Origin of the sequence: Bartonella sp. P0282, assembly GCF_048452985.1 — a bacterium.
GTDB lineage: Bacteria > Pseudomonadota > Alphaproteobacteria > Rhizobiales > Rhizobiaceae > Bartonella > Bartonella choladocola.
Map to the genome: position 1 here is coordinate 13,536 of NZ_WTFO01000004.1, position 115,343 is coordinate 128,878.

Sequence of the window (115,343 nt, forward strand, 5' to 3'; positions counted from 1 at the left end):
TGAGCCCTTGAGCCCTTGAGCCCTTGAGCCCTTGAGCCCTTGAGCCCTTGAGCCCTTGAGCCCTTGAGCCCTTGAGCCCTTGAGCCCTTGAGCCTGTCCAAAAACAGTTTTACTCTTTTGTCAATCGACAAAAGCGCGTTCAACAACATAAGTAGCGGGGGCGTTATTTGCGCCTTCGACAAGGCCGAAATCACGGCACATGGCAGCGCAATCTTTGAGCATTGCCATGGAACCGCAAATCATCGCGCGATCGGTTTCCGGATCAAGCTTTTTCAAACCGGTACGCTTGAAAAATTCGCCACTGCGCATTGTGTCGGTAATTCGCCCCATATGCCCGGATTGCTCGCGTGTGGTCATCGGATAGAATTTCAACTGATCTGAAAATTCGCCAATGAGAGGATCATTTTTAAGTTCTGCAACAAGTTCGCGCGCATAGTCGAGTTCGGCAACAAGCCGCGTTGTCTGGATCAGAATAACTTCTTCAAATTTTTCATAAGTTTCCGGATCACGAACAAGGCTTGCAAAAGGTGCAACACCTGTTCCAGTCGAAAAGAGATAAAGCCGCTTGCCCGGTAAAAGCGCATCCAGAACGAGGGTTCCGGTGGCTTTTTTGCGCATCAGCACAGTGTCGCCCACTTTGATTTTTTGCAAATGCTCGGTCAAAGGGCCATTCGGAACTTTGATGGAGAAAAACTCCAATTGCTCGCTCCAGAACGGGCTTGCAATGGAATAGGCGCGAAAAACCGGCTTTTCGGCATTGGGGAGGCCGATCATCACAAACTCGCCCGAACGAAAACGGAAACTGTCCGGCCGGTTCAGGCGGAAACGGAAAAGCCTATCAGTATAATGTTTGACATCCTGCACAGTTAAAGCAAAAACATTTGCCGGTATCGGAAATGAAGACGGCGTGGCGGTCGCATTCGGGGCTGCATTGTCGACAGGCGTAGTCATCGAAATTCTTCCTTAATAAACTTTAGCAGATAAACTTGACAAATTCAGGCATGATATAATGCCAAACGGTTGATCTGCCAACATCATAAAGCGAAGTTTCTTTATAATAACAAAATTGTTTTCGTCAAATGACAGTTGTAGATAGTCTGTTGTCTATGCAAAATAATTGCTTCAAAGCCGATAGACAAAACAGCTATTGTGACCACATATAGACAATCGGAAGGCCGTTCGGGAACAAACCACATCATGACAGAACAACTCAAATTCGGAACAAGCGGCTTGCGCGGTCTGGTGAGCGATTTAACCGATGACATTATCATGCGCTACACTTGCGGCTTCTTGCGACATTTGGAAAAAATCGGCAAGATCAACAGAGATACAAGTGTTGTTGTCGGCCATGATCTGCGTTCATCAAGCCCGCATATCAAAAACGTTGTTATAAAAACAATCGAAAATCAGGGTTTTTCTGTTATCAATGCCGGTGAAGTGCCAACCCCTGCCCTCGCGCTTTATTCGCTCAATTCTCGCTCTCCGGCAATTATGGTTACAGGAAGCCACATTCCCGACGACCGCAACGGGCTGAAATTTTACCGCCCCGATGGAGAAATAACCAAGCAGGACGAGCGCGCTATTGTCAGCGAAATTGATAAATCGGCAAAAGATGAAAAAGGCGGACTTTCAGAAAATAATACGCCCTTTCACCTTGCCGAAAACTATCAATCCCCTCCCGTTGTTCCGGATGTTCTTGAACTTTATCGGAAACGCTGTCTTTCCATTTTGCCGAAATCGGCACTTCAGGATATGAAAATCGGTGTCTATCAGCACAGTTCCATTGTGCGCGATTTTCTCGTTGAAGTTTTATCAACTCTCGGCGCCAAGACGGTTGCAATCGGGCGGGCCGACCATTTTGTTCCGGTCGATACCGAAGCATTACGCGATGTCGACCGCAAGCTTGCTCTTGATGCCGTTCGCCAATACGGGCTTGATGCACTGGCGTCGACCGATGGCGACGCAGACCGGCCGTTAATTGCCGGTTCTGACGGAATATTTTTAAAAGGTGATGTGGTCGGAATGCTCACAGCAAAATATCTTTTTGCCGATGCTGTGGTCACCCCTGTCACCTCCACCTCGGCGGTCGAGACAAGCCATTTTTTCGAGCATGTTTACCGCACATCGGTCGGCTCACCCTATGTTATTGCCGGCATGAAACAGGCGTTAAGCGATGGCTATCATACGATTGTCGGTTTTGAAGCCAATGGCGGCGTTCTTCTGGGAAGCGATATTTCGAGTGAGACCTGCGAATTGAAGAAATTGCCAACACGCGATGCAATGCTCCCCATTTTGGCTTTGTTAGGATTTGCGCAATTGCGCGGCTCCTCAGTTCAGGCACTTTCGAGCGGACTTCCCCCGCGTTTTACTGCCAGCAACCGGCTTTCCAACATCAATATGGATAATGCCCGAAAGGCTCTCCATAATCTTGAAGATGCTGCAACACGCGTGCATTTTTTCCATCCACTCGGCAGCATCAAACATTGGGATATGATTGACGGTTTGCGTGTCATCATGGAAAATGGTGATATTGTGCATTTCCGCCTTTCCGGCAATGCGCCGGAATTGCGGTGTTATAGCGAAGCGGCCTCGCAAAAACAGGCCGACAAGCTTCTCGAATGGGGGCTTGAAAATATTGCTCGAACCTTGGAGAAAGCATCATGATAAAGGTTATTGCGCATTTTTATATCAAGCCCGAATTTGTTGAAAAGACTGAAAGTCTCTTCAAAGAACTCGTTGAAAAATCCCGTAAAGAAAAAGGCTGCATTTCCTACGAACTGTTTGAAGTTGAAGGCGATACCGGTCACATGGTTTTCATTGAAACATGGAAAGACAAAAGCGCCCTCGACGCACACAGCAAAACCGAACATTTTGTCCGCATCATCGATGAATTGACAAAGATGAGCTACAAGGATTTTCTCGTTAGTGTCATGACACAGAAGCTTTGACACACAAATTATAGCTTTTTCAAAGACAAAAGCAGCATTTGCAAATCTCATGCTTATGCTGCTTTTCGTTTCTGAGCTTTGATTTATGTTGCTCTTCGACAAGCACAGGGAGTGATTATTTCATGCGTTTGTGCAGGTATTGAGCCAATTCTCGTTAGCCGGATGTGGTCAACCGGCAGTCAATTGAAAATGTTTCAACCTTCCATCTCACGGGCTTTTCTCCACATTCAGGCGGAAATTATTGTCGCTTCAAAACTCTTCCGGCTTCGCACCGGCTTTTCACATGCCGATTTATTGAAAGAAAATTCTATTCGTCGTCGACTTGTTGCTGTTCGGGCAAAAGCAGATTGAGGATGATTGCCGTAATCCCGCCGGCAGCAAGGCCCGATTTCATAATATCGGCGATAAAAGCCGGAAGATGACTTACAAAAGCCGGTACTTGCGGCACGCCGACACCAACACTCAAAGCAATTGCAATGATAAGAAGTGCCCGCCGGTCAAGCTTGATTGAGGAAAGGATATTGATTCCGGAGGCGGCGACCGAGCCGAACATTATCATGGCAGCACCCCCTAGAACAGGTTCCGGCATTGCCTGTATGAGGGCGGCAATTTTCGGAAAAAGACCAAGAACAACGAGAATAGCCGCAATCCACAAGCCGACATAGCGGCTTGCAACGCCGGTCAACTGGATAATGCCGTTATTTTGCGCAAAGACCGAACTTGGAAATGTATTGAAGAAACCGGCAAGAAGAGAATTGGCGCCATTGACAAGCACACCCCCCTTTATTCTCTTCATCCATAATGGGCCCGAAACCGGCTCGCTTGAAATTTTGCTTGTTGCTGTGATGTCGCCAACCGCTTCAAGAGAGGTGACAAGATAGATCATGATGAGCGGAATAAACAGCGACCACGAAAATGATAATCCGAAATGGAGCGGCCTTGGCAAAGCAAAAAGTGCGGAATGTTCAAAACCGGAAAAATCGAGCCTGCCCATAAAACCCGCCATGACATAACCGACAGCAAGGGCGAGAATAATGGCACTGGAGCGCACCCACGTAATCGTCACACGGTTTAAAAGAATGATAAGAGCAAAGACTGTGCATGACAAAGCGAGATTTTGTAAACTGGCAAAACTTCCCCCCTCACCCAATGATGCATAACCGCCGCCCATACTGACAAGCCCCTCTTTAATCAGGGTAAGGCCGATCAATAAAACCACAATACCGGTGACAAGCGGGGTAATCATACGGCTGATAAAGGGAAGAATGCGCGAAACCGACATTTCAATAAATGAACCGGCAATCACCACACCGAAGACGGCCGACATCACCTCGTTTGCCGGAATACCGCTTGCAACCATGGCAGCAGAACCGGCCGAAAGCGGCCCGACAAAATTGAAACTGGTTCCCTGCACAATCAGTAATCCTGCACCGAAGGGGCCGATTTTTTTACATTGTACAAAAGTAGCAATGCCGGAAATGATTAGCGACATGGATAAAACCATGGCTGTATCTTCCGGCGACACACCGGCAGCGCTGCAAATGATAAATCCCGGCGTAATGATCGGCACAATAATTGCCAACAAATGTTGGAGAGCGGCCAAAAACGCGACAGGTGCATGCGGGTGGTCATTGATCTCGAAAACGAGATCACCCGATTTTTTATGCGTTTTATAGTTCTCCATCGGCTTTCTCCATCAGCACAACATGATGCGTGAAAATTGAAGGGAAATTTTCAAGTTAACGTTCTAGTTGAGGATTGATAAAGAAAGGTCAAGTCTATTCGACTGTAAGCTCAATTTATCCACCAGCAAGCAAGGCCATTTCAATATATAAGTCTTATAACAATCCCGCGATGAAACGATTCTATCTCGAGATTTAGCGAAGTGCCGCTTGCAAGAACACATCTTGTTGGCTTTAAAACAACAATTATATGCAATAACGCCATTGAACAAAAAACAGAAAACCGGAATTGCGTTTCTATAAAATCCGGATTGGACGAGAAAAATGAATATTGGTGAAGCAGCAAAACAATCGGGTCTTAGTGCAAAAATGATCCGCCATTATGAGGAAACCGGACTTATTTCACCAGCCCATCGGAGTGAAAACGGCTATCGCGTTTATACTGATGACGATATTCAAACCTTGCGCTTCATCCGCCGCTCAAGACTGCTCGGTTTTTCTTCCGAAGATATTCGCGTTCTCCTCGGATTATGGAAAGATCATAGCCGCGCCTCCAGCGAGGTTAAAAAACTCGCCCTTTCGCATATCAAAACTCTACAGGAAAAAATGGATTCTTTACAGGTGATGATTAACACACTCGACCACCTTGTCCATCATTGCCATGGTGATGACAGGCCGGACTGCCCGATTCTTGAAGATCTTGCAGGGTGCAGTCATTGTCATTAACCAAAATAGTCGTTATATTTTTAAAAAACTCACTTTCGGCAAATCCGATCATGTTATTTTCAACGCGGCAAATCTTGTAAAGCTTAAAAAAATACCATGCTTTTTTGTCACAATTTAGCGATTTGAAAAAAAGCACTTTTTATTGTGCGAGAAGAATACTACACATAAGATAATAAGAATAAACGGGATTTGAAATGCGTAAAATACTTGAGATCAACGATCTTAAAAAACTTGCCAAACGTCGCGTACCCAAGATGTTTTTTGACTATGCCGATTCCGGAGCATGGACAGAAAGCACTTATCGCGCCAATGAAGAAGACTTCAAAAAAATAAAGCTGCGCCAACGTGTTCTGGTCGATATGACCAATCGTTCGCTTGAAAGCGAAATGATCGGCCAGAAAGTTTCTATGCCGGTTGCTTTGTCGCCCACCGGTTTGACAGGAATGCAACATGCCAATGGTGAAATGTTGGCAGCGCAAGCTGCCGAAGAATTCGGTGTACCATTCACATTGTCAACAATGAGCATTTGCTCGATTGAAGATGTTGCATCGGTAACCAAAAAGCCGTTCTGGTTCCAGCTTTATGTGATGAAAGATCGCGACTTTATCGCCGACCTTATCAATCGTGCAAAAGCGGCCAAATGCGGTGCATTGGTTCTGACGCTCGATTTGCAGATTTTAGGACAACGCCATAAAGATTTGCGCAACAACCTGTCTGCCCCGCCGAAATTCACTTTGAAAAATCTCTGGCAAATGATGACATGCCCGAAATGGTGCATGGACATGTTGCAGACCGATAAAAGAACATTCCGCAATATTGCAGGACACGCCAAAAACGTAACGGATTTGTCTTCGTTGAGTTTGTGGACGGCCTCGCAATTCGACCCGAAGCTTAATTGGAACGATGTCGAATGGATCAAGAAAATCTGGGGTGGCAAGCTCATCCTGAAAGGCATTCTTGATGTTGAAGACGCCAAAATGGCTGTCAAAACCGGTGCCGATGCCATTCTGGTTTCAAACCACGGTGGCCGCCAGCTTGACGGTGCTCCTTCAACCATTTCTGTTTTGCCTGAAATTGTTGATGCTGTCGGAGATATGATAGAAATCCATCTCGATGGTGGTATCCGTTCCGGTCAGGATGTGTTGAAGGCCTTGGCACTGGGAGCTAAAGGCACATTTATCGGTCGTCCCTTCCTCTACGGGCTTGGTGCTTTGGGTAAACCCGGCGTCACCAAAGCCTTGGAAATTATCCGTAACGAGCTTGATATTTCAATGGCACTTTGCGGCAAGAAGAAAATTGCCGACCTCACCCATGATGTTCTTTATGATTTCAGGCCTTCAAAACCAAAACTTTAAAAAAAAGCACTATAATGAACTATTGGATAAGCCGGGCAAAATGTCCGGCTTTTTCAATGCTTTTGCTGTTTTAACGGCAATTTTTTAAAACGCGATTTTTCATGGACTTAAAAAAAACGATGAAAAGCAACGATTGAAAAGAATAGAAAATCCGGCACTAAAAACGGGCGGCTTTCAGAGAAACACACATCAAAAACCACCTTTGAACCAATTGATAATCGACTTTGTTTTCGCATTTTTCTAGCTGACGGAACAACGCTTTTTGCCAAGCTGAAGGTTCTATATTAAGCTGAAGGCTCCTTGTCGAGTTTCACCGATTTTATCATTATTTTGCTTTGTCGAAGCCGGATTATCTAGCGGTGTTTGTGGCAAGCGGATTTCAAAAAATATAAAACAACCTGCCCTTTTTATAGAGCATCTTTCATGACCTTTTGTGCCGGATTTTTTGAACAGGATAATAAACAAAAGAATCAATATGAGGCTTTTATGCCCTCATAACCAAACCTTGATGGCCGGATGTTGTGAAGACAAACAAAGTCAATTCGAGAAGAAAAGGCCGGTTTTTGAAAGATTAAAAAAGGGCTGCGGTGACAAATATCGATTGTCATCGAACAAACGCCGGTATTTGTCAAAAGCCGATGGACATAAAAAAATGCACCGAAATTCTCACCGCTGCATCAGAACAGAGCGGATGGAAAAGGCGGAATGGATGCGCGCAACACCGGGAAGACGTGATAATATTTCCTTGTGAATGGTTTCATAAGCGGCAGCATTTTCTGCTTCCGCTCGCAACCAATAATCTGCATCCCCCGTCATCAAATAACATTCCTTGATTTCCGGATGGCGGCGCACAGCCGCCTCGAAACGGTTCAAATATTCTTCCGTCTGTTTTTCAAGTGTAATCTGGATAATGGCAATCAGCCGGTCTTCTCCTTCGACACTTCCTAATATGGCGGTAAACCCGCGAATAACACCGCTTTCTTCCAATAATTTTACACGTCTCAAACATGCCGAGGGGGAAAGCCCCACTTCGGCAGCGAGATTTGCATTGCTCATGCGACCGTCGCGGCGCAACAGGCGGATGATATTACGATCTATTGCATCAAGATTTTGCATAATATTTCAATTTTTCGGATTTACGCTCAATATTCGACGATAAATATCTATAATATTTCAAAAATAGATACAACATTCAAATGCTCTTCACATATGATAGACAACCTGAAATGGCAAAAAGCCACGGGAACAAACTTAAGGGAACCAATGCAGGCATCCGGATTGGCAACCGGATTTATCTGGGAAATAATGAAATGGGTGAAATTCAAAACAACAACAAAATTCCGACATTAGCCTATGGGGCAATTCTCACAATCAATCTTGATGCCATTGTCGAAAATTACAACACGATAAAAAAAATGGTTGCTCCGGCACAAAGTGCTGCTGTTGTCAAAGCCGACGCTTATGGCCTTGGTGCTCAAAAAGTCGCACCCTTACTTTATGAAGCAGGATGCCGGTTTTTCTTTGTAGCAGAACTTGTCGAGGCATTCCGGCTTAAAGATGAGTTGCCGGCAGATGCTTCCATTGCTGTTTTGAATGGTATTTTACCGGGAACGGAAAAAATAACGGCAGAAGCAGGAATCATTCCGGTTCTGAATTCCTGGGAAGCTATTCTTGACTGGCAAAAATTATGCGCGAGCGAAGCAAAGCGTTTACCCGCAATCATCCAGATTGACACCGGCATGTGCCGCCTGGGGCTTGATAATAGCGAGCTTTACCGCCTTGTCGCCGACCCGTCGATTTTTAACGACGCGGATATAAAACTGGTTATCAGCCATTTGGCCAAAAGCGACGAGGAAAATAGCCCTGCCAATCCTGCCCAGCTTGAAGCCATGAAGAAGGCACTTGCCAAACTGCCAACTTCAAAAGTCGCGCTTGCTGCTTCGGGCGGGATTTTCTTGAACACCGGTTATCATTTCAACATGGTGCGCCCCGGAATTGCCCTTTACGGTGTTGACCCGCTCGGCAAAAGCCCGACAGTTATCAAACCGGTTGTCAGCCTTGACGCCCATGTTATCCAGACACGCCATGTTCCCGCTGGTTCGGCAATCGGCTATGGTGGAACATTTATAACCGAACGGCCAAGCACAATCACAACAATATCGGTGGGCTATGCCGATGGTTGGTTAAGGGCACTCGGCAATAAAGGTTCGGTTTATTTCAAAGGGGTGCGCGTGCCGATTGTTGGCCGCGTTTCGATGGATTCCATCACACTTGATACAACGCATCTTGGTGAAAATGCACCAAAAGCCGGTGATCTTGTCGAATTGATCGGCAAGCACCAATCGCTTGACGATGTTGCACGCGATGCCGGCACGATACCTTATGAAATTCTAACGTCGCTCGGTCATCGTTACGAGCGCATCTATGTGAAAAACCGCGAGGGAAACAAAAAATGAAAGTGCTTGTTCTGGGAAGTGGTGTCGTTGGTGTAACTTCAGCTTGGTACCTCAATAAAGCAGGCCATGAAGTCACGGTCATTGATCGTGAAGAAGGGCCTGCATTGGAAACAAGCTATGCCAATGCCGGTCAGGTTTCTTTCGGATATACAACCCCCTGGGCACAGCCGGGGCTGACCCTCAAAGCATTGAAAATGATGCGGCAAGCCAATCCGCCACTTATTATTCATCCCACTTTCAGCCTCGACCAGATGAAGTGGCTCTTTGCAATGTTTATCAATTGCAATGAAAACCGTTACAAGAAAAACAAATCCCTGATGGTGCGCGTCTCCGACTATGCCGCCAAATGCCTTCAGGCCCTGCGCGAAGAAACATCTATCCATTACGACGAACGCATGCAGGGCACAATCCAGCTTTTCCGCGATCCCCACCAGCTTGAAGCGGCCAACAAGGATGTCGAAGTTCTCAAAGCCGATGGCATTGCCTTTAAGATGCTCGATAGTGACGGCTGCGTTGCCGCAGAACCCGGTTTGGCGCCGTTAAAAGATAAAATCGTTGGTGGATTACAAACCCCTGAAGATGAAACCGGCGATTGCCAGATGTTTACAACCAAACTTGCAAAGCTCGCGGCCGATAAAGGGGTTGAATTTTCCTATAATACAATAATCAATAAACTTCTTGTTGAGGGCGGTAAAATTACCGGCGTGGAAACGTCACGCGGCGTGATGCATGCCGATGCCTATCTTGTTGCAATGGGGTCTTTTACGCCGTTTCTTATTCGCGATCTCGGACTTCATGCGCCAATCTATCCGGTAAAAGGCTATTCCATTACAGTACCGATCACCGACGAGGCGAAAGCACCCGTTTCAACCGTTATTGACGATATTTACAAAGTTGCTGTTACAAGACTGGGTAATCGTATCCGCGTCGGCGGCATGGCAGAAGTTTCAGGCTATGAAATCAAGCTCACCGAACCACGCTTGAAAACTTTGCAAGAAGCTTTGGAAATGATGTTTTCCGGCTCCTATGATAAAGACTTCAAGCCGGAACTATGGTCAGGTTTACGGCCGGTAACGCCTGACAGTGTGCCCATTATTGGTAAAACAAAATATGAAAACCTGTTTATCAATTCCGGACATGGTACTTTGGGGTGGACAATGTCGACCGGAAGCGGCCATTTGATTGCCGATATTATCAGCGGCAACAAGCCCGAAATTGACCCGACAGGACTGGACATCAGCCGGTATCAATAATTTTTCGATCAACTAAAAGACAATTGAAAAGCTTATGCGCTGCAACAGCCTTCTTTTAAAACAAGAAACTGTTGCAGCTTTTCATGTGCACTCTATCAGGTTTGCCTTTTCTCGCTCATGAATTGCATTCTGCGGATTATTCGTTTCGTCTTTAGGTGCTTTTTGTTTTTCCGGTTTTCTGTTCCGGCCGGTTGTCCGGTTTTTTAGTTCCTGACCGTCCGTTTGATTTTTGCTCCGCTTGCTTACTCTTTTTTAGTGCTCGACCTGTCCGTTAGTTCAGTGCTCGACCTGCCCGTAATCTTTTCAAAGTTTACTCTTCGTCGCTTCCGGAATGTCCGGAAATTTTATGAAAAATAAACAGACACAGCCAAGGCGAAAAGCTGACCGTCTTCATCTTACCGTTTTGGCCATTTCATCAATAGTTCTACATCATTGCAGCAGCGCCGAAGATGGCGCCCCAAAACCAAAAAGAATAAAAATCCGAATAAAAAACCAAATAAAAAACCGGCCGAAGCCGGTTTTTTTTAACGATAATTGGAAAGCGGTGGACAGGAACAAATAAGATGCCTGTCACCGGCCACATTATCAATGCGTGAAACCGGCGGCCAATATTTATCTGCCGGATCCTGAGCAGGGTCAGGCAGTGCCGCAATTTTGCGCGAATAGGCATGTGACCAATTGTCATCAATGGTATCGGCCAGAACATGCGGGGCATTGACGAGCGGATTATCATCCTTCGGCCAGACACCCTCACCCACCTTTTTGGCTTCTTCGGAAATGGCAAGAAGGGCATTGCACAGCCTGTCAATTTCCGATTTCGGTTCGGATTCTGTGGGTTCGATCATCAATGTTCCGGGAACCGGAAACGACATCGTCGGAGCGTGGAAGCCATAATCGATCAGACGTTTGGCCACATCGTCGACAGTGATGCCGTAATTATCCTTGAGGACACGCGTATCGACAATACATTCATGCGCAACACGCCCTCTTTTTCCTTTGTAAAGAATCGGATAGGCCGCAGAAAGTTGCTCTGCAATGTAGTTTGCATTCAAAATTGCATTTTCGGTGGCAAGTTTCAGCCCTTCGGCGCCCATCATACGGATATACATCCATGTGATTGTGAGAATTGAAGCGCTGCCGAAAGGTGCTGCCGAAACGGCATGGCTTGTCGAAAACAGTGCGTGACCGGGAACGAAAGGCTCAAGATGTTTTGAAACGCCGATCGGCCCGACACCCGGACCACCACCGCCATGAGGAATGGCAAAAGTTTTATGCAAATTCATGTGGCAGACATCCGCGCCGACATCAGCCGGACGGGCGAGAGCAACCAGCGCATTGAGATTTGCACCGTCAAAATAGACTTGCCCGCCATTTTCATGAATAATCTTGCAAATCTCTTTGATACTTTCTTCATAGACCCCGTGGGTTGACGGATAGGTAATCATCAAAGCAGCAAGATTGTCTTTGTGTTCGACTGCTTTTTTGCGCAAGTCTTCGACATCGACATCTCCGTCCCCCAGACAATCGACCACAACCACTTCCATTCCGGCCATATGCGCCGAAGCCGGATTTGTGCCATGGGCAGAAGCCGGAATGAGACAAATATTGCGATTATGTTCGCCATTTTTGTCGTGATAGCGGCGAATAGCAAGAAGACCGGTATATTCACCTTGTGCGCCGGAATTGGGTTGAAATGAAATGGCGCTGAAGCCGGTAATTTCACACAACCATTTTTCAAGTTGGGAAATAAGCTGCTGATAGCCGCGACTATCGGTCTTCGGGGCAAAGGGGTGAAGATTTGCAACCTTCGGCCAGCTTAACGGCATCATCTCGGCAGCAGCATTCAATTTCATGGTGCAGGAACCGAGCGGAATCATGGCGCGGTCAAGTGCCAGATCTTTATCGGCAAGGCGGCGCAAAAAGCGCATCATTTCGGTTTCCGATTGCACAGCATGGAAAAACGGCTGGCTTAAAAAGGAACCATCGCGTTTTTTGCCCAAGAGTTTCGACGGGGCTTTATCACTGAGCGTTGCACCGAAAAGCTTGGCAAGTGCTTTTGCATCTTCTTCATCCGAAAGTTCATCAAAATTGATGGAAACGGTATCCTTGTCGATAACGCGTATGAGGCGGCCATCACTTTCCGCTTTTTGTTGCAGTTCATCTGCTTTACCGGCAACATTGACGGTTACACAATCGAAATAATGGTCGCCGGCAAGTGCAAAGCCCGCATCTTTGACACTGTCGCCGAACCGGCTTGCAAGATCATGAACGCGGTTGGCAATCGCCTGCAAACCTTCCGGACCATGCCAGACAGCAAAAGCTGTTGCCATATTGGCAAGGAGTGCCTGAGCAGTACAAATATTCGACGTTGCTTTGTCGCGGCGGATATGTTGTTCACGTGTCTGCAATGCAAGACGGTAGGCAACCCGCCCTTTGGTATCAATCGACTGCCCGACAATGCGTCCGGGAATCATACGTGTCAGGGCTTCGGATACCGCCAGATAACCGGCATGAGGACCACCAAATCCCATTGGAACACCGAAACGCTGCATCGAGCCGACAACCATATCGGCTCCCCAAAGGGCAGGCGCTTCCATGATTGTCAAAGCCAGAGGATCCGCCACAACAATTACCAATGCACCTTTGGCTTTGGCCTTTTTGATGACATCGCTATGATCGACAAAACGTCCCTTTGTGTCGGGCCATGGCAAAACGATTGCTGCCGTCTTGTCGGTGATCTCGCTCTCTAACCCGATATCGAAGCCTTGCGTTTCTGCCCTTGTTTGAGCCACCGCCAAAGTTTGCGGGTGAAGTTCGCCGAATACAGAAATGGCCGTTTTTTTATTGCGCGAAAAGCGCACCGCAACGGCGTTTGCTTCGGCAAGCGATGTTGCTTCATCAAGAAGCGAGGCCGCCGCAATCGGCAAGCCCGTCAATTCGCAGACAAGAGTCTGGAAATTGAACAACATTTCAAGCCGCCCCTGACTGATTTCTGCCTGATAGGGAGTGTAGGCGGTATACCAGGCCGGATTTTCAAAAAGATTGCGTAAAATGACAGAGGGAACAAAAGTGCCATAATAGCCCTGTCCGATAAAGCTTTTATGGAGGCGGTTCTGTTCCATCATGTTGTGAAGCTCGTGAAGAGCTGCCCCCTCGCTCACCGCTTTCGGCAATTGAAGCGGGCGATGAAGACGGATTGCGTTCGGCACTGCCTGCTCGACCAATTCCTCAAGAGAACCAAGCCCCAATTTATGCAGCATTGCCTTTGCCTCTTCGGGCCGCGGCCCGATATGGCGTGATGAAAATGGAAGTTCCTGCATTTTATTATCCAATCATTGCGATATAACCGGCTTCATCCATCAGGCTGTCAAGCTGGCTTGCGTCGGAAATTTTCATCTTCCACAACCAGCCCTCTTTTTCCGCCTTCTGGTTAACGAGTGCCGGATCATCGCTCAAAGCGTCATTGACTTCACTAATTGTGCCATCAACCGGTGAAAAAACATCGGAAGCAGCCTTGACCGATTCGACAACGGCAACAGAATCGCCCTTCTTGACAGTGCTGCCGACTTCCGGCAATTCAACAAAAACAAGGTCGCCAAGCTGCTCCTGGGCATGGTTTGTGATGCCGACCGTTGCAAGATCACCATCAAGACTGATCCATTCATGATCTTCGGTGAAATACAGTTTAACCATGTGTTTTATCCTTTAAAATAACGATGTTCGACAAAGGGAAGTGTGTGGACAACAAGCGGTATTTTCTTACCGCGAACTTCTGTCTCAAGCTTGGTTCCGGCTTTTGCAAGGTCGATTGCAACATAACCCATTGCAACCGGACCATTGAATGATGGACCAAAACCACCTGATGTAACGTGACCGACAAGCTTGCCTGTCTCGTCAAAAATTTCTGCACCGGCGCGCACCGGCTGGCGTGTTTCCGGCATCAAGCCGACGCGGCGGCGTGTTGCGCCATTTTTCAATGCTTCAAGAAAAGCCTTGGCACCGAAAAACTCGCCCTTCTCACGCACCGGTTTGGTGACAGCCCAGGTAATTGCCGCTTCAACCGGATTGGTTTTTGCAGTGATGTCGTTGCCGTGGAGGCACAAACCCGCTTCCAGTCGCAAACTGTCGCGTGCGGCAAGGCCTATCCATGTCACGCGCGGGTCGCTCAACAGTTTTTCGGCAAGTGCTTGAGCTTCATCAACCGGCAGGCCGATTTCAAATCCATCTTCACCGGTATAGCCCGAACGTGTCATAAACCAGTTTTTCTTCGGTTCAAAACCATGCATGAACTGAAGTTCGTTACCGGGTAAGCCTGCTTTTTTAATGACATCGGCAGCCTCCGGCCCCTGTAACGCCAGAAACACGCGTTCAAGCGGTTCGATTGTGCAGTCAAACCCAAGCGAACGTTTTTGAAGTTCGGCAATATCGGCTTTGGCGTTACCGGCATTGGCAACAACCATAAAACGTTTCTCGCCAAGGCGGGTGACAATGAGATCGTCAAGGATGCCCGCCTCTTCATTCAAAAGATAGTTATAACGTGACTGGCCGATTTGCAGTGCTTCAGCGTCAAGCGGCAGGGCTTTTGACAAAAAGTCGGCTGCACCACTGCCTTCAACCAGTATCAGTTTCATATGAGAAATATCGAACAGACCCGCATGGGCACGCGTATGCAAATGCTCTTTCATAACACCGAGCGGGTAAGTGAGCGGCATGTTCCATCCGGCAAAATTACCGAATTTGGCTCCGGCTTTTTCATGCATATGAAAAAGCGGTAAAGTTTTCAGGTCTTCTTGAGAATTGCCCATAAATTGCTCCGAGGTTGCGCCAATAGACACACAATGTATCTATTTCACACCCCTCTGTCTTGAGCCTGAGAGACTTGTGGAAAGCTCTCCCCCTCCACTTACACCTTCGGCGCGGGACAAACCCGACTTTCCAGAGCTGTCTTGATCTTTTTACGGTTCCTTGTGCCTGAGAGATTACGGGCTGTTTTCCCCTTCGGCGGTCAAAACACGGTTGACTGTATTTTCACACTCTCCCGCAAAAAGATGGGAAAGGTCAAATTTACCCCTCCCTGACATAAGACCGGTTCTAGCCGATCTTCAAAGTGAAGTCATCCTCAAAAAATCATTTCCCCCGACTATGTCGGGATATTGAGCCCATATGTTCCTGACAATTCCCCATATGTTCATGACAATTAATTGTGATAATCACGATGAAGCCGTTTTGTTTTTTGAAATTTTCTAATGGTTGATCTTGCTGCCGAGATAAAATCCCATAGCTGTCGCGAAAAGACAAAAGGCGACAGAAACAATAATATTGAGAAAGGCCTCAGCAACTGCACCTTTTTTCAAAAGCTCGAAGCTTTGCAAGCTGAAGGAAGAAAAGGTCGTAAAGCCGCCGCAAATCCCCACCATGACAAAAAGCCGGATGGTCTCGCCCATCGGCCATTTTGCCTGAGACATTGTGATAACGCCAAAAAAAGCGATCACAAAAGAACCGACAATATTGATAAGAATTGTTCCCCATGGCAGATTTTTACTGACCGGAACCATGAGGAGCGATAACCAGTAACGTAAAACCGTGCCCAGTGCGCCGCCAAAAGCCACCCATAATGTTGCACTCATCAGACAATCTCCTTAAAGGAAGGAAAACTATTTCAACCCGGGCATCAAATAAAACGCCGACATAAAAATTAAATGCCATAAGATAATATGACGACATAAAACAGAATGCCGCCATAAAGCAAAGTGCCGAAAAGAACAAAGTACCGAAAGAAACAACGTAAGGACTAAAAATGCCAGCAGGAAAACAGGAATTATTGGATTTTCTAGAAACACTTGGCATTCATGTCAAAACAACAACCCATCCGGCGATCTTTACGGTCAAAGAGGGGGAAGACATTAAAAAAACTATCGCCGGCGCCCATACCAAGAATCTGTTTCTGAAAGACAAGAAGGGGCATTATTTTCTGGTGACACTCGGTGCCCATTCGGTTGTCGACCTTAAACATCTTCATGATAAAATCGGTGCATCGGGGCGCCTTTCCTTTGGCAGCCCTGAAAAACTTTCCGAATATCTCGGCCTTTATCCGGGTGCTGTCAGCGTTTTCGGTCTGATAAATGACAAGGAAAATCATGTAACATTCATTCTTGATAAGGCGCTTTACAATCACCCTATTATCAATTGCCACCCGATGACCAACGAGGCTACAACCTCTATTGCGCGAGAAGATCTTGTAAAATTTGTTCGAGCTACAAATCATGAACCGCTTATTATTCAGGTTTCAGAGGAAGAGGGTTGAAATTAACAAGCAAAGGCACGATTTTGAGAATAGAAACGAATAGATATTTCGTAAGAAGCAGGACTTGATAATGAGTGACAATCCTTTTGCGCCACAAGGCGGGCAAATGAATGCAAATGTAAATCTGGCCAATCAAACAGGCGCGGCAGATAATTCTGTCATCAAGGATACAACAACGGCCGATTTTTCAAAGGATGTCCTTGTCGAATCAAAAAAACAACCTGTTATCGTCGATTTTTGGGCAACATGGTGCAACCCGTGCAAGCAATTGGGGCCTGTTCTCGAAAAAGTTGTCAGGGAAGCAAAAGGCGCTGTCAAACTCGTCAAACTCGACATTGATAAACATCCTGCCATTCCCGGACAGATGGGAATCCGTTCCGTACCTGCCGTCATTGCGTTTGTTGATGGCCACCCTGTTGACGGTTTTATGGGGGCGGTACCGGAAAGCGAAGTCAAGAAATTTGTTGCAAAACTCACCGGCAACGAAAAAGAAGCAGCAATTGACGAGGCTTTGGAGACAGCCAATGAATTGCGCAAAAGCGGCGATGTGACAGGCGCTGCCACTTTTTATGCGCAAATTCTGAAACAGGCACCTGATAATATCACCGTTATTGCCGCTTTTGCCGATATGCTTGTCGAACATGGTGAACTCGATCAGGCAAAAGGCATTCTCAAAGCAGTGCCGGATGCCAAAAAGTCAGACCCTGCCATTCGTGCTGTCGAAGCGAAAATTGCCCTTAAAGAAGAAACCGCCAAATTGGGCGACCCGACAGCATTGAAAAAACGCATTGCCGAAAATCCGAAAGATTATCAGGCGGCCTATGATCTTGCTCTTGTTTATAATGCTGAAAACAAGCGGGATGAAGCGGCCGATTTGCTGCTCGGCATCATGAAAGCGGACAGGACGTGGAATGATGACGGCGCAAGAAAGCAATTATTGCAGTTTTTTGAAGCCTGGGGTGCGATGGATCCGTCAACATTGACCGCGCGTAGAAAACTGTCATCATTATTGTTTTCTTGATGATGTGCTTTTATGCTCCCCTCAAGATTGCACCATCATCGGGACGATAGAAATACGTCTCCTCAAGATTTTGTAACCTGTTATGGCTCTGGACGATAAAAAACAATGAAAGCTGGAAATGCCCACTATATTCAGGTGAAAGACCTGCCCGACGAAATCGGCCTGTTTCCGCTCGAAGGGGTTCTGCTTTTACCGAACGGTTATTTGCCGCTTAATGTTTTCGAGCCGCGTTATCTTGAACTTGTTGAAGACGCGATGAAAGGAAACCGGTTGATCGGCATTATCCAGCCGGAGCCGGAATCAAATAATACCGAAAAGCCGGAGCTTTATAAAACCGGCTGCATCGGGCGCATCACAAGTTTTGCCGAGACGGGAGATGGCCGGTTGATGATCGGCTTGCAGGGGGTATGTCGTTTCAAACTCGAAAAAGAAATTGCAAGTGACAAACCTTACCGGATTGCAAAAATTACGATTGATGAAAGTGACCTTGTCGAACAACCGGATGCAGGCGATAAAATCAATCGCGAAGAGCTTCTTGATACTTTTGAAAAATTTCTCGACGCTCATGAAATGGAAGCCGATTGGGATTCGATCATGCAGGCACCGACAGAATCACTCGTCAATGCGCTTTCTATCATGGCGCCTTTCGGTGCTGCCGAAAAGCAGGCACTTCTTGAAGCACCCGATATTGTTGCCCGTGCTGCAACCCTCGTTGCTTTGACAGAACGCTCGCTAATGGAACATAGTGGTGATGATAAACCGCTCAATTGAACGCTGTCTGCGGTTCAAACGCTTGGATATGATCTGATGGTCAAATATGCGACCGACCCGAAAATGCTTGAACTCCTCATATGCCCTGTAACAGGGGGTGAGCTTCACTATGACAAAGAACGGCAGGAACTCGTTTCCAAAAAAGCACGACTGGCTTTTCCCATTCGTGACGGTATACCGATTATGCTCGCCTCCGAAGCGCGCCCATTGGAAGAAAACGAAATATAATTTTTCCAAAACCTTGTTCCGCTTTCAAAAGAGCATGCTATAACATCAATTGCGATCACATTATTCCAATCAGGGCGGGTGATCCTTTATATTATTATGTGCAAAGGTTTGGATCTTTCGTGTCCAACCGTTTCGACTATTTGAGAGGGCGCAATCGTTATGGCTTCCAGAAAACTATTTCTTCTTCCCGGCGACGGAATCGGCGTTGAGTCGATGGCCGAAGTGAAAAAAATTATTGCTTATATGGATAAAGAACTCGGACTTGATTTCGAGTGCGAGGAAGGGCTTGTCGGGGGTGCCGCCTATGATGCTCATGGTACGGCAATTTCTGAAGAAGATATGAAACGGGCTTTGGCGGCCGATGCGGTGCTTTTTGGTGCTGTTGGCGGCCCGAAATGGGCAAAAGTCCCTTATGAGGTGAGACCTGAAGCGGGGTTGTTGCGGCTTCGTAAGGATCTCGGTCTGTTTGCCAATTTGCGACCAGCCATTTGCTACCCTTCGCTCGCTTCGGCTTCATCGCTTAAACGCGAGCTTGTAGACGGGCTTGATATATTGATTGTACGCGAATTGACAGGCGGCGTCTATTTTGGCGAACCGAAAGAAATCATCGACCTCGGCCATGGGCAAAAACGCGCAATTGATACCCAGATTTACGACACTTACGAGATCGACCGCATTGCAAGAGTTGCTTTCGACCTTGCACGCACCCGCAAAAACAAAGTGACTTCTCTTGAAAAACACAATGTCATGAAAACCGGCATTCTCTGGAACGAAGTCGTTACCGAGGTTCACGACAAGGACTATAAGGATGTAACGCTTGAACATATGCTGGCTGATTCCGGTGGCATGCAATTGGTGCGTGCGCCCAAACAGTTCGATGTTATTGTAACCGACAATCTTTTCGGTGATATTTTCTCCGATATTGCGGCCATGCTTACGGGCTCGCTTGGCATGTTGCCTTCTGCTTCTCTTGGCGAAGAAGACAAGAAAACCGGCAAACGTCATGCGCTTTACGAACCGGTTCATGGTTCCGCTCCCGACATTGCCGGAAAAGGCATTGCCAACCCTATCGCAATGATAGCGTCACTTGCTATGTGCCTGCGCTATTCTTTCCTCATGGGGGCTGAAGCCGACCGGCTGGAAAAAGCGATCTCTGCCGTTCTTGATGATGGTGTGCGTACAGCCGACATTTATTCGGAAGGCATGAAAAAAGTTTCAACCAGTGAGATGGGTGACGCCATTTTGCAAAAATTCAAAACTATGGTTGCTTGAAAACCGCTTTCAATCGGGTTTATTGAAGGCGATCTTGCGGGAGAGACCGAACTGTCTTCCCTGCCGGTCAAATTCAAATAATGCCGCTGAATATCGGTTAAATGAGCTCATTTTATTCGGCCAAAGCAGGCGGCTACAGAATGTAAAAGCAATAAGGCGGTGGAAAAACACCGCCTTTTTTTGAATTTTGCACCCGTTTTCTTGTGCTTAAAAAATGGCAAACTGACACAATCCGTTTTCTAAAATTTCATTCGGCAATCATTCGGTTAAAATGCTCCCGTTTTTCAAAATATCTTTTATTTTTTCTTTATAAGTTGAATTTTCATAAAACCTCCATAAGTTCCAAGAAATTCAACATGAAAAACAGCCGATTGTTGTTGTGTTTCTTGACAGAAGTGCAAAATAAGTTAAAAGCGATGTGGTCAAGGAGTTTTTAAATGGACTTTACTCGCTTCCGTAGCTATCGGTTTCCAAGCTGCAATCGCGGCTTCGATAACTGCTGCGCAGCCTTGACAATTATTGGCCACAAAAAAACGACAAAGAAAATTATCTGACGTCCCTTGGCCAACCTGCTCTCTCCCGGGTCCGGCCCGGGGGGTAAGCCTGACGGCCGCCGGGCTTCTTCACAAAACACGGAGAGAGACAGGAGTTCTGATTAAATGGGTTTTAAGGTTGCTGTTGTTGGTGCCACGGGAAATGTTGGACGGGAAATGCTCAACATTCTTGAAGAGCGCGGTTTTCCGGCTGATGAAGTTGTACCGCTTGCCTCGCATCGGTCATTGGGAACAGAAGTTTCCTTCGGTGACAAAACACTGAAGGTAAAAGTTCTCGATAATTACGATTTTTCCGACACCGATATTTGCCTGATGTCTGCCGGTGGCAATGTTTCCAAAGAATGGGCACCGAAAATCGGCGCGGCCGGTGCTGTCGTTATCGATAATTCTTCGGCCTGGCGTTATGATATTGATGTTCCGCTCATTGTTCCGGAAGTCAATCCGGATGCTATTGACGGCTTCAAAACACACAATATCATTGCCAATCCGAACTGTTCGACAGCCCAGCTTCTGGTTGCCCTAAAACCGTTGCACGATGCCGCAACCATCAAGCGCGTTGTGGTTTCAACCTATCAATCGGTTTCGGGTGCAGGCAAGGCCGGAATGGACGAGCTTTTCGAGCAATCCCGCGCGGTTTTTGTGGCTGATCCTATTACAGTGCGCAAATTCACGAAACGTATTGCTTTCAACGTTATTCCCCATATCGACGTATTCATGGAAGACGGCTACACCAAAGAAGAATGGAAAATGGTTGCCGAAACCAAAAAGATGCTCGACCCGAAAATCAAACTTACGGCTACTGCCGTTCGTGTTCCGGTTTTCATCGGCCATGGCGAGGCAGTCAATGTCGAGTTTGAAAAGCCCATCAGTGCTGATGAAGCACGTGAAATCCTGCGCAACGCCCCCGGCTGTCAGGTTGTCGACAAGCATGAGGATGGCGGCTATATGACACCTTATGAATCAGCCGGAGAAGACGACACATTTGTTAGCCGTATCCGCGAAGATATTACCGTTGAAAACGGCCTGTCTTTCTGGGTTGTTGCCGATAATTTGCGCAAAGGTGCTGCTCTTAATGCGGTGCAGATTGCCGAACTTCTGATTGCGCGCAATCTGATTACACCCAAGAAAGCCCAAGCATAAAAGCTTGTCGTCATAAAATATTCCGGCTTTGCGCTTCAAAGCCGTTTTAAAAAACCATCCCCTGTAGAGAACTTTTACAGGGGATATTTTTTGAATTGAAAGCGTGGCGAGGGCTTTGTAATTTTCGCCCAAAGCTTGTTGACTTTCTCGTGCAGATTGTCACCGGTCACCTTTCATTGTCACCGGTTACCTTTCATTGTCACCGGTCATCTTTCAAAGGCGGGATTTCTTTTAATTATAAAGTATAAAGCCCTGCTTTTACCGGCCTGACCTTTCAAAAAAGATTTTTTAAAATAACGGTCACACTGTTATTGACGAGAAATGCCGGTCGGAAAAATGCGAGAAAAATTTTATAAAAGATTTTTTAAAAAAGCTGAGTTCCAGATCAATCTGTCGGGCAATAGAGAACAAAAACATAAAATATCCGATTTCAAATGAAGTGCACAACAGCTTGCAAGCTCGAATGGTCGGCTTTACCCGCTAACGCCCGAATTGGAATTGCCGACTCATAAGAAATGTCGCCGCTTTGAAGGAATTTGAAGTCAATCCACGTTTTCATGAGCAAATGTCACCGGTAACAAACAATTTAAAACCATTTTAAAAAGCAAAACTGCGGCTAATTGGCATTTTTTGCCAAAAGATATTTTTTTTACCTTTGCAACAATCACGATTGTATATAAAACAAAATAAAGAAAACCATGCAGAAATACCGGTCAATCAACCGGTAATATGTGGAGGCAAAAAATGTTACGTGCTGTTGCACAGGCGATATTAGATTGTGCCGGTTATATCACCGCACTTTTTATTCCTGAAGATGCAACGAATTTTGACTTCATCCGTATGGGCGTAGCACTTGTCATGTTGATTTTATTCTCGATTCTTTGCTGGCTACTTCCCCAGCTTTTTCATAATGGCAAGCGGCCTAATTAATTTGCGAAAAATATTTTCATCAATTTGATTGTTTATAAAAAAATCATCCTGCAACTGAACTGATAGCTATTGAAAATGTTGCTTGGTTTTTATACCACTTCCGTTAAAACAGAATGGCATACTGGTCATGAGCTCCCGGTTCTTTTTAAATCCGGATTGGGACTTTATCAGGCCGATCAACAAACCGGAATTTTTCAGCCTATGTTTTGAGATGAAACATTCTGAAAATTAACACGAAGGGTTTCAACAATGTTTCTCGATAAGATCAACAGACGTACAGTTCTAGGACTTGCTTTTTCTTTTGCCACTTTTGCAAGTGTTTCAACTTTAGCGCCGGTTCTGGCTCATGCCGAAGATAAAACCAGTATCAAGCTTGGAACAATGGAAGGCGAAGAATCGGAAGTCTGGAAGGTTGCAGCTCAGGAAGCCAAAAAACAGGGCCTCAACATTGATCTTGTTTTTTTCTCCGATTACGCCTTACCGAATGAAGCCGTCAATTCCGGTGATATTGACGCAAATTCATTCCAGCATAAACCCTATCTCGACGCACAAATCGAACAGCGTGGCTACAAGCTTTCGGTCGTAGGCTATACGGTGCTTTTCCCGATGGGTGTCTACTCCCACAAAATCAAAGACTTGAAAGAGCTTCGTGATGGCGCTGTCGTCGGCGTTCCCAACGACCCGTCAAATGGCGGCCGCGCCTTGCGGCTTTTGAACGATATGGGGCTTATCAAGCTCAAAGACCCGAACAATGTTCTTGCCACCAAACTCGATATTGTCGAAAACCCGAAAAAACTCGAAATTCGCGAGCTTGATGCCGGTATGCTCGGTCGCGCCATCGATGATTTCGATATTGCCATTGTCAATACCAACTGGGCTTTGACCACTGGCCTCAAACCTGAAAAAGATGCGATTGCATGGGAAAAGTCCGAAAACAATCCCTATAACAATATTATTGTCGTACGCACCGCCGATAAAGACGAGCCATGGGTGAAAAAACTCGTTGCTGCCTATAATTCGGAACCGGTTCGCGCAAAAATCAAGGAAGTGTTTGGCGTAACTGCCCAGCCATTATGGTAAATTTAAAAATGGGTTCAACATCCGAACCAATCATATCACTTAAAAATATCAGCCGCCGTTTTTCCCGAACGGCGGCCGTTGACCATTTGTCACTCGATATTGAAAAAGGCGAAATTCTCGGAATTATCGGGCGCAGCGGCGCCGGTAAATCGACGCTTATTCGCTGTCTCAATGGTCTTGAACGTATTGATGAAGGACAAATCTTCTTTGAAGGCCATGACGTTTCGCATTTGAGTGAAAGCGAATGGGCGCCCTATCGTCAACGCATCAGCATGATTTTCCAGCATTTCAACCTGTTGTCATCGAAACGTGTGATCGACAATATTGCATTGCCGCTAAAGCTTGCCGGTGTGCCGAAAGAAAAGCGCCGCGAACGGGCTATGGAACTTATCGAACTTGTGAGCCTCAAAGGCAAAGAGCTGCATTTTCCGGCCGAGCTTTCCGGCGGGCAAAAACAGCGCGTCGGCATTGCCAGAGCATTGGCGGCAAATCCGAAAGTGCTCCTATCCGATGAGGCAACGTCTGCACTCGATCCGGAAACAACCCAATCCATCCTTGAATTGATTGCCGATATTAATAAAAGGCTCAACCTCACCGTTGTTCTGATTACCCACGAGATGGAAGTCGTAAGCTCCATTGCCAACAGGGTTGTTGTGCTTAACAAGGGAAAAATTGTCGAAGAAGGTCGGGTAAGAGATATTTTCGCCTCTCCGCAAGATGATACTACCATTGCGATGCTGCGCATTGTGACACCGCAATTACCGGCCGAATTTGCCAAAAGGTTGAAGCCCGAAGGAGATGAAGCCGTTATCGAGCTCAATATTGCCGGTGACGTGGCAAGAGAGCCATTCCTGCACCTCATCGAATATGAAAGCGGACTGATTCCGCGCATTCTTCACGGCGGCATTGATACGATTCAGGGTGAACCGGTTGGCCGTTTCTTTTTAGGCCTTCCGGCAAAAGACAAAGACAAACTTGACAAGGCGGTTTCCTGGCTTATCAAGCATGGTCGCTATTGCGAGGTTCTCGGTTATGTATGATGTCCTTTCAAAAGAATTGCCGAAAGCAATTATAGACACCATCATCATGACGGTGAGTTCTTCTCTTATGGCGCTCATTCTGGGGCTGCCGATCGGCCTTATCCTTTATATGACCGCAAAGGGAAGCCTGTTTCCCAAAGAAAATCTCAACAGGTTACTGAGCTTCCTCGTCAATTGTGTGCGCGCCATTCCGTTTATCATTTTCGCTTTCTATCTTCTTCCCGTGACGCGCATTGTTGTTGGAACCGGTGTTGGCATCAGATCTGTTATTTTTGTGCTGATATTATCGGCGACACCACTTTATGCACGTTTGGCAGAACTGTCATTTCGTGGAGTTGACAAGGGACTTGTCGAAGCTATCCGCTCGATGGGCGCTTCACGGATGCAAATTGTTACCAATGTCATTGTGCCGGAATCATTTTCAAGTCTGGTGACCGGCTTTACTGTGATGGTTATTTCAATTATCAGTGCAACGTCGCTTGCCGGTTTTCTGGGGGGTGGCGGTCTTGGTGACATGGCTATCCGCTATGGCTACCAGCGCTATAATCCGGAGATTATGAACATCGTTATCGGTGTTCTGATTATCATGAATCTGGTTGTGCAATCCTTTGGCGACCGGTTGGCGCGCAAGCTTGACCGCTCGAAACGTTAGCTATTTCACTTGGAAAACGGGAGGAAGAATGATGAAAGATAATAATAGACCGAAGACAAATTTTGTGTCCATCGCGCCGATTGCTAGTCTCATTGCCGCTTCCATGCTGCTTTCCGGCTGTGGCGGACGCGACGCCCATCCGGTCGCTTTGACCAATCCGAACGACAGTGTCATGGATTGTGCAGGTATTTCACGAGAATTCCACGCCAATGAACGCCAGATTCAGGCAGTCATCCATGAGCGCACAAATGCACAAGGAAAGAATGTCGCATTGGGGGCAGCCGGTATTTTCTTCTTTCCTGCGTGGTTTTTTATGGATCCGAAATCGCCGGAAAGAGTGGAAATTGATGCCTTGCGCAATCGTAACGGCGTTTTACAGGAAATCGCACGCACCAAAAACTGTGCTCCTATGCAATCGCAATTGACGGAAGCCTATAAACAGCTAGACAGCCAAAAAGCGGCTAAGCCCCAAAAGAAATAAACAGAAAAAAATTGATTAAAATAAAAGGCCGGTTAAACCGGCTTTTTGTTTTTATTGCGTTCTTGTTTATTCATGATTGCCCATAATAGCTTGATATTGGAATGCAACAAAACGGGCAAAAGAACAAAACGCCGGCTTTATAAATAGAAATTCGGTTTTCCTGAAACGATGTCCGTTTTCATTATGATCTGGAAAGTTTCGGGTGTGCGTATAAGCGCCGAAGGCACGCTTAAGCGTTTGCCTATCAGCCTTTACGGTTTCTTTTGCGTTTATCCCGATTGTCGCCTGCAAATCTTTAACAGAAAAGGTTTTGATTAATGGAGACCTTCACAAGCTCTGATAAACAAGACAAATGCCTTTCGGCACAAAGCCGGAAGGCACAGCCCTTTCCGATGATGATTCAGGCCTTGTCCGATCATAAAAAGCCTTGCCCGATCATAAAAAGTCTTGTCCGATAAATCTTTTTGCCTTTTTCAAAACAGGCAAATTTCTTCTTTTAAAACACAATCATTCTTCGTTCAGCCAATAAGACACAGTTATTTTCTCATCGGCAAAGCGCGCATGTTAAAAAATTCCGGTTTGCCCCTCGAAATTTAATAGTCGTAGCGGCGTTTTTCAATGGCGTTTGCGCAATGCTTCTGCAAGAGCCGAACCGAAACTGCCCTCTTGAGAAACCGGCTTTTTATTTTTCATATTATGCAAGTGATTACGTAACGAATTTTCCGGTGAAGCGGCTTTTGCGCGACTATCCGGATTATCGGGATGTTTTTTCATGCTTAGCGAGATGCGTTTGCGTGCTGGATCAACATCAAGCACTGTCACAGAAACAATATCTCCGGCTTTTACCACTTTATGCGGATCACTCACATAAGTGTCGGCAAGTTGCGAAATATGGACAAGTCCATCCTGATGCACGCCTATATCGACAAATGCCCCAAAATTGGCGACATTGGTCACAGTTCCTTCAAGCTTCATCCCCGTTTTGAGGTCCGAAATCTCGTCGACACCTTCGGCAAATGTTGCTGTTTTGAATTCCGGCCGCGGGTCACGTCCGGGTTTTTCCAATTCGCTCAAAATATCTTTAACAGTCGGCAGGCCGAACCGCTCGTCAATAAATGTTTTCGGGTCGAGCTTTTTCAAAGTTGCACTATCGCCCATCAAGGAACGCAAGTCACGTCCACATGCGGCGACAATTTTACGTGCAACACTATAGGCTTCCGGATGCACTGCCGAAGCATCAAGCGGCTCGTCGCCATTCTGGATACGCAAAAAGCCTGCGCATTGCTCGAATGTTTTTGCACCGAGCCGTGGTACCGACTTCAACCCGTTACGATTTTTAAACGGGCCATTTTCATCACGATAAGCAACAATTGCATCGGCCAATGATGCCCCCACCCCCGAAACACGGGCAAGCAGAGATGGCGAAGCGGTGTTAAGGTCAACGCCAACGGCATTCACCGCATCTTCGACAACACCGTCTAAAGCCCTCATCAGCTCGAACTGGTCGACATCATGCTGATATTGTCCGACACCGATAGATTTCGGTTCGATTTTAACCAATTCGGCAAGCGGATCCTGCAAACGCCGTGCGATCGACACGGCCCCGCGCAATGACACATCAAGATCGGGAAATTCGTTAGCTGCGAGTTCGGATGCCGAATAGACAGAAGCACCGGCTTCCGAAACAATGACTTTTGTCGGCCGCGGCGCTGGTATATGTTTCAACAAATCGCCAACAAGCTTTTCTGTCTCTCGGCTTGCTGTGCCGTTGCCGATGGCGATGAGATCAACCTGATGTTTTTTAATGAGAGCGGCAAGTACTGCCTCTGCACCACGAACATCATTTTTGGGCGGGAATGGATAGATGGTTGCGGTTTCCTTGAGTTTTCCGGTTTTATCGACCACTGCAACCTTGACACCGGTGCGGATACCCGGATCAAGCCCCATTGTTGCCCTTTCACCCGCCGGTGCAGCCAATAAAAGTGCTTTGAGATTACGGGCAAAAACAGCAATTGCTTCTTCATCGGCTCGTTCATGCAAATCGCGCATGAGATCAAGCGAAAGATGTAAAGATAGCTTTACCCGCCATGCCCATAAGGCGACACTCACAAGAAAAATATCTCCGGGAAGCTGATTGCCGATTTGATAGGCCTGTTTGATAAGCTTTATGACCGGTTTTTCGCCATTTGGAATATCTTCGTCGACTTCAATGTCAACATTCAGGATTTCTTCGTTACGCCCGCGAAACATTGCCAATGCGCGATGGCTCGGCACAGTCGACCATTTTTCTCTATGGTCAAAATAATCGGAAAATTTCGCACCTTCCTGCTCTTTACCGGCAACAACCTTGGCATGGATAAAGGCATGTGATTGCATATAGTGACGTAAATTTCCGACCAGTTCGGCGTTTTCCGCCATAGTTTCCGAAATAATATCGCGGGCACCGTCAAGAGCAGCTTTGACATCGGCAATTTTGTCATTGATATAATCTTTGGCAAGAAGCTCCGGCTCTTCCTTGCGGTTTTTCAGAATTTCTTCGGCAAGCGGCAATAAGCCATTTTCTTTGGCAATTTCGGCACGGGTGCGCCGCTTCGGCTTGAACGGGAGATAAAGGTCTTCCAATTCGGCCTTCGAGCTTGCTTTTCTTAAAGATTCTTCCAGTTCCGGACTAAGCTTGTTCTGTTCGCGAATTGCTTGAATAATCGCTTCACGGCGTGCTTCCATTTCACGAAGATAAATGAGCCGTTCCGACAACAGGCGCAATTGTCCGTCATCAAGGCCGCCGGTTACTTCCTTGCGATAGCGGGCAATGAAGGGAATGGTTGCCCCCTCGTCAATGAGGCCGATAGCGGCAGCAACCTGTGATTGACTTGCCTTGATGTCGCCAGCAATTGTTTGGCAGATTGATTGCGCAATTGTCGTCATTCTCTTTACCAGATTCGTTCAATTTTAAGGAGAGATTACGGATAGCAACCAAGAACGCAACCGTAATTCTTCCTCTCATAAAAATTAATCAAGCCCTTTTTAATCTGGCTCATTCACCTTATGTTTAAATTTGCAGCCAATATGAAAGGGGCTTTTCATGACAACACTTTTTGACCCGATCAAGGCAGGAGACCTTGTTCTAAAAAACCGCATTGCCATGGCGCCGTTGACTCGCGCTCGTTCGCCCAATGCAACACCCAATGATTTGAACGTTGTCTATTATCGCCAACGTTCGACCGCCGGTCTTATTGTCTCTGAAGGTACGGCCATTTCACAACAGGGACAAGGCAATATCGACGTTCCGGGACTTTACGAAAAAGCCCAGCTTGCCGGCTGGAAAAAAGTAACCGATGCCGTTCATGAAGCGGGTGGCAAAATTGTTGCCCAGCTTTGGCATACGGGACGTATTTCCCATAGTTCACTACAACCTGGAGGCAAACCGCCTGTTGCCCCCTCCGCCCTTCAGGCAAAAGCCCGAACCTATATCAAAGACAAGGATGGTCAGGGCGAATTTGTACCGACATCGACACCACGTGCATTGGACGCATCCGAAATCCCCGGCATTATCGACGATTATCGCAAAGCTGCACGCAATGCTGTAGACATTGCCGGTTTCGACGGCGTGGAAATTCACTCGGCCAATGGCTATTTACTCGACCAGTTCCTGCGTTCCGGCTCCAATCACCGTACCGATGAATTTGGCGGTTCGATTGAGAATCGTTGCCGTTTTCCGCTGCTTGTTGCCGAAGCCGTTGCAAAAGAAATCGGCGGTGGCAGAACCGGTATCCGCATTTCTCCGGTAACCCCTGCCAATGATGCCCATGATCCGGATCCGCAGCCGCTTTTCGATTTTTATGTCGATGCTTTGGCAGCCTATGAGCTTGCTTTCATCCACCTCATTGAAGGTGCAACGGGAGGCGACCGCAATTATACCGAAGCCGATTATGCATTCGACTATAAGCGTTTGAAACACGTCTATCGCGATGCCGGTGGCAATGGTGCGTGGATGGTCAATAATGGCTATACCGCCGAAATGGCTGAAAAAGCTGTCGGGTCCGGCTATGCCGATATTGTATCTTTCGGCCGTCCGTTTATTGCCAATCCCGATCTTGTCCGGCGTATCAAAGAGCATGCTCCATGGAACGAGGTTGACCAGACAACACTCTATGGCGGCAATGAAAAAGGCTATACCGATTACCCGACTTTGGGATAACCGGTTCGAGCGTTTAAATAAAAACCACCTGCAAAAGGCAGGTGGTTTTTTTATTCACAAAAATTCCGTTTCGGCTTTCAGGCAGAAATATCGATAATGCCTGCTTCACCGCTTTCGGAGCCGAATGCCAGCCGATAGCCTTTATCATCCCAGGTCATGGTTGAAATGGCGCCTTTTCCGGGACGGCGCAAAAGCACTTCCTTTGCATCGGCAAAGCGGATGAACAAAATCATACCGTCATTAAAACCGGCAGCAACAATGTCTTCTTCCGGATGGCAGCACACACATGTGACCATGGCATCGGCACGGGTACCGAGTTCAAGGGGTGCTTTTCCCATCGGTCCGTCTTTCGCCTGAAACGGCCAGACAATGGCAGCCGGAGCGCCGGAAGTGGCAAGCCACTTACCTTTTGCACTCCATGACCAGCTCTTGACCTTTGCCGGATAGCCGCTCATGCGCAAATGCTGTTCGTCACTCAACCGCCAGCCATGCAACGCATTTTCTTGCATCGACGAAATGACATAACGTCCATCGGGCGAAAATGTAACGGCAAAATGTGCGCCTTTCCATGTAAGGTCGGTAGGCTTTGTGTCGGCACCAAGCCAATGCAATGTCACACCATTATATCGTGCCACCGCAAATCTTAGACCTTTTGGTGCAAAAGCAAGATCTTCCACACTGCGTTCGTGATCGAACTCCTGAAGCCCTTTGCCGCCATCAGCCCATGCCGTGCGTGAAAAAGCAAAGGCGTAAGAATTGTCAGGACCGGCTGCAACCGATGTGATCCACTTTTTTTCATGGCGGGCAAGTTCTCGACATTGAAGAGCACTTGACGTGCGGCAAATCCGGCCATCTTCACCGCCAGTAATCACCGATTTCTTGTCCCGGCTTAACGCAACAGAGGCAATCCCTTGATGTGCCTCGACCACTTTTTGTTTTTCGCCAAGCAGGGTGATTTCACCATTTGCTGTCACAAAGACCGGCTGGTCATCTAAAAATCCCGCAAACAGGCAATAGCTGTCGAGGTCACAATGTGCAATTGTCGGCATAGATTCCTCTCAAAAATCAGGCACAATTCTCGAAACCGGCTTTGAGCTTTTCGGCATCAAGTTTGCGGCCGATAAAGACCAGACGGCTTTCATGCTTTTCGCCTTCTTTCCAGGGTCTCTGGCTGTCGCCTTCCAAAATCATATGGACACCTTGCACAACATAACGGTCTTTATCGCCTTTGAAAGCGATAATGCCTTTAAGTCTTAAAATATCCGGCCCCTGTGTCTGGGTAATCTGCTGGATCCACGGGAAAAACTTGCCCGGATCAAGCTCGCCCGCCCGTAACGAAACCGATTTCACCGTTACATCATGAAGGGCTGCCCCATGGACATGCTCATCCCCGTCATGGTGGTGATGTTCGTGGTCGTGGTCATGATGATGGTGGTGGTGGTCATGATCGTGGTCGCATTCCGGCCCGCAAACATGCTCTTCTTCCTCGTCATGATCGAGAAAATGCGGGTCATTTTCAAGGGCACGGCTCAAATCGAACGCACCGCGATCAAGCACTTCGTTCAAATCGACATTGGAGCGTTGGGTGCGAAAGATAACAGCAGCAGGATTGATTGCGCGTATTGTTGCTTCAACATCGGCAAGTTCCTGCGGGGTGACGAGATCGGTTTTGTTCAAAAGAACCACATCGGCAAAAGCAATCTGGTCTTCTGCTTCGCGGCTGTCTCTCAATTCCAACGGCAAATGTTTGGCGTCGACGAGTGCCACAACAGCATCAAGCTGCGATTTTGCCCTCACATCATCATCCATGAAAAATGTCTGTGCAACCGGAACCGGATCGGCAAGACCGGTTGTTTCGATAATGATACCGTCAAACCGGCCGGGACGGCGCATCAAACCGTCGACAACACGGACAAGGTCGCCGCGCACTGTGCAGCAGATACAACCATTATTCATCTCGTAAATTTCTTCGTCGGATTCGACAATCAGATCATTATCAATGCCGATCTCGCCGAATTCATTGACAATAACAGCGTAATGCTTGCCATGATTTTCTGTCAAAATCCGGTTGAGAAGGGTGGTTTTTCCAGCTCCCAGATAGCCGGTCAATACAGTTACCGGAATTTTGCGGGGTGTGTTTTCAGTCTCGCTCATAGCATGACCTTTCAAATGACGGGAATTTTTACTGTTGTCGATATAGGCAATGTCGCTAACAATTTCTAGCTTTGGGAAAAAGGCTTTCTAGGAAAGTTCGTCAATATCAAAAGCAAACATATCTTCAACAAGGCCGCGAAAACCTTCCATCGCGTGATCGAATATCGCTTTCCCTGCCTCTCTATTTGCGGCAAGTGCGTTTCCTGCAGCACCCGATCTATTAATATCCGCCATTTTCCAACCGAATGGAAATGGCCCGTAAGCCCGCAGATATTTGAATTTTTCTTGAAGCTCTTTTTGCCAATTGGAAAAATTTTGCGCTTTTTCCATATTGACCGTTTCGGGTGCAAGATAAAGCATAAGCGAGGTTTCGATAAAGCCTGCATGAATATCAAGGGCTTTTTCCTCGACCGTCATCAAACCTTCAGGAAGACCGAAGCGTCCCCAACTGGTGGCGACAGCGAGCATTTTGAAACGACAGCGCAATTCGGTTATGACAATATTCATCAATGGCGAATTGCCGCCATGGGCATTGAGAATAAGAAACCTGTCTATTCCGTTTTTGTAGCAATCGGCGCCAATTGCAACCCACCGGTCTATTGCTTGAGAATATTCAAGTGTTTGCGTACCTTCACGACCACCATGTTCAACCGAATAACCAATATTCTCACCCTCTAGTATAATAATTTTTTGTCTATCACAAGATAGTTTTTCAATATTTTTGGCAAATGCTTGTGCGATTACAGCATCTGTTGTGAGCGGCAAATGCTCGCCATGATATTCGTGAGCACCGAGTGGTAAAATGGCAATTGTTTTATCTTTTTTTCCCACTGTCTCAAATCCTGATAAAATTCTTTCTTCTTTTTTATATACAGTTTTGTTATCTTTTTAAAACTATAGAATAAAATGCACCTCAACGCGCAGAAACGAATCAGACTGGAATACTATACGCAATCAGATAATTCTTTAGAAACGTCTTCGGGGAGACATAACCTAAATGATCGAGAAAAACCAGATACCGGCACTGGACATCGTTCAATCCACTGCCAGAATGATGAAAACGTTGTTAGCACGTCGGCTTTATGAATTCGGCTTATATGCGGGGCAAGACCGGATAATTCTTTCACTGGCTTTGAATGATGGCCAGTCTCCCGGCAGTCTGGCAAAACAACTCGGCGTAAAACCGCCTACAGTGACAAAGACAATTGCACGTTTGCAAGAACAGGGTTTTGTTACCAAACGCGGTTCGCACAAGGACCAGCGCCAGCTCCATGTGTTTCTGACGAAAGACGGCCACAAGGTTGTAAAGCTTATCGAGGCGGCTATTGCTGCAACCGAACGCGATATTACCCATGGTCTTAACGAAAATGAACATGTCACCCTTCTTAAATTATTGGGACGTATTCAAAAAAATGTGGAAGAACAACAATTGGAATTATCCAATATCTATGCCGAAAATGAAAACGGCATATTCTAGCCTGATGAATAAATGAACGGGTGATTGACGGATGATAAGGAGTGGTCAATTTTTTTAATTCTCTCCTTATCTTTTCATATCTCCTCTCTTTATTTTTTCAATATATCGTCTGTTTCGTTTTGCTTTGGTTGCAATTAAAATACCGGTTGTTTGGAAATAAGCTTTCATCTTCCCCGAATATAACGCAGTTTTGTTTTGAAAACCTTGTTTAAAACGCCGTTTCCTATGTGCTGTATCCGGTTTTAGGCTTTTCTCGAACCGGACAAGGGGCTATCTATTCCATTGGCATGAGGTTGGGGGAACCTCGATCAATTCTATCTCAAGAGGATGAGAAGCGTTGGCGCAAAAAATCAAACTTTCCACAATTGCCGATGCATTGAATGTATCGACTGCTACGGTTTCGCTCGCACTTCGTGACAGTCCGCTCGTTGCCGACGATACGCGTGAGAAAATCAAGAATTATGCACGTAATATCGGCTATATTTATAACAGACGCGCAGCAAGTTTGCGGACATCGCGATCAGGCATTGTCGGTGTCGTCGTCCATGACATTATGAATCCGTTTTTTGCCGAAATCTTGCGCTCCATCGAAACAGAGCTTGACCGTTCGCGCCAGACATTCATCCTTTCCAACCATTACGACCAGTTGGATAAGCAACGCAATTTTCTGGAAACGCTTCTCCAGCTTGGTGCAGATGGTGTCATTATGTCACCGGCAATCGGCACACCCGCAAAAGACATTGAAATGGCACAAAATAACGGTTTGCCTGTTGTCTTTGTCGCCCGCCATGTCGAAGGGGTCGACGTACCGGTTTTCCGTGGCGACGATACTTACGGCATTTCGCTTGCCACCAACCATCTTATCTCGCTCGGGCATAAATGCATCGCCATGGTTGGCGGTACAGATTATACCTCGACAGGCCGTGACCGTTATGAAGGCTATCGCCATGCCATGCAACTTGCCGGACTTGAGGTCAAACCGGAATGGCGTCTTGAAGGACCGCGAACCAAACAGGCAGGCTTCGAGATTGCTCCGCAATTTCTGGCACTCAAAGATAAACCCACTGCCGCTGTCTGCTTCAATGATCTTGCCGCAATCGGCTTGATGAACGGAATTGCCCGTGCGGGCCTTGTTGCAGGACGGGATATTTCTGTGACCGGCTATGATGATCTTGAGGAAGCGGAAATTGCCACTCCTGCACTCACGACAGTCTGGAATGGTCAGCGGGAAGTCGGAAGACGTGCAGCGCGTGCTCTCCTTGACCTTTTAAACGGTATCGAAGTCAAAAACGGTCATGACCTCATTAAACCGGAACTGCGCATTCGCCAGTCAACCGGCCGCATGGTGCCGCGAAAAGACTGAAAAAACCGAAATCTCCGATATTTTAGAATGACTTTCGCTCAACGTCAGGCAGCGATCTTTTTTGCCCGCTTCCGTTCCTTTCACAGTAGAATTGGAGTGCATCGTGAAAAAAGAGGTGCAAGATTAAAAATCGAACCTTAAGAATGGCGAAATTTTTGTTGGCAGGCCGCTAACCAATTGCGGAAATACAATCAAATTCCTTTTAAAAACATATAGCGGGAAAGCGATCGAATTTCTCTTAAATATATATAATTGATTGCTTTTACATGGCCGCAAAGTTCTTTAAACAATGCTATAACGGCTTTGGAAATCAAGAGTTATCCATTCCGGAACAGAAATAAAAAGTGGCCGCAATCTTGAACGGATTTTTACTTTCCCGATGTTGCCCTGATTGCACAAGGGGTTTTTACATTTCTTAAGTGCTTGTTATTTTTCAAGACGTTTATCTTTATGATGATGCACTGCCGCACCGAATGCCTTGAATATTTTATTGGATGGCTCGTCGCTTGTTGCCCAATATTCAGGGTGCCATTGGACACCAAGCGCAAAATCTTTTGCGTCCTTCACACTGACAGCTTCAATTGTGCCGTCGGGGGCTGTCGCTTCGGCAACAAGACGCGGCGCCAACTTATTGATTCCCTGTTGGTGAACAGAATTCACCATGATTTCACCAGTTCCTACTATTTTTGAAAGCGATGTATTACCGCTCACGTGAACCGGTTGCCTGATGGCGAATTTTTTGTCACTGTCATTTTTATCATTCGCTCTATGGTCGAGCTTCCCCGGTATTTTTTGCAGCGCCGGTGAAAGCGTTCCGCCGAGAGCGACATTGAGTTCCTGTATACCGCGGCAGATTGCAAGAAGCGGCAAACCTTGCCTGATTGCAGCGTCAATGAGAAAAAAAGATGTCTCGTCGCGGGAAAAATCGAACGGTTCGTGGTCAGCCGTTGCTTTTTCACCATAACGCGCCGGATTTACATTGGATTTTGCGCCGGTGATAAGAACACCGTCAACCACCGCAAGTATGGATTGAATATCGGCATCCCGCCCAAGTGACGGCACAATAAGAGGGGCAACATCGGCTACCTTTGAAGCCGCTTCAAGATATTGTTGAGGCGCACCATGCCAGACATAACCGTCAAAACAAGGGCAATCTGCCGGTACAGCTACAAGCGGTTTTAAACAGTCAGTCATTGGTTTTGCCCTCAAGCTCTTTGACCAGCCATTCGACCAATATTTTTGAAAAACGGACTTTTGTCAAATGTTCGATTTTTTAAATTCAATCATTTTGATGAAGACTTTTTGTGGACTTTTCAAAAGCCATAGCGCGAAATGCGAAATTTTATCAAAAGCACTGGAAATGATATGGTTTTACCGTTAAAACTAAACCGTTTCAATTTTTTCGTGAAATAATCCGGCATTGTGAATAGGTGGGGAGAAAAGACTGTCAAAAGCAGCTTCTCTTTCCGAAAACTCAAGGAGATAACATTTGGGTCAAACAATTTTTGTTGCCAAAGAAACAGCCGAAGGGGAAACGCGCGTTGCCGCGTCTCCGGAAACTGTCAAAAAGCTTATCAATCTCGGCTATGATGTGTCGGTCGAGAAAGGTGCCGGTCTCCAGTCCTTGATAAGTGACGAGGACTACAAGGAAGCCGGTGCAAAAATCGTTGGTGCAAACGAGGCAAATAAAGCCGACATCATTTTGAAATTGCGCCGTCCGGATGCCAAGGAAATATCCCTCTATAAAAAGGGTGCCAACCTCATCGGCATTCTTGATCCATTCGGTCACGAGGATGATGTCAAGGCCATGGCCAAAGCCGGATTGAATGCCTTTTCGATGGAATTCATGCCGCGCATTACGCGTGCACAAGTCATGGATGTTTTGTCATCACAGGCAAACCTTGCCGGTTATCAGGCGGTGATTGATGCCGCCGAATATTATGACCGCGCCCTTCCCATGATGATGACAGCCGCAGGAACCGTTCCGGCTGCCAAGGTTTTTGTTATGGGCGCCGGTGTTGCCGGTCTTCAGGCCATTGCCACCGCGCGGCGTCTTGGTGCATCTGTTACGGCAAATGACGTGCGCCCTGCGGCAAAAGAGCAGGTCGCTTCACTCGGTGCAAAATTCATCGCCGTCGAGGATGATGAATTCAAAGCTGCCGAAACGGCTGGCGGCTATGCCAAGGAAATGTCGAAAGAATATCAGCAAAAGCAAGCGGCTTTGACTGCCGAGCATATTGCCAAACAGGATATTGTTATTACAACCGCGTTGATTCCCGGTCGTCCGGCACCGCGCCTGATTACCAAGGATATGCTTAAAACCATGCGTCAGGGTTCGGTCGTGGTTGATCTTGCCGTTGAAAGAGGTGGCAATGTCGAAGGCGCTGTCGCTGACAAGGTTGTTGAAGTGGAAGGCGTTAAAATTATCGGCTTTACCAATGTTCCGGGTCGCATTGCCGCCACCGCTTCCCAGCTTTATGCGCGCAATCTTTATGCCTTTGTCGATATTATGACAAACAAGGAAACGAAGGCGTTTACTATCGACCGGAATGACGAGCTTGTTAAAGCCACATTGCTTACTTTTGACGGTCATGTTGTTCATCCCCGTTTTGTAGAAGAATCGGGTGAAAAAGACGCCGATAAGAAACCGGCTTCGTCAAAAACAACCGCGGCAAAAAAAGCCGATGAAAAGGTTGAAAAACCGGCAAAGCATACATCGTCAAAATCTAAAGAACCGGCCGCCAAAGCCGATAAAAAACCAAATGAAAAAGGAGCCAAATAATGTCTAACGAGGCTCTCGACAAAGCCCTTCAAGGTCTCGATCAGGCCATTGCTGCTGTGCGTGAAGCAGGCGGCCAAATTTCCAATAATGCGGCTGAAGCCGTTCACAATGCGACAGGCGGTGTTATTGACCCGTTCATTTTCCAGTTTGCGATCTTCGTACTGGCGATTTTTGTCGGCTATTATGTTGTCTGGGCCGTCACTCCGGCTCTCCACACACCGCTCATGGCTGTTACCAACGCAATTTCTTCGGTTATCGTCGTTGGTGCGCTGCTTGCTGTCGGCCTTTCGGCTTCAGGTCTGGCAAGCACTTTCGGTTTCATCGCTTTGGTACTTGCAAGCGTCAATATTTTCGGCGGCTTCCTCGTTACCCAGCGCATGCTTGCCATGTACAAGAAAAAAGATAAGTGAGGCTTGAACCTATGAGTGTTAATTTTGCAGCCTTTCTTTATCTCGTCTCCGGTGTCCTGTTCATCATGGCACTGCGCGGACTTTCCCATCCGACAACCAGCCGCAAGGGCAATGCCTATGGCATGGTCGGCATGGCGGTTGCCATCATCACAACATTATTGCTTGCCCGTCCGAGCTTTGGCGGTCTTGTCCTTATTATTATAGGTCTTGCCATTGGTGGTGCTATCGGTGCAGTCATTGCCCGCCGCATCGCCATGACTGCAATGCCGCAACTTGTTGCCTTTTTCCATTCGCTTGTCGGCCTTGCTGCCGTTATGGTGGCTGCCGGTGCGCTTTATTCGCCGCATTCCTTCGGCATTGGCGAAATCGGCTCTATCCACGGGCGGGCACTTGTTGAAATGGCAATCGGTGTTGCAATCGGTGCAATCACTTTTACCGGTTCCATTATCGCGTTCCTGAAACTTGATGGGCGCATGTCCGGTAAACCGATTATTTTGCCGAACCGTCACCTCATCAATATTGTCCTTACAGTGGCAATTGTTCTCCTCATCGCAACGCTTGTCGGAACCGAAAGTCATCTGGTTTTCTGGCTCATTGTGCTTTTGTCGCTTGTTATCGGTGTCACATTGATTGTGCCGATCGGTGGCGCGGATATGCCGGTTGTTGTTTCCATGCTCAATTCCTATTCGGGATGGGCTGCCGCAGGTATCGGCTTTACGCTCGGAAATATGGCTCTTATCATCACCGGTGCGCTGGTTGGTTCATCGGGAGCTATTCTTTCCTACATTATGTGTAAGGGCATGAACCGCTCGTTCATTTCCGTGATCCTCGGCGGTTTCGGTGGCGAAAGCGCCGGCCCTGCCGGAAATAATGAAGTGGAACGCCGTCCTGTCAAACAGGGTTCGGCCGACGACGCCGCATTCATTATGAAAAACGCCAATAAGGTCATTATTGTACCGGGATATGGCATGGCCGTTGCACAGGCTCAGCATGCATTGCGTGAAATGGCCGACAAGCTCAAGGAAAACGGTGTCGAAGTCAAATATGCCATTCATCCGGTTGCCGGTCGTATGCCCGGTCACATGAATGTGCTGCTTGCCGAAGCCAATGTGCCCTATGACGAAGTCTTCGAGCTTGACGATATCAATTCCGAATTTGCCGAAGCAGATGTTGCTTTTGTCATTGGCGCCAATGACGTGACCAACCCTGCCGCCAAATCGGATCCATCTTCGCCGATTTATGGTATGCCGATTCTCGACGTGTCGAAAGCGGGAACAGTTCTGTTCCTGAAACGCGGTATGGGAACCGGCTATGCGGGCGTTGAAAACGAACTGTTTTTCCGTGACAACACCATGATGCTTTTTGGCGATGCCAAAAAAATGGTCGAAAGCATTGTCAAAGCCATGGAATAAACCTTAAAATGCCGCCATCAAGGCGGCATTTTTTTTGAGGAACGATCATGGCAAGTTCAGCCGAACAGATGAGAGCGTGGCAAGGCCCGGCACTTTTGAGTTACGGTTATCGTCCGTTTTTTCTGTTTGCTAGTATCTGGGCTGTATTCAGCCTGTTTATCTGGATTTTCCTTTTTTCCGGCAAAGATGTGCTGGCAATCGGGATTGATCCGTTTTCCTGGCACGCCCACAGCTTTCTTTTCGGTTATTTATGGGCCGTCATTGCCGGTTTTTTGATGACTGCCGTTCCCAATTGGACCGGTCGTTTGCCCATTGTCGGCTGGCCGCTTTTGGGTCTCGTATCCTTGTGGCTTATCGGGCGCATTGCCATGGTGCTTTCATCCGATCTGCCTGCGACAGTAACAGTCGGGCTTGATTTGCTGTTCCCGTTTCTTTTTACCATCGCAATCGGCCGCGAAATTATTTATGGAAAAAATTGGCGCAATCTCAAAGTGCTTATTTTGCTTGTTCTGCTTTTCTGCGCCAATCTGATTTTCGACTGTGAAGCTTTCAATGGTGTCTATGCTGCCGATGGTTATGGTGCACGTCTTGCCCTTGCCATTGCGGTTTTCCTCATTGCCATTATTGGCGGCCGGATTGTGCCAAGCTTTACGCGTAATTGGCTTGCCAAACGCGGGAACACAAAACTGCCGGCTCCCCACGGGCGCGTCGACCAAACCATTATGATCTTTACGGCTATTTGCCTCGTTTTGTGGATTCTTTTTCCCGATACGAAATTGACTGCCCTATTATGCGGCCTTTGTGGCATTGCCAATCTTTACCGTCTTCAAAGGTGGCGGGGTTTGGCAACTTTGAAAGAACCGCTGGTTTTTGTGCTTCATGTCGGCTTTCTGTTTATTCCGCTAGGGTTTATCGCTTTGGCGCTTGGCACATTCGGAATTATTCCGGGGGGGCGCGCACCTGTACAACATTTATGGATGGCCGGTGGCATCGGTATGATGACAATGGCCGTTATGACGCGTGCAAGCCTTGGCCACGCAGGCCGCCCGCTTACGGTTTCCTGGCCGGTTGTGCTGGTTTACCTTGCACTTTTCCTATCGGTCTGGCTGCGGCTTTTTGCCGGCATTGCCGATAACAATCTGCCAACACTTCACCTTGCCGGAACTTTATGGATTCTGGCTTTTTCAGGTTTCGTCGTTCTCTACTGGAATGTCCTCACCAAACCGCGCAAACCCCGCGTTCCGAATTGACATGGATGATCGGAAATACCCGTCGCTATCATCTTTTTTACGGCGACATTATAGGCTTCCGCCTTTCACCCTTTCTCGGAAGATAATTTAGCGCATTTGCACCTATACATTTGCGCTTATAAATCGCGCTTATAAAATTGCGCTTAACTGTTTGTCTTGTTGTGTTTTTCTTGAAGTTTCCGCTCCAGCTTTTGACAGTAAAATCAATTGAACTGCGGGCGCGCGGCTTTCAACGATCACTCATTCTCTAGCCGGAACCACCGCTAATAGATGCGGGCGCTTCCAAAGAGGTAAAAGCTTGTTCTGCCATATCAGTTGAACCAGACTTTAGATAGTATTGATGCGCATTTTTCTGCGCGTTTCACCGCACGTTTCACTGCATATTTTGCTTCACGTTTTGCAGATCTGTTTTTGAAATTCGTCTGCCCTTATCCGGACGACATCCATAAAACATGTGACGTACCGGACTATGCAAAAGCCCCTCGCTACTGTGTCGAAGAATAAAAAATTCAACGAACGGGGGCTACCTTCTTTGCAAAACCGGCAATTTCAAAACTTTCCCGATCAATAAAGATTGCCATTGGAACGATGATGAGTAACTCATTCCCGATCAATAAAGATTGCAATAGGAACGATTATGAATGACCGGTTTCTAAAAATCCCGATCAGCCGTAAATGAGCTTATCCTGTTTTTTGCGTAGGCGTGCAATCCACTGGTTTTCATTGATCGACACATTTTTTGCAGTAATCAGCCCGTTTTTCTTGATCGGTGCGGTGACTGTTGCCCCTTCAAGCAAACCACAGGGAATTGCCTCGTTTTTCCTTGCATCTTCGACTGTCATATTCCATGCGCGATAGGTATAAAGTCCGATAAAATCGAGCTTGTCACCGGGTTTCAAATCTTTCTTGGCAACGGCGCATACTTCTGCAACAGGCCGATCGAGCGGGACCATATCGGCCTTTCTGTAGAGCATGACGCGTGCGCAGGTGAGCGGCACTTCCATAGCTGTAAGATGATAAGGGCGATGGAATGTAAAATAAGGCCCTTCACCGATTTTCAGGTCTTCCATACGTTCCCAAACACGCGGGTGGCGCATTTCTGCAACCACAAAAACCCCCGGTGAAACGCCCCGCCCGATCGAATAGTCGACAACGCCGGATTTTGACAAAACGCCACCATCTTTTTCAGGAACGAGCACCTTGTTCAGGCGGTCTATGTCGGCTTTCGGGCCATGCATTCCGGGACAATCGGGAACAAGGCCGGTTGCATTGGCAATCGCCGTCATTTCGACCATGGTTTTTGAACCATCAATGAATTCGACAAGCATACGCACATTCATATTGCGCCTTTTTGCTTCTTCTTCATAATGATCGGGGACTGCATCAAAATCGAGCGGGTTGTTTTTGCCTTTTCCGGCAGCAACAACATTGTGTCCGAGTGCTGAAACAAATTCGATCAGTTCCATGCAGGAAGATGGCTCGTCACCCGCACCGAGCGTGTAGATAAGGCCGCGTTTTTCGGCTTCATGTTTGAGATAGGGGCCAATCGTGACATCGGCTTCAACATTCATCATAACGAGGTGTTTGTTGTTTTGCAGCGTTTTATAGCCGATTTCGGCTCCCGCTTCAGGATAGCCTGTCGCATCGACAATAACATCGACAAGCTCGTTTTTCAGCAACATATCAAGATCGTCGGTGGCGGCGATTTTCCCTTGTTCGATTGCTGCTGTCATTTCCGACGCATTGGAAACTTCCTTTGCATGTCCTTGCTCGTCATAGGCAATTTTTGCCGCATCCATCACCCGTTCAGGTGTTCGTGTCGAAACGGCTGCAACCTCGATGCCATCCATATGGGCAACGCCTGTCAAAAGGTCGGTTCCCATTTCCCCGCAACCTACCAGCCCTATGCGGATAGGCTTGCCGCTTTCCTCACGTTTTTTAAGGTCGCGGGCCAAACCGATAAGAGCTACATTGCTTGTCATTTCAAAAAATTCTCCCGTAAAAAACGAACCATCACACCCCGATATAACTATTTCCGATATAGGGCTTTATCAGTCGTTCAACGCATAATCTTTTCTTCAAAGGTCTAATAACAACGATAGAGAATTGCAAGGCTCGTCATTGATCGCAAGCAAATAGAGGGATGACAAAACCGCCCGTTTTGAAAACAAAAATTTGCGCGAAATATATTTGACATATATAAGCACCGTGAGAACTTGAAAAAGAATGCGTCCATAACAATTCGGGCGCATAGCTGACGGAAGATATTGAACAAGGAAGAAGCTCATGCCCGGCAAAGTGACTGTTGATGATATTCCCGCTTCAATCGGCAAAGAGGTGGGCGTTTCGGATTGGCGTACTGTCACACAGGAAATGATTAACCAGTTTGCCGATGCGACCGACGACCATCAATGGATCCATGTTGACGAAAAACGCGCCAGCGAAACGCCTTTTGGCGGTACAATTGCCCATGGCTTTCTAACCCTTTCGCTTCTATCGACATTGGCCTATGAAGCCCTTCCGGAGCTTGAAGGCACAACAATGGGAATCAATTACGGTTTTGACAAAGTGCGCTTGATGAGCCCTGTCAAAACCGGTGCAAAGGTGCGTGCCCATTTTGTTTTGAGCGATGCGGAAATTCGCCCATCGGGAAGAATTGTTTTCCATTATGCTGTAACCCTTGAAATCGAAAATGTGAAAAAACCGGCTTTGACAGCCGACTGGATAACAATAGCCATGGTGCCGCCAAAGGCTTCATAAGCTTTATTGAAAAGGTTTCAGCTCTGAAATCCCGTGCGGCTGTTCTGCCAACTTTATTTCGGCATTTTTAAAAAAACCGGTTAAAAGACACCGGCCGTTTCCTTTTCATTTTGCCAAAATCGGTAGTTAACGGGGTCAAGTATCCGGACTTTGAAACAATAAAGGCCAAGCCCGCGCAAGCAAATGCCAAGTAACAAGGGGCAACCAGGAGAACAAGCCTTCGTCGGAAAGACTGGCAAAATAAAAGCCGTTTTGTGTACGGTTATTTTTTCCGATCAATAGACAGTATCTTTGACGATCAAAAGCAAATTTTGTGCAATATGCGTTTTATCGCTCTATTTCTTCGCTCTTGAAATAGGGGGCTTCACACTTGAAATACGGGGCTTCACACTTGAATTAAGGGGTTTCATACTTGAAACAGAGGGCACACCTTAAAAAAGATGAACTTAAAAAAACTGAACTCCCCCTATCTTCAATCTCCCCCTATCTTCAATAATGATGGAAATTCCAAAAATATCGAACAGGTGAGTCGGTTCTTGTTCTTTTACTTTTCCCGTTTGGTTTGAATTGCCGATATTTTATTAAAAAGAACCTTTGGAATTTCGATAACGATCTAAAAATTGTGGTTGTTTCGGCCTATTTTTGCCTTTTCTCTTCTTTACAGGCCGATAAAGGCCAAGCATTTTTTAAAAAACACAGCTTTTATAAAAGCAATATAGACAAGCACGCCTTTTATGTGGTATTGGCAGCCCAATCATTTGAAACCTTGGCCTTTATAGGTTAGGGATGTTTGGGATGTACCCATTTAACCGAGATAGTAAAACAAAGCAGGATTAAACGTGCAAGTACTCGTTCGCGATAACAATGTTGACCAGGCGCTCCGTGCGCTCAAAAAGAAAATGCAACGTGAAGGCATCTTCCGTGAAATGAAGATGCGCGGTCATTATGAAAAGCCATCGGAAAAGCGCGCCCGTGAAAAGGCCGAGGCTGTCCGTCGTGCCCGTAAGTTGGCACGCAAGCGCGCACAGCGTGAAGGCTTGGTGAGCGGCCGCGGTTCTGCCCACTAATATTCGGAATTTTGCCGGAATTCGGTTAGACTTGTAGGGTTTGCGCTCGCAAGGTTTAATATATTCAGGCAGAAGCCGGATTCTGCGAAGTCTAATTTCGCCTCATTCGAGTGGAGATGCAGAGCGCATTTCCACTTTTTTGTTATATAGTCTTGAAATATGTTGACGTGAAAATCGTAGAATCGTCTGTAACAGGATCGTGCCCGATGAAAAAATTGAAACTGTCCGCTTTCTTTCTTTTAGGTGCTGTTGTTTTGGCGGGGTGCAGCACGACCAATAGTGTGCTTGATCCTGAAGACGTTGCTCAAGGTTCGCACGAGAATATCTCCTCGCTTACAGCCGTTATTAAAGCCAATCCCCGTGACCCTGAAGGCTACAATGTACGCGGCTCGGCTTATGGACGTGCCGGACGCAGCAAGGAAGCGATTGCCGATTTTACGTCCGCTATAGCACTCGACCCCAATTTCTATAAAGCCTATGCCAATCGGGCTTTGATTTATCGTAATACAGGAAATATGTCGGCAGCTATTGCCGATTACAATCGCGCTTTGGCGATCAACCCGAATTATGATGTTGCATTGATCGGACGCGGCAATGTTTATCGTTTAAGTGGCAAGCTTGATCTTGCCTATAACGATTTCAATAGTGCTATTCAGGCTGGTACAACCGACGGGCGTGCGTGGCACAACCGTGCACTTATCGAACAGGCACGTGGTGACCAACAACAGGCTATCGCCGATTTCGGTGCAGCCATGTCGCGCCAACCCAATGCGCCTGCCCCTTATAATGGCCGCGGTCTTTCTTATGCTGCACTTGGCGATTGGGACAATGCGTTCGACGACTTTAATGCGGCTATTCGTCTTGACAGCAACATTGCCGAAAGCTGGTCAAATCAGGCAATGGTTTATGAACACCGTGGTGACAAGAAGAAAGCTTATGCTTCCTATACAAAGGCTGTCAGTATTGATCCGGGTTTCAAACCGGCAAAAGAAGGCCAAAGCCGTACCCGCGGCTAATCACCGCCCGCTTACCATATCAAACAGGTCTGTGGTTACATAAAATCGCAGGTGTTAAAAATCCAAAAGCCCGAACAGGATTTGTTGCGGGCTTTTGTTTATATTTGTAACCAAAATCTTCGCTTTTTGAACGATGCCGACCGTTTTACAAGCGGCATCAACAAAACGGAGTTTTCCTACATTCTGAACCGGAAAATCGCTGCAAGCGATTGGTGATTGGGAATATCGCTCTTGCGAACGGCAAGCACATGGCCGCCATTGGCAAGAACACGGCTTGCAATCTCGTCGACCACATTATAGGTATCCGGCCCCTCTTTACCGAAACTGACGGCTCCTGTTGTTTCATCAACAGTCCCGTGAACCATTTCGTCCATATCGGCAAGCAATGTATCAATCTGGCCGATGGTAGCCGCACGCGCTGCAAGCGCAATATCTGTTGTGGTACGCCCTTCGGCTGTCAGATGCTCGAACCGCGACCGGATATCGGCAACCTGGCGCTCGTAAAAACGGTCAAGAACGGGGCGCGCAAGATCGCCGATTTCTGTCGGGTTTGCCCGATCAAGTCCTGCATTGACAATTTCGCCGATAAGGTTGTTGCCACTATAAACCGAACGGAACGCATTAATCATTGCTTCATTTCCGCCAATAATCAAAGGAACATCCGGCCTCGTCAGATAACGACGCAAAGCTGAATCAATCAGACGGCAATATTGTGTCAACCGCACCGAACTATTGGAACTGATTCTCTCGTTACTGGTGCCAACAGCACTGTTGATGTCCTTGGGCATATCCGGCACTTTGACTTCAAATGGCTCGATATCACTTGCAATTTCGATAAGTCGGACTTTTGATTCTGCAATAACCACCACGTGAGCCGTATGGGCAAATGTAATCGAACGCAGAAGCGGACTAAGCATAAACCGGTCTGCAACTTCAACAAACGATTTCAAACGGTTTGCAAGACGAAATGTCCAGATACGATCAGGGGTGGCAAGAACCGCGAGACTGCGTGCCTGTTTCAGCCAGAAATCTTCATAATCGGAAAGGCCGGTCAACAGTGATTCCAAACTTGCCAAACGTCGCTTGTCTGTCAAGGATTGGGATTGTGCCAATGCTTCCTTTACCTGATTGGCATACTCAATTTTACTGGCACCAATTTCGGATGTAATAGGTGTTGTCGGCAAGTATATTGATACACATGCATCCGCCCTTACCGCTCGTAATTTGTTAAAATCCGTCATTGATGGAATATCGACATGCTGCATTGAGAAATCCCTTTCCTCTCTTGTTTATTCAATATTGATATGGGCATTCAATATGTCCAAAAACAAGACAAATCGGATTTAATTTTTCTATCATGCAAAAATATAGTTAAAAAGCCGCACCAATAACGCTTATTTCAAAAATGATAATGATTGAAAAAATAACGCTTCTATTTTTTACGATATTGTCGTGGCTGTCCAATCTGCCCGATAGCCTCTCTTCAGGTTGCCCTGTGCATGAAGAAGCGCTCTCTACCGTTAAATAACCGGTGAGGCACAGTTCCAATCAACCTTTTTGTTCTTGGTAGAAGCCCTATTCTTGGTGCACGCCTTTCAGCTTTATTCCTCAACCAAGCCTTAAACACAGGCTGCAAAGCCTAATAGGCATATTCCAGAAACACCGGATCGACAGAACCACCCCATACCGAATGGAATTTTGACAACAGACGTTCCGAATCACATTTTCCTGACAGCACAACCTCGAAAAGCGGATCAAGAAAACGCGTTTCATCATCGCCTTCGGCATTCAGCTTCTTCCGGTTGGCAAGGCCTTTGCGGGAAATATCCAGAGCCTGACGGGCAAGTTCGAGAATGGTGGTATTGCGGAATGGTGTTTTCAAACCTTTGACCGGTACATGGTTACGCATATCGAGAACTTCTTCAAAGCCCCAGTCTTTTGTCATTGCAAAAGCGTCTTCAAGTGCTTCCTCATCATAGAGCAAACCGACCCAGAAAGCTGGCAATGCGCAAATACGCCGCCACGGGCCGCCATCGGCACCGCGCATTTCCAGAAAACGTTTGAGTCTTACTTCCGGAAATAATGTTGAAAGGTGATTGACCCAATCACCCATATTCGCACGATAATCGTCGATTTTGCCTTTCAAAGCACCATCCATAAATTGGCGGAATGTTATATTGGTGCAATCATGGTAATGCCCGTCGCGGACAATAAAATACATCGGCACATCCAATGCCCATGCGGTATAATCGGCAAAACCGAAATTTTCATTGAATACAAAGGGCAGAACACCTGAACGCCGGTTATCGGTGTCGCGCCATATTTCCGAACGCCATGACATAAAACCGTTGGGTTTTTCTTCAGTGAAAGGTGATGTTGCAAAAAGCGCGGTGGCAATTGATTGCAATTTCATCGAAACCTGCATTTTCCGGCGCATATCGGTTTCCGATGAAAAATCGAGATTAACCTGAATTGTGCAGGTCCGATACATCATATCAAGACCATGCCGCCCGACTTTTGGCATATATTCTGTCATGATGTGGTAGCGGGATTTCGGCATTTGCGGTGTTTCATCAAGCTTCCATTTAGGGCTACCGCCAAGGCCTAAAAAACCGATGCCGAGAGGTGCGGCAATTTCCTTGACCTGTGCAAGATGGGCATTCACTTCGCGGCAAGTCTGATGAATTGTTTTAAGTGGAGCGCCCGAAAGTTCAAATTGTCCACCCGGTTCGAGTGAAATTGCGCCCGCTCCTGTCGGCTCAAGCAAACCGATAATTTTTCCTTCATCCAGTATCGGCTCCCAGCCAAGCATGGCTTGCATACCTTCAAGCAATGCGCGGATACTTTTTTTCCCTTCATAAGGGACAGGGCGGTTACCTTCGACAAAAAACGGAAATTTTTCATGTTCTGTACCGATACGCCATTTATCGGGAGTTTTCGAGCCGCCAGCGAGATAGTTTACCAAATCGTCAAAACCGTTGATTGTTGTTTCATCTTCAATATCGCGCGCCATAACTCACAATTTCCAATTTGTCTTGATTTGTTTCATCATTGAACTGTTTTCATTGCTCTTTCAAGTACCGCCGGCCTCACATTCTGCTTTACCCGTCATCTCGCCAATCCCCCAAAGTCGCTTCAATAACGGCAAGCGCGGCGACAGCCGCAGTATCTGCCCGCAAAATTCTGGGGCCTAGAGGAATTGGATGAACAAACGGAAATTGCCTGAGTTCGGAACGCTCCTTGTCGCTGAAGCCACCTTCGGGACCGATAAGAACTCCAAGTGGAGCCGGTGTCATTTTTTTCAAGATTTCCAATGGATTTTGCGTATCAGCGGCTTCATCACAAAAGATCAGATGACGTTCCGGCTGCCAGTTTGCCAAAAGTTCTGCAAGCGAAACCGGAGATCGGCAGGAACTGATTGATAAAACCCCGCATTGCTCCGAGGCCTCGATAATATTGGCGCGCATACGCTCTTCATTCAACCTCGTTGCTTGAGTAAAATGTGTGATAACCGGTTGCAAAACCGATGCCCCCATTTCAACCGCTTTTTGCACCATATAATCCAGTCGGGCGTGTTTGAGCGGGGCGAAACAATAAACAAGATCGGAAGCGGGGGGTTGCTCTCTTTCTTTGGCGACAAGTTCCACAACAACAGATTTTTTCTTCACTTCGGCAATTTTTGCACGCCATTCGCCATCTTTGCCATTAAAAAGCAGAAGTTCATTGCCCTCCCTCATCCGCAAGACATTTTTAAGATAATGTGATTGATTTTCGTCAAGATCGAATTTTTCGTGAAATGACAAAGGTTCATGAACGAAAAGTCGTTGCAATTTATAATTGGCGCGCATTGCTTGAATCTTTCTCAAAAATGCTTTCGTGTTTTTTAAATTCGGAACGACAATATCCGAATTGGCAAAGGTTTTGAACTTATTTGATTCTGCGCAAGATTCGGATATTTTCATGCGTCTTGAAAGTTGTTTTCCAAAATTCAAGGCCAAGAATACCGTGTGCCTATCAACATTCGTAGTCACTTTTTACAGAAAGGTGACAAGTTTTACATAAAGGTGACTAGAAACTTTCTAAAAATAAAACTAAATATGAGAAGAAACTACCTTCTCTCAACGCTGTCAAATTGGTGATCTCGTAGGAAAGCAGCTTTATAGTGTTATTCCGGACAAAGGAGAACTCTCTTTTTGCCCGCTTATTGTGCTTATTTGAAAATATATGACTGTTAGCGTAAAACAACCGACTGTATGGGATGTCGTATTCTCGTTAAAAACTATCGCAGCCGCGGCTTTGGCTCTCTATATCGCCTTTTTGTGTGATCTTCCCAACCCCTATTGGACAATTACAGCCGTATATATTGTTGCCCACCCGCTATCGGGTGCTTTGACATCAAAAGCGTTCTACCGGCTTCTCGGCACTGCAATCGGCGGTATGGCAACAGTCATTATGTTACCGCAGCTTATTCCTTCGCCGGAACTCACAACTTTGGGGCTTGCCCTCTGGCTTGGCGGTTGTTTGTTTATCAGCGTATTGGATCGCAGCCCGCGCGCTTATGTTTCCATGCTTGCCGGCTATAGTGTCTGCATTATCGGTTTTATGATTGTTGACACACCGGAAACTGTTTTTGATTATTCGGCAAGTCGTGTTGAAGAAATCAGTGTCGGCATTATTTCTGCCGCACTTGTCGGCCGCCTTGTTTTTCCCCGCCATGCCGGACCGGTTCTTGCCGATCGTATTGATAAATGGCTGAAAAACAGCGCCGACCTTGCAATTATGTATATTAAAGGGCAAGGCAAAAGCGAAGACGCATTGCAAAAGCGCCAACATCTGGCGATTGATGCTGTCGATTTGCGCGCTTTTACCACCCATGTCACTTACGACTCGTCGACATTGCCATCGACAGTGAATGCAATGCGTGTGTTACAAAGCCGCATGGTCTCGTTGCTGCCAATGGTGGCAAGCTGTAACGATCTCATCAACCAGCGCAACAAAATGCTCGACGAGCAATGTGGTGGCAAGAGCAACAACACCAAACTTGACGAACTTATCGCGGAAACATCCGCATGGTTACAAACCCATGAACCGATGAAGCCGGAAGGCATTGCCCGTATCAAAGCTTTGAAGCAATCCGTATTGGATGATATTGGCCGCTCGAAAGTGTGGCTTGATCTCGTTTCACGCAATCTGACATTGCGCCTTGTCGATATTATGGAAATCTATTCCGACTGTCTGCATTTGCGCAACGACATCGTCAACGGCACCCAACATAAATTGCGTTGGCACCGTTTCGATTTTTTAGGCGAAGTAAGGTCGATTCACTACGATTTCGGCATTGCGTTTCTTTCAGCTTTTTCTGCAATCCTTGCCATTTTTATTACTGTTACTTTGTGGCGTATGACAGAATGGACGCAAGGCGCAACCGCTGCCATGATGACCGGTATTTTCAGCAGCCTTTTTGCAACGAAAGATGATCCTGTTCCTGCAATTCGCGGAATGCTCAAGCAAATTCTCATTGTTCTTGTTATCGCCTTTGTTCTTCAATTCGGTCTTTTACCGCTCGTTGACGGCTTTTTGCCACTCATGCTCTGTTTGGCACTTGTGCTGATACCTGCCGGAATTATGATGGCCATCCCTTCAAAATTTGCCATGGGCATGACAATGGCAGTCAACCTGCCCAATCTGTTATTGCTGCAATCCCGCTTGAGTGGCGATTTTTATAATTTCATCAATATCAACACGGCAATGATTCTGGGAATTATTGTCGCTGCCGCAACAGCTTCCATTGTCCGTTCTGTCGGAGCCGAATGGAGTGCTTTTCGTCTCATTCGTGCAAGCTGGAACGACATTATCGAAGTTGCGGAAAGGCCTACCGACACCAAAGCCTATAACGAACTTTTGCACCGTATGCTTTACCGCTATGGATTGATTGCTCCCCGTTATGCCCTGATACCGATTCATTCACCCGTTCGCCAGACCGACATTCTCAAAGATGTGCGTGTCGGGCTTGATACGATTGAATTGCAACATCTCAAAGAATCACAAGGGCCGACCAATCGCCAAAATCTTGCCAATGTTCTGGAGGAACTGGCATTTTATTACCGTGTAAAAATCAACAGTACCGATGTGCCGGATGGCAAAGAATTGCTGGAAGCAATAGATACAACACTTGATTGGACGCTTGCTCTGCCTGATTCTGAAGATCACCAGAAAATCTCGTTTGCATTAACCGGTTTGCGGCAAAACCTCTTCAGTGATGCCGAACCTTACGAAGCAGTCTTGCCTCCAATTTTCAAAGGACATGACTCATGAACCCAGAGGTCGATATTTATGGTGTCTATATTCCGACAATCGGAATTCTGGCACTGGTCAGCTATTTTTTGAATGTTGGTCTCCAACGGTTCATCTTGCGTAAAGGGCTGGAGCGGTTCATCTGGCACCATGCGCTGTTTGCCGCAGCAACCTATTTCATCATTTTGAGTATTCTTTCTTTCATTGTAACTCGGATTTAACGGATATGAACAAGCTTATAGCCAATTCCGGTCGTATATTCTTCACCCTTGTCATGGCTCTGGTAGCCGGACTTCTTCTGTGGCAGCTATGGAACTACTACATGAATGACCCGTGGACGAGAGATGGCAAAATCAGTGCCGATGTTGTTCGTGTCGCACCTGATGTTTCCGGTTTTGTCACCGAAGTCCATGTGGTTGATAACCAACAAGTCAAACAGGGCGATGTTCTTTTCAAGATAGATCAGGCGCGTTTTACTCTGGCTCTGGAAGATGCTCAGGCTATGGTTGATAATGCCAAAGCCGCCCACGATCAGGCAAAACGCGATCTTGAACGCGACCAGAAACTTGATGACAAAACCATTACCCGCCAACAATTGGAAACGGCCGCTATGCAGGAATTGCAAACTGCCGCCACCTTGCGTAAGGCGATCGTCCAGCTCGATACAGCAAAGCTCGATCTTGAACGTTCGACCGTTCGTGCTGCTGTGAATGGCAAACTGACCAATTTTTCGCTTCAACCGGGAGAATATGTCACGCAAGGTAAGCCGGTTACGGCACTTGTTGACACCGATTCGTTTTATGCTTCCGGTTATTTTGAAGAAAATAAACTCGACCGTATTCACATCGGTAGCCGGGCAACAATCCACATTATGGGTTCAAGTGCTGTGTTGACCGGTGTTGTTGAAGGGTTTGCTGCCGGTATCGAAGATCGTGAACGCACACAGACAACAAGCCTTCTTGCCAATGTTGCGCCAACATTCAACTGGGTGCGCCTTGCCCAGCGTATACCGGTTCGTATCAAGCTTGATCCGGTGCCTGATAATGTCCATCTGGTTTCCGGACGGACAGTCAGTGTAGCAATCGAAGAAAAGCAGCAATAACCGACTGATTTTGTCAGGTTTTTTTTCGTCACCAAACTGCAACAGATTTAACTTTTTTTTACTTTAATGCAGAAAAAGGGATCACAAAAAAGGGTTCGTTCATTGTCGAAAAATAAACTTCGCTATATGACAACACACAATTTGAGATTCAATAATAGCATTTGATCGGAGAGATAGAATGTCTGCCAAGAGAGCCACTCTGGTGACCGTCGCTGCTCTATTCACATTTATTCTTGTAGCTGCCGGAATCGGTTCGGTGGGTGCGGGAAATAACGAATTCATGAGTAAAGACGGTTATGGTGTCCATAGCTCGATGCACTAAATTTGGCCGGATTTCCTCGTCAGGAAAAAGCCGGTAACCGGAAACTTGAAAAAGGGGCCTTTTGGCCCCTTCTTTTTCATATACATCAGGCTTTATCTCCGCATTTGTCTTTTCGTTTTGAAAAAATGCCGATGAGGGCTGTCTTCAATCCCTATCCGGAATAATAAATCCCCCTTGATAGACAGACCTTGAGGCAGCGCCGCTCAAGCTTGAACCTGCTGGCAGGCAAACTTGAATGAACAGGAAAAATGATTCCGGATTGTGTGGCTGAACGTTCAGATAGCGCACTTTATATTTATTTGACGGGTTTTTCAAAACCTCAAATAGAAGGCTCCCGCTTCTCCTCTTTCCGGTTACAGTTTTTCATCACAACGTTCTTCTGTCTCGTTACAAACCTATCACGCTTTTGAAATAGCATTTTGAATGCTGTGCTACTTTTCCAAAATCGTTTCAGGCTCGTCCGCGGCTGCTTCAAGTTTATTTCCGCGTCACCGGAGCCAACCGGCAAAAGCGAGGAAAAGCCCCCCACAAAAGAAAAAACTTCATGGATATTCAGCCGGAATAGTAATGTGTGGCTTAAGGTTTCCGGCTTTTGTGTTCGTTACTTTCCCTAACCGGTAAAAGCGAATGACGAACGCGCATTCATAAACAGGAAGCCCTATTCAATTAAACTTTATGGTAAAAAACACTACGGATAAGGGAAAAACAATAGAAACAACGATGTTTAAGCCCGTTAAACCCCGATAATAAAAGCGGCGCTGCAAAAAAAGCGGCGCCACAATGAAGGCGCCACTTCGATAATATCAATACAGTGGAAATTTCAACCTTGAAATTCGGCCGGATTTGGTCCCAATCGGCCATCGACTTTGTCGAGAGCTGCAATTGCATCATGATTGGCAGCGGTAAGCGCAAAATCGAATATATTGAAATTCTCGGCCATACGTTCTTTAGAACGGGATTTCGGAATAGCGATTGTGCCCATTTCCATATGCCAGCGCAAAATGATTTGTGCGACTGTTTTATGATGTTCTGCCGCAATCTTTTTCAACACCGGATCATCAAGAAATTGCCCGCGACCAAGAGGAGCCCATGCCTCTGTCAATATGTTATTCTTGTCGTGGAATATGCGTAATTGCTTTTGTTGAAAATGCGGGTGCAGTTCCACCTGATTGACAGCCGGAGCAACGCCGGTTTCCTTGATAAGCCGCTCAAGATCGACAATGCGGAAATTGCAAACACCGATTGAACGAACGCGGTTTTCCTGCTTGAGCCTGATGAGAGCTTTCCACGTTTCCACAAAAAGATCGCGTGCCGGAACCGGCCAATGAATAAGATAAAGGTCAATAGCGCTTACACGCAAGCGCTTTGCGCTTTCCTCAAAAGCCTGCATCGTCTTGTCATAACCCTGATCGGTATTCCAGACTTTGGTGGCAAGAAAAATGTTCTTCCGCTCGATACCCGACGCGGCAACGCCAAGGCCGACACCTTCTTCATTGTCATAAGCTTTGGCTGTGTCAATGTGTCGATAGCCGGTTGAAATCGCTTGTTTGACAGCGTTTTCGGTCTCATCTTCCGCTATTTTCCAAACACCGAAGCCCAATTGCGGAATGAACAAGCCGTCATTCATCTTAAGCAAGGGAACCGATTTTTTTTGTGAAAGTTCTGGCATCTATTCTCCTTGATAATCCATTAAAAAATAAATTGTTTCTTCTCCGGCTTTAACGGACAAGCTTATAACCCGACATGTTATCAAAATATCATGTATAAAGATGATATTCCAAATCAAGTTCAACTTTTTCCATGATGCGCTTCAACAGGATTGAATGTCAATCAACTACATGGTTTCCGGTGTGTCAAAAAAAGTTTAAACCGGATTTTTTCAAGTAATATATTCGATTTCAATCGTTTATTTTTACGCATAACAAGTGTTTTTCGGTTTTAAATTATTTTTTAAATAAAAACCGGAGAGATTGATAAATTCAAGTCTATCCGGTTTTGGAGAGTTATTTTTCAAGGTGTGGCTGTAAAATGTTGTTCAATCGCGAAATAACCAGACATCTTCCGGTTTGATAATAATATAAACTTCACCTGTTTCAAGTTTTTCCGGACCACTCGCCTTCAATTCCAACGCCCCGTAATGAAGACGGTATTCCCAACGGTCGCCAAGATAAAGGCTGGCATCAAGATGCATCGGCATTGCTTCCGGAACCGGTTGTTGGCTGACCTTGATATGTTCAAGGCGAATAACAGCTTTGACAGCCTCTCCTAGCCTCGTATCCTCGCCTTCCCGCAACATTCCGGTCAAAGACCAGTTTTCAGCGCCGAAAGTGATGAACGCACCGTCTTTTTGCAATATTTGTCCATGAGCGATGTTGTTGGCGCCAAGAAATTCTGCAGCATAAAAGCAATCCGGATTGGAATAAATTTCAATCGGGCTACCATGTTGGACAATCCGACCATTTTGTAACAAAAGAATACGGTCAGCCGCCGCAAGAGCTTCTGTCTGGTCATGGGTCACCAGAATTGCACATATATCAAGTTCAAGAATGAGCTTTCTTATCCAATAGCGCGCTTCTTCACGCAATTTCGCGTCAAGATTGGACAATGGTTCATCAAGCAACAAGACACGCGGTTCATAAACAACTGCCCTGCAAATTGAAACACGTTGTTGTTGGCCTCCGGAAAGCTCGCTTGGATAACGGTCGGCGAGATGGGAAAGCCCCTTTGTTTCAAGGATCCGGTTAACGCGGTTTTTTATCTCCGCGGCTCCGACATGACGTAATTTCAAACCATAGGCGACATTTTCACGCACTGTGCGATGCGGCCATAAAGCGTAGGACTGGAAAACAAGCCCGATGTCGCGTTGTTCGGGAGGAAGCTGGATATTGGCTTCACTGTCACGGGCAATTTTATCGCCGATTGTGATGCGCCCGACTTCCGGATTTTCCAGTCCGGCTATCGAGCGCAGAAGCGTTGTTTTTCCGGAGCCGGAACCGCCGAGCAGAGCGACGATCGAGCCACGTTCGGCAGTAAAATTGACCCCTTTCAATATTTGCAAACCACCAAGCTACTTTTCAGGCAAAATCATTGATCCGGTTGCGACCGGGAGCCGTTAACAAGGTTGATATAAAAACCCGCAAAAATGACATGCGCCAATGTTTCGGGAAAGATCTTTATAGGTTTCAGGAAGTATCTTAATAGGTTTCTTGAAGGCTCTTTATGGCAATTATCAAATTTCCCTTAGTGCCGGTGATTCCCCACAGTGCGGTGACAACAACTTTTATGCACACCGGATTTCTTAAAACCGGTTTGCCGTGACAAAGCGTTAAAGCCTGCCCCAAACAACAATTTATTTAAGAATTTTTGGAAACCTGCCGCCCAAGACTTAACCGAGCTTTGTCAAAAGCCCGAATGAGCGTCTCATGCCACACCGTTCAATCTTTTCGTCCAATCTTCTATCTCGTGGCTATCCAACCGCTTTTGTGCAAGCAAACGCCAGCTCGGAGATAATTCGTTCAGTGAAGCAATATGCGACAATTCTTCATAGTCATTTTTTGTCACATAAAAAGCCTTCCATATGCGATGGATCGTCCACATTTCGTGGCATCTCTCGATCAATTCGAGTTCGTCACTTGCAGAAACTTCTCCCTCCTGCAAAACGCGGTAATACCACCCTGTTCGCCCGCTATTTTGCGTCCTTAACGCCATATCCGGAACACCGAATCTGACATTGAGCCGGAAACAGGGTTGTCTGCCTTGCGAAACTTCGATAATTGCCTTGCCTAACCGGAATATATCCCCGACAGCGATATTTTTTTCACTCAAGCTTGAGGTTGAAAGATTTTCTCCAAAGGCAGTCGGCGTGTCAAACACCTCTTTATGCCCCAGCTCTTTTTTCCAGAAAGCATAATGGTCAAAATCATAATGGTGGACCGCCTTTTCCGGTCCGCCATGATGTTTCTTGTCTGCCTGCTCGTCACCGATAAAACCGGTTTTGGTGAGCAAAAGCGGCCGATCGACCGGTTTTTTATCAATTCCGCTTTTCAAGTTTGCAGACCCGATCGTTTTTATCGGTCCAATCGACAGTGCCAGGAGTTTTACCATTTGTTTTAAAACCGGTCATAACAAACAAACCGGCTTATTCCGTCTCTATTGCCTTTAATCCTGTTTTTCTTCTTTCATATTATTGCGTTCAAGGTCAATGGCACCATAGGGAAATTGACTGGCTGACAATGAAAACATCAATGGTTTGACAAGACTGTTGGAAACACATTCGACATCGGGGCAGATTTTATCCGACCGCGGAACTTTTTTAAGCACTGAATCAAGCTTGACTTCGTAGCCATGGTTCTTACCGTCTTTTATTTGAAGATCGGCAGTGCCTTTCATAAGAAGTCGCCAATTTCCCATGTAGATGGTTGATTTATCAATCACAAGATTTTCGTCGGTGATGGTTGTTTCAATATCCCATTTATCAAAATCGGTTGACGCATGATCGCTTTTTTCTGCCCATGCTTTTTCACCGCTACTCAAGGCAAAACGCAATTTGTCAATGTCATAGCCTTTGAAACTGCCCGACGACATATTCAATGTCAAATGCCCCTGCATTCCGGATATAACTTCCGACCACCGGCTGAAAGGCGCATGCATGGTCAAAATAAGACCGGCCTTTGCATGAACAAAATCGGGATAGTGGAAAGCCCGCGCGATTGATGGCAAATCGACAGAACTTGCAGAAATGCGGCCTTCTATATTGGCTTTATCATTGTCGCGGGCAATCTGTATATTGGATTGAATAGCACCACCAAAAGCATTGGCATTGCCAAGATCGAAAATGCCTCTTCCATTTCTGATCTGGACGGCAGCAGCAAGATTATTGAGGGTGACATTTTGAAGCTTGGCTTCCGGTGCCGACATGCGGATGTCAAGCCCGATCATGTCGAAAACCGAAAGATCAAGAAACTGATTTTTTTCCTCGTCCGGAAAAAATGTAGCAACCAATGTATCAAGATCGAGCCTGTCAAAAGCAAGCGACCCGCTGATGACCGGCAAATCATCCTGATAGCCGGTCGCAAGTGCACCGCGTGCATTATCATTTCCAAGTTTGAAATTGATATTGTTAAACTGCATATGACCGGGTTGGGCGGAAAAATCCGACTCCCAGACAACCGGCGCTTTCAATCCTTGTCCGGGTAGATCGTGATAACCAAGCCACTCCATCGTCCTGTTCCAACCCGGTGAACGGGCCGAGAGCCGCCCGTCAAAAATATAGCTGTCGGAAAGTCGCCCCTTTCCTTCAAAAGTAATACCGCCGCTCAAAGAATTGAGACTGGCTCTTACGTCACTCGTTCCACCTGAAAACAGGATCAGCGCTTGCATTGCATCAATACGCAAATCGGTTGCTTTGCCATGCCACGTTGCATTGGCACGAAAACTTGCCGCCCTTGTCGATTCCGGCCATTCGAGAACCGCATTCAGTGCCGTAATTTTTTCCGCCATCCCTCCCATATTCTTGCGATAGAGAAGCTCGCCATTGTCAATCACAATACGCCCGAAAGGCTGGTTGAGAAGGCGTGTTGTATCCGGATGGTCGGGGTTCTTTTTAACAATGTCACGAGCCTCACGAACAGCCGAACCGAAACTGCCTTGCGAACGGGAAAGAGTGTCAAAAAAATCCGCAACCGTTTTGACCGGTTCTTCCATAACAAAATGCGGGTTGATAATGCGTGTTTGCGAAAATGTAATATGTCCTAACAGCGCATCGATCAGTGACAAGTCGACTTCAATGCGTTCGGCTTCCATCAGCGGAGCGGCCTCATCATTCATCGGAGTGAGTGTTACGCCCGACAATGAAGCCTTCGGATAAGGGAAAAGGTCAAGATGGGGAGCTTCCCGCAATTGCACGTTGTAGCCCGTCCATGCGCTCAAATCCTGCGCAAGGCGGATGCGGATCGCATCTGTCGAAACAAGAACCGGCAATAGCAGGAAAATCGCCGCAACGATCAATCCCGACACCAACACCAGCACCCCGACATATTTTAAAATTTTCTTGTGCACCTCGTTCCTTTACTTTTTATTAACCATAAATGATTAAAACCGAATTACATTTCGGCTTCCAGTGAAAAGCTTGTTTCTGAAATGCCCTTGTTTAAATTTTTGCCGGGTCCATTCGCCCGGCATTTTTTTAAATGAATTTTAATCGCACGACAATGCAATTGGTAAAAAAACGTGATTTATGCCCCGTTTAGCGCAATAAACATTTGGTTAGCGCAATAGACATTTGGCCAAAAAATGCAAAATTGTGTCATTGCGGCGAATACTGTGTCTGGGCAATTCAAAGTCCCCCTCTTTCCCATGCGCACGTGATTTGACAGTTGTAACAGCAAAACTGTAGCCGGCATTTTTTACAATTGACTGAATTGCTTCATTTTCGTCGCCGAACGGATAGGCAAAAGATATGATTGACGTGCCAAGTTCTTTTTCGAGTTGGCGTTTGTTTTCAGTTATCTGGTGTTTTGCCTCTTCAAGCGGAATATCTTTCAAATGCAAATGGTCGAGCGTGTGGCCACCGACTTCGTGCCCGTGAGCTGCCCAATCTCTCATTTCGTCGAATGTCATTATTTTGTCGCGCTGTGAACGTTCATTGTCCCAAGAATTGTCTAGCCCCATACGCGAAGAGACAAAAAAATTGGTTGCACTGAACCCCAATTCATCAAGAACCGGCATAGCATCCTGATAAACAGATAGAAAACCGTCGTCGAAAGTTATCGCTGCCACTTTTCCCTTTTTCTGGCCCCGAATATAAGGCATTGCCTCTTTGAGTGACAATCCTTGAAAACCGATACGTTTCAGAACATGCATCTGTCTGGTGAATTTTTCGACCGTAACATAATTGGAGCGACCGGGGATCCCTGCCTTGGGGGGCGTGCCTATATGATGATAAAGAAGTATGGGAACAGCCATATCAACCTTCCTGACGTTTCGATAGAACCTTTATGCGATGCCTATAGAGCGGACGGGCCAGTTCCCGATAAAGGCGCGCGAAAAAGGAATGTTTACTTTTGATCGTCGAGCCGCCGAGTTCGGCAGAAATCTCGCGAACCACCGGAGGTAGAACAACCTCCGGATGGACGCCGGTTTTCCAGTATAATTGTTCGGTCGTATCGACCGGACGATCGAATGTGGCTGTCGCATCAAGTAGTTTTCGGGCAGCGTTCCGGCCTACCAGTTGGGCAACCTGCCCCAAACCGATTTCTGTTGGCCTGATAAGTTTAATATCGCCTTTTTCGGCAATTATTTTGCCTGTTTCACGCACGCGAAAGGGAAAACGGATGAAACTTTCTTCGTTGGCTTCCTGAACAGCAAAACGGAAAACTTCCTCAAATCGCTCCTCCAGTGCAACATCGTCTTCAATGATAAATCCTGCGTCCATGCCATCGTCGACAATTTTTTGCCAGGCACGCCGGTGGGATAAAAAACATGCAATTTCGTTTTTTGACAATGTGAAAGGATAAAAAGGGCGATAGAGTTTTTTTCTAAAAAAATGAAAAATTGTCTTGTCATCAAGGTCAAGACTATCAACCGCCTTCAAAACTATAGCAGGACATGGCAGAAGTCTTTCCAGCAATTCGACTTGTATTTGCCTCTCATCCGCCCGATCGAGATGGATAATCAGTGCTTTAATGGTTTTTAATGAACCGCTCATATTCGACCCGGAGTTTGAAAACAGGCTTTTTCAAAAGCCTGTCATGCATAATAAGGGCGAACAGAAAAGTAAACAATGACGAAAATGTTGCCATTATTGAAGGAAATGGCATGTTCCCTCATCTATGCGCTCACGCACCCATTTTTCTTCTGTTGACCAGTCATGGTGCTTCCACCCCTGCCAGGTAAAACCGCAAATGTAAATTTCCCATTCCGCCAAATCGAACTGTTTCAAACAATCCCAAATGCCGAGATAGCCGGTCGACGGGAACCATTCCTTGAGTTTATTACCTTCAATGCCGATTTCAGCACAAGCTTCAAGATAAAACTGCGCGGATTTTATAACCACATCCTTGTTCGCCCCGCCAAAAACTCTAATAGCCTTATCGGTCCAGTCGCGCCTTCGGTGCTTTAACAATCGCGAGCTCAGGCGGGGAAGTGCAAAATAAGCCTTCAAAATATAGGGATGATAGACCAGTGTAATGAACTCTGCCTGTTTAAAAAATTTGTATTCCAGAAACGAATGATCTTCAAGTTTCCGCTGCATTGGCTTACCGGAGTTGCACATCATCAGACAACTGGTTTTAGTACCACTCCAGCCGTCAAGCAATCTGGGACGATTGAAGCGTAAAACATAGTCTGCACTATCTATCTCTTCAGAAAAATCCCTTGGTAAATCGGCATTTCCAACAACGATGAGTCGTCTTTTTTGAGTTCCCATAAAACCACTCCCAAGTTTGACGCTTCACGCCCCCGCGCTTTTAAATGACCGCACACAAGCGGTAATTTACTGTGTTAAATGGCAGAATAATAGAAATTTAATTGTCGGACGCAAGAACTATTCGCCAATATTTTAAGAGAATTTTACACTATGTTGCTTCTGCACCTTTTTTTTTGGGTACAGGAAAAAACGGCTCATGATTTTATGCCATTATTTACCTTTAATGTTCCGTCATGGTATTCACCTGATAGCCGCAACCATTCGCGTGCTGCATAGGAAAGATGGCTTTGACTGCGCCAGATTAAAGCCATATGCCATTCAATGACTATATCGGTCATCTCTACCATTTTTACATTTTTGACATTGCGCTTTTCGGCAATCATGCGGGGTAAAAATCCTACACCCATACCGGCTGCAACGAGGCCAAACAGAAAGTCGATCTGGCTTGAACGTGCCGAAACCACCGGCTCCAGCCCCTTTTTACGGAAGGTTTCAATGACAAGTGGTGTCAAAGCAAACTGGCTTGCAAAAAGAACAAACGGATATTCTGCAAGCTCTTTGGCGGTAATCTTTGTTCGCTTGCCTGCAAGGCTTGCCGGCATGAGCGCGACAACCGGATCGTTGCGGACATCCTGATAATCAAAACCGCTTGCAATCGGCACAAGCGAACCGGCAAGCTCGATTTCGCCCGACCGCACCAGCTCTTCCAATTTTTTACTTCCGTGTTCGACAATATTGATGTCGATATGAGGATGCGATGAAGTGTAACGCGCAAGAACCGGTGCAAAAAGTTCGGAACTGCCAATAGGCGGAAGCCCGATTTTCAAAACACCACGTTTAAGCCCCTTCAATTCGGCAATCTCGCGTTCCATTTGGGTTTCTTCCGCAAGAATACGTTGTGCGTGACGAAAGACATATTCGCCTGCTGCTGTAAGCTGCATTTTACCTTTGTTGCGATTGATTAATTTGGTTCCATACTGGCCTTCAAGCTGGGCCAGAGACTTACTGATCGTCGATTGCGTCGAGTTCAGAACTTTCGCGGCTGAGGAAAAGCCGTTCTGGCGTATAATTTCTACAAAGGCTTCAAGTGTTCTTATTTGCATAACTATTCTATATAGGAATAGTCTACATGAATTCAATTCATTTTACGAATGACACAGCATCACTTATCTAACGTTTTGTCAGGAGTAAATTAAATGATACATCGTCTTAGAGTTCAAACACGTCATCTCTTCCATCACAATATATTTGCGCAGATGGGACTTTTGTGCGCTTTCTGGATTATTGGCGAGATCATTACATGGGCTTTGAGCCTACCCATTCCGGGTGCAATTATCGGCATGGTGCTTGCTCTTCTTGCGCTCGCTAGTCGTAAACTCAGTATATTGAGCATGAAACGCGGTGCCGACTGGCTCATTGCCGAAATGCTTCTGTTCTTTGTTCCAGCAGTTCTTGCCCTTCTCAACCATAAAGAATTTATCGGCTTGTTGGGCATAAAAATTCTGGTCGTTATTCTGGGTGGCACATTCGTTGTTATGAGTATTACCGCTTTGACAATAGACCTTTGTTATCGCTGGATGTTGATGCGTCATGTTAAACATTGAATCAAATCTCGAACAATATATGGCTGATATAGAGCTTTATACCAGTCCGGTTTTCAAAACGGTTTTCTGGTCGCTCGTTACCATCCTTCTCTATATGGCGGCAAAAGCATTTTACCGCCGTTTTTCCTATTGGTGGCTGACACCATTGGCAGTAACACCACTTTTGCTGATGATCGTGGTGGTGCTGCTCAAGGGTGACTATGCCCATTATATCAAAGCGACCCATTGGCTTGTTGCCATTCTGGGGCCGGTCACCGTTGCTTTTGCTGTTCCGATCTGGCAACAACGCAGAATCATTGCCAAAAACTGGTTTATTCTGACGGTCGGTATTATCGTCGGTTCATTTGCTTCGATGTTGTCGGCATGGGGGCTTGCAACCCTTATGCAACTTGATCCGACTTTGCGGCTAAGTCTTATGCCGCGTTCGATCAGCACACCTTTTGCCATGGAAGTTTCCGGTGACATTGGCGGCATACCCGATCTGACGGCTGTTTTCGTTGTCCTTACCGGCGTTCTGGGGGCTGCACTGGGCGAAGTTATTGTCAAATATCTGCCGTTACGCTCTTCCCTTGCACGTGGTGCCCTTTTCGGCATGGGAGCACATGGCGCAGGCGTTGCCCGCGCTCACCAGATGGGGCGTCAGGAAGGCTCGATTGCAGGCCTTGTTATGGTCATGGTTGGCATTGTCAATGTTCTTCTGGCGCCGGTTCTGGCTTGGCTGCTGAAATAGGTGAGAAATTCTTGAAAGAAGCCGTGTGCAGTTTTGCACCTGCACATGAGGGAGATTGTTGAAACGCCGTAATGTTTCTTAAATCAAAATTTAAAAAAGTTTGAGATGCAAGATAAGATCCGCAATTGTGATAGATCGGTTGATTGAATCTGTTTCAGCTTTGGCAACATATCCATTCAAACAAAGAGTTGGCAGCATATTCATTCAACAAATAACATGACCGGGTCGGAATAGCGTTTTTCCTTGTAATCCCGTTTTTTCCACCCCGTTACCGGCAGAATCCGCTCTATCCGGTGTTTGAACGGGCTTTAACCATTTTTGGTCTTTCTCTTCTCAAAACGGATGACTTTTTGCTTGTCATCCATACCAAAGTGGCTATTTTGCACATCCTTTGTGCCAAACATGTACAATCTTGACACAATGATCTGTTTTATTTCAGGAATATGCTTTAAAGCAGAACAAAAAGCCTAGTGAAAGGAATCCTCTATGGCCAATGTGATTGACGGGAAAAAACTTTCTGAAGACATCCTTGCCAAAGTAAAACAAGAAACCGCGATTTTACGTGAACAACACAATATCCAGCCGGGAATAGCGGTCATCATTGTGGGGGAGGATTCTGCCAGCAAAGTTTATGTTGCTTCCAAGGAAAAACGCGCTGAAGAGTGTGGTTTTCTATCGAACAAATATGAACTGGACGAGAAGACCAGCGAGGCGGATTTGCTCGCCCTTGTCAAAGAATTGAACGAGGACAAAAATATTCACGGCATTCTGGTACAATTACCATTACCGGCACATATCAATGCCGATCATGTCATTCAGACAATCTCGCCTGACAAGGATGTTGACGGTTTCCATTATATCAATGCCGGTAAAGTCATGACCGGTGCAATTGGAGACGCATTCGTTCCCTGCACACCTGCCGGTATTATGGTGATGGTGGAACATGGACTGGGTAAGGATTTATCCGGCCTTGATGCCGTGGTTGTCGGTCGTTCAAACATAGTCGGCAAACCGGTTGCAGCGCTGCTTCTTGCGGCGAATGCGACAGTCACGATTGCCCATAGCCGTACCCGCGAAATTGATGATGTCTGCCGCAGTGCCGATATTCTTGTAGCAGCGGTCGGAAAACCCGAAATGATTAAGGGCGACTGGATAAAACCCGGTGCAACGGTCATTGATGTTGGCATTAACCGTGTTCCGGCACCTGAAAAAGGTCAGGGTAAAACCCGCCTCGTTGGCGATGTCGACTATAAAGCCGCAGAAAAAGTGGCAGGCTTCATCACCCCCGTTCCCGGCGGTGTCGGGCCGATGACAATTGCGATGTTAATGGCAAACACACTGAAAGCTGCCTGCAAAGCAAATAATTTGCCATTGCCAAAATTCTGATGGGGTTGCGACATTTCCTTCAAAACATTTGTTGGATGTCATTTCAGGAAATCAATAAAAAACGCTCCGGAACAATTAAATCCGGAGCGTTTTTTTGAATATAAAACTCTGAACCAGCTATTTGCGCAGAGGACCAACGACAACGCTTGCCCCTTGATCTGCCCGTCCGACAAATTCGCGGAAAACGCGGAAAAGCTCGCGTCCTGTGCCGAATTCATGTGCAGAAAGATCAGGATGTTCGATCTGTCTGTTGTTGAACTCCTGTTCATCGACGAGAATCGTCAAAGTTCCGTCATTGGCATCAAGCCGGATCATATCGCCGTCTTTCAATCGTGCAATCGGCCCGTTATCAAGCGCCTCCGGTGTAACATGGATGGCTGCCGGAATTTTGCCGGATGCGCCGGACATGCGACCATCGGTGACGAGAGCAATTTTTTGCCCGCGATCCTGCAACACGCCGAGAACTGTCGTCAGTTTATGCAATTCCGGCATACCATTGGCTTTCGGCCCCTGATAGCGCACAACGGCAACAAAATCCTTGCCGTCAAGTTTACCGGCTTTGAAAGCGTCTTGAAGTTCCAGTTGGTCATTGAAAACAAGAGCCGGTGCTTCAATCAACCAGCGTTCGGGTTTGACTGCCGATACCTTGATAATAGCAGCGCCCATATTGCCGGAAAGCACCCGAATGCCGCCATCCTCTTGAAAAGGTTTGCGCCATCCGGTGAGCACTTTTTCATCGCCACTTTTTTCCGGTGCCGGTTCACGCACAACTTGCCCGTCACTTCCCAGTTTCGGTTCGGTTGCATAAGCATCCAAGCCCTCGCCGACAACTGTGCGGACATCTTCATGAACAAGTCCCGCTTCAATCAGTTGCTTGATAACAAATCCCATGCCGCCAGCGGCGTGAAAATAGTTCACATCGGCAAGACCGTTTGGATAAACCCTCGCGATAAGCGGAACGACCGATGAAATTTCGGCAATATCGCCCCAGGTAAGATCAATACCTGCTGCATGAGCCATAGCGATCAGATGAATTGTGTGGTTGGTCGAACCACCTGTAGCATTCAACCCGACAATCGCATTGACAAAAGACTTCTCGTCAATCATCGCACCCACCGGCGTATATTCATTACCAAGGGCGGTAATTTCGAGAGCACGCTTTGTTGCTTCGCGCGTTAATGCATCGCGCAAGGGTGTATTGGGGTTGATGAATGCGGCCCCCGGCATATGAAGCCCCATCATTTCAATCATCATCTGGTTGGAATTGGCCGTTCCATAAAAAGTACAAGTTCCCGGACCATGATAGGAAGTCGCTTCCGACTGGAGTAACGTTTTACGATCAACTTTACCTTCGGCATATAGTTGGCGGATTTCGGCTTTTTTGTCGTTACCCTGACCGGTTGTCATAGGGCCAGAGGGCACAAAAATTGCCGGAATATGCCCGAATGTCAAAGCGGCAATGACAAGACCCGGCACAATTTTATCGCAAATACCGAGATAAAGCGCTGCATCGAACACGTCATGCGACAAGCCGACGGCAGCAGCCATAGCTATCACATCGCGTGAAAAAAGCGAAAGCTCCATGCCGGTATAACCTTGGGTAATGCCATCACACATTGCCGGCACACCACTGGCAACTTCGGCTACACCGCCGGCTTCACGCGCCGCAGCCCTGATAATTTCCGGAAAAGCTTCAAAAGGCTGGTGCGCAGACAACATATCATTATAGGCTGTGATGATACCGATATTGCCAACGACATCTTCCTCCAACCGTTCTTTATCTAGTGGCGCACAGGCTGCAAAACTATGAGCCTGATTGGCACAGGCAAAAAAACTGCGACGCGGGCGATTACGTGCTGCACGGGTTATCCGGTCAAGATAGATTTCGCGACTTTTCTTTGACCGCTCACGAATCCGGTCTGTCACGGCAGCGATTGTGCCCGAAAGAGACATTTGTTTTCTTTCTCCTAAACTGAAACTGTGTCAAACAACGAATGGGTTCCATCCGTAATCTGTTTTTCTTCTTCATTGGGCGACCAGTAGACCTGAACAGGATGGCGCGTATTTTTCAACACTGCGCGAATTGGCAATTCTTCAACCGGTCCGTCCTGCAAAGCACGCTCGAAAACATCCAGTTTTGTCTGACCTTCAATATGAAGAGCGATGAAACGTGCTTCGGCAATCACCGGCAATGTAAGTGTCAGGCGGGCTTCCTTCAAGCCGCGTGCATGAATTGGTAAAACCAGCGCACGCGATTCCGGATCAATGGCCTGTTTCAAACGGTCACCGCCAGGGAAAAACGAAGCTGTATGCCCGTCGGTTCCCATGCCGAGAACAATGACATCAAAAGGCCGTGGAAGGCCGTTAATGCGGCTTGCTGCAGAAAAGGCCGCAAGCTCTGCAGTAATCGACGGGTTATAAAGGCCGTAAAAGCGGGCTTTTGAAGCAAAATTCTGTAACAGGCTTGAACGCACCAGACGTTCGTTGGAACGATCATCTGTCACGGGGACAAATCGTTCGTCTACCAAAGTGACAAGAATGTTTTTCCAATCAATATCTGCCTTGGCGAGATAATGGAAAAAAAGTTCGGGCGTTTTACCACCTGACACTGCCAGCACTGCCTGTTTGCGTTCAACAATGGCAACACTCAATTCGGCCGCCACCCGATCGGCCAAAGCCGAAGCCAATGCAGAAGGCGTATCAAAATTCAACCGGTTTGTATCCATCAAGCTCATAGCAATACCCTAAACTGTATCGTTCCATGTCCGACCGTCCCGCTCGATCAGGGCAATCGACTTTGATGGCCCCCATGTTCCCGCGGTATATCCCTGAACAGGCATGTTTGTTGCTTCCCAACCTTCTTCAATCGGGTCGACAAAGCTCCACGCTGCTTCAACTTCATCACGCCGCATGAACAATGTCTGGTTGCCACGGACAGCATCCATCAACAAACGTTCATATGCATCGGGATTGCGAACCGGAAATGAATCGGCAAATGTCATATCAAGCGGTACATGGTGAAGGCGCATTCCGCCAGGCCCCGGATCCTTTATCATCAGCCATTGTTTGACACCCTCATCCGGTTGCAAACGGATAACCAGCCGGTTCGGTACAACTTCGCCAGCTTCGCTGCCAAAAATATTGTAAGGAATGGGTTTGAACGTCACCACTATTTCCGACATGCGGGTTGCAAGACGTTTGCCGGTGCGCAAATAAAAGGGTGCACCTGCCCAACGCCAATTGTTAATATCAACTTTCAGCGCAACAAATGTTTCGGTATTGCTTTTATCTTTTTTGAGATCATCAAGATAGGAACCGACAGGCCCGCTTGTCGAAGCACCGGCCTTATATTGCCCGCGTACCGTGTGGGTTGTCACATTATGGCTATCAATACGGGAAAGTGAATGCAGAACTTTAAGCTTCTCGTCACGAACCACATCGGCCGTATTGGCTGAAGGTGGTTCCATCGCGACGAGGCATAAAAGCTGCAACATATGGTTTTGCACCATGTCGCGAAGCGCACCCGCATTATCATAATAACCGGCTCTTCCCTCAAGCCCGACCGATTCGGCTACTGTTATCTGGACATGGTCGATATGAGCCGAGTTCCACAATGGTTCATAAAGCGCATTGGCAAAGCGCAACGCCATCAGATTCTGGACAGTCTCTTTTCCCAGATAATGGTCGATACGGAAAATCTGGTTCTCGTGAAAAACACTTGCCAATATATCATTCAGTTTTGTTGCCGTTTCGCGATCACGGCCGATCGGTTTTTCAACAATAATGCGGCTATCATCGGTGACCAGACCATTTTTTCCCAAGCGTTCGGCAATGCTGCCGAAAAGAGCCGGACTGACCGCCAGATAAAAAGCCCTGATAGCTTTGACAGAGGGAATCTCGATGGCTTTTTTCAATTGATCCCAACCCGCGTCGGTCGTGGCATCAACCGGAACATAACTCAATCGCTTCAAAAACCTGTCAACTTCACTTTTATCAATATCGTCAGCAGAAACATGTTTCTCGATCGCCGCGCGCGCAAAATTACGGTATTCTTCATCGGTCAATTTCGAGCGGGATGTACCGATAATACGTGTCGGCTCACTGAACTGCCCCGTGCATTGGCGGTGATAAAGTGCAGGCAATAGCTTTCTTTCGGCAAGGTCGCCCGCACCGCCAAAAACAATACAATCAAACGGGGGAATAGGAATTATTTTACTTACCATGGAAATATCAAAGTCCTCGGACGCTTCACCTTAAGTGATCAATCTTGTTCATATCACAATATATATGCCTTGAGGTGCTGAATAAGCTGTTAATTTGGCGTTCACTTCACCGTTAATTTTATCTTTCAAGTCATTAAAATTTGTCAGAAACGCTTTTTTTAAAGGTGCTGCGCAAACAATCGGCTTCTTTTCTTGCCGCTTCTGGTGGCTCAACATTTTTTTGCGGCTCGTTCCGCCACTTTCCGCGCCCCGTATTGGTCGGCAATGTAATAAGATTGAAGCCGAGAAAACTTTTAAAAACTTCAAAATCTATCCATCAAGGCAAAAAACCGCATTGCCAACCAAAGAAGCGGCCTCCTTAACGTTTTTCCACCCGGAAAAGGCGAAATTTTCAGCTCTTTGAAAGAGTGGATACGATCGCCTTTGCCGGTTATGCTTTCTGCGTAAAGCTTTCCCATAAACGGAGCAAGCATAACCCCATGACCGGAATAACCGCCGCAATAAGTAACATTTTGCATAATGTCACGGATATAAGGCATCCGCTCGACCGTTATGGCAACAGTGCCACCCCAACAATGCGTCAGTTCGATTTCACTTAATTTTGGAAAAATTTCTACCATTTGCGCACGAATACGATCGGCGAGATGGTCGGCTACAGCTTTATCGTAACTTTCAACACCACCAAAAAGCAGACGGTTATCAACGCTTTTTCTGAAATAGCGCACGACAAAACGCGAATCGTCCACCGCTTCTCCACCACGCAAAATCTCGCTATCAATCGGCAATGGAGCAGTCGCACCGATATAGGAACGAATCGGAATGATTGTGCGGTCTACAAAACCGCGTAAAGTTTGATTGTAGCCATTGGTGGCGAGTAACACATGCGCGGATTTGATATAACCGTCGGGGGTGGTTACAATGCACTTGTCATTCTTGACTTCAAGCGACGTTGCAGGCGTTTTTTCATAAAGTTCCGCTCCCGCTTTTGAAGCGAGAGAAGCAAGTCCGACAACCAGTTTTAACGGATTGATGTGACCGGTACCGGTATCGCGAATACCACCATAATAGAAATCCGACCCCAAACGGTCTTGCGTTTCCTTGCGGTCCATGAATGACAATTGGTCATAACCATAGCGCAGCATGTTTTCGACATGCGCCTGATAAGCTGCAATCTCGCGTTTTTTATGAATAAGCGACAATTGTCCGGGAAAATAGTCGAGATCTATTTTGTTACCAAGTTCCAATATATCTTTTTTGGCTTCTTCCGCCAGATCGAACAAAGCTTTGGCTCTTTCGTGCCCAAGTGCTTTTTCAAGCTTTTCCACCCACTGACGCTGCCCCGTTCCAAGTTGTCCGCCATTGCGGCCGGATGCGCCGTCGCCAAAACGCGCCCCGTCGACAAGCACAACGCGAAGCCCTGCTTTTGCCAGATGATAGCTTGCGGAAAGTCCGGTGAAGCCACCGCCTATAATAGCAACATCACATTCTTTTGTTTCATGAAGAACGGGGTATGTCGGACGTTCGGCTACGCTGAATTCATACCATGATATACCCGGCGAAATGGTATTGTCGTGAAACATCATCCAATATCCTAAACATTGAGCAGCAAATATTCCCGCTCCCAAGGACTGATAACTTCCATGAAGGTTTCAAATTCTTGCCTTTTGATTGCCGAATAAGTGTTTACAAATGCATCCCCCAACACTGAACGCAACCGTTTATTTTCATCAAATAGCGCTACAGCTTCGACAAGTCCCCTTGGCAAATCCACATGATCGGCATTAACAGTTTGCGAGGACGGTTCATCAGGCTTGAGTTTATCGACAAGCCCTATGAGGCCGCAGGCAAGAGATGCCGCAAGTGCGAGATAAGGATTGGCATCGGACGACGGAAGGCGGTTTTCAACCCGTCGTGCCTGAGGTGCCGAACGGGGAACACGGAAAGCGGTTGTGCGATTGTCATATCCCCAATGGAGATTGACCGGTGCCGAAAGATCGGGAACCAAACGGCGATAGGAATTGACATATGGTGCAAGCATGACCATTGCACTTGCCATATGTTTTTGTAAACCGCCCAGAAAATACCGGAAAGCCTCGCTTTCACTGCCATCCGCGCGGGTAAAAATATTGTTGCCGGTCTTCATGTCGACAATAGATTGATGAATATGCATGGCCGACCCCGGTTGGCCCTCTATGGGTTTCGCCATAAAGGTTGCATACATATCATGTTTGAAAGCCGCTTCACGTATCGTGCGCTTGAACAGAAAAACCTGATCGGCAAGTTCGATCGGGTCGCCGTGACGCAAATTGATTTCGAGCTGGCCTGCCCCTTCTTCGTGAATCAATGTGTCGATTTCCAAGCCTTGCGCCTCGGAAAAATGGTACATATCGTCAATCAGTTCGTCGAATTCGTTAACACCGGCAATAGAATAGCCCTGCCCGCCGCCGATTGCGCGACCGGAGCGGCCAACGGGAGGTGTCAACGGATAATCGGGATCAGGATTTTTCTGGACAAGATAAAACTCTATTTCCGGTGCAACGACCGGCTTCAATCCCAATTTTGTGTAGGATTCAACGACATTGCGCAAAACATTGCGCGGCGTAAATTCAACTCTTTTGCCTGTCTGGTAAACAATATCGCAAATAACCTGTGCGGTCGGATCATCTTCCCACGGGACAACGCTTAAAGTCGCAAGATCGGGTTCCAATCGCAAATCACCATCATCGGCGGGATAATGGAAACCGTTGCCATCTTCGGGATAATCGCCGGAAATTGTTGCCATAAACACAGCAGATGGCAGCGCAAGTGACGTATCGGAGGTAAACTTGTTTGACGGCATCATCTTGCCGCGAGCGACACCGGCCTGATCGGGTGTAATACATTCAATGTCTTCAATACCGCGAAAAGCCAGCCACTCCGACGCTTCGTTCCAATTTTTCACGCCATAAATATTCTTGAGATAAGCGTGCTGTATTTTTGTATTTTTGTCTTTTGCCTTTTTTGTTTTTTTTACCGTCATAAAACACCAAATCGAAATTTATATCGTCAACAGAGAATGATTATCTAGTTTCAAAAAATGTGACAGGCAAAAATTGTGACGGGCTTGGCCTTTTGTCAACCGGTTGATCGTTTTTCACGTGCTTTTTGCCAAATCATGAAAACCGTTTTGAATTCATTTTCCGGTTTTGCCTTAAATTTATCGCACCGGTTGAGTTTTTCCCTCCGACAACAGTGTCGCGCATTTTCATTATATAGATTATACGAGTTCCTGCCTTATAAAGGTTAGTCAAAACGAAGCGATCTTCTAAAAATATTTCTTTTTTCAATGTCCATCATTTGAAAGCAGGCTTTCCATTTCCGCAATGACGAACGCCCCTCTAATTTCTTGTCTTAGCAAAAAAGGCAGCCATTTTTCTTTCACTGACGCGCAAAAGTCCCACAAAACAGGCTTATGCGATGAAATGCCTATCCGTTGATATGATTTATCTTTAGCCGGATATAGCTTCAAAAGAATTTAACGTCGCCTGTTCTGCTTGCTATTTTTTACGTCCTTCCATCCATCCGCCGTGATAGGGAGTCTTGAAAAACAACAGCCTAATCATTCATTTTTTTAAATTGAATGCTCTGGCTTTTGACCATCTTCAACAGGGATAAAACGCTAATTCCGGAACCACAAAAGGCCGGACTAAAATAAAAGAAATGAAGCTTGAAAAAAAATGGTACGGTTGGTGGGAGTTGAACCTACGACCTCTGGTGCCACAAACCAGCGCTCTAACCAACTGAGCTACAACCGCATCGGCGGAATTAAACATTCCGACCGGTGACATACGGAAGATCGAACAATTTTGCAAGTGCCTTAACGCATTTTAACCCTATTTATTGGTATTTTCGTCGGGTTTTTGTTTTTTATAAAACGCAAAAATAGCGAAGATTGCCGTTTTTTTCAAATAGCCGAGCCAAAGAAATCCGCCGATAGCGATGAAGTTAAAAACTGGCCAAGAGGGTTATTGCCGCTTTGCCATACGGAACATTGATAGAATCATGGCTAAAAAATCGGCTTTCAACTTTATTGAATGTTCAAGCCCCAAATAGCGATTATCTTCGAGTTATATTTTTCTAAAAAACGCTTCGCACTTTTCAGGCACTGCTTGGGCACTTTTGGGAAACCAAGTCTTTAGTACACTTGGGTTTATCCCAAAACCGTACTTTTTACTTGTCGCAGTGCTTTCTCTGAAAACCGCTTCGCACTTTTCAGGCACTGCTTGGGCACTTTCGGGGAACCAAGTCTTTAATGCACTTGGGTTTATCCCAAAACCGTACTTTTTACTTGTCGCAGTGCTTTCTCTGAAAACCGCTTCGCACTTTTCAGGCACTGCTTGAGCACTTTCGGGGAACCAGGTTTTTAGTACACTTGCCCCTATTCAGGGATTTTGCGGTTTGCCCATTCATCGAGAGACAGGTCGCGATATTCCCCTATCTTCCCCACTCCATCTTTTTCCATGGTTACAAGCACATCTTCCAGAATGTGTCGCGCAAGCCCTGCCCCCTCATAAACCATCGCACTATAAAGTTCGACAAGATCGGCTCCGGCTTTGATTTTTTCCAGTGCCGTTTTCGCATCATAAACGCCGCCCACCCCGATGATCGGTTTTTGCTGCTGCAATCTCTTGCGCATTTTTGCAAGAATAATCGTCGAGCGTTCAAATAACGGCTTGCCGGAAAGCCCGCCCGATTCGCCGCTGAAGCTTTTATTTTCAAGACCGGTTCTGGAAAGTGTCGTATTGGAAACAATAAGCCCGTCAACATCCGAGGCGAGAAGTTCGGCGGCTACATCATCAAGCCCTTCTTCAGTCAAATCAGGAGCTATCTTTAAAAAGACCGGAACATGAACGCCCGTCTTTTGCTTTTCTTCCGCTCTTGCCCCGCTCACCGACAGGAGCAATTCCTTCAAGCTGTCACGGGCTTGCAAATTCCGTAAGCCCGGTGTGTTCGGTGATGAAATATTGATGGTGAAAAAGCTTGCAACATCATAAAAGCAATGAATGCCGCGCGAATAGTCGAGAATACGATCGTCCGAATCCTTGTTCGCGCCGATATTGACCCCGACAATGCCTTGCTTTTTACGCTTGGCGAGGCGTTTATGGGCAGCTTCATGCCCCTCATTGTTAAACCCCATGCGATTGATAACAGCCTCGTCTTCACGAAGACGAAAAAGACGGGGTTGAGGGTTGCCCGCTTGCGGACGCGGCGTGATTGTGCCAACTTCGCTAAAGCCGAACCCCAAACGCAATATTTGATCGGGGACTTCGGCATTTTTATCATATCCGGCAGCCAAACCTAAAAAGTTCGGAAATTCCAGTCCGGCTATGTTCACACTCAAACGTTGGTCATGGATTGCCGGCCCCGAACCGAAGCCTGCTTTCAATGCAAGGATGGAAAGCTTGTGGGCCTTTTCGGGTGAAAGACAAAAAATCAACGGGCGCAAATAAGAACGATAAAGGTTCATGGCAATACCTCGCTGAACTCGAATAGGCCGTTTTCGTCAGCCTCGAAAGGACTGACACCGACAACAGCTTCAAGCGACAAGTTGCCATAAAGATGAGGAAAAAACGCCCCGCCACGAGACACTTCATAACGCAGTGCCTCTTCATCAAGTTCATCTTCGTCAACGGCGATAAGCAAAAGACCGGTTTGACCTTTAAAATGTTTATTTGCCGTTTCTGCCACCTGTTCGGCGCTTGAAAAATGGATAAAACCATCGGTAATATCGACCGCAGCACCAGAAAAAACACCGGAATCTTCGGCTTTTTTCCATTCGTCTTTCGACACAATCTTATAAATCAAGGCCATAGCTTTCGAGCCAATATGCTATTTCGTTGAAAATCAAAGTCCATTGAACGGGAAATATTTTCATTCATCCCTATATAACGAATAGGAGAGTTTCAACCAAGGAATAAAAATGTCGACTTTTCTTAAAACACTTATTCTTGCATCCTGCTGTGCCATCGGTTTGACAACAATCGGTTCTGCAGCCGATCATCGTTTTGAATTTCAAAAAGTCGATGACGGTTATTTGCGCCTTGATACGGATACCGGCAGCATCGACAAATGTCTTGATAAAGACGGGAAAATAACCTGCGCTATTTCCGGTGACGAACGCGCACGCTATGAACAGGAAATCAAGACGTTGAAAGATAAAATAGCCGAGCTTCAACAAAATAAAGCCACAACGGGTCTGCCTAGCAAACAGGATATGGATCAGGCTTATGACACAATGAAATATTTCTTCGACAAGTTTAAAAACGACTTTAAAAATAACGATAATCCACCCGAAAACGGTGGCAATAAACTATAATTTTCCAAACTATACGCGATATTTTCGTGGTAATCTGGAGGAAATAATAACAAAAGCCTTTTCTTACTGTTGTTGTGCCATATTTTAGTATCGTAGCATAATCAGCGTTGATTATTGTGAGAATTGAAAACGACCATGAATAGGCGAGGAAAAGGCTAATGCTGAAAGAATTTCGGGAATTTGCACTAAAAGGCAATATGATTGATCTGGCCATCGGTGTTATTATCGGCGGTGCTTTTGGCGGCCTTGTCAATTCTATTGTCAACGATTTGCTAATGCCGGTCATCGGGCTTATTACCGGTGGCATAGACTTTTCCAACATGTTCATCCAGCTTGCCGGTCAAAAACAAACAACTCTTGCAGCAGCACGCGAAGCCGGTGCTACAATTGCCTATGGCCATTTCATTACATTGCTCATCAATTTTCTTATTATTGCATGGGTGCTGTTCATTGTCGTTAAGGCAATCAATGCAATGCACCGTAAAGAGCAGCAGGCCCCTGCACCAAAGCCGGTTCCCCGTGACGAGGTATTGCTGACCGAAATACGCGATCTGCTGGCTGCCAAAAAATAATACCGAAAAATAATATTTGTGAATAAGCGTTTTGATAAAGCGCAATTTACAATAAAATTAAAAAGCTCATGAGTGGATCGTTCAGGCATTGGAATTGCCCTGAAAAATCATGCAAAGTGCTGGCCATTCGAGAAACCGGAGTGTGCCAGCCCGCTTAAAAACACTTAAAATTCCGGCTTGATTTAAAGTGATGCAGTTCCGCCTTATCAAATAACGCAAGCATTGAAGATCTTATTTGCGCATATGCTGAGTCAAAAAATGCGGTTTTGAATGCGCTGTTTTAAGACCGGTTATATTTTTATAAGGCTTTTCCGGACGAGCACTTAAAATTCCGGCTTTATTTCACAAACGGTGAACGGGGAAAAACACTTCTACTGTTGTTCCCTGTCCCGGTCTTGATAGCAGGATAAGCCTTCCGCCAATTTTTTCGACAAGCCCTTTGGTTGTCGGAAGGCCAAGACCGGTACCGGTAAAGACTGCATCTCCCGCACGTCCGTCTTTTCTTGCAACCTGTCCATAAGGTTGAAGGGCGCGTGCCATTTCTTCCTCGTTCATACCGATACCATTATCGCTCACCGATAATTTTACATAATTTTTGTCTGTCGTTGAAAGATGCACCACAATTTGCCCGCCACGTTGGGTGAAACGGATAGCATTTGACAGAAGATTGAAAATAATTTGCCTGAATTCCTGCGCCTCAATTCCGATTGCCGGTATTTTGGGCGGCATGGTAATGCGAATGATAATGCCGTTTTCGTTGGCCTGATTTTCAAACAATGCAACCGATTTTCTCAATTGCTGGATAACGTCAAAACTTGGCACTGAAGATTGGCGGTTGTCTATTGCCGTTTCGCTATTCGTTTCTCCGGAGCGCGTTTTTTCTTCGTAACGCGATTTTGCCTTTTCAAGAAAGGAGTTGACGAGTGACAAGATATGTTTGCCTGAAGAAACAATATCGCGCAAATAGCCACGATAACGTTCGTTTTCTATGCGGCCGAACCGTTCTTCCCGCATAATATCGGCAAAACCGATCATGGCATTAAGCGGCGTTCTGATCTCGTGGATGGTTTGTGCAAAAACCTCGTTATCATAAATTGGCTGGCTTGGAACTGATACATTCGTCATATCGCGCAAAAGACCCGCATATCCTTTTTGATTGGTCAGCGGTACAAGAGTGACAAAAACACGAATATCATCGCCAGACTTTGTTTGAATATCTGCCGATTGACCGCGATTGAACAACCGTTTTGCGCCACCGCTTTCAAGTGCTGCAAGATAGTCGTTTATTGCTTCTTCGGAAGTCGTCCGGAACAAGCTTTTAAACGGTCGACCGGCCACATCCTCTTTATCATAGCCGGTAAGTGCCGAAGCGGCTGCGCTAAAACCTTCTATTGAGCCGTCATTATTGAGAAAAACAAAGCCGTCTGTTGCTGTATCCAGCAAATTGAGAAGCGAAGACCGTTCGGGGATAAACTTGTTTTCTCCGGATAATTGTTCGTCATGAGCTGTTTTATCGGTTTTTAGAGCTTTTGAAAGCGGCCGCGCCACGGCGGGCAATTGTAATTCGCTGCGCAAACGTTCTGCAATCTCGCGAAAAGCCGAGCGTTCCGAACTGTTCAAAGCCGAACCGGTATCTTGCTCTTGCAATGTTTGATTAGATTGTTTTTCTTGGCCCCCAAGAGCCGTTTTGTCTGCGTCCTCCGGCGCGCTTCCCGTCGATAATTGTGATTGGATTGTTTCGTTTTCAACCGGCTTTTCCGGTTGTGGTGCAAACTTATTTTCGACGGTTGCAACAGAATCGACATCCCGATTTCCATTCTGTGGATTTAGCTGCCCGTCGACCGGAGCCTTCACCGTGCCAAAGCCCCGAAACCCGTCCAATTTTCCATCAAGCGACAAAACAGGAAGGCCTGACAAAGAGACTTCCAAATTCGCCTGTTCCCTTTTAGTTGGAAAACGAACAACTTCGTCTTGAAAGGCGATGCATTGCGAAATTTTTTCTTCAAGACTTAAAAAACCGGCATTCTTATATTCATTATCAAGATCGGCAAGCGAACGGCCAAGCAATTTTTCAGCGTCACCGCCACAATCATAAAACGCGTCGGAAAAATTGCTGAACGCACCGTTTTTGTCCATTTGCCATGTAAAACGGGCCGGCTTTTCATTTCTCTTCTGATTGTTTTGACCGGCTGCGTTTTCATCTATAGTCGCTATATTGAAGCACAGAATGAGAAAACGTTGCGGTGTTTCACAAAGGCGAATAGCATTGACCTGCACTTTTCCTCCGCCATTTTTCATCAAGGTTTTAACAGGTGAAAAACCGTCAATAGAGGAAAGAAAAATTTGCAATGTATCGCCAAGCGGCTGAAAATTTTCCGTTTTCGCAAGAATTTCGTTTCCGTCACCAAAAATAGCAGCCGAAATATGATTGTCTTCCAGTCCTTCAAGAAGTGCTTCCGGTTGAGTGATTAAAAGATTCCGATTTATTTCATTTGCCGCTTCGCTTGACCCGTTTGCTGCTCCGGTTGAACGAACTTCCGAGACAAAGATAAACTGTTTCTGTTTGTCCGGCGCATTTTTCCCATGCATTTCATTTAATGAATGAGTCTCGCCGGATATGAGTGACAGATTGAAAGAGCGTGCCGCTCCGCTTTTCCCGCGCAAATGAACCGGACGACCGCTTTTGATGCCATTTTCGATCTGGCGCTTGACTGCACTATCGAAAATCTCTTCCCGATCAAGTGCATCGGTGAGTGATGAAAAGCCGAAAAACGAAAGAGCAGCACCGTCAAGCCACAATAAAACCGATGCATTGCGGTCAAGCACGAAAGAACACTTGCCGCTCAAAAAAGCGTTTCTGATTGTACTTTCAGATAGAAAATCCAGAAATGCCAAGAATTGCTCCACCGGTTAAAGAAATGTTAATTTGTTCTTTTACAGGAAAGAGCCGAGAGTTTCAAAAGGAATCAGGAAATATCGTTATCAGCGTTTATAAATTTTTGCCTCGCTCTTCGGCTATCGTTCAAACATATGCCGAATTTCGTCGTTTTTTTTGGGAGATTATCAATCACCCCTAATATCTAAAACGGTGCTGTCCATTTTTTAAAAATAACGGGATTTGATCTCTAAAAAGCAAAAAGGTGCAGACATCACTGTCTACACCTTCTCGCGAATTATTCCGGCCACTGAATTATCAAAATTCATGACCATGGTTTAGAAGAATTTCACGTTTTCCCACATGGTTGGCGGGACCGACAATGCCTTCAGCCTCCATGCGTTCAACCAATGTCGCGGCCTTGTTGTAACCGATACCCAAACGGCGCTGGATGTAGGATGTTGAACATTTTTTGTCGCGCATGACAACTTTGACCGCTTGCAAATAGAGTTCTTCGACATTTTCTCCCGCACTGCCTGCGGCCACAATATCGGCAATGGAATCAGCGTCCTCGATAGATTCTTCTTCGTCTTCGCCATCCGTCACCGTTGCAAGATAATCGGGTGTGCCTTGTGTCTTTAAATGTGCCACAACATGTTCGACTTCTTCATCCGAAACAAAGGGACCGTGAACACGAACAATCCGGCCACCGCCTACCATGTGGAGCATATCACCCTGCCCCAGCAATGTTTCTGCACCTTGTTCGCCGAGAATCGTTCGGCTATCGATCTTGGAGGTAACCTGAAATGAAATGCGGGTCGGGAAATTCGCCTTGATTGTGCCGGTAATAACATCAACCGAGGGGCGTTGCGTTGCCATGATAAGGTGAATTCCCGCAGCACGCGCCATTTGTGCCAAGCGCTGGATTGCACTTTCGATTTCTTTACCGGCAACCATCATCAGGTCGGCCATTTCATCAACAATAATGACGATATAGGGAAGGCGCGAAAGATCCATTGCCTCTTCATGATAAAGCATTTCGCCGGTTTCCTTGTCGAAGCCGGACTGGACACGACAGGTAATGGTTTCGCCTTTTTCGGCAGCCGCACTGACTCGCTGGTTGAAGCCGTCAATATTGCGCACGCCGAGTTTTGCCATTTTGCGATAGCGGTCTTCCATTTCGCGCACCGCCCATTTCAACGCCGTTACAGCCTTTTTCGGGTCGGTCACTACCGGAGTGAGAAGATGCGGTATGCCGTCATAGATAGACAGTTCAAGCATTTTCGGATCAACCATGATGAGACGGCATTGCTCCGGTTTCAAACGATAAAGCAGAGACAAAATCATGGCGTTGATTGCCACCGATTTACCCGAACCCGTGGTACCGGCAACAAGCAGATGCGGCATTTTTGCAAGTTCTGCAATGACCGGTTCACCGCCGATATTTTTACCCAGTGCAAGCGGAAGCTTGTAATTGCTATCCTGAAATGTCTTGGACTGGATAATCTCGCGTAGATAAACGGTCTCGCGCACTTTATTCGGCAATTCTATGCCGATAACATTGCGCCCCGGAATAACCGCAACACGTGCAGAAATGGCCGACATTGAACGGGCAATATCATCAGAAAGACTGATAACGCGCGATGATTTGACACCGGCTGCCGGCTCGAATTCATACATGGTAACAACCGGCCCCGGACGGACATGGATGATTTCGCCTTTTATACCGAAATCTTCCAGCACGCTTTCAAGGAGTCCTGCGCTGCGTTCGAGTGTTTCCTGAGAAATCACCGCACCATCTTTATGTTCCGGCTCCTGCAAAAGGTCGATTGAAGGGAAAATATAGGAATCGTCGCTTTGGGATTTCGGGCTTGGAATAAAAGCCGGATTGAGCGTGCGGAATGGCGCAGAAATCGTCGCTTTTGTTGCCATTGGCGCAGTTGTTGCATCTTGCGCGGTTGTTGCATTTTGCGCGGTCGTTGCGACTGGAGCTGTTGTTGCCATTGGCGCAACAGCTTGCGATTTTTCCTTTTGTTCGGGAGCCTTTTCTTCTCCGCTCTGCTGGGGCGTTACAGCCTGTGAAAGCGATTGACCGGAGGGAGCATTATCGGTTTTTACCGGTTCAATGTCTTCAATAATTCCGGCAGATGGAGCAACCGGCTTTTGCTGCCCTGAAGAGGAAACAGAAACCGGATTTTGCGGTGCTGCTTGGGATATAGTGACGCTAACAGGTTCACTCGTTTGCGCGTCACCGGCCGTATTTTGCAGATTCTTCTCGACACCTGCATTTTCAATAACCACTTGCCCCTGATTATTGAAGCTGGTGACAACAGAATTGTCAGGCAATGGTGTTACGACTTGTAGAACAGGCGTTTCAGTCAATCGGGGAGTGATTGCCGGACCGACACTTGATAAGGATACATTTTCCGTTGCCGCTGTTTGATTGATGATTGATTGCGGTGCGGCATCAAAGATAACTGTATTTGTATTTTCTACACCGGCTCTCGCCGATGTTTCAGGCGCTTGAACTGCCGCATCATGTGCAACCGGCGTTGCAGCCTCTGATTCAGTACTTGTCGGCTGAGTGACATCGGGCGTTGCCACCTGTTGTTCGATTTTTTCTTCCGCTTTTTCTGTTGGTTTTTCAGAAACACTTCCATGCTTTTTCGGGAAACGGCATTCCAGCACCCGATAAAGGTCGGCAATAGATTTTTCCTCAACTTTCAAGCCGCTTTTTTCTTCGCTTGCATTGCCCGTCATTAAAGTGGAAGCCACTGGCGGTAATTGGGAAGCAGACGACGTGAGCGCCCCGTCAAGTGACATTTTTTGTACAGTCACAACGGGCTTCTTTTCAACCGCAACAGGCGTTGTATCCATTATCGGCGTATTTACGTTCGTGCTTGTTTCCGGAGCGATGGTGTTTTCACTTGCAAACGGCGTTTCAACTGCTCGAGGCTCGCTTTCATTTTGCGGCATGAACGTTGCCAGTTTTTCCAGAATATCCGGCCCGCATTCAAAAAATGCCGAATCGGAAAGATAAAACGGTTTTATATCGGCAGGCGTATTGATTTCGGATGCCTGTTTTTCTACTCCGACCACCTTTTCTACTCCGACCACCGCTTCTTGCATAGAAGTTTCATTCCGGATTTGAGCAGAACCACTATTTTGAGGGCGGGTGTAAACAGATTTGACGCTATAATTCTGTTCGATATTTTTGCGTTGGACAGAAGCAATTACTTCGTCTTGCAAGGAGCGAACTTGAGTCTTTCCCTGCTCCAAGGGCGTGGTTCCGGCAAGTGTAACCGGTTCTTTATTTTCTGAAGAATCCTCTTTCAAGGCCACGTTTTCACGCTTTTGCCTTTGTTCAAGCTCGAAAGCCTTCAATTTTTCCGCAAAATCGGGATCATTTTCAACCCGTTTGCGCACAAGCTCGACTTCCGGTGTGCGTGTAAAACGTACATTCTGGCCGAGGGCAAAAGCCTTTTTCCATATGGTGGGATATTGCGTTTGTGATGGCGCGCCAGAAACCGCTTCATCTGGCTTTGCAGTGGCGCCAGAAACGGGTTTGGCAACAGGATTTAAAGAGACCGGATTTGTTTTCAGATTACGCATGGCACTCAAACTGGATTGCGGCAATTTTTAAAGATTGCCTTTTAACGAAACTCATTTTTTCAACGTTAAAGTGCGAAAGTTAATAACCTTTTTCCAAAGTCGCTTTATCAACAAAAAAACCACCGGAACGGATATTCCGGTGGTGATGACTATATCTGCAATCAGCAATAATCATTGCCGGTCTTCAGCCGATTGTCATCAGGCTTGCATTGCCCCCTGCTGCGGCTGTGTTCACCGAAGTCGAAACTTCTTCAACGAGATAACCGTGGTTATAGGGCACTTCACCTGATGCAAGCTCCTCGCTTGTTGCTGCTTGTGTCAGAATTATCGGGCCTGAAAGGGCTGCTATAATTTTCTGTTTCTCGATAATGCTATTTTCATCGCCTTCAATGAGCGCACCCGCATAAGGCCCGTCGGCATTCAAATTTTCTGTCCATTTGACATTCGGTAAAAGCTGCTTTGGCAAATCCGAAAGCGATTGTTGCAATTTGCAAGCCGCGTCAATCACGGCAATATTGCCGGTTGCAAATGTCGCTGCAAGCTGCCGGTAAAGCCCGCTTTTTGTTTGCGGAAACAAGAGAATTTTTCCGCGGCTATGAAGGGAATAGACATTGCTTTCCCCCACCGGCCCCGGCAAATTGACGGAGACGCCAAGCGGTGATTTGCCGCTTAATGATTTTGCAAAAGCTGCATCGGATGATTCTCCGTTTTTTTGAAGCCAATCGGCAAAACTGTCGATGAGTTCATTTTTGCTTTGCCCAACAGAAAATTGCGGGTCGGGAGCCTGTTTGACGAGGCGGCCGATATATAAAGGCCCACCGGCTTTGGGGCCGGTTCCGGATAATCCCCTTCCGCCGAATGGTTGCGAGCCGACCACCGCGCCGATGATATTGCGGTTGATATAAATATTGCCCACTTGAATATGACTTGAAACATAATCGACAAAATCATCCAGTCTCGTATGAAGCCCGAATGTCAGACCATATCCGGTTGCATTGATTTCGTTGATGAGCTTTTCAATATCTTTGCGTTTATAACGCACAACATGCAAGACCGGCCCGAAAACTTCACGCTTCAATTCGCCAATCGAATCGATCTCGATAAGAGTGGGGCTTACATATGTTCCCTCTTTTGCAATATCGGGAAGGGGAACTTGGGTCACTTTATGGCCCATAGCGCGCATTGTTTCGATATGCGTTTCGATATTATCCCTGGCTTCTGCGGTAATCACCGCGCCAATATCGGTACCGATAAAATCGGTGCGTCCGATACGCAATTCCTGCATTGCGCCTTTGAGCATGTCCAGAATGCGGTCGGCCACATCTTCCTGTAAACACAAAACCCGCAAAGCCGAACAACGTTGGCCTGCACTGTCAAAAGCCGAGGCGATAACATCTCCCACAACCTGTTCGGCAAGTGCTGACGAATCGACAATCATGGCATTCTGCCCGCCGGTTTCGGCAATAAACGGAATGGGTTTTTTATCCTTATTAAGGCGGGTTGAAAGCTCTTTCTGGATGAGACGTGCAACTTCGGTCGAGCCGGTAAACATAACACCTGAAGTCGCTTTCTCGCCAATCAGTGCCGCACCGATTTTTCCATCTCCCGGACAAAATTGTAAAACGTCCTTCGGGATTCCCGCTTCATGCAATATGCGCACACCTTCAGCAGCAATAAGCGGTGTTTCTTCGGCAGGCTTTGCCAGAACGGTATTGCCCGCCGCCAATGCAGCCGATAATTGACCGATAAATATCGACAACGGGAAATTCCACGGGCTGATACAAACTATCGGCCCTAAAGGTTGTTCATTGCCTTTAAAAGTTGCGCGCAACTGTCCGGCATAAAAGCGCAAGAAATCTATTGCTTCTCTCACTTCGGCAATAGAATTCGGAATAGATTTTCCGGCTTCTCTTGCCGCAAGCGCCAGAAGTGAAGGCATACGTGCCTGCATAAGATCGGCTGCTTTTTCAAGAATTTCGGCGCGCGATTGATGGGAAGTCTTTGCCCATGATGAAAACGCTTTTTCAGCATGAGAAACCATCTTTCTGGCTTCACTTTCATCAATCTCGATAACCTCGCCCACTTTGTCGCGATGGTCTCCGGGATTAACGATTGGGCGTGATTTTGCGCCCTTTTCGACATTCGCCGGTGCTGCTTGCCAGCTTAATGAAGAACTTTTCTCAAATTCTTTCGAGAGTTCTGCAAGCACTGTTTCGTTCGATAAATCATAGCCGTCGGAATTGCGGCGGTCTTTGCCGAAAAGATCGGCAGGTGAAGCAATCTTGTCATGCTGGGCACCGGGAACAGGCATATTACGCACCACATCCACCGGATCCACAACAAGTTCATCAACCGAGATAGACTTGTCGGTAATGCGATTGACAAAAGAAGAATTGGCACCATTTTCCAACAAACGCCGCACCAGATAAGCAAGCAAAGTTTCATGTGTTCCGACCGGTGCATAAAGGCGCGCGGGACGCTGCATTTTATCTTTGCCTACGACCTCGTCATAAAGCGGTTCCCCCATGCCGTGGAGACACTGGAACTCGAATTGTTCGATAGTATATTTATCAGGCCCCGCCAGATGATAGATCGTTGCCATGGTTTGCGCATTATGCGTTGCAAATTGCGGGAAAACAGCATCGGGAGCGGAAAGAAGTTTTCGGGCATTGGCAACATAGGAAACATCTGTATAGACTTTACGGGTATAAACGGGAAAACTTTCAAGCCCGTCAACCTGCGCGCGTTTGATTTCAGCATCCCAATAGGCACCTTTGACAAGGCGCACCATCAACCGATGATGACTGCGGCGGGCAAGATCAATGAGATAATCGAGTACAAACGGGCAGCGACGGCCGTAAGCTTGCACAACAAAGCCGATACCGTTCCACCCGTCAAGATCAGGATCGAAACAAAGGCTATCCATAATATCGAGTGAAAGTTCGAGCCGGTCGGCTTCCTCGGCATCTATATTGAGGCCGATATTGTAATTTTTACACAGCAAAGCCAATTGTTTGACGCGCGGCATGAGTTCGCCCATGACTCGGTCGGCTTGCGAGCGGAAATAACGGGGATGAAGTGCCGACAATTTAATGGAAATACCCGGCCCCTCATAGACGCCGCGTCCGTTCGAGGCTTTGCCGATAGCGTGGATAGCCGTTTCATAATCGCGATAATAGCGATCGGCATCGTCAGCCGTTGTGGCGGCCTCTCCCAACATATCATAAGAATAACGAAACCCGCGTGCTTCCAGCGGTTTCGAGCGCTCAAGCGCTTCGCCAATGGTTTCGCCGCGCACAAATTGCTCGCCCATCATGCGCATCGCCATATCCATTCCTTTGCGGATAACCGGCTCGCCGCAACGCGCGATAAGACCTGTCAAAGAGGAAGACAGTTCCCCTTCCCTGACACTCGATGATAATTTGCCGGTAACCACAAGTCCCCAGGTTGCAGCATTGACAAAAAGCGATTTTCCACCACCCAAATGCGCTTTCCAGTCACCGCCTGCCACCTTGTCGCGAATGAGAGCATCACGGGTTGCTTTGTCGGGAATGCGCAATAGCGCTTCTGCCAGACACATAAGCGCCACACCTTCCTGCGACGACAAGGAATATTCATGAACCAGACCTTCGACGCCATTGCCCTTATATTTTGCCCGCATTGTTTCGATAAGGTGACGGGCTGTAGCAGCAATGTCTTTTTTGGTTTTCTCGTCAATTGTTGCTGCCTCGAGAAGCGGCTTCAGACATTCGGTTTCCGGACGGCGATAGGCTGCGGTGATTTTTTTGCGAAGTTCGCTCTGCTTGGAGATCGGAGGCGCAAATTCGGCAAAAGGTTTTTGTGTTCTGGTCATTATTTCATTCCACTCTGGATAAGATTTCTAGAACTTGAAAAAGATTGGGGGATATGCATTTAAAGCTTGTTATGCCGCGATCATAGCACCGCCTATAGTTTACTTCTTGCATAAAAAACGGTATTTTTTAGCGTTTTTTCTTATTTTATAGCTATCTATTGGGGTTTTTTACATTAATGGAAGAAAAAAATAGTGAAATTGACCGCATTGATAATCGTATTATTGATGCGCTTGTTGAAAACGGCCGTATATCTATTACCGAACTTTCCGAGAAAGTCGGCCTATCCAAAACGCCTTGCCAATTGCGTTTGAAAAGGCTTGTCAATGAAGGCTATATCACCGGCTTTCGTGCCGTTCTTAACCCTGCAAAAATGGGACTTGAACATATTGCTTTTGCGGAAGTGAAACTTTCCGACACAAGAGAAGAAGCTTTGCGGGCTTTCAACGCCGCCGTTAAAAAAATACGGGAAGTGGAAGAATGTCACATGATTGCAAGCTCGTTCGACTATCTTTTGAAAGTGCGAACCAGCGACATCAAGCGTTACCGTATTGTTCTTGGCGAAAAAATTTCGACCTTGCCCTATGTGGCAAGTACATCCACCTTCGTCGTTATGGAAAATGTGGTTGATGCCGGTTTCAGACGCTAAACGATATGCCGGAAACCTCCGGCAAATCCCCTGCATCTGTCAGGTCGGCCAACGGGCTTTGAGGGCAAAAAGCCGGTTGGTCGTCAACAAAATGCAACAAACACATTTTTCAATCACAACAAACACATTTTTCAATCAATTGAGTTTCGGGTGTTGATCGACAAGATTTTGCCGTTGTTCCTCAAGGTCGGAGATTTTGTTTTCAATCTCGTTGACCTGATCTTCGATATAATCGAAATGTTCCTGCAAAACTTCTTTTGCTTCGGTTTTGGATGAAGCAACCGGCGTTGCGTCTTTTAACGGGCGATTAGCCGTTTCCGGCATTTTGACGGCTGCAATAAAGCCGAAAACCGCAACCACCATAAGATAATAGGCCGGCATATAAAGAGATTGCAAGGTTTCAACAAGCCAGGCTGCAATAGGTGGCGTAAGACCGGCAATCAACACCGCAATATTGAAACAGATTGCAAGCGTTCTGAAGCGTACGTCTGTCGGGAAAAGTGCCGGAAGGATAGAGGCCATAACACCGATGAAACAGCAAAGAAGAACCGCAAGAACGGCAATTCCCCCTGCAATCATAAACACATTGTGATGCATAACCATATAAAAAGCGGGAATTGCAAGAAAGAATTGACCGACAGAACCTATAAACAGAAACGGTTTGCGACCGATTTTATCGCTTAAAAAACCGACAAGCGGTTGCACCAGAAGCATGAACGCCATGACAACAATGATAATAAGAACACCATGGTCATAACTATAGCCGAGATTGACGGATAAAAAGTTCGGCATATAGGTGAGCAACATATAATAGGTCGAATTCACCGCAACAACCAAAAGACAACTGATAACAATGCCGTTGAGGTTTTCCTTGATGATCGTACCGACAGATGTTGTCTCGACTTTTTCCTGTTCTTCCATCTCGGCCGAATTGTTATTTTGGGCTTCATAAGTGGGCGATTCATCCAGTGATTTTCTCAAAAAAAGGCCGATCAATCCCAGCGGCAGTGAAATGAAGAAGGGGATACGCCAGCCCCAATCGCCCATTGCATCCTGCCCGATCACAAGAGAAATCGTCGACACCACCAGAGCACCGACGAGAAAACCGGCAATGGAACCGAAATCGAGCCAGCTTGCCATAAAACCACGTTTTCTATCCGGTGAATATTCGCTGACAAAAACCACCGCACCGGCATATTCGCCACCAACGGAAAGCCCCTGTATGATTTTAGCGAGAAGTAATAAAAGGGGCGCAAATACCCCGATTGTCGCATAAGAGGGAATGAGGCCGATGGCAAATGTGCTTGCCGACATCAAAATGATTGTAAAAGAGAGAATGTTTTTGCGACCGTATTTATCGCCAAGATAACCGAAAATGGCGCCGCCCATCGGCCGGAACAGAAAAGGAATGGAAAAGGTTGCAAGCGAGGCGATCAATTGAACCGATTGGGGAGCGGAAGCAAAAAACGTGTGTCCGATAATGACTGCCAGAAAACCGTAGACACTAAAATCGAACCATTCAATGGCATTTCCGAGACCTGCTGCACAGATAACTTTTCGCAGTTCCTTGTTTCCGACAATGGGAATATCTTTGACAGTGAGTGGTTGTAGTGTCGTTTCTGACATATGTTCTTCCTTCTTCCTGATATGTCTTTTTTAAAGCCCGCATTTTTTCTGCGCGCAAAACATATCTCTTCATCAATAAGCGTGCGAATGACGCGCAAATGAAGACCGTTGCATTACCAAATCTCACGATGTTGAGGTTTGCCCTTTTCCCGAATAAAAACAAACGGATTCGCTTCAATCAAATCTTCCGTCAAACAAAACCGAAAATTTGATAAAGGGCTAAAGACGATTGGATAATTGCCCACAACAACGATAAAGTTTATCGTAAAAATTAGGGTCGGATCAATAACCGTCAACCAAAATCACATATATGAGGGGTATAGTATAATAACATAAATTAAAAATAACAACCCGACCGCTTAAGAAGGAACTTTTGATGTGGATATATCCTTTCAACTGTGAGGTGTGGAAAAGCATATTCCGTCTGCTATCATCTTATAATTAAGAATTCTGCTTTATAATTCGGCCCGAATGAAATTGACGATGACCAAGCCATGGAAGAACTGATCTATATATTGCCATTTGACCTGCACGGTATCGAGATCGTCGTTACGATACTCATAATCGCGTTGGTATTGTTCTCTATCGTCATGAGGCTCCTGAAAGTACCACAGAAACTCATGGTGATTGCCACCGGTGCTCTTGCAATGAGTGCCTATATGGCTTTCCAGACCGAAGGGCCAAGCCCGATCCAGCCATTAATCAACCTTGCCCAACGCCAAAAACAGCTTGATCGGCAATTCAAACACAGCGTGCTGAAGTTCGACGTTGTAACCTTGACCCATGTTAAAGTGCGCGCGCATTCGCTTACGCTGACTTTGAAAACGAACGAGCCTCTTGCCGAAGGTTCCACAAAAGACGATCTTGAGGCCTATGCCAACAGTTATCTCAATAAAAATCTCGGCCAATATTGCCGAATTCTCAAGGCCGAACAGGCGCTTCCCTACCGTAAAACCAATCAACGATATTTTGATTTGACGATCAATTCCTATTACGTCAAATTTATCGACGCAAACCGAACTGCAAATATGGAAATTCCCGTATCAAGTTGTGAGAACAGGATAATAACAAGCCCGACAACCGGAACAGGCTCGACAACCGGAACAAGCCCGACAACCGGAAAATAGATCTTGCCAAAAACCGGAAATTGAAAATCCGGAAATTGCAGGCATGGATTTTATGAAACCGGATTTCAGGACGTTAAGGTTTAAACAAGCGCATTTTTTGGACTTGTCCGGTTTTGTGCTTGTCTGACACCGATAATTCTGAAAAATTGGGTTTCCTACAAACCGGCTTGATTTTTCAAAAACCGGAATTTTCAAAAAACCGGTTTGTTCGCACATACCGGAATGGCATATTTTTAACATAAAAGTTTTGCCGACATCAGCGTCTTATCGCTTTGGATAGAGGTGAAACGGATATAAACGAGTTGGCGAGGACTTGAAGGGATAAACTATGTTGGATAAACGCAAATTCTATATAAATGGTGCATGGGTGGAACCGGTTGAAGCACGCGATTTGGAGGTCATTGATCCTTCAACCGAAGAAGTTTGTGCTGTCATCAGCAATGGCACCGAAAAGGATGCCGATCGGGCCGTCGAAGCAGCAAAAGCAGCCTTTGAAGGGTGGAAACACACCGACCCGCAAAAACGTCTGACTTTTGTTGAAAAGATATTGGCCATCTATAATCAGCGCAAAGGCGAGATGGCAAAGGCAATTTCGACCGAAATGGGTGCGCCTATCGATATGGCTATTGAACAGCAGGTCGGTGCAGGCGGTCGCCATATTGAAACATTTATCGACAGTTTTTTACATTTTTCATTCCAGTCCGAACTTGTCAAAGGTCATAAGGATAGTGCTTTACAATATGAGCCTATCGGCGTCGTCGGTCTCATTACGCCATGGAACTGGCCAATGAACCAGATTACTTTGAAGGTCATTCCGGCATTGCTTGCCGGTTGTACCATGGTTTTGAAACCGTCGGAAATTGCACCTCTTTCCGCTTTGCTTTTTGCCGACATCATCGATCAGGCAGGGGTTCCGAAGGGTGTGTTCAATCTTGTCAACGGCGATGGTGCGGGTGTCGGTACACGTCTTTCCGGCCATCCTGACATTGCAATGATAAGCTTTACCGGCTCTACCCGCGCAGGCAAAGCAATTTCCAAAAATGCAGCCGACACATTGAAACGTGTGGGGCTGGAGCTTGGAGGCAAAGGCGCCAATCTGGTTTTTGCCGATGCCCGTGAAAATGCTGTCAAATGGAGTGTTTTAAGGTGTTTCAATAATAGCGGCCAGAGCTGCAATGCACCGACCCGTATGTTTGTCGAGTGTTCGATTTATGAAAAAGCCAAAAAAACGGCGAAAGAAGTAGCAAATAATGTCAAACTTGCTGTGGCAAGCGAACACGGTAACCATCTCGGACCGGTTGTATCCAAAGCCCAGTTTGAAAAAATCCAGGGCCTTATCCAGTCGGGTATCGACGAAGGTGCAACACTTCTTGCTGGCGGAACGGGTTTGCCCGAAGGCATCAATCACGGCTATTTTGTTCGCCCGACTGTTTTTGCCGATGTCACACCGAATATGAGAATTTTCCGCGAGGAAATTTTCGGGCCGGTTCTGTCGATGATTCCTTTTGACAGCGAAGAAGAAGCTTTGGCGATGGCCAATGATACAGATTATGGCCTGACCAACTATGTCCAATCCGAAGACAAGGAAAGATGCCACCGCGTTGCCACAGCATTGCGTTCCGGCATGGTTGAAGTCAACGGTTTGACCTTGCCGAAGGGAAGCTATTTCGGTGGTGTCAAATATTCCGGCCATGCCCGCGAAGGCGGCATTTGGGGAATTACAGAATTTCTTGATACCAAAGCCATCTCGGAATGGTAAAATAAAATGATTGTTTCCGGCAAGAAGGAGATGACTTTTTGCCGGAAATGCAAATTTACGACTTTCGCATATGAGCAGGATAAAATTTGATCAGACTGGTAAGTGATGACTCGGCCGAAGGCCAACGTGTCGACCAATGGCTGGCAAAAAAATGTCAGGAAATGTCGCGTTCGCGCCTTCAGGCACTCATTCGCGAAAGGCAGTTGAAGATCAATCAAAATCTGGTTTTAGGGACAAAAACCCGATTGAAAACCAAAACCGGAAACCATATTGAAAAATGGTAATATCATCGAAGTTAGGCTTACCGAAGCTAATTACCGCACGCTTGCAAGGCGAAGCAACAGACTTTGATATGTTCGATGAAACTGATGATTTTATAGTTATCAACAGAAAGGCCTTGTTATCCATTCCGGCAAGAGCAACGAGACAGAAACAATCGCCAATGCGGTGGTTCCCCCCTCTGGTTTTTCGCTTTCCGATATAGCCCCTCTTTAAAAGGTCGTTCGGCTTATAAGGCCGTTAAAAATTTACCGTATTTATAGTGTTTTAACGGGACTTTCTTGTATCTTGTCTTCTCGCGGCTTTTTTAAAAAACAAACGACAACACTTTAATAGCTATGATCGCAGTCTAAATAATAAGAGCAATCGTATTTTTTAAAAAGCCGTTTGCACGGAAATACCGGCTCTTCTATTTTTTTGAACGACAGACGTTTTTCCAATGTGGATGTCTTGGGGCTTCGGGAAAAGGAAAGCCGATAAGATATTGCCCTGAGTGGGCCTTAAAAGGATAAATATGTTAGATAAACGCAAATTTTATATAAATGGCGCCTGGGTTGAAGCAGCCGAGGCCCATGACCTCAAAGTAATTGACCCGTCCACGGAAGAAGCTTGTGCTGTCATCAGCAATGGCACGTCAAAGGATGTCGATCGTGCAGTTGCAGCTGCAAAAGCAGCCTTTGAGGGATGGAAGCACACCGACCCGCAAAAACGTTTGACTTTTGTTGAAAAAATATTGGCCATCTATAACCGGCGCAGAGGTGAAATGGCAAAAGCCATTTCAACCGAAATGGGTGCCCCCATTGATATGGCCTTGGAACAACAAGTCGGAGGCGGCGCTTACTTTATCGAAGGCTTTATTGATAGCTTTAAGCATTTTTCGTTTGAGACAGAACTTGTCAAAGGTCACAAGGATAGTGCGCTTCAATATGAACCAGTCGGGGTCGTCGGTCTCATTACACCATGGAATTGGCCAATGAACCTGATCAACCTGAAGGTTATTCCGGCATTGCTTGCCGGTTGTACGATGGTTTTGAAGCCGTCTGAAATTGCTCCGCTTTCCGGCCTATTATATGCCGATATTATTGATGAGGCGGGTCTTCCCAAGGGCGTGTTCAATCTCGTCAATGGTGATGGTGCCGGTGTTGGAACATGTCTTTCCGGACATCCTGACATTGCAATGATAAGCTTTACCGGTTCGACCCGCGTTGGCAAAGCAATTTCCAAAAATGCAGCCGACACATTAAAACATGTTGATCTGGAGCTTGGTGGTAAAGGTGCCAATCTGGTTTTTGCTGATGCCCGTGAAGATGCTGTCAAATGGAGCGTTCTAGCGTGCTTCAACAATAGCGGACAAAGTTGCAATGCACCAACACGTATGTTTGTCGAGCGTTCCATTTATGAAAAAGCCAAAAAAACGGCGAAAGAAGTAGCGAATAACGTCAAACTTGCTGTGGCAAGCGAACACGGGAACCATCTCGGACCGGTTGTATCCAAAGCCCAGTTTGAAAAAATCCAGGGCCTTATCCAATCGGGTATCGACGAAGGTGCAACGCTTCTTGCCGGTGGAACGGGCTTGGCTGACGGTTTCAAGCACGGCTATTTTGTCCGCCCGACCGTTTTTGCCGATGTCAAACCGGATATGAGAATTTTCCGTGAGGAAATTTTTGGGCCGGTTCTGTCGATGATTCCTTTTGACAGTGAAGAAGAAGCCATAGCGATGGCCAATGACACGGATTATGGGCTGACCAACTATGTCCAATCCGAAGACAAGGAAAGATGCCACCGCGTTGCCACAGCATTGCGTTCCGGCATGGTTGAAGTCAACGGTTTGAGCTTGCCGAAGGAAAGCTTCTTCGGTGGTGTCAAATATTCCGGCCATGCCCGTGAAGGTGGTATCTGGGGAATCAAGCAATTTCTTGATACCAAAGCCATCTCGGAATGGTAAAATAAAGTGACTGTTTCCGGCAAGAAGGCGATGACTTTTTGCCGGAAATGCAAATTTACGACTTTCGCATATGAGCAGGATAAAATTTGATCAGACTGGTAAGTGACGATACAGCCGAAGGCCAACGTGTCGACCAATGGCTGGCAAAAAAATGTCAGGAAATGTCGCGTTCGCGCCTTCAGGCACTCATTCGCGAAGGACAATTGAAAATTAATCGGATTCCGGTTCTGGAGCCGAAAACCAGATTGAAAAGTGGCGATTCAATCGAGTTTTCTTTGCCGGAACCGGTTGCTGCGCGCCCACAAGGTGAAGCAATAGATCTTGATATTCTCTATGAGGATGACGATCTTATAGTTATCGACAAGCCTGTAGGCCTTGTTGTCCATCCCGGCAATGGTAACGAGACGGGAACAATGGTCAATGCTCTCATTCACCATTGCGGCTCTTCGCTTTCGGGTATTGGTGGCGTAAAACGCCCCGGAATTGTTCACCGGCTGGACAAGGATACGAGCGGGGTCATGGTGGTCGCCAAAAATGACCATGCCCATAATATGCTGAGCCGTCAATTTGCCGACCATGGCCGACAGGGTGCGCTTGAGCGGAGCTATCAGGCTGTCGTTTGGGGTGCTTTCGAGCGACAAACCGGCGTGGTTGACACCTATCTTGGACGTTCATCGCGCGATCGCACGAAAAGAGCTGTTGTCTCGCCAACACAGATGGATGCCCGCCATGCGATTACGCATTATCGGGTCATAGAAACATTCGGGGGCAACAATGAAAAAGAAGCGATTGCAAGTCTGATCGAATGCCGTTTGGAAACAGGCCGCACACACCAGATCCGTGTGCATATGGCTCACATCGGCCACCCTTTGGTCGGCGATCAGGTTTATGGTGGTGCTTTCAAAACCAAAGCCAACATATTACCCGAAGAATTGAAAGCAATTGTCGGCACTTTCCCGCGACAGGCTCTTCATGCCGCGACACTTGCCTTTGAACATCCATCCAGCGGGAAAATCATGCGCTTTACGAGTGGCCTGCCAACTGATATGCTCGACCTTATCGGGGCATTTCGGAAATTTAGGTGAAACTATTCTGGCTTTGGCGGGTTTGTTTGATGGAACGTCAACCTGACATCTGCTTGTTTCTTAAAAAGGCCATATAGAAGGTGTAATATGCTTGTTACATCCTATTCTAAAAGGATATTTTTCGTTTTCGCCTATGACGGGAGAACGCGCTAAAGGAGGGTGCTTTATGGCCCAGACAAATTTACCATCAGTTGCCAACGGTGATGGGGGACTTGCCCGGTATCTGGAAGAGATACGCCGGTTTCCTATGCTGGAGCCGCAGGAAGAATATATGCTTGCAAAGCGCTATCGCGAGCATAACGACCCGAAGGCAGCACATAAACTTGTTACCAGTCATTTAAGACTCGTTGCGAAAATTGCAATGGGTTATCGTGGTTACGGGTTACCGATCGGCGAGGTTATTTCCGAGGGGAATGTCGGCCTGATGCAGGCTGTCAAACGTTTCGAGCCGGAACGCGGTTTCAGACTTGCCACTTATGCTATGTGGTGGATCAAGGCTTCCATTCAGGAATATGTTTTACGCTCGTGGAGCCTTGTTAAAATGGGCACCACCGCCAATCAGAAGCGGCTGTTTTTCAATTTAAGAAAAGTCAAAAGCAAAATTCAGGCTCTGGACGATGGAGACCTCAATCCTGAACAAGTGAAAGAAATTGCAACCCGCCTCAATGTCAGCGAGGATGATGTCATCTCGATGAACCGTCGTCTGTCAGGCGACACATCGTTGAATGCACCGATCCGTGCCAGCGAAGGTGAAAGTGGAGAATGGCAGGATTGGCTGGTTGATGATTCAAGAAGCCAGGAACAGCTATTGATCGAAGAGGACGAGCTTGAAAATCGCCGTGCCATGTTGGAAAAGGCTATGGATAGTCTGAACGATCGTGAAAAAAAGATTTTTAAAGCCCGCCGTCTGTCCGATGATCCTGTCACTCTGGAAGAGCTTTCGACCGAGTTCGGAATTAGCCGTGAGCGTGTTCGTCAAATTGAAGTGCGTGCTTTTGAAAAAGTGCAAAACGCAGTCAAAGCAGAAGCTATTGCCCAAAAACATGCGCTTTTACCGACCACACAAAAGAAAATTGCATCGGCAACCGCGAAGTAAAATGGCTTGAACAGCGTTTCAAGTTTTTTGATTTCACTTTGAAAGCAATAAGAATAAAAACGGTAGAATTTCCTCTCGATCCGGCAAATCAAAAAGGCTCGCAAGAGCCTTTCTGTTTTTAATGTTCAGCCGTGACGGGAGTGAACCAATCATCGTGAAAGCAACAGCAACAGCAACAGCAACAGCAACAGAGACTATCGTCATTCTTAAAGCTGTAACCGGAATTTTGTCGCCCGCATCCGGTTATTGTTTTTTCTTTGCTCTCTACCAATTGCCGGAAGAGTGAACTGTAAGGTCAATTGTTTGCCGACAGGCCATGAAGAATTGAGCTGGATGTCGGGATTAAGAGGAAACTGAATAGAAGATATTATTCGGTATCCTCTTCCCCTCCATCGGTTGCCTCACCGTTATCCGGTGTCTTACCGCTATTTGTTCCTTCAACATTCAAATTCGATTGATTATTCTAAGACCGACTATCGGGATTACCTTCCCCATTATGACCGGTTTCGCTGTTTTCACCGGAGTTTACCTGTGGCGCAACTCCACCATTTCCGCCTTCTTCACCTCCCTGATTATCGGTATTTTTAGTGGTAGAATTCTGCTTCTGATCGTAGAGGGTAGGCTTGTTGTTCTGGTTCAACCAGCTATCGATAACCTGATTGAAAATAGTTTCACCATTTGGTCCTTTGGAAAAAGTCAATTCCGAAATACGGCTGTTTTTGTCGGTAACAACCAGCCTGATCCACCCCAATTGCTTCATAAGTTGCAAGTTGCGATCCCTGAACGGATTGGCACCACTTAATGCAAAGAGGAAGAAATCATCGTCGATCTTCGCCTCGACTGTTCCGGTCAACTGTTGTCCGGGAGCCTGTTCGCTATCCTTGAATGTCAATTCATGAACATTGTCGATTGCCTTGCCTTCAAAATCATCGGGGACAATAAAAATAGCTTCAATAAGATAGGCAGCAGGTAATGACGGATCCGTATTGCGCCGGATCGTCAACCTTAAAGATAATTTCTCGTCGGGAATTGTAACATTGCCGCGCACCGCAAGTTCTTCCGGATTTTGCGCATTGGCTTTGTCCTTGACCAAAGACCATTGAACTGTACCTGTTTCGACTTTTTCGTCCTTCTGATAGGTGCGCGCCTGATAGAATGTTGCCTCTCCGGCTTGTTCCTGCTGGTTTGCAGTTCCGGTTGTGCCAGCCGATGTTGACGTGCCTTCACCCGGTTTGGCTGCCGCTTTCGCAGGGCCTTCATCAACTTCGCTGCCATCCTCCAGCAATCGCTGTGTGAATTTTTCTTTGGGTTGTTCGCTCACACTGTTTCCGGCAACATGTTTTTCCGCTTCATGTGATTTGTCTTTGCCTGAAAGGAAACTCCAGGCTGTCAAAAGAACACCGGCCACCACAATAATGACTGCTGCACTTGACAGACCGATCACAATCGCCCGCTTTCGCGCAGCACGACGTTCCGTACGGCGGGCAGCTTGCACAAAAATATCCGAAACAATATCATAATCGCCATTTTGTTGATTATTGCCCAAGGCTTTCGCCGATTGTTGTTCTTTTTCGGCTTGTTCTTCCAAAGCCTCTTTTTCAGCCGCAATAATGGCTTCCATGTTGACCGGTTCGGCATCCGGCACTGTTTTATAGGCGCGATAATTGTCGGGTTGTTGTGCTGCCACAGTGGAAGCGTCTTCCGACCTGCTGTACGCTTCTTCCTGTTTACCCGACCCTGACGACGGGATTTCACTATTTCGGGAAACGGCTTCGCCGGAAGCAACGGGTGTTTCCCTATGGCTCACATGTTCTTTATTTTCATTTCTGCTTCCATGATGGACTTCTCCTCGTGAAGCATAAAACCGGTTATCAGCCCCCCCGACCGGAATTTCTCTTTCATGATTTGTTAGAGAAGCGGCAGACTGTTCTTCCCGTTCCGAACGTTCAGGAACCTGCCCATGGACATCATTGCCCGCATTTTCATGCGAAAACGGAAACGGGTGTGCTGACGTTATATTTTTTTCGATTTCCGGATTGTTTATTGCCGATTTTGCAAAATCGGTATCAGGTGCCGGCGAATGTTCATCCGGTTTCCTTACCATGATGGTAGAAAGCAATTCCTGTTCAACCGCGACATAGTCGGCTTCAACACTTTTGATAGCATAATCAAGTGCTTTCATTTGTGCTTCAGCAACGTTTTGAGGAACATTGGTCTCGGCAAGTTTCCGCTCGACCGTTTCACGTGCGCGGGCATAAACCCGCGCCCGCAACTGTGGTGTGGGATTTTCCTGAGCGTCGATCGTCTTTTTCAATAAACCTGCGAAATTCGCCATCGGTTTTTTGCTTTCTCATATTTACAACAACCGGCAACCGATTAATCGGTCGGTTGCTACCGATTGTTGACCAATATTGTTCTTAAACAACTCTATCCGGTAAGCTTATATTTTGAGACTAAATAAATATAGCCTTATAAAACAATCGTCAATTTCTGACATCTTCGCATAATGTCAAGAAAAATAACGTCATTTTACCTGTCTTCAAACGGATCCGTCACAAGAATTGTATCCAGACGTTCCGGACTCGTTGACAAAAGTGCTACCGGAGCACCGATCAATTCTTCAATATGACGAACATATTTTACGGCTTTTGCAGGCAATTCTGCCCAGCTTCTTGCGCCGGCAGTGGTTTCTTTCCAGCCTTCCATTGTCTCGTAAATAGGTTTCAGGCGGGTCTGTGCGCCCATGGAGGAAGGCATATAGTCGATTTTTTTGCCATCAAGCTCATAGCCGACGCACAATTTGATCTCGTCAAGCCCGTCAAGAACATCAAGCTTTGTCAAAGCAATGCCGTTAATGCCGCAAACAGCAATCATCTGGCGCAACAATACCGCATCAAACCATCCACAACGACGCTTGCGTCCGGTTACAACGCCATATTCATGTCCGTGTGTTCCGAGATATTCGCCTGCTTCATTTTTCTGTTCGGTCGGAAACGGGCCTTCACCAACGCGCGTGGTATAGGCCTTGGCAATTCCCAGAACATAGTTGATTGCCCCCGGCCCCATGCCCGATCCTGTCGCAGCCTGACCGGCAATCGTATTGGATGAAGTCACATATGGATATGTGCCGAAATCATTATCAAGAAGCGCGCCCTGGGCGCCTTCAAAAAGAATGCGCGAACCGGCGCGACGCTGTTCATCAAGCAACTTCCATGTGCGATCCATAAAGGGAAGAATGTCGGCGGCGACTTCCATCAGTTCGTCATAAAGTGTTTTCGGGTCGATTTCAGGTTTTCCCATGCCGCGGCGAAGCGGATTGTGGTGGGCAAGCAGACGTTCGATTTTTGCCATCAAAGTATCAGGTTCTGCAAGATCCATCACGCGAATGGACCGACGGCCGACCTTATCTTCATAAGCCGGACCGATGCCGCGTTTTGTCGTACCGATTTTGAGACTCGATGTGGCATCCTCACGCGCTGCATCAAGATCGCGATGAAGCGAAAGAATGAGCGGTGCATTTTCAGCAATACGCAAATTGTCAGGTGTAATTTTAATTCCCTGATCTCTGAGTTTTTTCAGCTCTTCAACAAAATGGTGCGGATCAACAACAACGCCATTGCCGATAATTGACAGTTTTCCACGAACAACGCCCGACGGGAAAAGTGACAACTTGTAACTTGTTCCATCTATAACCAATGTATGTCCGGCGTTGTGTCCGCCTTGATAGCGTACAACAACATCTGCACGCTCGGATAACCAGTCAACAATCTTGCCTTTTCCTTCGTCGCCCCATTGTGCGCCGACAACCACTACATTGGCCATAATTTTCTCCGTCCTATGTGAAGGTTCTTTTACCTTCCTTCAGAAATAAACGGTTTTCTTATACCGAACTCTATTGGCGAGTGCGACTCCTCTTTTGTGCTTTTACGCCAAAAAATTTTGTACTTTTATGCCGGAAAATTATGTCGGAGAATGAATTATTCCGGATAATCGCCCCATATTGATTTCACGTAAAAATCGGGTTTGCTAGAACCGCTTTTTAAGCCCATGATTTTTTATCAGAGAGAAAAACCGGAAACGCCGAAAAGATAACCCGATATCGTCCTCCTTATTTCCTCGATTTTCTCCCTCTATCCCCTCTTTTGTCCCTCTATCCGCGCCTTCGTCTCTCTATCTGCTTCCTCCTTTCTGCGTCTTTGTTCCTCTATCCGTGCCGTTATCTATCGCCATTATCTATCCGCGGCTGCTGTCTTGTCTCCGCCTCTCTGTCCCTCTTTCCGCCTCCTTGTCTATCTATCGCAGCCTAAATCCAGCTATCCGCGTCGGCATCTATCTGACGGCGACGGCTTTTCCTCCATCCACGCTTTTTGTCTATATATCCGGATAACCGCGTCTTTGTTCTTCTATCCGCGCTGTTATCAATCTATGTCTTTCTATCCTTGGCTGCTGTCTTGTCTCCGCTTCTTTGTCCCTCTTTCCGCCTCCTTGTCCATCTATCGCGGTCTAAATCCATCTATCCGCGTCGGCATCTATCTGACGGCGACGGCTTCTCCTCCATCTACGCTTTTTGTCTATATATCCGGATAACCGCGTCTTTGTTCTTCTAACCGCGCTGTTATCAATCTATATCTTTCTATCCCTGGCTGCATCCCTCCTTGTTCCACTATCCGCGCCGTTGTTTATCTATGTCTATCTATCGCAGTCTAACTCAAGCTATTTGCGTCTGCGTCTAACTGTTGACGCCCAACTCCATCCACCCACGGTTTCGTTTTTCCCTCTCCTTAACCTATCCTCACATTTTCATTCGGTCCGTTTTTCCGTTCCCGTTTCTGCTTTTCTTTTAAACCTCGCCGCTTCAACACCCGTAAACGCCCATCACGGAATTCCATTCGATTTTTTAAGAGCAAAAAACCGTCCATTCTTTCTTGCTTTATAACGTTGCATCTTCTGTTTCACCCGTAACACCACTTGTTCTGTATCGCCCTTTAACACCGCTCCTTCTGCATTACCCGATGATACCCGCCTCTTCGCGCCTGCTGGTAATAGTGGCCTTTTTAACCGTGGTGATATGAAACTTTCCATCTGATAAAGAAGACCGGCTATGAAGACCGCTTTATTCTTTCAATCTTTTTAAATCGATTTAAATTATAAATGACGTAACTTTAGTGATTCCCTGTACAATTGTTCCCTATTGGGACAATATTTTTCAAAACTGCGGTTTCACTGTTAAAAAATTTTTGAAAAGGGTATTTTTGCGCGCTTGCACAGGCTAAAAAACTGAACATTGTTCAACAATCGGTGATAATTGTAGGGCGACACAAAAACGTTTTATTATCCTATTGTTTTTAATGATTTTTTTGATTTATAAATTATTTAATCGGCAAAATACGAGGTCAAAAATAGTGCAGTCAAAAGCCAAAAAAGATGACAAAAACATTTGTTTATTTAATTTGTTTATTTAAAAAGAAATGAAAAAATTTAAATTATTTAAAAAAATTATTTTTTAAAAACAATTGGTTAGTCATCTATTGCCTTGGCATTCAATGTTGTTTGGTGTTTCTTTTTAAAAACGAATGCCGCCGGTTAACATTGTCTTTTTCGTCTTAACCATTTATTCGTATTTAATTGTGGATTGTTCAATATTGAAATTAATTGAACTCACAACGAAAACATAACGTGTTACTGTGCACAAATTGGATCATATTATCATTGGAATGTAACAGCTATGCGACGTTTTCTTGTCCTTGCGGTGGAAATTTCACCGATTTGCGCATGAAACGCCAAATTTTTTCAGGTTGCGTTCTGTCGATATCTATGGGAGGCAGTTCATGCTAAACATTTTTCAACACGCGCCTAACAAGCCGCGTGTACCCGAAGCGGAAATCGACCCGCTTTATCGTCGTCTGCGTTGGCAGATTTTCCTTGGGATATTCTTCGGTTACGCCGCCTATTATCTCGTACGTAAAAACTTTGCTCTGGCAATGCCTTCGCTGGTCGAGCAAGGCTTTACCCGTGGTGATTTGGGTTTTGCGCTATCGGCTGTTTCTATAGCTTACGGCATTTCAAAATTTATTATGGGGGCGGTATCCGACCGTTCCAACCCGCGTGTTTTTCTCCCTGTCGGTTTGATTCTCGCGTCTGTTGTCATGCTGATTATGGGCTTTGTCCCTTGGGCTACATCCAGCATTGCCGTCATGTTCGTGCTGTTGTTTATTTGCGGCTGGTTTCAGGGAATGGGTTGGCCTCCCTGCGGGCGCACAATGGTGCACTGGTGGTCACAAAAGGAACGCGGGAGCATCGTTTCCTTATGGAACTGTGCGCATAATGTCGGCGGTGGTCTTCCGCCAATTCTGTTCATGCTTGGTATGGCCTGGTTCAATGACTGGCACGCAGCCTTTTATATGCCGGCTTTTGCGGCCATTCTGGTGGCAATTTTCGCCTTTGCAATGATGCGCGATACACCGCAATCATGTGGTTTACCGCCAATTGAAGAATATAAAAACGACTATCCGGAAAACTATTCGGAAAAAAACGAAGTCGAGCTCACCACAAAGCAGATCTTCACCCAATATGTTTTGCCCAACAAGCTCCTCTGGTATATCGCTTTTGCAAATGTCTTTGTTTACCTCTTGCGTTATGGCGTTCTTGACTGGTCACCGACTTACCTGAAGGAAGTCAAGCATTTTGCCGTTGACCAGTCTTCCTGGGCGTATTTCTTCTATGAATATGCAGGTATTCCCGGCACACTTCTGTGCGGCTGGATGTCTGATAAGGTATTCAAGGGCAATCGTGGTGCAACCGGTGTTTTCTTCATGACATTGGTGACCATTGCCACTGTTATTTACTGGCTCAACCCCGAAGGACATCCCAATGTCGACATGATCTGCATGATCGTTATCGGCTTCCTGATTTACGGGCCGGTTATGCTGATCGGTCTTCACGCTCTCGAATTGGCGCCGAAGAAAGCTGCCGGTACGGCTGCCGGTTTCACCGGTCTTTTCGGTTATCTTGGCGGTTCGGTTGCTGCTAGCGCGATCGTCGGTTACACTGTCGATTATTTCGGCTGGAACGGTGGTTTCCTCCTCATGATCGGTGGTGGCGTTATCTCTGTATTGCTTCTTGCCATCGAAATGGTGGGAGAACGCAAACAACATGCCCATGCCGAAAAATAAGTCGTTATAGACTTTAAAAAATATACGCGCTGGATTTATTTTGATTCAGCGCGTTTTTTGTACCCTATCCTTATTTAGCGCGTTTTTTTACTCCATGAACGCTTCTTGATAGGAGCGTTTTATATGACCGTTTTCTGCACACCGTTGCTGCTTTTCATTTGTCTTCTGTGATATGTACAGAACATATCTATGTTGTGTGCAAAACCTGATTGTCATCAAGGCCTATTTATATTCTTGATTGATATGAATAACCGGACACACCGGCCTATAGCAGAGAGAATTAATCACCCCTTCAAACAATCAGGATGGCCGCCTTCTTCGTGTTATTTCAAGTTGCCAAATGGCGCGGGATTTCAACCGGTTATCAATTTACCAAACTGTCTCTAACGGCTTCGGGTCATTGGTTTTCTTACATGCGAAGTTCGGCGCATCGCATTATCGTTTTTAATGCAAATCTTGCGCCTTCAATATGTCGGCTTTTTGGGCGGTTCTCCCCGTCGTTCCACTTCGTCCTTCCCGACAATTTTTCTAAAGCACCGCGTTCATCAAGCGCACAAAAAGACCTGCGTGCTCTTTTGATAAAATAACCCGATTTCCCAACGAAGCTGATAATGGCGGGAGAAATGCAATTCATTGCAAAAATTCGTTGCATCAAAAGAATAACCATCCGGCATTTGGAATAGCAATACACAATAATGATGAAAGCCTTAACACTCTGAAGAGTGAATCGAGATTATCATCCCGAATATCGCAAAGCCGACGATTATACGGTTTCACAACGTTTGCATTTTGTTGAACAATCGCCGGAGTTTTCGTTTTGGCAAATTCCGTTTCATAGAAATAAGAGAGCGTAATTGTTAGATAGGTTGATTGCGCAAAGCCGATAGCCGCTCCTCAACATCGCCTGTCTTCCGGAAAGGAAATGCAAATTCAGAGATTACGTGTCATATAACTGGCGTCTTCGCTATAAGTCAGCAATTTTTGCTTCATTTCCTTTGACACATCAACCGTTTTAAACCCGTTCTTTTGCCAAAAGACTTGTGACCCATGAACAGCAACAAGGGAAAGTGTTTCGAGTTTTTCCCGCTCAGCGACAGCGACCAGAAGTTCAACCGCTTTTTTGCCATTTCCGCCGCCTTGCGCTTCGGGCAATAAAGCAAGATCGTGAATATAGAGCGTATCGCATTTTTCCGGAAGTTTATGAAGCAGACAATCAAGAGCAGGAATGGAATTGGTTTTAAAAGGATGGGCAAGGCAATAACCATAGATTGCACTTGTTCGGGAGACCGGACTCAAGTCTGAAATGTTTCCGGAGGCAGGATTTTCGTCAGAAAATACAAAGCAGGACAAAGGAGAAAGATTGAACTTTTCTTCAAGCACCGCATCCTCTTCCGGAAAATCCGGATGACAAATTAAAGCGATCCGGCAGACATCTGCCAGATCGCTTTCTTTCATTGGACGCCAATATTTCACGGTTCAATCAACCGTTTGCGACATCGAATTCCAGAGGTTGAGTGTGTTTGATACCCTTTATCTTGCGCAATTCATCAAGCACTTGATCGGGAATACGAGCATCAAGATAAAGAAGCGCAATCGCGTCACCACCCGGTTCATTACGTCCCAGAGCGAAGTTTGCGATATTCACGCCGGATTTCCCGCAAATTGTACCGATTGTACCGATAATTCCCGGCGTGTCGGTGTTGGTGATATAGAGCATATGCGGGCCGACCTCGGCATCAAGATTGATACCCTTGATCTGGATAAAGCGCGGCTTGCCGTCAACAAAGCAGGTTCCGGCAATGGAGCGTGTGCGCTTCGATGTTTTGACAGTCAGTTTGATATAGCCGTCGAAAATACCGGATTTATCGCGCTTGACCTCGGAAAGAATAATACCGCGTTCTTTAACGAGAACCGGTGCCGATACCATGTTGACATCGGCAAGTTGCGGGCGGATGAGACCGGCCAATGCGGCACTGATGAGCGCACGCGTATTCATGGTAGCGGTTGAACCGTCAAACAGAATCTCGACTTCCTTGATGTCTTCCTCGGTTGATTGGCCAACAAAAGCACCAAGAACTTCGGCAAGTTTGACAAACGGCTTCAAGCGCGGTGCTTCTTCTGCCGTAATTGAAGGCATATTGATTGCATTGCTGACAGCACCATTGATAAGATAATCCGACATTTGTTCGGCAACCTGAATAGCAACGTTTTCCTGTGCCTCGGTTGTCGACGCACCGAGGTGCGGCGTGCAAACGACATTATCAAGGCTGAAGAGAGGATCATCGGCTGCCGGTGGCTCGACTTCATAAACGTCAACCGCAGCACCTGCAATTTTGCCTGACTTCAAAGCGTCAACAAGGTCTTTTTCGACAACCAGCGCACCGCGTGCACAATTGATAAGTCTTACGCCTTTCTTCATCTTGGCGATCGTTTCGGCATTGATGATATGGCGTGTCTTATCGGTGAGCGGTGTGTGTAATGTGATAAAATCGGCGCGCTTCAAAAGATCATCCAGTTCGACCTTTTCGACTCCGAGTTCTTTGGCACGGGCATCCGAAAGGAACGGGTCATAGGCAATCACTTTCATCTTCAAGCCGACACCGCGGGTTGCAACAATCGAACCGATATTGCCACAGCCGATAATACCGAGAGTTTTGCCAGTGATTTCAACACCCATAAAGCGGCTTTTTTCCCATTTACCAGCCTTGGTCGATTTATCGGCGGCGGGCAATTCACGGGCAACAGCAAACATCAATGCAATGGCATGTTCTGCGGTTGTGATCGAATTGCCGAATGGCGTATTCATAACGATAATACCGCGCCGTGAAGCGGCCGGAATATCAACATTGTCAACGCCGATACCGGCACGACCGACAACTTTCAGATTTTTTGCAGCGGCAATAAGTTTTTCCGTTACTTTGGTTGCCGAACGGATAGCCAAACCATCATATTGGCCAATAACTTCGAGAAGCTTTTCTTTGTCTTTACCGAGTTCCGGTTTGTAATCGACCTCAACGCCGCGATCTTTGAAAATCTGGACAGCGGTCGGGGATAATTTATCAGATACGAGTACACGAGGTGCCATTATGGCCTCCAAAAATTTTGTAAAATGGGGGAATGAGCGGCCTTGAAACAAGCCGCTACAAGGGAAACTTAATTTTTAAAGAGCTGCTTGTTCAGCCTTGAAAGCCCAGTCGAGCCATTCCGTCAATGCCTGAAGATCGGCGGCCTCGATCGTGGCACCGGCCCAGATGCGTAAACCTGACGGTGCATCGCGATAGGCGCCTATGTCATGGGCAACACCGGCTTTTTCCAGACGGTTGACAATAGCCTTGGCAAATGCTGCCTGCTTGTCTGCATCAAGTTTAGCCACAGCCGGATCGACAATTTTGAAGCATACGGAAGTGTTCGAGCGGGTCGCCGGTTCTTTCGCCAGAAATTCGATCCACGGCGTTTTGGTAACGAACTTGTCAAGAACAGCAAAATTCTCGTCAGCCCGTTTCATCAAAGTTTTCAGACCGCCAATCGACTTTGCCCATTTCAATGCATCAAGGTAATCCTCGACACAAAGCATAGACGGCGTATTGATTGTTGCGCCCTCGAAAATACCTTCAATGAGTTTTCCACCTTTTGTCATGCGGAAAATTTTTGGCAACGGCCATGCGGGCGTATAGGTTTCAAGACGCTCTACCGCGCGTGGCCCAAGAATAAGCACACCGTGTGCACCCTCGCCACCCAGCACTTTTTGCCAGGAGAATGTTACAACATCAAGTTTCGAGAAATCGAGATTTTGTGCAAATGCAGCGGATGTTGCGTCGCAAATCGTAAGCCCTTTACGATCAGCCGGAATAAAATCGGCATTAGGAACGCGCACACCCGATGTTGTTCCATTCCATGTGAAAACAACATCACGATCAAAATCGACTTTGGTCAAATCCGGTAATTCACCGTAAGGCGCTTCCAACTTGCGCACATCGGTCAATTTCAATTGTTTGACAACATCTGTTACCCAGCCCGAACCGAAGCTTTCCCATGCCAGCATGTCAACGCCACGTGCACCAAGGAGTGACCACAGTGCCATTTCAACAGCACCGGTATCGGATGCGGGAACAATGCCGATACGATAATTTGCAGGAACTTCCAGCACTTCGCGGGTGAGGTTGATTGCCTCTGCCAGCTTGGCTTTACCAATTTTTGCACGATGTGAACGGCCAACCGGCGCATCAGCAAGCGCTTCAACCGTCCAACCGGGACGCTTTGCACAGGGACCAGAAGAGAAATTGGGATTGTTCGGGCGCACGCCCGGCTCGTTTAGATTTGTCATAATATTCTACCCTTTCAGATAGCTCGCCTCTCGTTGGGAAGAGGTGGCCCGCTGACGTGATTATCCGAAAGGCACTTTCAACACAAGTAAAAAAATAGATTATCACAAATTATTTAATCTGAGCCGCTTTTAGACAGAGTTTTTCAATGTATTGTTGAAGTGTTATTTTTCCTCTCTCTATTTTATTCAATGGCGGCCAATCACCACTTATTGTCTTTAACGCCATCGCAGTAAATGACATTGCACTTGATTTCGAGAAAGAAAGGGAAAGATAATAATTTTCAATATCTTCCCTCTTCACTCCTCTAAGTTTTACCGGTTTTCCGAGTGCCGTTTCAAAAGCGGATGCGACATCTTGAACCGTGTAACGTTCCGGCCCTTCAACATAATGAATGCCAGCCTTTCCACATTCGACAAGCATTGTCAGATAATCGGCAATATCGCGGGGAGCGACCATCGGAATGATAGAATGGGAGGGATAAATGGTGGTCAAACATCCTTTTTCGATAATTTCGTTGAGAGCAAAATCCCAATTGGACATATAAAAGCCTGCGCGAACAATCAGCGCTTCCGGATAAATCTCTTTAACTTTTTCTTCCAATAAATAAAGGCTGCCTAAATCTCCGATATGGTCACCTCTCTGAGCTCCATAAGTCGACTGCACAATGACTTTTTCAAGATTGGTGTTTTCGAGTGCGCGCGTCATCGCAGCAATTGTTCCACGCTCTTCAAGATCAACATCATAAACAGGATTGGCTGGGGGATTAAGGATATAAACGCCGCTCGCCTGCTTCAAAACCTGATGGAACAAACGATAGTCGGAAATATCAATTTCCGCTAATTGCGCACCAAGTTTGACAAGGTTTTCAGCGCGTTTTCCGGAACGGGTTACCACTGTCACATCCCTCCCCGAACGAAGCAGATTCTTAGCGAGCTCCGAACCGATATGGCCGGTTGCCCCCATCACGACAAACATGATTCACCTCTCTTTCAAAAAACGTTAGCCAATCACATAACGATAATCATTCTTGTCGGAAAGGACTAATAAAACTATGATGGGCTTTCAAACGGGAAGGGCACAGAATGAAACAATTGCATTGGAAAAAAAGCTTAAGCCTTATAATCATTCCGCTGTTGTTTTTAAGCGGTTGCCAATCGGTTCCCAAGCTCAAATCACCCGATAATATTTACGAATTCAACACCCGCCCGACAAATGAAGTTGGCATTCCCGCCGATGTCCTGAGGCGTGCCGCTTTTACGGCAGAACGTCGCGGCTATCGTTATTTTACAATCAATGACACGTCCGAAGGTGCACAAACTTCAAAAATGCCGACTTTCGGCATTAATTACGGACGTGATCCTTATGGCTTTTCTGACCCCGGCGCCGACAGTACGGGGGGTGGAATTTCAATGGATTTACCATTAAATACTCGTCGCATCCATTGGGTTGTCACCATGATGCATACGCCCGAAGCACAATCGACCAAAGTTTATGATGTAACCGAGGTTATTTCCAAATAACTGTTTTCAACAAGTTGGTCACTTCACGTTCAAGATAAAAATTGCGTTTTATAGAAAAATTGCTGTCATATAGCGGTTAGAGAAACCATTAGTTTTTTTTAAAACTAGGGGGCGGAAATAATTTGCAAAATTCGTCTTTAAAAAAAGCCGTAATGCAGCGCATGGAAGGCAGCGCTTCCTTCAGCACGGTTTATAAAGATCAACGGTCATCTTTGGAAAAACTTTATCAATCCGGCTCGTTGAAATTACGTTTTCCGCTTTATTCCGACAACCATTTCGAGGCTGTGCAAATCAATACGGCAGGCGGTGTGACCGGTGGCGACAAACTTTTCTGGAAATGCGAACTCGGTGAAAAAACAAAAGCAACCATTACCACACAAGCCGCCGAAAAAATATATCGCTCGCTTGATGGTATGCCCGCCGGGATCGATATTTCGCTAAATTTAAGAAAAAACTCGACATTGTTCTGGCTCCCGCAGGAAACAATTTTTTTCAATCGTGGCGCATTAAAACGCAAAATCACCGTCGAGATGGAAGAAGGTGCGGCTCTTCTTCTGGTAGAAGCTTTTGTTTTCGGCCGGAAATTAATGGGAGAGAAAGTTGTCAACGGCTTTATTGATGACGAGTGGCAGGTGCGTTTTTGCGATGAGCTTGTCCATTTTGAAGCCTTTAAAATCAATGGCAATATTTTACAGCAATCAACCCGCCCTGCAATTTTCAACGCCAATCAGGCCATTGCCACAATTCTCTACATTGCCGATGATTATCAGAGGCACGAAGCGGCTGCGAGAGAGATTATCGGACAATCCGGAGGGGTCTCTGCGTGGAATGGCAAGTTTCTTGCAAGGATGATTGAAAAGGACTCCTATTCTTTGAGGGAAAAACTTGCTCCTTTGGTAAAACTGCTAACAAAAGGTGCAGATGTGCCGAAATTTTGGTCAATTTAACTATGGGTGAATAATGATACTTACCGAAAGAGAAAAGGACAAATTGTTGATCTCGATGGCAGCAATGGTTGCTCGCAAACGACTTGAACGGGGAGTGAAGCTCAATCATCCGGAAGCTGTTGCACTGATTAGCGATTTTGTCGTGGAAGGTGCGCGCGATGGCCGCACCGTTGCCGATCTCATGGAACAGGGCGCTTATGTATTGCGCCGCGATCAGGTCATGGAAGGCATTCCTGAAATGATTGAAGACATTCAGGTTGAAGCAACATTTCCCGACGGGACAAAACTTGTCACTGTCCACCATCCGATCCGTTAAGCCTGACAATTGAAAAATATAAAACTTAGGGGAACTCTCATGAAACTCTTGTCAAAATCGACAATCATAACAGCTTTGATGATTTTAACATCGACACCGGCTTTTGCCCACCTTACCGGTGTTCCACATGACCATAGCTCTTTTACAAGCGGCTTTTTACACCCGTTAACCGGATTCGATCATATTCTTGTTATGGTTGCAGTCGGCCTATGGGCAGCTCAACTCGGTGGAAAATCGATCCTCGCAGTTCCGGCAAGTTTTGTTGTGTGTATGGCAATCGGTTTTTGGCTTGCCACAAAGGGCATTGCCCTACCTTATGTCGAACCGGTCATTCTTGCTTCCGTTATTGCAATGGGGCTCTTTGCGGCAATGGCCGTTCATCTTCCCATTATGCCCGCCATGCTCGTCGTCGGTGCTTTTGCTGTTTTTCATGGTTATGCGCATGGTCTCGAACTCGAAAATTCGGAAGCCTATGCTTACGGAACCGGTTTTTCTATTGCCACAGCATTGCTTCACGGCGTCGGTATTACAATCGGCTTGGGAGCAGGCAAAATTTTTGGCCAGTCAAATGGCGCAACCGCAATCAGAATCGGCGGCGTTGCGACCACTCTTGCAGGGCTTTATCTGGCATTTGCTGCCGCATGACGTCGAATTCCCGCCACCCGTTCTAACAATCGGAAAGAAATATGATGGTTCCCGGAGAAATGATTACAGAGGCAGGCGATATTGAAATGAATGCCGGCCGTAGCGCGATAAAACTCAAAGTCGGCAATAGCGGCGACCGCCCTATTCAAGTGGGATCACATTATCATTTTTATGAAGCCAATCCTGCCCTTCAATTCGACCGCGAAAAAGCCCGTGGAATGCGCCTTGATATTCCGGCCGGTACAGCAGTCCGGTTTGAACCCGGACAGGAAAAAGATGTTTTCCTCATACCATTAGCGGGAAAACGTCGCATTTTCGGTTTTCGTGCAAAAATTCAGGGGGATCTTTAATGAGCCACAAAATCTCGCGTGCTGCTTATGCGCAAATGTTCGGGCCTACAAAAGGTGACCATATCCGCCTTGCCGATACAGACCTTTTTGTAACTGTCGAAGATGACAAGACAACTTATGGCGAGGAAGTCAAATTCGGTGGCGGTAAAGTTATCCGCGACGGGATGGGACAAAGCCAGTATTCACGTGAACAAGGGGCTATGGATACAGTTATCACCAATGCCCTTATTGTCGATTATACCGGCATCTACAAAGCCGATATCGGTTTGAAAGACGGTCTTATCGAAAAAATCGGTAAAGCAGGCAATCCCGATATTCAACCAAATGTCGATATTATCATTGGTCCTGCAACCGAAATTATTGCGGCGGAGGGAAAAATTGTAACCGCTGGCGGAATTGATTCACACATTCATTTTATTTGCCCCCAGCAGGTCAACGAAGCACTTTATTCCGGCGTTACAACCATGTTTGGCGGTGGCACGGGGCCCGCGCACGGAACGCTTGCGACCACCTGCACACCGGGCCCTTGGCACTTGGCGCGCATGATACAAGCGGTAGACAGCTTGCCAATGAATATCGGCCTTGCCGGTAAAGGCAATTCGTCTTCCCCTGCTGCTTTGATCGAAATGGTCAATGCCGGTGCTTCTTCGCTCAAACTTCATGAAGATTGGGGGTCGACTCCGGCGGCAATCGACAATTGTTTGAGCGTTGCCGATGATTATGACGTGCAGGTTATGATCCACACCGATACATTGAATGAAGCGGGTTTTGTCGAAGATACAATCGCGGCATTCAAAGGCCGGACAATCCACGCCTTCCATACAGAAGGTGCCGGCGGGGGGCATGCTCCCGATATTATCCGTGTTTGCGGGTTTGAAAATGTATTGCCTGCCTCCACCAACCCGACACGCCCCTATACGGAAAACACCATTGCCGAACATCTCGATATGCTCATGGTCTGTCACCACTTGTCGGCAAAAATACCCGAAGATGTCGCCTTTGCCGAAAGTCGCATACGCAAGGAAACAATCGCGGCCGAAGATATTCTGCATGATCTCGGTGCTTTTTCTATTATCTCGTCGGATAGTCAGGCGATGGGACGTGTCGGAGAAGTCATTATCCGCACCTGGCAGACTGCCGATAAAATGAAAAAACAACGTGGTTATTTGGGAAAAGATAGCGGGTTCAACGATAATGAGCGCGTGAAACGCTACATTGCAAAATACACAATCAATCCGGCCATTGCACAAGGAATCGGTCATGTCACCGGTTCGATAGAAACCGGTAAACGTGCCGATATTGTCATCTGGTCGCCCGCCTTTTTCGGTGTAAAACCGGATATGGTTTTGCTTGGCGGAATGATCGTGGCGGCACCCATGGGTGACCCCAATGCATCTATTGCAACACCGCAACCGGTTCACTTCCGGCCAATGTTCGGCGCTCTCGGAAAGGCTGTCAAACACACATCTCTCACCTTTACGAGCAAAGCCGCCATTGATAATGGGCTAGCCGAAAAGCTAGGGCTTGAAAAGGAACTCGTTGCCGTCAAAAACACCCGCACAATTTCCAAAAAATCCATGAAACTCAATTCTGCAACGCCGCATATCGACGTTGACCCTGAAACTTATGAAGTGCGCGCAGATGGTGAATTATTAACCTGCGAACCGGCAAAGATACTTCCGATGGCACAGCGCTATTTCCTTTATTGAGGTTTAAATGTCCTATAAAACTTTTCGAGCAACAAAATATATACCGGTGTCCGATGCCAAAGGGGGTGAAACTTCAGGTGCGCTTTCACTTTCCCATGACGAGCGCCATATCCGCCGGAAATTGCTTCATTTTGCCAATGGCGATATGATTATGGTGGATTTGAAAGAACCCGTCCATCTTTCTGAAGGCGATGTTCTTGAAGCTGAAAACGGTGAGTATTTTCTCATCCACGCAGCCGATGAACCACTTTATTCTGTCAAAGCGGCAACTCCACTCGAACTTACCCGACTTGCCTGGCATTTGGGCAACCGTCATCAAACTGTCGAAATTAAAGAAAACACGATTTTCGTGTCTCGCGATCCGGTTATTCGCGCTATGCTTGAAGGTTTAGGCGCAACCATTGAGGAGATCGAGGCTCCTTTTCAACCTCTCCACGGAGCTTATCACGACCATGCGGGGCACCATCATTAATGTTGCAGGGTGACGCCTCTTTACTGCGTTTGATGACGCTTTTTTCGCCGGTCTTTCCGGTCGGAGGCTTTGCCTATAGCCATGGCCTCGAACAAGCAATCCATGAAAATTTTATCACAAATGCCGAAGATTCGTTTGATTGGCTTGATGCTCTTGCCAATTACGGATCTCTCCATAATGATGTGGTTTTCATTGCCGAAGCGTGGAGATCAACCGATCAAGGAAAATCCATTATTGCGCTTATAGAAATAGCCAATGCGAATGCTGCCTCGAAAGAACGCTTTCTGGAAATCGATTTACAAGGCCGTGCTTTTTGTACCTCAGTTGCCCAAACCGGTTTTTCAAAAGAAATCTATAAAACTCTTCCCTATCCGGTTGCTGTGGGCGTTCTCGGACATCAAATGGAAATTTCATTGCCATCTGTCCTGACAGCCTATCTCCACACATTTCTGTCAAATCTGGTGCAGGCAGCTATAAGACTTGTTCCGCTTGGCCAAAGCGACGGAGTCAAAATAATGGCAAAGCTCGAAAAGACAATTCTTGCTATCACCGATAACAGCGATAAGCTTACACTTGATAATCTCGGTTCATGTTGTTTTCTATCCGACATCATGGCAATGCGCCACGAAACACTTTATTCAAGGATTTTCCGTTCATGACATCTTCTTATTCACCAAACGGTCCGTTACGTATCGGCATAGGTGGCCCTGTCGGGTCGGGAAAAACAACCTTGACGGAAATGCTTTGCAAAGCGTTGCGCGATCATTACTCGGTCGCCGTTGTTACCAACGATATTTATACAAAAGAAGATGCGCTGATCCTCAATCGCGTTCAGGCACTGCCAGAAGATCGCATCATCGGCGTGGAAACAGGCGGTTGCCCGCACACAGCTATTCGCGAGGATGCAACTGTCAATTTGCAAGCTATTGACGAGCTTTTAAACCGGCATCCCGACCTTGATATGATATTTATCGAATCAGGCGGAGATAATCTCGCGGCAACATTTTCCCCTGATCTCGCCGATTTGACGCTTTACGTAATTTCGGTGGCAGAAGGTGAAAAAATACCGCGCAAAGGTGGTCCCGCCATTACACGCTCTGATTTGCTCATCATCAACAAGAAAGATCTTGCCCCATATGTTCACGCCGATCTTGATGTCATGAAACATGATGCCAAAATCCAGCGCGG

Annotated in this window: 97 protein-coding genes, 1 tRNA gene and 1 riboswitch (1 of these 99 only partly in view); of the genes, 55 read left to right on the forward strand and 43 right to left on the reverse strand. The window is 46.6% G+C overall.

Features of this window, described 5'->3' with window-relative positions; translation table 11 throughout:
* Positions 1-120: 120 nt before the first annotated feature.
* Entirely contained in the window at positions 121-951 is an 831-nt protein-coding gene (locus GQS64_RS11360; RefSeq protein WP_198231683.1) for a ferredoxin--NADP reductase, read from the reverse strand.
* A 246-nt stretch (positions 952-1,197) separates the two neighbouring features.
* On the opposite strand from GQS64_RS11360, the gene GQS64_RS11365 reads away from it, so the two are divergent.
* Together GQS64_RS11365 and GQS64_RS11370 are read left to right on the forward strand one after the other, a co-directional pair.
* Positions 1,198-2,664, forward strand: a complete 1,467-nt coding sequence (locus tag GQS64_RS11365; protein ID WP_198231684.1) for a phosphomannomutase — start codon at positions 1,198-1,200, stop codon at positions 2,662-2,664.
* Positions 2,661-2,948: a putative quinol monooxygenase gene (locus tag GQS64_RS11370; protein ID WP_077993735.1), complete on the forward strand. Its 288-nt coding sequence runs from the start codon at positions 2,661-2,663 to the stop codon at positions 2,946-2,948. Before GQS64_RS11365 ends, GQS64_RS11370 begins: the two co-directional genes overlap by 4 nt.
* Positions 2,949-3,255: 307 nt before the next feature.
* On the opposite strand, the gene GQS64_RS11375 is transcribed toward GQS64_RS11370, so the two are convergent.
* On the reverse strand, positions 3,256-4,632 hold the full coding sequence (locus GQS64_RS11375; RefSeq protein ID WP_198231685.1) for a nucleobase:cation symporter-2 family protein: 1,377 nt from the start codon (positions 4,630-4,632) through the stop codon (positions 3,256-3,258).
* 322 nt (positions 4,633-4,954) lie between these two features.
* On the opposite strand from GQS64_RS11375, the gene cueR reads away from it, so the two are divergent.
* Complete coding sequence (gene cueR / locus GQS64_RS11380; RefSeq protein WP_198231686.1) at positions 4,955-5,356, forward strand: Cu(I)-responsive transcriptional regulator; 402 nt, start codon at positions 4,955-4,957, stop codon at positions 5,354-5,356.
* Between the two features lie 194 nt (positions 5,357-5,550).
* Entirely contained in the window at positions 5,551-6,711 is a 1,161-nt protein-coding gene (locus GQS64_RS11385; protein ID WP_198231687.1) for an alpha-hydroxy acid oxidase, read from the forward strand.
* 666 nt (positions 6,712-7,377) lie between these two features.
* Here GQS64_RS11385 and GQS64_RS11390 read toward each other — a convergent pair.
* On the reverse strand, positions 7,378-7,827 hold the full coding sequence (locus GQS64_RS11390; protein WP_198225900.1) for an Lrp/AsnC family transcriptional regulator: 450 nt from the start codon (positions 7,825-7,827) through the stop codon (positions 7,378-7,380).
* Between the two features lie 194 nt (positions 7,828-8,021).
* Between GQS64_RS11390 and alr the strand changes: the two genes are divergently transcribed.
* Positions 8,022-9,167, forward strand: a complete 1,146-nt coding sequence (alr, locus tag GQS64_RS11395; protein WP_198231743.1) for an alanine racemase — start codon at positions 8,022-8,024, stop codon at positions 9,165-9,167.
* On the forward strand, positions 9,164-10,420 hold the full coding sequence (locus GQS64_RS11400) for a D-amino acid dehydrogenase (protein ID WP_198231688.1): 1,257 nt from the start codon (positions 9,164-9,166) through the stop codon (positions 10,418-10,420). Before alr ends, GQS64_RS11400 begins: the two co-directional genes overlap by 4 nt.
* 524 nt (positions 10,421-10,944) lie before the next feature.
* Here GQS64_RS11400 and gcvP read toward each other — a convergent pair.
* From gcvP to crcB, 4 genes are all read right to left on the reverse strand, one after another.
* The gene (gene gcvP, locus GQS64_RS11405; RefSeq protein ID WP_198231689.1) at positions 10,945-13,740 is read right to left on the reverse strand and encodes an aminomethyl-transferring glycine dehydrogenase; all 2,796 of its coding nucleotides are present in this window, start codon (positions 13,738-13,740) and stop codon (positions 10,945-10,947) included.
* Between the two features lie 4 nt (positions 13,741-13,744).
* Complete coding sequence (gene gcvH, locus GQS64_RS11410) at positions 13,745-14,113, reverse strand: glycine cleavage system protein GcvH (protein WP_077993745.1); 369 nt, start codon at positions 14,111-14,113, stop codon at positions 13,745-13,747.
* 5 nt (positions 14,114-14,118) lie between these two features.
* Positions 14,119-15,225, reverse strand: a complete 1,107-nt coding sequence (gcvT, locus tag GQS64_RS11415; RefSeq protein WP_198231690.1) for a glycine cleavage system aminomethyltransferase GcvT — start codon at positions 15,223-15,225, stop codon at positions 14,119-14,121.
* A 143-nt stretch (positions 15,226-15,368) separates the two neighbouring features.
* Positions 15,369-15,471, reverse strand: a riboswitch (glycine riboswitch).
* A gap of 192 nt (positions 15,472-15,663) precedes the next feature.
* A complete protein-coding gene (gene crcB / locus GQS64_RS11420; protein ID WP_198231691.1) occupies positions 15,664-16,047 on the reverse strand; it encodes a fluoride efflux transporter CrcB in 384 nt (127 codons plus the stop codon).
* 170 nt (positions 16,048-16,217) lie between these two features.
* Between crcB and GQS64_RS11425 the strand changes: the two genes are divergently transcribed.
* The 11 genes from GQS64_RS11425 (at position 16,218) to GQS64_RS11475 (ending at position 25,893) form a co-directional block, all read left to right on the forward strand.
* A complete protein-coding gene (locus GQS64_RS11425) occupies positions 16,218-16,724 on the forward strand; it encodes a prolyl-tRNA synthetase associated domain-containing protein (protein WP_198231692.1) in 507 nt (168 codons plus the stop codon).
* A 70-nt stretch (positions 16,725-16,794) separates the two neighbouring features.
* Positions 16,795-17,745 (forward strand): thioredoxin, encoded by a 951-nt coding sequence (trxA, locus tag GQS64_RS11430; RefSeq protein WP_198231693.1) that lies wholly within the window; start codon positions 16,795-16,797, stop codon positions 17,743-17,745.
* 105 nt (positions 17,746-17,850) lie between these two features.
* Positions 17,851-18,516 (forward strand): LON peptidase substrate-binding domain-containing protein, encoded by a 666-nt coding sequence (locus GQS64_RS11435; RefSeq protein ID WP_198231694.1) that lies wholly within the window; start codon positions 17,851-17,853, stop codon positions 18,514-18,516.
* 36 nt (positions 18,517-18,552) lie between these two features.
* Positions 18,553-18,744, forward strand: coding sequence for a Trm112 family protein (locus GQS64_RS11440; protein ID WP_198231695.1), 192 nt, complete (start codon positions 18,553-18,555; stop codon positions 18,742-18,744).
* 159 nt (positions 18,745-18,903) lie between these two features.
* Complete coding sequence (gene leuB, locus GQS64_RS11445) at positions 18,904-20,016, forward strand: 3-isopropylmalate dehydrogenase (RefSeq protein WP_198231696.1); 1,113 nt, start codon at positions 18,904-18,906, stop codon at positions 20,014-20,016.
* 659 nt (positions 20,017-20,675) lie between these two features.
* Complete coding sequence (locus GQS64_RS11450) at positions 20,676-21,710, forward strand: aspartate-semialdehyde dehydrogenase (RefSeq protein ID WP_077972742.1); 1,035 nt, start codon at positions 20,676-20,678, stop codon at positions 21,708-21,710.
* A 744-nt stretch (positions 21,711-22,454) separates the two neighbouring features.
* A complete protein-coding gene (locus tag GQS64_RS11455) occupies positions 22,455-22,640 on the forward strand; it encodes a hypothetical protein (RefSeq protein ID WP_077993762.1) in 186 nt (61 codons plus the stop codon).
* Positions 22,641-22,889: 249 nt separating this feature from the next.
* Complete coding sequence (locus GQS64_RS11460) at positions 22,890-23,720, forward strand: MetQ/NlpA family ABC transporter substrate-binding protein (protein ID WP_077993764.1); 831 nt, start codon at positions 22,890-22,892, stop codon at positions 23,718-23,720.
* Between the two features lie 8 nt (positions 23,721-23,728).
* Positions 23,729-24,760 carry a methionine ABC transporter ATP-binding protein gene (locus tag GQS64_RS11465; RefSeq protein WP_077994677.1) on the forward strand — a complete coding sequence of 344 codons (1,032 nt, stop codon included), beginning with the start codon at positions 23,729-23,731 and terminating at the stop codon, positions 24,758-24,760.
* On the forward strand, positions 24,753-25,412 hold the full coding sequence (locus GQS64_RS11470; protein WP_198231744.1) for a methionine ABC transporter permease: 660 nt from the start codon (positions 24,753-24,755) through the stop codon (positions 25,410-25,412). The genes GQS64_RS11465 and GQS64_RS11470 overlap by 8 nt, the downstream gene beginning before the upstream one ends.
* Positions 25,413-25,440: 28 nt before the next feature.
* Positions 25,441-25,893, forward strand: a complete 453-nt coding sequence (locus tag GQS64_RS11475; RefSeq protein WP_198231697.1) for a hypothetical protein — start codon at positions 25,441-25,443, stop codon at positions 25,891-25,893.
* A 615-nt stretch (positions 25,894-26,508) separates the two neighbouring features.
* On the opposite strand, the gene GQS64_RS11480 is transcribed toward GQS64_RS11475, so the two are convergent.
* Positions 26,509-28,818 carry a Tex family protein gene (locus tag GQS64_RS11480; protein ID WP_198231698.1) on the reverse strand — a complete coding sequence of 770 codons (2,310 nt, stop codon included), beginning with the start codon at positions 28,816-28,818 and terminating at the stop codon, positions 26,509-26,511.
* Positions 28,819-28,975: 157 nt separating this feature from the next.
* Here GQS64_RS11480 and GQS64_RS11485 point away from each other — a divergent pair, with 157 nt between their 5' ends.
* A complete protein-coding gene (locus GQS64_RS11485) occupies positions 28,976-30,091 on the forward strand; it encodes an alkene reductase (RefSeq protein WP_198231699.1) in 1,116 nt (371 codons plus the stop codon).
* Positions 30,092-30,168: 77 nt separating this feature from the next.
* On the opposite strand, the gene GQS64_RS11490 is transcribed toward GQS64_RS11485, so the two are convergent.
* From GQS64_RS11490 to GQS64_RS11500, 3 genes are all read right to left on the reverse strand, one after another.
* A complete protein-coding gene (locus tag GQS64_RS11490) occupies positions 30,169-31,140 on the reverse strand; it encodes a WD40 repeat domain-containing protein (protein ID WP_198231700.1) in 972 nt (323 codons plus the stop codon).
* Between the two features lie 16 nt (positions 31,141-31,156).
* Positions 31,157-32,245 carry a CobW family GTP-binding protein gene (locus tag GQS64_RS11495; protein WP_198231701.1) on the reverse strand — a complete coding sequence of 363 codons (1,089 nt, stop codon included), beginning with the start codon at positions 32,243-32,245 and terminating at the stop codon, positions 31,157-31,159.
* An 87-nt stretch (positions 32,246-32,332) separates the two neighbouring features.
* A complete protein-coding gene (locus GQS64_RS11500; protein ID WP_198231702.1) occupies positions 32,333-33,076 on the reverse strand; it encodes a creatininase family protein in 744 nt (247 codons plus the stop codon).
* Positions 33,077-33,242: 166 nt separating this feature from the next.
* Here GQS64_RS11500 and GQS64_RS11505 point away from each other — a divergent pair, with 166 nt between their 5' ends.
* Positions 33,243-33,722: a MarR family winged helix-turn-helix transcriptional regulator gene (locus GQS64_RS11505; protein WP_198231703.1), complete on the forward strand. Its 480-nt coding sequence runs from the start codon at positions 33,243-33,245 to the stop codon at positions 33,720-33,722.
* Positions 33,723-34,059: 337 nt separating this feature from the next.
* Positions 34,060-35,085 carry a LacI family DNA-binding transcriptional regulator gene (locus GQS64_RS11510; protein ID WP_077993777.1) on the forward strand — a complete coding sequence of 342 codons (1,026 nt, stop codon included), beginning with the start codon at positions 34,060-34,062 and terminating at the stop codon, positions 35,083-35,085.
* Positions 35,086-35,511: 426 nt separating this feature from the next.
* Here the strand turns inward: GQS64_RS11510 and GQS64_RS11515 are convergent, their stop codons facing one another.
* On the reverse strand, positions 35,512-36,279 hold the full coding sequence (locus GQS64_RS11515; protein WP_198231704.1) for a gamma-glutamyl-gamma-aminobutyrate hydrolase family protein: 768 nt from the start codon (positions 36,277-36,279) through the stop codon (positions 35,512-35,514).
* A 295-nt stretch (positions 36,280-36,574) separates the two neighbouring features.
* On the opposite strand from GQS64_RS11515, the gene GQS64_RS11520 reads away from it, so the two are divergent.
* The 5 genes from GQS64_RS11520 to GQS64_RS11540 all read left to right on the forward strand — a co-directional run bounded on the left by GQS64_RS11520 (position 36,575) and on the right by GQS64_RS11540 (position 41,443).
* On the forward strand, positions 36,575-37,867 hold the full coding sequence (locus GQS64_RS11520; RefSeq protein ID WP_198231705.1) for a Re/Si-specific NAD(P)(+) transhydrogenase subunit alpha: 1,293 nt from the start codon (positions 36,575-36,577) through the stop codon (positions 37,865-37,867).
* Positions 37,867-38,277, forward strand: coding sequence for a proton-translocating transhydrogenase family protein (locus tag GQS64_RS11525; protein ID WP_198231706.1), 411 nt, complete (start codon positions 37,867-37,869; stop codon positions 38,275-38,277). Before GQS64_RS11520 ends, GQS64_RS11525 begins: the two co-directional genes overlap by 1 nt.
* 11 nt (positions 38,278-38,288) lie before the next feature.
* On the forward strand, positions 38,289-39,689 hold the full coding sequence (locus tag GQS64_RS11530) for an NAD(P)(+) transhydrogenase (Re/Si-specific) subunit beta (RefSeq protein ID WP_077993785.1): 1,401 nt from the start codon (positions 38,289-38,291) through the stop codon (positions 39,687-39,689).
* Between the two features lie 47 nt (positions 39,690-39,736).
* Entirely contained in the window at positions 39,737-40,939 is a 1,203-nt protein-coding gene (locus GQS64_RS11535; RefSeq protein WP_198231707.1) for an NnrS family protein, read from the forward strand.
* A gap of 315 nt (positions 40,940-41,254) precedes the next feature.
* The gene (locus tag GQS64_RS11540; protein ID WP_198231708.1) at positions 41,255-41,443 is read left to right on the forward strand and encodes a hypothetical protein; all 189 of its coding nucleotides are present in this window, start codon (positions 41,255-41,257) and stop codon (positions 41,441-41,443) included.
* A gap of 161 nt (positions 41,444-41,604) precedes the next feature.
* Here the strand turns inward: GQS64_RS11540 and GQS64_RS11545 are convergent, their stop codons facing one another.
* Complete coding sequence (locus tag GQS64_RS11545; RefSeq protein WP_198231709.1) at positions 41,605-42,921, reverse strand: NAD(P)H-dependent oxidoreductase; 1,317 nt, start codon at positions 42,919-42,921, stop codon at positions 41,605-41,607.
* Positions 42,922-43,225: 304 nt separating this feature from the next.
* Between GQS64_RS11545 and GQS64_RS11550 the strand changes: the two genes are divergently transcribed.
* The 3 genes from GQS64_RS11550 (at position 43,226) to GQS64_RS11560 (ending at position 45,782) form a co-directional block, all read left to right on the forward strand.
* Entirely contained in the window at positions 43,226-43,699 is a 474-nt protein-coding gene (locus GQS64_RS11550; RefSeq protein WP_077993792.1) for a MaoC family dehydratase, read from the forward strand.
* Positions 43,700-44,538: 839 nt separating this feature from the next.
* Positions 44,539-44,766, forward strand: coding sequence for a 30S ribosomal protein S21 (gene rpsU / locus GQS64_RS11555; protein WP_077972783.1), 228 nt, complete (start codon positions 44,539-44,541; stop codon positions 44,764-44,766).
* Between the two features lie 206 nt (positions 44,767-44,972).
* Positions 44,973-45,782 (forward strand): tetratricopeptide repeat protein, encoded by an 810-nt coding sequence (locus GQS64_RS11560; RefSeq protein ID WP_077993794.1) that lies wholly within the window; start codon positions 44,973-44,975, stop codon positions 45,780-45,782.
* A 176-nt stretch (positions 45,783-45,958) separates the two neighbouring features.
* Here the strand turns inward: GQS64_RS11560 and GQS64_RS11565 are convergent, their stop codons facing one another.
* The 3 genes from GQS64_RS11565 to GQS64_RS11575 form a co-directional block, all read right to left on the reverse strand.
* Positions 45,959-47,047 (reverse strand): hypothetical protein, encoded by a 1,089-nt coding sequence (locus GQS64_RS11565; RefSeq protein ID WP_077993796.1) that lies wholly within the window; start codon positions 47,045-47,047, stop codon positions 45,959-45,961.
* A gap of 374 nt (positions 47,048-47,421) precedes the next feature.
* On the reverse strand, positions 47,422-48,795 hold the full coding sequence (locus tag GQS64_RS11570; RefSeq protein ID WP_198231710.1) for a glutamate--cysteine ligase: 1,374 nt from the start codon (positions 48,793-48,795) through the stop codon (positions 47,422-47,424).
* Positions 48,796-48,883: 88 nt separating this feature from the next.
* On the reverse strand, positions 48,884-49,630 hold the full coding sequence (locus tag GQS64_RS11575) for a 16S rRNA (uracil(1498)-N(3))-methyltransferase (protein ID WP_077993799.1): 747 nt from the start codon (positions 49,628-49,630) through the stop codon (positions 48,884-48,886).
* 376 nt (positions 49,631-50,006) lie between these two features.
* On the opposite strand from GQS64_RS11575, the gene GQS64_RS11580 reads away from it, so the two are divergent.
* From GQS64_RS11580 to GQS64_RS11595, 4 genes are all read left to right on the forward strand, one after another.
* Positions 50,007-52,097 (forward strand): FUSC family protein, encoded by a 2,091-nt coding sequence (locus GQS64_RS11580; RefSeq protein ID WP_077993801.1) that lies wholly within the window; start codon positions 50,007-50,009, stop codon positions 52,095-52,097.
* Positions 52,094-52,297, forward strand: coding sequence for a DUF1656 domain-containing protein (locus GQS64_RS11585; RefSeq protein ID WP_077993803.1), 204 nt, complete (start codon positions 52,094-52,096; stop codon positions 52,295-52,297). The genes GQS64_RS11580 and GQS64_RS11585 overlap by 4 nt, the downstream gene beginning before the upstream one ends.
* Before the next feature lie 5 nt (positions 52,298-52,302).
* The gene (locus GQS64_RS11590) at positions 52,303-53,178 is read left to right on the forward strand and encodes an HlyD family secretion protein (protein WP_077993805.1); all 876 of its coding nucleotides are present in this window, start codon (positions 52,303-52,305) and stop codon (positions 53,176-53,178) included.
* Positions 53,179-53,356: 178 nt separating this feature from the next.
* Positions 53,357-53,500 carry a hypothetical protein gene (locus GQS64_RS11595; RefSeq protein ID WP_188318047.1) on the forward strand — a complete coding sequence of 48 codons (144 nt, stop codon included), beginning with the start codon at positions 53,357-53,359 and terminating at the stop codon, positions 53,498-53,500.
* An 820-nt stretch (positions 53,501-54,320) separates the two neighbouring features.
* Here the strand turns inward: GQS64_RS11595 and GQS64_RS11600 are convergent.
* The 8 genes from GQS64_RS11600 to GQS64_RS11635 form a co-directional block, all read right to left on the reverse strand.
* Positions 54,321-55,169 carry an aldo/keto reductase gene (locus GQS64_RS11600; RefSeq protein ID WP_077993807.1) on the reverse strand — a complete coding sequence of 283 codons (849 nt, stop codon included), beginning with the start codon at positions 55,167-55,169 and terminating at the stop codon, positions 54,321-54,323.
* A gap of 366 nt (positions 55,170-55,535) precedes the next feature.
* Positions 55,536-56,558 carry an ABC transporter ATP-binding protein gene (locus tag GQS64_RS11605; protein WP_246798564.1) on the reverse strand — a complete coding sequence of 341 codons (1,023 nt, stop codon included), beginning with the start codon at positions 56,556-56,558 and terminating at the stop codon, positions 55,536-55,538.
* Positions 56,559-56,920: 362 nt separating this feature from the next.
* Entirely contained in the window at positions 56,921-57,604 is a 684-nt protein-coding gene (locus tag GQS64_RS11610; RefSeq protein ID WP_198231711.1) for an MOSC domain-containing protein, read from the reverse strand.
* Between the two features lie 54 nt (positions 57,605-57,658).
* Positions 57,659-59,557 carry an AsmA family protein gene (locus GQS64_RS11615; protein ID WP_198231712.1) on the reverse strand — a complete coding sequence of 633 codons (1,899 nt, stop codon included), beginning with the start codon at positions 59,555-59,557 and terminating at the stop codon, positions 57,659-57,661.
* Between the two features lie 207 nt (positions 59,558-59,764).
* A complete protein-coding gene (locus tag GQS64_RS11620) occupies positions 59,765-60,463 on the reverse strand; it encodes a polysaccharide deacetylase family protein (protein WP_198231713.1) in 699 nt (232 codons plus the stop codon).
* Between the two features lies 1 nt (position 60,464).
* Positions 60,465-61,205 (reverse strand): glycosyltransferase family 25 protein, encoded by a 741-nt coding sequence (locus GQS64_RS11625; protein WP_077993815.1) that lies wholly within the window; start codon positions 61,203-61,205, stop codon positions 60,465-60,467.
* A 93-nt stretch (positions 61,206-61,298) separates the two neighbouring features.
* A complete protein-coding gene (locus GQS64_RS11630) occupies positions 61,299-61,925 on the reverse strand; it encodes a glycosyltransferase family 29 protein (protein WP_198231714.1) in 627 nt (208 codons plus the stop codon).
* 194 nt (positions 61,926-62,119) lie between these two features.
* Positions 62,120-63,028, reverse strand: a complete 909-nt coding sequence (locus GQS64_RS11635) for a LysR family transcriptional regulator (protein WP_198231715.1) — start codon at positions 63,026-63,028, stop codon at positions 62,120-62,122.
* Positions 63,029-63,121: 93 nt separating this feature from the next.
* Between GQS64_RS11635 and GQS64_RS11640 the strand changes: the two genes are divergently transcribed.
* From GQS64_RS11640 to folD, 3 genes are all read left to right on the forward strand, one after another.
* Positions 63,122-63,529 (forward strand): CidA/LrgA family protein, encoded by a 408-nt coding sequence (locus tag GQS64_RS11640; protein WP_077993820.1) that lies wholly within the window; start codon positions 63,122-63,124, stop codon positions 63,527-63,529.
* A gap of 19 nt (positions 63,530-63,548) precedes the next feature.
* Positions 63,549-64,259 carry an LrgB family protein gene (locus GQS64_RS11645; protein ID WP_077994681.1) on the forward strand — a complete coding sequence of 237 codons (711 nt, stop codon included), beginning with the start codon at positions 63,549-63,551 and terminating at the stop codon, positions 64,257-64,259.
* A 486-nt stretch (positions 64,260-64,745) separates the two neighbouring features.
* Positions 64,746-65,645 carry a bifunctional methylenetetrahydrofolate dehydrogenase/methenyltetrahydrofolate cyclohydrolase FolD gene (gene folD, locus GQS64_RS11650; protein ID WP_198231716.1) on the forward strand — a complete coding sequence of 300 codons (900 nt, stop codon included), beginning with the start codon at positions 64,746-64,748 and terminating at the stop codon, positions 65,643-65,645.
* 117 nt (positions 65,646-65,762) lie between these two features.
* On the opposite strand, the gene edd is transcribed toward folD, so the two are convergent.
* The 9 genes from edd to GQS64_RS11695 all read right to left on the reverse strand — a co-directional run bounded on the left by edd (position 65,763) and on the right by GQS64_RS11695 (position 75,718).
* Positions 65,763-67,598, reverse strand: coding sequence for a phosphogluconate dehydratase (edd, locus tag GQS64_RS11655; protein ID WP_198231717.1), 1,836 nt, complete (start codon positions 67,596-67,598; stop codon positions 65,763-65,765).
* A 14-nt stretch (positions 67,599-67,612) separates the two neighbouring features.
* A complete protein-coding gene (pgl, locus tag GQS64_RS11660; RefSeq protein WP_077993825.1) occupies positions 67,613-68,380 on the reverse strand; it encodes a 6-phosphogluconolactonase in 768 nt (255 codons plus the stop codon).
* Between the two features lie 9 nt (positions 68,381-68,389).
* Positions 68,390-69,868 carry a glucose-6-phosphate dehydrogenase gene (zwf, locus tag GQS64_RS11665; RefSeq protein WP_198231718.1) on the reverse strand — a complete coding sequence of 493 codons (1,479 nt, stop codon included), beginning with the start codon at positions 69,866-69,868 and terminating at the stop codon, positions 68,390-68,392.
* Positions 69,869-69,916: 48 nt separating this feature from the next.
* Entirely contained in the window at positions 69,917-70,174 is a 258-nt protein-coding gene (locus GQS64_RS11670; RefSeq protein ID WP_198231719.1) for a hypothetical protein, read from the reverse strand.
* The gene (locus tag GQS64_RS11675; protein WP_198231745.1) at positions 70,171-71,448 is read right to left on the reverse strand and encodes an NAD(P)/FAD-dependent oxidoreductase; all 1,278 of its coding nucleotides are present in this window, start codon (positions 71,446-71,448) and stop codon (positions 70,171-70,173) included. Before GQS64_RS11675 ends, GQS64_RS11670 begins: the two co-directional genes overlap by 4 nt.
* An 11-nt stretch (positions 71,449-71,459) precedes the next feature.
* Entirely contained in the window at positions 71,460-72,887 is a 1,428-nt protein-coding gene (locus tag GQS64_RS11680) for a glutamine synthetase family protein (protein ID WP_198231720.1), read from the reverse strand.
* A gap of 698 nt (positions 72,888-73,585) precedes the next feature.
* Positions 73,586-73,662: transfer RNA gene (locus tag GQS64_RS11685), tRNA-His, on the reverse strand.
* Positions 73,663-74,285: 623 nt separating this feature from the next.
* A complete protein-coding gene (locus GQS64_RS11690; RefSeq protein WP_198231721.1) occupies positions 74,286-75,374 on the reverse strand; it encodes a quinone-dependent dihydroorotate dehydrogenase in 1,089 nt (362 codons plus the stop codon).
* On the reverse strand, positions 75,371-75,718 hold the full coding sequence (locus tag GQS64_RS11695) for a DUF952 domain-containing protein (protein ID WP_198231722.1): 348 nt from the start codon (positions 75,716-75,718) through the stop codon (positions 75,371-75,373). The genes GQS64_RS11690 and GQS64_RS11695 overlap by 4 nt, the downstream gene beginning before the upstream one ends.
* 109 nt (positions 75,719-75,827) lie before the next feature.
* Here GQS64_RS11695 and GQS64_RS11700 point away from each other — a divergent pair, with 109 nt between their 5' ends.
* Together GQS64_RS11700 and mscL are read left to right on the forward strand one after the other, a co-directional pair.
* Positions 75,828-76,223: a hypothetical protein gene (locus GQS64_RS11700; RefSeq protein WP_198231723.1), complete on the forward strand. Its 396-nt coding sequence runs from the start codon at positions 75,828-75,830 to the stop codon at positions 76,221-76,223.
* Between the two features lie 158 nt (positions 76,224-76,381).
* Complete coding sequence (mscL, locus tag GQS64_RS11705; protein WP_077972829.1) at positions 76,382-76,795, forward strand: large conductance mechanosensitive channel protein MscL; 414 nt, start codon at positions 76,382-76,384, stop codon at positions 76,793-76,795.
* A gap of 342 nt (positions 76,796-77,137) precedes the next feature.
* Here mscL and GQS64_RS11710 read toward each other — a convergent pair whose 3' ends face one another.
* The 3 genes from GQS64_RS11710 to putA form a co-directional block, all read right to left on the reverse strand.
* Entirely contained in the window at positions 77,138-79,690 is a 2,553-nt protein-coding gene (locus tag GQS64_RS11710; RefSeq protein ID WP_198231724.1) for a PAS domain-containing sensor histidine kinase, read from the reverse strand.
* Between the two features lie 298 nt (positions 79,691-79,988).
* Positions 79,989-83,306, reverse strand: a complete 3,318-nt coding sequence (locus tag GQS64_RS11715; protein ID WP_369805264.1) for a DNA translocase FtsK — start codon at positions 83,304-83,306, stop codon at positions 79,989-79,991.
* Positions 83,307-83,466: 160 nt separating this feature from the next.
* Positions 83,467-87,135, reverse strand: a complete 3,669-nt coding sequence (gene putA / locus GQS64_RS11720; RefSeq protein ID WP_198231725.1) for a trifunctional transcriptional regulator/proline dehydrogenase/L-glutamate gamma-semialdehyde dehydrogenase — start codon at positions 87,133-87,135, stop codon at positions 83,467-83,469.
* Positions 87,136-87,311: 176 nt separating this feature from the next.
* Here putA and GQS64_RS11725 point away from each other — a divergent pair, with 176 nt between their 5' ends.
* The gene (locus GQS64_RS11725; RefSeq protein ID WP_198231726.1) at positions 87,312-87,782 is read left to right on the forward strand and encodes an Lrp/AsnC family transcriptional regulator; all 471 of its coding nucleotides are present in this window, start codon (positions 87,312-87,314) and stop codon (positions 87,780-87,782) included.
* Between the two features lie 135 nt (positions 87,783-87,917).
* On the opposite strand, the gene proP is transcribed toward GQS64_RS11725, so the two are convergent.
* A complete protein-coding gene (gene proP, locus GQS64_RS11730) occupies positions 87,918-89,408 on the reverse strand; it encodes a glycine betaine/L-proline transporter ProP (RefSeq protein WP_198231727.1) in 1,491 nt (496 codons plus the stop codon).
* A 494-nt stretch (positions 89,409-89,902) separates the two neighbouring features.
* On the opposite strand from proP, the gene GQS64_RS11735 reads away from it, so the two are divergent.
* From GQS64_RS11735 to GQS64_RS11765, 7 genes are all read left to right on the forward strand, one after another.
* Entirely contained in the window at positions 89,903-90,535 is a 633-nt protein-coding gene (locus tag GQS64_RS11735; RefSeq protein WP_198231728.1) for a hypothetical protein, read from the forward strand.
* 328 nt (positions 90,536-90,863) lie between these two features.
* Positions 90,864-92,294 carry an aldehyde dehydrogenase family protein gene (locus GQS64_RS11740; RefSeq protein WP_198231729.1) on the forward strand — a complete coding sequence of 477 codons (1,431 nt, stop codon included), beginning with the start codon at positions 90,864-90,866 and terminating at the stop codon, positions 92,292-92,294.
* 86 nt (positions 92,295-92,380) lie between these two features.
* On the forward strand, positions 92,381-92,578 hold the full coding sequence (locus GQS64_RS11745) for a hypothetical protein (protein ID WP_198231730.1): 198 nt from the start codon (positions 92,381-92,383) through the stop codon (positions 92,576-92,578).
* Positions 92,579-93,087: 509 nt separating this feature from the next.
* Positions 93,088-94,518, forward strand: a complete 1,431-nt coding sequence (locus GQS64_RS11750) for an aldehyde dehydrogenase family protein (protein ID WP_198231731.1) — start codon at positions 93,088-93,090, stop codon at positions 94,516-94,518.
* Between the two features lie 86 nt (positions 94,519-94,604).
* Complete coding sequence (locus GQS64_RS11755) at positions 94,605-95,603, forward strand: RluA family pseudouridine synthase (protein ID WP_198231732.1); 999 nt, start codon at positions 94,605-94,607, stop codon at positions 95,601-95,603.
* Positions 95,604-95,769: 166 nt separating this feature from the next.
* Entirely contained in the window at positions 95,770-96,699 is a 930-nt protein-coding gene (gene rpoH, locus GQS64_RS11760) for an RNA polymerase sigma factor RpoH (RefSeq protein WP_077993848.1), read from the forward strand.
* A gap of 154 nt (positions 96,700-96,853) precedes the next feature.
* Entirely contained in the window at positions 96,854-96,985 is a 132-nt protein-coding gene (locus GQS64_RS11765) for a hypothetical protein (RefSeq protein WP_256435151.1), read from the forward strand.
* A gap of 177 nt (positions 96,986-97,162) precedes the next feature.
* Here GQS64_RS11765 and GQS64_RS11770 read toward each other — a convergent pair whose 3' ends face one another.
* Positions 97,163-99,034, reverse strand: coding sequence for a hypothetical protein (locus GQS64_RS11770; protein WP_198231733.1), 1,872 nt, complete (start codon positions 99,032-99,034; stop codon positions 97,163-97,165).
* A 194-nt stretch (positions 99,035-99,228) separates the two neighbouring features.
* Positions 99,229-100,521 (reverse strand): adenylosuccinate synthase, encoded by a 1,293-nt coding sequence (locus GQS64_RS11775; protein WP_077993850.1) that lies wholly within the window; start codon positions 100,519-100,521, stop codon positions 99,229-99,231.
* Between the two features lie 2,006 nt (positions 100,522-102,527).
* Here GQS64_RS11775 and glpT point away from each other — a divergent pair.
* A complete protein-coding gene (gene glpT, locus GQS64_RS11780) occupies positions 102,528-103,871 on the forward strand; it encodes a glycerol-3-phosphate transporter (protein ID WP_077993851.1) in 1,344 nt (447 codons plus the stop codon).
* 930 nt (positions 103,872-104,801) lie between these two features.
* On the opposite strand, the gene GQS64_RS11785 is transcribed toward glpT, so the two are convergent.
* From GQS64_RS11785 to GQS64_RS11800, 4 genes are all read right to left on the reverse strand, one after another.
* Positions 104,802-105,326: a GNAT family N-acetyltransferase gene (locus GQS64_RS11785; protein WP_198231734.1), complete on the reverse strand. Its 525-nt coding sequence runs from the start codon at positions 105,324-105,326 to the stop codon at positions 104,802-104,804.
* A 25-nt stretch (positions 105,327-105,351) separates the two neighbouring features.
* Entirely contained in the window at positions 105,352-106,956 is a 1,605-nt protein-coding gene (gene serA / locus GQS64_RS11790; protein WP_077993856.1) for a phosphoglycerate dehydrogenase, read from the reverse strand.
* Positions 106,957-107,031: 75 nt separating this feature from the next.
* Positions 107,032-108,195 (reverse strand): phosphoserine transaminase, encoded by a 1,164-nt coding sequence (locus tag GQS64_RS11795; protein WP_077993858.1) that lies wholly within the window; start codon positions 108,193-108,195, stop codon positions 107,032-107,034.
* A gap of 109 nt (positions 108,196-108,304) precedes the next feature.
* Positions 108,305-109,171 carry an NmrA family NAD(P)-binding protein gene (locus tag GQS64_RS11800; protein ID WP_198231735.1) on the reverse strand — a complete coding sequence of 289 codons (867 nt, stop codon included), beginning with the start codon at positions 109,169-109,171 and terminating at the stop codon, positions 108,305-108,307.
* A 107-nt stretch (positions 109,172-109,278) separates the two neighbouring features.
* Between GQS64_RS11800 and GQS64_RS11805 the strand changes: the two genes are divergently transcribed.
* From GQS64_RS11805 to ureG, 9 genes are all read left to right on the forward strand, one after another.
* Positions 109,279-109,716, forward strand: coding sequence for a hypothetical protein (locus GQS64_RS11805; RefSeq protein WP_077993861.1), 438 nt, complete (start codon positions 109,279-109,281; stop codon positions 109,714-109,716).
* 122 nt (positions 109,717-109,838) lie between these two features.
* Entirely contained in the window at positions 109,839-110,663 is an 825-nt protein-coding gene (locus tag GQS64_RS11810) for an urease accessory protein UreD (RefSeq protein WP_198231736.1), read from the forward strand.
* A gap of 13 nt (positions 110,664-110,676) precedes the next feature.
* Positions 110,677-110,979, forward strand: coding sequence for an urease subunit gamma (locus tag GQS64_RS11815; protein WP_077993865.1), 303 nt, complete (start codon positions 110,677-110,679; stop codon positions 110,977-110,979).
* A gap of 39 nt (positions 110,980-111,018) precedes the next feature.
* Positions 111,019-111,624, forward strand: coding sequence for a HupE/UreJ family protein (locus GQS64_RS11820; protein ID WP_198231737.1), 606 nt, complete (start codon positions 111,019-111,021; stop codon positions 111,622-111,624).
* A gap of 44 nt (positions 111,625-111,668) precedes the next feature.
* A complete protein-coding gene (locus tag GQS64_RS11825) occupies positions 111,669-111,974 on the forward strand; it encodes an urease subunit beta (protein WP_198231746.1) in 306 nt (101 codons plus the stop codon).
* Positions 111,974-113,683, forward strand: a complete 1,710-nt coding sequence (gene ureC / locus GQS64_RS11830) for an urease subunit alpha (RefSeq protein ID WP_198231738.1) — start codon at positions 111,974-111,976, stop codon at positions 113,681-113,683. The genes GQS64_RS11825 and ureC overlap by 1 nt, the downstream gene beginning before the upstream one ends.
* A gap of 7 nt (positions 113,684-113,690) precedes the next feature.
* Entirely contained in the window at positions 113,691-114,155 is a 465-nt protein-coding gene (locus tag GQS64_RS11835; RefSeq protein ID WP_198231739.1) for an urease accessory protein UreE, read from the forward strand.
* Positions 114,155-114,814 carry an urease accessory protein UreF gene (locus tag GQS64_RS11840; RefSeq protein ID WP_198231740.1) on the forward strand — a complete coding sequence of 220 codons (660 nt, stop codon included), beginning with the start codon at positions 114,155-114,157 and terminating at the stop codon, positions 114,812-114,814. The genes GQS64_RS11835 and GQS64_RS11840 overlap by 1 nt, the downstream gene beginning before the upstream one ends.
* Positions 114,811-115,343, forward strand: the 5' portion of a protein-coding gene (ureG, locus tag GQS64_RS11845) for an urease accessory protein UreG (protein ID WP_198231741.1). Its footprint extends 94 nt past the window's final position; 533 of the gene's 627 nt are visible here — the first part of the coding sequence; the start codon lies at positions 114,811-114,813; its stop codon lies off the right edge, out of view. Before GQS64_RS11840 ends, ureG begins: the two co-directional genes overlap by 4 nt.

Bases quoted from the DNA above. Each gene is read 5' to 3' on its own strand.
- GQS64_RS11360 (WP_198231683.1), bottom strand. From the start codon at position 951: ATGACTACGCCTGTCGACAATGCAGCCCCGAATGCGACCGCCACGCCG.
- GQS64_RS11365 (WP_198231684.1), top strand. From the start codon at position 1,198: ATGACAGAACAACTCAAATTCGGAACAAGCGGCTTGCGCGGTCTGGTG.
- GQS64_RS11370 (WP_077993735.1), top strand. From the start codon at position 2,661: ATGATAAAGGTTATTGCGCATTTTTATATCAAGCCCGAATTTGTTGAA.
- GQS64_RS11375 (WP_198231685.1), bottom strand. From the start codon at position 4,632: ATGGAGAACTATAAAACGCATAAAAAATCGGGTGATCTCGTTTTCGAG.
- cueR (WP_198231686.1), top strand. From the start codon at position 4,955: ATGAATATTGGTGAAGCAGCAAAACAATCGGGTCTTAGTGCAAAAATG.
- GQS64_RS11385 (WP_198231687.1), top strand. From the start codon at position 5,551: ATGCGTAAAATACTTGAGATCAACGATCTTAAAAAACTTGCCAAACGT.
- GQS64_RS11390 (WP_198225900.1), bottom strand. From the start codon at position 7,827: ATGCAAAATCTTGATGCAATAGATCGTAATATCATCCGCCTGTTGCGC.
- alr (WP_198231743.1), top strand. From the start codon at position 8,022: ATGGGTGAAATTCAAAACAACAACAAAATTCCGACATTAGCCTATGGG.
- GQS64_RS11400 (WP_198231688.1), top strand. From the start codon at position 9,164: ATGAAAGTGCTTGTTCTGGGAAGTGGTGTCGTTGGTGTAACTTCAGCT.
- gcvP (WP_198231689.1), bottom strand. From the start codon at position 13,740: ATGCAGGAACTTCCATTTTCATCACGCCATATCGGGCCGCGGCCCGAA.
- gcvH (WP_077993745.1), bottom strand. From the start codon at position 14,113: ATGGTTAAACTGTATTTCACCGAAGATCATGAATGGATCAGTCTTGAT.
- gcvT (WP_198231690.1), bottom strand. From the start codon at position 15,225: ATGGGCAATTCTCAAGAAGACCTGAAAACTTTACCGCTTTTTCATATG.
- crcB (WP_198231691.1), bottom strand. From the start codon at position 16,047: ATGAGTGCAACATTATGGGTGGCTTTTGGCGGCGCACTGGGCACGGTT.
- GQS64_RS11425 (WP_198231692.1), top strand. From the start codon at position 16,218: ATGCCAGCAGGAAAACAGGAATTATTGGATTTTCTAGAAACACTTGGC.
- trxA (WP_198231693.1), top strand. From the start codon at position 16,795: ATGAGTGACAATCCTTTTGCGCCACAAGGCGGGCAAATGAATGCAAAT.
- GQS64_RS11435 (WP_198231694.1), top strand. From the start codon at position 17,851: ATGAAAGCTGGAAATGCCCACTATATTCAGGTGAAAGACCTGCCCGAC.
- GQS64_RS11440 (WP_198231695.1), top strand. From the start codon at position 18,553: ATGGTCAAATATGCGACCGACCCGAAAATGCTTGAACTCCTCATATGC.
- leuB (WP_198231696.1), top strand. From the start codon at position 18,904: ATGGCTTCCAGAAAACTATTTCTTCTTCCCGGCGACGGAATCGGCGTT.
- GQS64_RS11450 (WP_077972742.1), top strand. From the start codon at position 20,676: ATGGGTTTTAAGGTTGCTGTTGTTGGTGCCACGGGAAATGTTGGACGG.
- GQS64_RS11455 (WP_077993762.1), top strand. From the start codon at position 22,455: ATGTTACGTGCTGTTGCACAGGCGATATTAGATTGTGCCGGTTATATC.
- GQS64_RS11460 (WP_077993764.1), top strand. From the start codon at position 22,890: ATGTTTCTCGATAAGATCAACAGACGTACAGTTCTAGGACTTGCTTTT.
- GQS64_RS11465 (WP_077994677.1), top strand. From the start codon at position 23,729: ATGGGTTCAACATCCGAACCAATCATATCACTTAAAAATATCAGCCGC.
- GQS64_RS11470 (WP_198231744.1), top strand. From the start codon at position 24,753: ATGTATGATGTCCTTTCAAAAGAATTGCCGAAAGCAATTATAGACACC.
- GQS64_RS11475 (WP_198231697.1), top strand. From the start codon at position 25,441: ATGATGAAAGATAATAATAGACCGAAGACAAATTTTGTGTCCATCGCG.
- GQS64_RS11480 (WP_198231698.1), bottom strand. From the start codon at position 28,818: ATGACGACAATTGCGCAATCAATCTGCCAAACAATTGCTGGCGACATC.
- GQS64_RS11485 (WP_198231699.1), top strand. From the start codon at position 28,976: ATGACAACACTTTTTGACCCGATCAAGGCAGGAGACCTTGTTCTAAAA.
- GQS64_RS11490 (WP_198231700.1), bottom strand. From the start codon at position 31,140: ATGCCGACAATTGCACATTGTGACCTCGACAGCTATTGCCTGTTTGCG.
- GQS64_RS11495 (WP_198231701.1), bottom strand. From the start codon at position 32,245: ATGAGCGAGACTGAAAACACACCCCGCAAAATTCCGGTAACTGTATTG.
- GQS64_RS11505 (WP_198231703.1), top strand. From the start codon at position 33,243: ATGATCGAGAAAAACCAGATACCGGCACTGGACATCGTTCAATCCACT.
- GQS64_RS11515 (WP_198231704.1), bottom strand. From the start codon at position 36,279: ATGACTGACTGTTTAAAACCGCTTGTAGCTGTACCGGCAGATTGCCCT.
- GQS64_RS11525 (WP_198231706.1), top strand. From the start codon at position 37,867: ATGTCTAACGAGGCTCTCGACAAAGCCCTTCAAGGTCTCGATCAGGCC.
- GQS64_RS11530 (WP_077993785.1), top strand. From the start codon at position 38,289: ATGAGTGTTAATTTTGCAGCCTTTCTTTATCTCGTCTCCGGTGTCCTG.
- GQS64_RS11535 (WP_198231707.1), top strand. From the start codon at position 39,737: ATGGCAAGTTCAGCCGAACAGATGAGAGCGTGGCAAGGCCCGGCACTT.
- GQS64_RS11545 (WP_198231709.1), bottom strand. From the start codon at position 42,921: ATGACAAGCAATGTAGCTCTTATCGGTTTGGCCCGCGACCTTAAAAAA.
- GQS64_RS11550 (WP_077993792.1), top strand. From the start codon at position 43,226: ATGCCCGGCAAAGTGACTGTTGATGATATTCCCGCTTCAATCGGCAAA.
- GQS64_RS11560 (WP_077993794.1), top strand. From the start codon at position 44,973: ATGAAAAAATTGAAACTGTCCGCTTTCTTTCTTTTAGGTGCTGTTGTT.
- GQS64_RS11565 (WP_077993796.1), bottom strand. From the start codon at position 47,047: ATGCAGCATGTCGATATTCCATCAATGACGGATTTTAACAAATTACGA.
- GQS64_RS11570 (WP_198231710.1), bottom strand. From the start codon at position 48,795: ATGGCGCGCGATATTGAAGATGAAACAACAATCAACGGTTTTGACGAT.
- GQS64_RS11575 (WP_077993799.1), bottom strand. From the start codon at position 49,630: ATGCGCGCCAATTATAAATTGCAACGACTTTTCGTTCATGAACCTTTG.
- GQS64_RS11580 (WP_077993801.1), top strand. From the start codon at position 50,007: ATGACTGTTAGCGTAAAACAACCGACTGTATGGGATGTCGTATTCTCG.
- GQS64_RS11585 (WP_077993803.1), top strand. From the start codon at position 52,094: ATGAACCCAGAGGTCGATATTTATGGTGTCTATATTCCGACAATCGGA.
- GQS64_RS11590 (WP_077993805.1), top strand. From the start codon at position 52,303: ATGAACAAGCTTATAGCCAATTCCGGTCGTATATTCTTCACCCTTGTC.
- GQS64_RS11595 (WP_188318047.1), top strand. From the start codon at position 53,357: ATGTCTGCCAAGAGAGCCACTCTGGTGACCGTCGCTGCTCTATTCACA.
- GQS64_RS11600 (WP_077993807.1), bottom strand. From the start codon at position 55,169: ATGCCAGAACTTTCACAAAAAAAATCGGTTCCCTTGCTTAAGATGAAT.
- GQS64_RS11610 (WP_198231711.1), bottom strand. From the start codon at position 57,604: ATGGTAAAACTCCTGGCACTGTCGATTGGACCGATAAAAACGATCGGG.
- GQS64_RS11620 (WP_198231713.1), bottom strand. From the start codon at position 60,463: ATGGCTGTTCCCATACTTCTTTATCATCATATAGGCACGCCCCCCAAG.
- GQS64_RS11625 (WP_077993815.1), bottom strand. From the start codon at position 61,205: ATGAGCGGTTCATTAAAAACCATTAAAGCACTGATTATCCATCTCGAT.
- GQS64_RS11630 (WP_198231714.1), bottom strand. From the start codon at position 61,925: ATGGGAACTCAAAAAAGACGACTCATCGTTGTTGGAAATGCCGATTTA.
- GQS64_RS11635 (WP_198231715.1), bottom strand. From the start codon at position 63,028: ATGCAAATAAGAACACTTGAAGCCTTTGTAGAAATTATACGCCAGAAC.
- GQS64_RS11640 (WP_077993820.1), top strand. From the start codon at position 63,122: ATGATACATCGTCTTAGAGTTCAAACACGTCATCTCTTCCATCACAAT.
- GQS64_RS11645 (WP_077994681.1), top strand. From the start codon at position 63,549: ATGGCTGATATAGAGCTTTATACCAGTCCGGTTTTCAAAACGGTTTTC.
- folD (WP_198231716.1), top strand. From the start codon at position 64,746: ATGGCCAATGTGATTGACGGGAAAAAACTTTCTGAAGACATCCTTGCC.
- edd (WP_198231717.1), bottom strand. From the start codon at position 67,598: ATGTCTCTTTCGGGCACAATCGCTGCCGTGACAGACCGGATTCGTGAG.
- pgl (WP_077993825.1), bottom strand. From the start codon at position 68,380: ATGAGCTTGATGGATACAAACCGGTTGAATTTTGATACGCCTTCTGCA.
- zwf (WP_198231718.1), bottom strand. From the start codon at position 69,868: ATGGTAAGTAAAATAATTCCTATTCCCCCGTTTGATTGTATTGTTTTT.
- GQS64_RS11675 (WP_198231745.1), bottom strand. From the start codon at position 71,448: ATGTTTCACGACAATACCATTTCGCCGGGTATATCATGGTATGAATTC.
- GQS64_RS11680 (WP_198231720.1), bottom strand. From the start codon at position 72,887: ATGACGGTAAAAAAAACAAAAAAGGCAAAAGACAAAAATACAAAAATA.
- GQS64_RS11690 (WP_198231721.1), bottom strand. From the start codon at position 75,374: ATGAACCTTTATCGTTCTTATTTGCGCCCGTTGATTTTTTGTCTTTCA.
- GQS64_RS11695 (WP_198231722.1), bottom strand. From the start codon at position 75,718: ATGGCCTTGATTTATAAGATTGTGTCGAAAGACGAATGGAAAAAAGCC.
- GQS64_RS11700 (WP_198231723.1), top strand. From the start codon at position 75,828: ATGTCGACTTTTCTTAAAACACTTATTCTTGCATCCTGCTGTGCCATC.
- mscL (WP_077972829.1), top strand. From the start codon at position 76,382: ATGCTGAAAGAATTTCGGGAATTTGCACTAAAAGGCAATATGATTGAT.
- putA (WP_198231725.1), bottom strand. From the start codon at position 87,135: ATGACCAGAACACAAAAACCTTTTGCCGAATTTGCGCCTCCGATCTCC.
- GQS64_RS11725 (WP_198231726.1), top strand. From the start codon at position 87,312: ATGGAAGAAAAAAATAGTGAAATTGACCGCATTGATAATCGTATTATT.
- proP (WP_198231727.1), bottom strand. From the start codon at position 89,408: ATGTCAGAAACGACACTACAACCACTCACTGTCAAAGATATTCCCATT.
- GQS64_RS11735 (WP_198231728.1), top strand. From the start codon at position 89,903: ATGGAAGAACTGATCTATATATTGCCATTTGACCTGCACGGTATCGAG.
- GQS64_RS11740 (WP_198231729.1), top strand. From the start codon at position 90,864: ATGTTGGATAAACGCAAATTCTATATAAATGGTGCATGGGTGGAACCG.
- GQS64_RS11750 (WP_198231731.1), top strand. From the start codon at position 93,088: ATGTTAGATAAACGCAAATTTTATATAAATGGCGCCTGGGTTGAAGCA.
- rpoH (WP_077993848.1), top strand. From the start codon at position 95,770: ATGGCCCAGACAAATTTACCATCAGTTGCCAACGGTGATGGGGGACTT.
- GQS64_RS11770 (WP_198231733.1), bottom strand. From the start codon at position 99,034: ATGGCGAATTTCGCAGGTTTATTGAAAAAGACGATCGACGCTCAGGAA.
- GQS64_RS11775 (WP_077993850.1), bottom strand. From the start codon at position 100,521: ATGGCCAATGTAGTGGTTGTCGGCGCACAATGGGGCGACGAAGGAAAA.
- glpT (WP_077993851.1), top strand. From the start codon at position 102,528: ATGCTAAACATTTTTCAACACGCGCCTAACAAGCCGCGTGTACCCGAA.
- GQS64_RS11785 (WP_198231734.1), bottom strand. From the start codon at position 105,326: ATGAAAGAAAGCGATCTGGCAGATGTCTGCCGGATCGCTTTAATTTGT.
- serA (WP_077993856.1), bottom strand. From the start codon at position 106,956: ATGGCACCTCGTGTACTCGTATCTGATAAATTATCCCCGACCGCTGTC.
- GQS64_RS11795 (WP_077993858.1), bottom strand. From the start codon at position 108,195: ATGACAAATCTAAACGAGCCGGGCGTGCGCCCGAACAATCCCAATTTC.
- GQS64_RS11800 (WP_198231735.1), bottom strand. From the start codon at position 109,171: ATGTTTGTCGTGATGGGGGCAACCGGCCATATCGGTTCGGAGCTCGCT.
- GQS64_RS11805 (WP_077993861.1), top strand. From the start codon at position 109,279: ATGAAACAATTGCATTGGAAAAAAAGCTTAAGCCTTATAATCATTCCG.
- GQS64_RS11815 (WP_077993865.1), top strand. From the start codon at position 110,677: ATGATACTTACCGAAAGAGAAAAGGACAAATTGTTGATCTCGATGGCA.
- GQS64_RS11820 (WP_198231737.1), top strand. From the start codon at position 111,019: ATGAAACTCTTGTCAAAATCGACAATCATAACAGCTTTGATGATTTTA.
- GQS64_RS11825 (WP_198231746.1), top strand. From the start codon at position 111,669: ATGGTTCCCGGAGAAATGATTACAGAGGCAGGCGATATTGAAATGAAT.
- ureC (WP_198231738.1), top strand. From the start codon at position 111,974: ATGAGCCACAAAATCTCGCGTGCTGCTTATGCGCAAATGTTCGGGCCT.
- GQS64_RS11835 (WP_198231739.1), top strand. From the start codon at position 113,691: ATGTCCTATAAAACTTTTCGAGCAACAAAATATATACCGGTGTCCGAT.
- GQS64_RS11840 (WP_198231740.1), top strand. From the start codon at position 114,155: ATGTTGCAGGGTGACGCCTCTTTACTGCGTTTGATGACGCTTTTTTCG.